The organism is Vibrio sp. 10N.286.51.B11, assembly GCF_041469245.1.
GTDB lineage: Bacteria > Pseudomonadota > Gammaproteobacteria > Enterobacterales > Vibrionaceae > Vibrio > Vibrio crassostreae_C.
Genome location: NZ_JBFRKI010000022.1, coordinates 1 through 90,553 on the forward strand (window position 1 = coordinate 1; position 90,553 = coordinate 90,553).

67 protein-coding genes and 8 pseudogenes are annotated in these 90,553 nt (G+C 43.3%); 36 read left to right on the forward strand and 39 right to left on the reverse strand.

The window, feature by feature from the left end:
• Positions 1 to 530 (reverse strand): annotated as a pseudogene (locus AB4154_RS11810) (transposase); the annotation flags it as partial.
• Positions 531 to 769: 239 nt separating this feature from the next.
• Here AB4154_RS11810 and AB4154_RS11815 point away from each other — a divergent pair.
• From AB4154_RS11815 to AB4154_RS11845, 7 genes are all read left to right on the forward strand, one after another.
• Positions 770 to 1,345 carry a hypothetical protein gene (locus AB4154_RS11815; RefSeq protein WP_136973897.1) on the forward strand — a complete coding sequence of 192 codons (576 nt, stop codon included), beginning with the start codon at positions 770 to 772 and terminating at the stop codon, positions 1,343 to 1,345.
• A gap of 67 nt (positions 1,346 to 1,412) precedes the next feature.
• Positions 1,413 to 2,048, forward strand: coding sequence for a hypothetical protein (locus AB4154_RS11820; protein WP_136973898.1), 636 nt, complete (start codon positions 1,413 to 1,415; stop codon positions 2,046 to 2,048).
• Positions 2,049 to 2,063: 15 nt separating this feature from the next.
• Positions 2,064 to 4,814 carry a TcfC E-set like domain-containing protein gene (locus AB4154_RS11825; RefSeq protein ID WP_136973899.1) on the forward strand — a complete coding sequence of 917 codons (2,751 nt, stop codon included), beginning with the start codon at positions 2,064 to 2,066 and terminating at the stop codon, positions 4,812 to 4,814.
• An 8-nt stretch (positions 4,815 to 4,822) separates the two neighbouring features.
• Positions 4,823 to 5,581, forward strand: coding sequence for a hypothetical protein (locus AB4154_RS11830; protein ID WP_136973900.1), 759 nt, complete (start codon positions 4,823 to 4,825; stop codon positions 5,579 to 5,581).
• Positions 5,578 to 6,672, forward strand: a complete 1,095-nt coding sequence (locus AB4154_RS11835; RefSeq protein ID WP_136973901.1) for a hypothetical protein — start codon at positions 5,578 to 5,580, stop codon at positions 6,670 to 6,672. The genes AB4154_RS11830 and AB4154_RS11835 overlap by 4 nt, the downstream gene beginning before the upstream one ends.
• A 1-nt stretch (position 6,673) precedes the next feature.
• The gene (locus AB4154_RS11840; protein ID WP_136973902.1) at positions 6,674 to 7,438 is read left to right on the forward strand and encodes an outer membrane beta-barrel protein; all 765 of its coding nucleotides are present in this window, start codon (positions 6,674 to 6,676) and stop codon (positions 7,436 to 7,438) included.
• An 18-nt stretch (positions 7,439 to 7,456) separates the two neighbouring features.
• Positions 7,457 to 10,732, forward strand: coding sequence for an Ig-like domain-containing protein (locus AB4154_RS11845; protein WP_372123118.1), 3,276 nt, complete (start codon positions 7,457 to 7,459; stop codon positions 10,730 to 10,732).
• 95 nt (positions 10,733 to 10,827) lie between these two features.
• Here the strand turns inward: AB4154_RS11845 and AB4154_RS11850 are convergent.
• Positions 10,828 to 10,990: pseudogene (locus AB4154_RS11850) on the reverse strand (IS5/IS1182 family transposase); the annotation flags it as partial.
• A gap of 284 nt (positions 10,991 to 11,274) precedes the next feature.
• Here AB4154_RS11850 and AB4154_RS11855 point away from each other — a divergent pair.
• From AB4154_RS11855 to tnpC, 4 genes and pseudogenes are all read left to right on the forward strand, one after another.
• The gene (locus AB4154_RS11855) at positions 11,275 to 11,541 is read left to right on the forward strand and encodes a hypothetical protein (RefSeq protein WP_136973904.1); all 267 of its coding nucleotides are present in this window, start codon (positions 11,275 to 11,277) and stop codon (positions 11,539 to 11,541) included.
• Between the two features lie 285 nt (positions 11,542 to 11,826).
• Positions 11,827 to 12,113: pseudogene (gene tnpA / locus AB4154_RS11860) on the forward strand (IS66 family insertion sequence element accessory protein TnpA); the annotation flags it as partial.
• Positions 12,114 to 12,202: 89 nt separating this feature from the next.
• Entirely contained in the window at positions 12,203 to 12,430 is a 228-nt protein-coding gene (tnpB, locus tag AB4154_RS11865; RefSeq protein ID WP_372123119.1) for an IS66 family insertion sequence element accessory protein TnpB, read from the forward strand.
• A gap of 321 nt (positions 12,431 to 12,751) precedes the next feature.
• Positions 12,752 to 13,412, forward strand: a pseudogene (gene tnpC / locus AB4154_RS11870) (IS66 family transposase); the annotation flags it as partial.
• 116 nt (positions 13,413 to 13,528) lie between these two features.
• Here the strand turns inward: tnpC and AB4154_RS11875 are convergent.
• The 5 genes from AB4154_RS11875 to istA form a co-directional block, all read right to left on the reverse strand.
• Positions 13,529 to 16,240, reverse strand: a complete 2,712-nt coding sequence (locus AB4154_RS11875) for a hypothetical protein (protein WP_372123121.1) — start codon at positions 16,238 to 16,240, stop codon at positions 13,529 to 13,531.
• A gap of 193 nt (positions 16,241 to 16,433) precedes the next feature.
• Positions 16,434 to 16,796 (reverse strand): hypothetical protein, encoded by a 363-nt coding sequence (locus AB4154_RS11880; protein ID WP_136975005.1) that lies wholly within the window; start codon positions 16,794 to 16,796, stop codon positions 16,434 to 16,436.
• A gap of 22 nt (positions 16,797 to 16,818) precedes the next feature.
• Positions 16,819 to 17,412, reverse strand: a complete 594-nt coding sequence (locus tag AB4154_RS11885; protein WP_372123123.1) for a response regulator — start codon at positions 17,410 to 17,412, stop codon at positions 16,819 to 16,821.
• 470 nt (positions 17,413 to 17,882) lie between these two features.
• Positions 17,883 to 18,623: an IS21-like element ISVch3 family helper ATPase IstB gene (gene istB / locus AB4154_RS11890; RefSeq protein WP_011988345.1), complete on the reverse strand. Its 741-nt coding sequence runs from the start codon at positions 18,621 to 18,623 to the stop codon at positions 17,883 to 17,885.
• Positions 18,624 to 18,634: 11 nt separating this feature from the next.
• Positions 18,635 to 20,167: an IS21 family transposase gene (gene istA / locus AB4154_RS11895; protein WP_372123125.1), complete on the reverse strand. Its 1,533-nt coding sequence runs from the start codon at positions 20,165 to 20,167 to the stop codon at positions 18,635 to 18,637.
• 231 nt (positions 20,168 to 20,398) lie between these two features.
• Here istA and AB4154_RS11900 point away from each other — a divergent pair.
• A pseudogene (locus tag AB4154_RS11900) lies at positions 20,399 to 20,689 on the forward strand (transposase); the annotation flags it as partial.
• A 393-nt stretch (positions 20,690 to 21,082) separates the two neighbouring features.
• On the opposite strand, the gene AB4154_RS11905 reads toward AB4154_RS11900, so the two are convergent.
• Positions 21,083 to 22,915 (reverse strand): hypothetical protein, encoded by a 1,833-nt coding sequence (locus AB4154_RS11905; RefSeq protein ID WP_136975007.1) that lies wholly within the window; start codon positions 22,913 to 22,915, stop codon positions 21,083 to 21,085.
• Between the two features lie 601 nt (positions 22,916 to 23,516).
• On the opposite strand from AB4154_RS11905, the pseudogene AB4154_RS11910 reads away from it, so the two are divergent.
• Positions 23,517 to 23,657 (forward strand): annotated as a pseudogene (locus AB4154_RS11910) (L-threonine 3-dehydrogenase); the annotation flags it as partial.
• 196 nt (positions 23,658 to 23,853) lie between these two features.
• The gene (locus tag AB4154_RS11915; protein ID WP_372123127.1) at positions 23,854 to 24,714 is read left to right on the forward strand and encodes a hypothetical protein; all 861 of its coding nucleotides are present in this window, start codon (positions 23,854 to 23,856) and stop codon (positions 24,712 to 24,714) included.
• A gap of 86 nt (positions 24,715 to 24,800) precedes the next feature.
• On the opposite strand, the gene AB4154_RS11920 is transcribed toward AB4154_RS11915, so the two are convergent.
• From AB4154_RS11920 to AB4154_RS11930, 3 genes are all read right to left on the reverse strand, one after another.
• Positions 24,801 to 26,024, reverse strand: coding sequence for a DUF819 domain-containing protein (locus AB4154_RS11920; RefSeq protein WP_017105084.1), 1,224 nt, complete (start codon positions 26,022 to 26,024; stop codon positions 24,801 to 24,803).
• 541 nt (positions 26,025 to 26,565) lie between these two features.
• Entirely contained in the window at positions 26,566 to 28,491 is a 1,926-nt protein-coding gene (locus AB4154_RS11925) for a monovalent cation:proton antiporter-2 (CPA2) family protein (protein WP_285954643.1), read from the reverse strand.
• Complete coding sequence (locus AB4154_RS11930) at positions 28,491 to 29,108, reverse strand: NAD(P)H-dependent oxidoreductase (RefSeq protein WP_046223961.1); 618 nt, start codon at positions 29,106 to 29,108, stop codon at positions 28,491 to 28,493. Before AB4154_RS11930 ends, AB4154_RS11925 begins: the two co-directional genes overlap by 1 nt.
• Positions 29,109 to 29,411: 303 nt before the next feature.
• On the opposite strand from AB4154_RS11930, the gene AB4154_RS11935 reads away from it, so the two are divergent.
• Positions 29,412 to 30,488, forward strand: a complete 1,077-nt coding sequence (locus AB4154_RS11935) for a low specificity L-threonine aldolase (RefSeq protein ID WP_372123129.1) — start codon at positions 29,412 to 29,414, stop codon at positions 30,486 to 30,488.
• Between the two features lie 176 nt (positions 30,489 to 30,664).
• Here AB4154_RS11935 and AB4154_RS11940 read toward each other — a convergent pair whose 3' ends face one another.
• A complete protein-coding gene (locus tag AB4154_RS11940; protein ID WP_017075772.1) occupies positions 30,665 to 30,790 on the reverse strand; it encodes a hypothetical protein in 126 nt (41 codons plus the stop codon).
• 247 nt (positions 30,791 to 31,037) lie between these two features.
• Between AB4154_RS11940 and AB4154_RS11945 the strand changes: the two genes are divergently transcribed.
• Positions 31,038 to 31,472, forward strand: coding sequence for a YccF domain-containing protein (locus AB4154_RS11945; protein WP_004730224.1), 435 nt, complete (start codon positions 31,038 to 31,040; stop codon positions 31,470 to 31,472).
• 115 nt (positions 31,473 to 31,587) lie between these two features.
• Here the strand turns inward: AB4154_RS11945 and AB4154_RS11950 are convergent.
• The 3 genes and pseudogenes from AB4154_RS11950 to AB4154_RS11960 all read right to left on the reverse strand — a co-directional run bounded on the left by AB4154_RS11950 (position 31,588) and on the right by AB4154_RS11960 (position 34,258).
• Positions 31,588 to 32,500: pseudogene (locus AB4154_RS11950) on the reverse strand (hypothetical protein).
• Positions 32,501 to 32,695: 195 nt separating this feature from the next.
• Entirely contained in the window at positions 32,696 to 33,844 is a 1,149-nt protein-coding gene (yiaY, locus tag AB4154_RS11955) for an L-threonine dehydrogenase (RefSeq protein ID WP_017069430.1), read from the reverse strand.
• A gap of 237 nt (positions 33,845 to 34,081) precedes the next feature.
• Complete coding sequence (locus AB4154_RS11960; protein WP_165905187.1) at positions 34,082 to 34,258, reverse strand: hypothetical protein; 177 nt, start codon at positions 34,256 to 34,258, stop codon at positions 34,082 to 34,084.
• Positions 34,259 to 34,493: 235 nt separating this feature from the next.
• Here AB4154_RS11960 and yjjG point away from each other — a divergent pair, with 235 nt between their 5' ends.
• Positions 34,494 to 35,168, forward strand: coding sequence for a pyrimidine 5'-nucleotidase (gene yjjG, locus AB4154_RS11965; RefSeq protein ID WP_372123131.1), 675 nt, complete (start codon positions 34,494 to 34,496; stop codon positions 35,166 to 35,168).
• Positions 35,169 to 35,355: 187 nt separating this feature from the next.
• On the forward strand, positions 35,356 to 36,288 hold the full coding sequence (gene yddG, locus AB4154_RS11970) for an aromatic amino acid DMT transporter YddG (protein WP_372123133.1): 933 nt from the start codon (positions 35,356 to 35,358) through the stop codon (positions 36,286 to 36,288).
• A gap of 47 nt (positions 36,289 to 36,335) precedes the next feature.
• On the opposite strand, the gene AB4154_RS11975 is transcribed toward yddG, so the two are convergent.
• Positions 36,336 to 37,232, reverse strand: a complete 897-nt coding sequence (locus AB4154_RS11975) for a cation diffusion facilitator family transporter (RefSeq protein WP_372123134.1) — start codon at positions 37,230 to 37,232, stop codon at positions 36,336 to 36,338.
• A 288-nt stretch (positions 37,233 to 37,520) separates the two neighbouring features.
• Here AB4154_RS11975 and AB4154_RS11980 point away from each other — a divergent pair, with 288 nt between their 5' ends.
• A complete protein-coding gene (locus AB4154_RS11980) occupies positions 37,521 to 37,871 on the forward strand; it encodes a hypothetical protein (protein ID WP_017060899.1) in 351 nt (116 codons plus the stop codon).
• Between the two features lie 57 nt (positions 37,872 to 37,928).
• On the opposite strand, the gene AB4154_RS11985 is transcribed toward AB4154_RS11980, so the two are convergent.
• The gene (locus AB4154_RS11985; protein WP_016797108.1) at positions 37,929 to 38,807 is read right to left on the reverse strand and encodes a LysR family transcriptional regulator; all 879 of its coding nucleotides are present in this window, start codon (positions 38,805 to 38,807) and stop codon (positions 37,929 to 37,931) included.
• Positions 38,808 to 38,968: 161 nt separating this feature from the next.
• Between AB4154_RS11985 and AB4154_RS11990 the strand changes: the two genes are divergently transcribed.
• The 3 genes from AB4154_RS11990 to AB4154_RS12000 all read left to right on the forward strand — a co-directional run bounded on the left by AB4154_RS11990 (position 38,969) and on the right by AB4154_RS12000 (position 42,414).
• Positions 38,969 to 39,568: a class I SAM-dependent methyltransferase gene (locus AB4154_RS11990; protein ID WP_372123155.1), complete on the forward strand. Its 600-nt coding sequence runs from the start codon at positions 38,969 to 38,971 to the stop codon at positions 39,566 to 39,568.
• A 322-nt stretch (positions 39,569 to 39,890) separates the two neighbouring features.
• Complete coding sequence (locus AB4154_RS11995) at positions 39,891 to 41,456, forward strand: YjjI family glycine radical enzyme (RefSeq protein WP_372123135.1); 1,566 nt, start codon at positions 39,891 to 39,893, stop codon at positions 41,454 to 41,456.
• A gap of 43 nt (positions 41,457 to 41,499) precedes the next feature.
• On the forward strand, positions 41,500 to 42,414 hold the full coding sequence (locus AB4154_RS12000) for a YjjW family glycine radical enzyme activase (RefSeq protein ID WP_372114235.1): 915 nt from the start codon (positions 41,500 to 41,502) through the stop codon (positions 42,412 to 42,414).
• A gap of 75 nt (positions 42,415 to 42,489) precedes the next feature.
• Here the strand turns inward: AB4154_RS12000 and AB4154_RS12005 are convergent, their stop codons facing one another.
• The 5 genes from AB4154_RS12005 to yccS form a co-directional block, all read right to left on the reverse strand.
• The gene (locus AB4154_RS12005; protein WP_017060895.1) at positions 42,490 to 43,401 is read right to left on the reverse strand and encodes a LysR family transcriptional regulator; all 912 of its coding nucleotides are present in this window, start codon (positions 43,399 to 43,401) and stop codon (positions 42,490 to 42,492) included.
• A gap of 75 nt (positions 43,402 to 43,476) precedes the next feature.
• A complete protein-coding gene (locus AB4154_RS12010) occupies positions 43,477 to 44,739 on the reverse strand; it encodes a hydroxymethylglutaryl-CoA reductase (RefSeq protein WP_029235254.1) in 1,263 nt (420 codons plus the stop codon).
• A gap of 161 nt (positions 44,740 to 44,900) precedes the next feature.
• A complete protein-coding gene (locus AB4154_RS12015; protein WP_017060893.1) occupies positions 44,901 to 45,221 on the reverse strand; it encodes a hypothetical protein in 321 nt (106 codons plus the stop codon).
• Positions 45,222 to 45,342: 121 nt separating this feature from the next.
• Positions 45,343 to 45,528, reverse strand: a complete 186-nt coding sequence (locus AB4154_RS12020; protein ID WP_065584591.1) for a hypothetical protein — start codon at positions 45,526 to 45,528, stop codon at positions 45,343 to 45,345.
• Positions 45,529 to 45,860: 332 nt separating this feature from the next.
• Complete coding sequence (gene yccS, locus AB4154_RS12025) at positions 45,861 to 48,044, reverse strand: YccS family putative transporter (protein ID WP_372123137.1); 2,184 nt, start codon at positions 48,042 to 48,044, stop codon at positions 45,861 to 45,863.
• Between the two features lie 177 nt (positions 48,045 to 48,221).
• On the opposite strand from yccS, the gene helD reads away from it, so the two are divergent.
• Together helD and AB4154_RS12035 are read left to right on the forward strand one after the other, a co-directional pair.
• Positions 48,222 to 50,297 (forward strand): DNA helicase IV, encoded by a 2,076-nt coding sequence (gene helD / locus AB4154_RS12030; RefSeq protein ID WP_372123138.1) that lies wholly within the window; start codon positions 48,222 to 48,224, stop codon positions 50,295 to 50,297.
• 87 nt (positions 50,298 to 50,384) lie between these two features.
• Positions 50,385 to 50,735: a VOC family protein gene (locus tag AB4154_RS12035; protein ID WP_372123139.1), complete on the forward strand. Its 351-nt coding sequence runs from the start codon at positions 50,385 to 50,387 to the stop codon at positions 50,733 to 50,735.
• 120 nt (positions 50,736 to 50,855) lie between these two features.
• On the opposite strand, the gene AB4154_RS12040 is transcribed toward AB4154_RS12035, so the two are convergent.
• Together AB4154_RS12040 and torT are read right to left on the reverse strand one after the other, a co-directional pair.
• A complete protein-coding gene (locus AB4154_RS12040) occupies positions 50,856 to 51,311 on the reverse strand; it encodes a methylglyoxal synthase (protein WP_017060888.1) in 456 nt (151 codons plus the stop codon).
• A 60-nt stretch (positions 51,312 to 51,371) separates the two neighbouring features.
• On the reverse strand, positions 51,372 to 52,400 hold the full coding sequence (torT, locus tag AB4154_RS12045) for a TMAO reductase system periplasmic protein TorT (RefSeq protein WP_029235253.1): 1,029 nt from the start codon (positions 52,398 to 52,400) through the stop codon (positions 51,372 to 51,374).
• Positions 52,401 to 52,492: 92 nt separating this feature from the next.
• Here torT and torS point away from each other — a divergent pair, with 92 nt between their 5' ends.
• On the forward strand, positions 52,493 to 55,498 hold the full coding sequence (gene torS, locus AB4154_RS12050; RefSeq protein WP_017060885.1) for a TMAO reductase system sensor histidine kinase/response regulator TorS: 3,006 nt from the start codon (positions 52,493 to 52,495) through the stop codon (positions 55,496 to 55,498).
• A 135-nt stretch (positions 55,499 to 55,633) separates the two neighbouring features.
• On the opposite strand, the gene AB4154_RS12055 is transcribed toward torS, so the two are convergent.
• The 3 genes from AB4154_RS12055 to AB4154_RS12065 are packed head-to-tail and all read right to left on the reverse strand — an operon-like array spanning position 55,634 to position 59,674.
• Complete coding sequence (locus AB4154_RS12055) at positions 55,634 to 57,214, reverse strand: hydantoinase/oxoprolinase N-terminal domain-containing protein (RefSeq protein WP_017064777.1); 1,581 nt, start codon at positions 57,212 to 57,214, stop codon at positions 55,634 to 55,636.
• 4 nt (positions 57,215 to 57,218) lie between these two features.
• Entirely contained in the window at positions 57,219 to 58,343 is a 1,125-nt protein-coding gene (locus AB4154_RS12060) for a DUF917 domain-containing protein (protein WP_372123141.1), read from the reverse strand.
• A 5-nt stretch (positions 58,344 to 58,348) separates the two neighbouring features.
• Complete coding sequence (locus AB4154_RS12065; protein WP_017064775.1) at positions 58,349 to 59,674, reverse strand: cytosine permease; 1,326 nt, start codon at positions 59,672 to 59,674, stop codon at positions 58,349 to 58,351.
• Between the two features lie 93 nt (positions 59,675 to 59,767).
• Between AB4154_RS12065 and AB4154_RS12070 the strand changes: the two genes are divergently transcribed.
• Complete coding sequence (locus AB4154_RS12070; RefSeq protein ID WP_372123142.1) at positions 59,768 to 60,706, forward strand: LysR family transcriptional regulator; 939 nt, start codon at positions 59,768 to 59,770, stop codon at positions 60,704 to 60,706.
• Positions 60,707 to 60,807: 101 nt separating this feature from the next.
• Here the strand turns inward: AB4154_RS12070 and AB4154_RS12075 are convergent, their stop codons facing one another.
• From AB4154_RS12075 to AB4154_RS12085, 3 genes are all read right to left on the reverse strand, one after another.
• Positions 60,808 to 63,162, reverse strand: a complete 2,355-nt coding sequence (locus AB4154_RS12075) for a fatty acid cis/trans isomerase (RefSeq protein ID WP_372123144.1) — start codon at positions 63,160 to 63,162, stop codon at positions 60,808 to 60,810.
• A 222-nt stretch (positions 63,163 to 63,384) separates the two neighbouring features.
• Positions 63,385 to 65,049, reverse strand: a complete 1,665-nt coding sequence (locus AB4154_RS12080; RefSeq protein ID WP_372123145.1) for a VRR-NUC domain-containing protein — start codon at positions 65,047 to 65,049, stop codon at positions 63,385 to 63,387.
• Positions 65,050 to 65,106: 57 nt separating this feature from the next.
• Complete coding sequence (locus AB4154_RS12085; protein WP_017067032.1) at positions 65,107 to 66,345, reverse strand: OFA family MFS transporter; 1,239 nt, start codon at positions 66,343 to 66,345, stop codon at positions 65,107 to 65,109.
• 594 nt (positions 66,346 to 66,939) lie between these two features.
• Between AB4154_RS12085 and AB4154_RS12090 the strand changes: the two genes are divergently transcribed.
• Positions 66,940 to 67,320 (forward strand): hypothetical protein, encoded by a 381-nt coding sequence (locus tag AB4154_RS12090; RefSeq protein ID WP_017064770.1) that lies wholly within the window; start codon positions 66,940 to 66,942, stop codon positions 67,318 to 67,320.
• A 180-nt stretch (positions 67,321 to 67,500) separates the two neighbouring features.
• Here AB4154_RS12090 and AB4154_RS12095 read toward each other — a convergent pair whose 3' ends face one another.
• Positions 67,501 to 67,845, reverse strand: a complete 345-nt coding sequence (locus tag AB4154_RS12095; protein WP_017060876.1) for a YajD family HNH nuclease — start codon at positions 67,843 to 67,845, stop codon at positions 67,501 to 67,503.
• Positions 67,846 to 68,129: 284 nt separating this feature from the next.
• Between AB4154_RS12095 and yghU the strand changes: the two genes are divergently transcribed.
• The 5 genes from yghU (at position 68,130) to AB4154_RS12120 (ending at position 72,666) form a co-directional block, all read left to right on the forward strand.
• Positions 68,130 to 68,987, forward strand: coding sequence for a glutathione-dependent disulfide-bond oxidoreductase (gene yghU, locus AB4154_RS12100; RefSeq protein ID WP_017067033.1), 858 nt, complete (start codon positions 68,130 to 68,132; stop codon positions 68,985 to 68,987).
• 330 nt (positions 68,988 to 69,317) lie between these two features.
• Positions 69,318 to 70,454, forward strand: coding sequence for a hypothetical protein (locus AB4154_RS12105; RefSeq protein ID WP_102479061.1), 1,137 nt, complete (start codon positions 69,318 to 69,320; stop codon positions 70,452 to 70,454).
• A 16-nt stretch (positions 70,455 to 70,470) separates the two neighbouring features.
• The gene (locus tag AB4154_RS12110) at positions 70,471 to 71,376 is read left to right on the forward strand and encodes a metal ABC transporter solute-binding protein, Zn/Mn family (RefSeq protein WP_372123147.1); all 906 of its coding nucleotides are present in this window, start codon (positions 70,471 to 70,473) and stop codon (positions 71,374 to 71,376) included.
• 2 nt (positions 71,377 to 71,378) lie between these two features.
• The gene (locus AB4154_RS12115) at positions 71,379 to 72,176 is read left to right on the forward strand and encodes a metal ABC transporter permease (protein WP_372123157.1); all 798 of its coding nucleotides are present in this window, start codon (positions 71,379 to 71,381) and stop codon (positions 72,174 to 72,176) included.
• Positions 72,177 to 72,342: 166 nt separating this feature from the next.
• Positions 72,343 to 72,666: a DOPA 4,5-dioxygenase family protein gene (locus AB4154_RS12120; RefSeq protein ID WP_017060873.1), complete on the forward strand. Its 324-nt coding sequence runs from the start codon at positions 72,343 to 72,345 to the stop codon at positions 72,664 to 72,666.
• Positions 72,667 to 72,831: 165 nt separating this feature from the next.
• Here the strand turns inward: AB4154_RS12120 and fruA are convergent, their stop codons facing one another.
• Genes fruA through fruB form a run of 3 tightly spaced genes read right to left on the reverse strand, consistent with a single transcriptional unit; the run spans position 72,832 to position 76,710 of the window.
• A complete protein-coding gene (gene fruA, locus AB4154_RS12125; RefSeq protein WP_371724824.1) occupies positions 72,832 to 74,574 on the reverse strand; it encodes a PTS fructose transporter subunit IIBC in 1,743 nt (580 codons plus the stop codon).
• A gap of 15 nt (positions 74,575 to 74,589) precedes the next feature.
• Positions 74,590 to 75,567, reverse strand: a complete 978-nt coding sequence (pfkB, locus tag AB4154_RS12130) for a 1-phosphofructokinase (RefSeq protein ID WP_065584602.1) — start codon at positions 75,565 to 75,567, stop codon at positions 74,590 to 74,592.
• Positions 75,568 to 75,576: 9 nt separating this feature from the next.
• Positions 75,577 to 76,710 carry a fused PTS fructose transporter subunit IIA/HPr protein gene (gene fruB, locus AB4154_RS12135; RefSeq protein ID WP_048608700.1) on the reverse strand — a complete coding sequence of 378 codons (1,134 nt, stop codon included), beginning with the start codon at positions 76,708 to 76,710 and terminating at the stop codon, positions 75,577 to 75,579.
• 363 nt (positions 76,711 to 77,073) lie between these two features.
• On the opposite strand from fruB, the gene cra reads away from it, so the two are divergent.
• Positions 77,074 to 78,078, forward strand: coding sequence for a catabolite repressor/activator (gene cra / locus AB4154_RS12140; protein WP_372103216.1), 1,005 nt, complete (start codon positions 77,074 to 77,076; stop codon positions 78,076 to 78,078).
• A 33-nt stretch (positions 78,079 to 78,111) separates the two neighbouring features.
• On the opposite strand, the gene AB4154_RS12145 is transcribed toward cra, so the two are convergent.
• From AB4154_RS12145 to nirB, 4 genes are all read right to left on the reverse strand, one after another.
• Entirely contained in the window at positions 78,112 to 79,902 is a 1,791-nt protein-coding gene (locus AB4154_RS12145) for a bifunctional protein-serine/threonine kinase/phosphatase (protein ID WP_017067038.1), read from the reverse strand.
• Positions 79,903 to 80,069: 167 nt separating this feature from the next.
• The gene (locus AB4154_RS12150; protein WP_017060867.1) at positions 80,070 to 81,539 is read right to left on the reverse strand and encodes a NarK family nitrate/nitrite MFS transporter; all 1,470 of its coding nucleotides are present in this window, start codon (positions 81,537 to 81,539) and stop codon (positions 80,070 to 80,072) included.
• A 143-nt stretch (positions 81,540 to 81,682) separates the two neighbouring features.
• On the reverse strand, positions 81,683 to 82,027 hold the full coding sequence (gene nirD, locus AB4154_RS12155) for a nitrite reductase small subunit NirD (RefSeq protein WP_012600889.1): 345 nt from the start codon (positions 82,025 to 82,027) through the stop codon (positions 81,683 to 81,685).
• A gap of 85 nt (positions 82,028 to 82,112) precedes the next feature.
• Positions 82,113 to 84,695 (reverse strand): nitrite reductase large subunit NirB, encoded by a 2,583-nt coding sequence (gene nirB, locus AB4154_RS12160; protein ID WP_372123149.1) that lies wholly within the window; start codon positions 84,693 to 84,695, stop codon positions 82,113 to 82,115.
• A gap of 484 nt (positions 84,696 to 85,179) precedes the next feature.
• Here nirB and AB4154_RS12165 point away from each other — a divergent pair, with 484 nt between their 5' ends.
• From AB4154_RS12165 to AB4154_RS12175, 3 genes are all read left to right on the forward strand, one after another.
• Positions 85,180 to 87,777 (forward strand): molybdopterin oxidoreductase family protein, encoded by a 2,598-nt coding sequence (locus AB4154_RS12165; protein WP_372123151.1) that lies wholly within the window; start codon positions 85,180 to 85,182, stop codon positions 87,775 to 87,777.
• Between the two features lie 340 nt (positions 87,778 to 88,117).
• Positions 88,118 to 88,717 (forward strand): hypothetical protein, encoded by a 600-nt coding sequence (locus AB4154_RS12170; protein WP_139151624.1) that lies wholly within the window; start codon positions 88,118 to 88,120, stop codon positions 88,715 to 88,717.
• A gap of 149 nt (positions 88,718 to 88,866) precedes the next feature.
• Positions 88,867 to 89,598: a hypothetical protein gene (locus AB4154_RS12175; protein ID WP_372123153.1), complete on the forward strand. Its 732-nt coding sequence runs from the start codon at positions 88,867 to 88,869 to the stop codon at positions 89,596 to 89,598.
• Positions 89,599 to 89,979: 381 nt separating this feature from the next.
• Here AB4154_RS12175 and AB4154_RS12180 read toward each other — a convergent pair.
• Positions 89,980 to 90,553: pseudogene (locus tag AB4154_RS12180) on the reverse strand (IS110 family transposase); the annotation flags it as partial.

Consider the following 90,553-nt stretch of genomic DNA (forward strand, 5'->3'; position numbering starts at 1 on the left):
CGTAGCACGCTCTCGTTTCATAAATACCATCACCAGACACCTCTAGGATGCTTCGCCGTGTTTGGTTCAGTCAATTCGGGAGCACTTCTCCATCGCTAACCGTCAATAAACTTAGCTCAACTGCAATGATTTCATGAGTGCTTGTATCAACTTCAATATGAAGCTTTCTCGAGACACTACTCCTACTATCTGTCCCGTGTTTTTTACTTTCCATTCACCTTCGCCATAAACCTTAAGACCAGTCGCATCAATGGCTAAGTGTCGTATCGCCCTTGTCTTAAATGAAATCTCTACTTGCTTGGTTCTTCGGCTACTACAAGTGTCCTACGGACAACTTAACGATCATAGGCTAATCCAAATATCGAATAGATGAATCCTTGGAATGCCCTCTGGGGTATTGGTAATACTCGCTTTAATGATAGCCAAATCATTGAACTGATTTGAGCTACCGAGCTTACCCTGTTTGCTTTGTGGTCATTGACTAATCGTTTCGTCATCAATTAATAAGTCAGAGAGCAACGGTTAATAATCGTTTGGTTGCATTACTTCCAATTGATTGTTTTGTAACTAGGTTTCGACATGAGGCTATAACGTGTGGTGAATGTAGTTGATCAGATCGTAGGTTGAAGATTTAGTACCTTGATTTAGGAAATAAAGCTCATCATGAGAGGATGACTACGTAAGCCTCAGAGTATTCCTATCTCATTTTTATCTCCTAGTTCTTATAATCATGTTTCAAATTTGTGCTTATAAAAACTAGGAGAGAAAAATGAAAAAACACGCATTAATTTTGGGTATTGCTTTTGGTGCGGTGAGCTTAAATGCTCTTGCAAGTAGTACGGCTACCCTTTCATGGACCGGACAAGTAGGTAGCGGCATCGCACATGGTGATTACATGATTACTGGTCATAATGGTTCCACTACAGCTGATGCATTTAGAGGGGATTTAATCAGCGTCGAATCGAATGCAAAATTCGCATCTAATCATATTGTGCTTGAGTTGCGTGAGAATACTGGTTCAGCTTCAGCTCCTGTTCCCGGTGATAAGTGGGGTATAGGTTCAGAGCTCAATGGTACTGCTGTTACTGCCATTAATATCACTTGGAGCGTTGAACATGTGGCTGGAACTATTGGCTCTGGTGTAGATATTGCTTCTCTAAATGGTGGTAACAATCCTATCATCGTGACGATCAATGGTACTCCTGTCGATGAAAAGGCCAGTTGGACAACGACAAGTCAAAATGAAGTAGGTATTCGCGTGAAAAATGATACACCACTAAATCCAAGCGAAGTTGCTGGTAAAGATATTTCGATCGAAGTTGGTATTTCAGCGACTGCGGCATAATTATTAATAATAGGTGGCATGTTATTAATAATTATCACTGCCACCATTTTAAGTTGTTTTAAAATCGATGAAAAAATATCTCGGTCTACTTATTCTGGTTTTCACATCAAATGTTAACTCTGCTGTGAAGAGATACGAAGAAAAAATTCGAATTCAAAGTGAAGTTGATGTTTCAAAATTGTACACTCAATCTATAACTGATATTAAAATGATACCAGATAATATTAATTTGAAGGTAATGTCAGACGGCAGTCGTTTTGAGAGTGAAACTGTGAGTCTAGTTATAGAAACAGATATTCCTAATCAGGTTTCGGGTGTGACTTTAAATGTCCCATACAGAGTTGAGCTTACAGAGAATAAAGCAGAATGTGCTAATAGGATATATCCATCAAATAAGGTCGACTTTTCTGCAAGTCAAAAAATGAATCCTACATTTGTTGCTGTAAAGATTAGTAAGGTTGGGTCTGGCAGTAACGATTACACCTATACGGGTATAGGTAGTCATGATGGCGTAACTTCTGTCAATGATTTTTCCGAAGTGTATGTTCCTTCGGGTGGGATAATTGAGATGAAAAAGAACACTCATCAATTGAATCTTGACTTTTTGGCTTTCAATAGTATTGCTTCAATAATGCCTACAGGAAGCGCGTTGAATACAGAGTGCAGTGGTTCATTGTTGTTTACTGTTACTGTTGGCATATGAATTTGGTGAAAAATTTTGAGAAAATCGTACTATTATACTTTATTTTCTATCTTGATAGGTTCCTTATTTTTTGGTGAAGTTAAAGCAAAGAATGGAACCGTACCTCAAGGGTTCGATGATTTTTTTACTTTTAAAGATACTTTAATCCGATTAAAAAATCTTGATGGTAGTTTTAGCGAGCCAATGTTATTTAATGCGAATTATGACACGGCTAAGTTTGAGAATCGAGATTTGATTGTTCAATACTTAAATGTTAACGATGTGAAAGCTGAATATCATGAAGAAATAATTAAAAATTTTGAGAATGGTTGGTCTAACAAATCTTTTTGCCAAGGTTATGTTCGAGATTGTTTGATAACCCCTGATTTGTATGAGTTTTTATATAATTTTAATGATAAAGAAATTTATTTTTTTGTTGATGAAAAGATATTGAACTTAAATGCTAGAAATGTATATTCTGATTATCATTCAAATTTTAACGATTCACCAGGGTTTGTTAACAATGTTGATGCTTACTTTTCAGCTTATTCTAGCCAGAATTCAATTTTAACTATTAATGATAAAGCAACGTTTGGGCTACCATACGGTTATGTGAGGTCTGACCTAAGTGTGGCGGTATCTTCAGAAAAGCACAACGAGCTAACTGCTTACGAGTTGTCGTACAATCTTGATGTGCTCGACAAAGTGATTAGAGCTGGTTACTTCAAATATTCGCCAGAGGTAAATAGTACTGATTTCTTGTTAGGATTTAACTCGCAAGCTCCACAAACGGCTGTCGTTTTTGGCTCGTCATCCAACATGCTTGTTAGCGAAGCATCATCGAAGAAGCATCTCGCATTCTTTTCACCTCGGTCCGGTGATGTTGAAGTCCAAAGAGACGGGAAAATTATTTACCAAAGTCGCATTAGTGAAGGGAAAAATACCGTAAATTATAGTGAGCTTCCAAGAGGACGTTATCAAGTTGAAATCATTTTAAGACTTGGTGGAGAGACTATAAACCGTGGTAGTTATTCTGTTTATAACAACGATACGGATACACTGAGTCAAGGCGGCATAGACTATATGTTGGCTTTTGGACAACTCTCCCCTGATAATGCCATTAATGATGATGTGATTGATAGCGATTTATTTGTTCAAGGGAGAATAAGTTATCAACTTTTGCCATCGCTGATGATTGGATCAGGGTTGATGAAGTCTTCGCAAGATACAGCACTAGAAAGTGGGATTCGTTATTCTTTATTAAGTGTTGATTCTGATATCTCATTGAGTGTTAAATTATTTGAAAATGCAAACTATATCAATGGTGGTTTGTCGTCAAACTACGGAAATATAAATTATGAAAGACTGGATAACCAAGGTAGTTATCTAGCTAATACTCTTCATGGTGACGAAAGTTATGAACGAATCTACTTGTCGACTAATTACCGATTTGGACTAAGTTCTTCTTTTTATGCAACGTATTCTTATAATAGAAAACTAGATGAAATCTATATTTATGGCGAGCGCACATACGAAGAAGAGAACTATAACTACGATGACCTAACAATTGGATATAGATTCAACTCCATAAATAAGTCCACTGTCGATATCAGTTTTAATACAGACTTTGATACAAATGCTGTGTTTTTTAATTGGACGTTACCATTATCTGATTCGATGGATTTTTCTTCGAGTATTTACGGAGGCGGAGATGACGCTTCAATTAGTCAAATGACCAACTCTATAAGTAAGAGACAGGTCTTTGATTCAAAATTGATTTCTAATTCTTTACAGGTTTCTAGTACCTACGATAGAAATCGCGATTCATTTTGGCAGAGTGGTACGTTTTCTGCCGATTTAAATAATCCTTTTGGAAGAGCGAGTACATCTGCTTATTTTTCTAGTGATGGAAGTGTTGGTATAAGTGGGAGTCTATCATCATCTCAAATTTTATTTGAAGACGGATATGTATCATCAAGCCCATCTAATTCTTATTTGGTTTTAGATATTGATAATAAAGAAAAATGGGACGATGATAATCAAATTGACCGTGGATATTTGATGGTTAAGCGGGATGGAAAAATAATGACCAAGAAAATGATCGAAGAAGATCAAGAGGTTATTCCATTGGGAGATTATGAAAAGTATGAAGTGTTTTTCGATACAGAAAGTGTCGACTTGTATAACACTGGTGATGCGAGCGTTAAATTATTCACAACACCAGGATCTATTGCAACAATAAAGCCAAATGTTCATAGAAAAGTGTCGTTTATAAGTGGATTTAATGATTTGAACGAAGATTTAGTTCAAGGTGTGACTTGTAAAGGTGAAGGTTGTATTAGCATCAATGAAATTACAGATGGTGTTTACCGTGTGACCGTCTTAGAAGGGTTGGATTTTCACTTGGCTTCTGAAGGAGGCGAGTGCTTTATTCCCAATAGAAACAAAATTGTACGCCTTAATCTCGGGCTTAACTATTGTCTGCCAACTGACTATGCGAATATGCACGAAATTGAGTTGGAAGGTAAGGGGTATCGAGCTAGCTATATAGGTGTTTTTCGACAGGAAAATATTGATAATAATGAGTTCCTTAATCAATTAAAAGACTACGGTTACAAAATTATTAAAAAAAATGTTGGTCAAACAATGACGGTTGTTTATGTTGCTCAAAACACGACCATGATGAATGCACTATTTGCTAATTACTCTGACCAGTTAGAGCAACTTAAAAAGATAGTTATAAAAAATAGTGCGAGCAACATTAAATATCCAATTGTAAATAACTAGGTTTGAATATGAAATTATTGAATACTATTAATCTAATCGGCATTGTTGGCCTTCAGTTTTTATCAACAGTAAATGCGTCTGGCTTGACGATTGATAAAATGTTTGTGATTGCAGATAAGAATAAGAATGGAATCGTTACAGTCGCTAATACTAATGATAAACCATTGTTTGTAAATGCGAACATTGATGAATTTCATGTGAATGATAAGGGTAGTGATTTTATAAAAACGCCCTATAATTCAGGTAACTTTGAACATTGGAAAATTAGTACAACATTAAATAAGCTTGTTCTCCAACCTGGTGAGTCTCGTAATGTAGGTATTCGAAGTCTTTGTTACAACACAACTTGTGATGACTCAAAAGATTTGATGTTTTTTGTTACTTTTATGCCTGCTCCATATACAGGTCCTAACGAAAGTGTTGAAAACTCATCTTCAATGCAACTAAATTACGGTTTCGCTCCCGTTTTTATTATACCAACGGATAAACCTAAAATAGATTATACGATTCGTTCAAATTCAGAAAATATTACTGTTGAGAACAAAAGCAATACAATGATTTATGTTTCTATCGATGATTGTGAAAGCAAGACGAATACAAAGCAATGTTACAGTCGATTCGTTGTAGTTGCTGGTAGAACTAAAACTTTTTCTCTTAATGAGCGTGTAAAAGATAAGTCTCTTAATATAAATGTATCCTCTTATAATGGTAGTTATAAAACTGAAAAAGTATTACATCCACTGGGGTTTATTAAGGACAAAACATGAAACGTATATTAATGATTGTGTTTTTTTTAAATACAGTATTATTTTTAACATTGCTTAATATTTTATTTGGCTCTCGGGCATTTGCAGCGGTAGAATACCGAGCAAATATTGATATTACTGGCACAGTATGGACTAACGCATTGAATGTAGATGTTTCAGCGAAAGTTCCTGCGGAATGGTCGCAAGCAAGTAGACTCGGATTACCAACTGTTAATCATTGGGTGCCTGGTACATTTGTTGCTGCACCGCCAACCAATGTTAGATTTTCTGGTACTGTCACCGGTCGCTACTGGGAGTCGGCTAATGTTCCAATTGGTGTTGTAGGCGTACAATATAATACGACTGGTATATCAAATAGTATTTCTAACTCTGGTTTAGGACACGCTTGCTTAAAGGATAGTATTTCCGGCTCAATGATTGATATGAGGGGGGCAAACTGCATGTCTGCTAGTAAAATATCAAATGCTGCTTCTACGATACCTTTTATTCTATATCGTCCAATTATTGATATTCAAGATGCTGATATACAAAAAGCATTAGATGGGCAACCTAAAGGTGTCTATACCGCATTTGTTCCTATTTCAATTAAGGTCAACTACTACGTTGGAAACGTACTAACTCATCGAATAATCAATGAAACAATATCTATAATTATTAACTATGACCCTGTTTGGATAACAAGTGTACATCTAAGTAATAAAAATGTCGATATTACAACAGTTTATGATTCCACCTCTCGTACTGTTGATGGTGTGCCTGAAGATGTCAGTGTAAGTGTTGCAGGGTATTTCGATAATGGGATTAGGCTATCAATTAGTAACAGAAAGTATTCTTTAAATCATGAATCCGTGTCAGGTCCAAATATCCCTTACTATATTCAATGTATAAGGTGCGGTTCTAAGCTTACTGAAACTATCGAAATGGTAGATAAAATCGGAGAAGTTAAAAATGATAATGTGCTGATTGGAAGTGATCCTGCGAAAAATATTACATTTGTTTTAAGGTTTGGTTACTCGAACGTAGATGGTACTACCCTCATTTCTGGTAAATATAACGATATTGTCGATGTTACTATCGAACCGGTGATTTAACATGTATAAAATGATTATTTTTCTATCAGTTTTATTATCTTTTGGGTTAAAAGCTAATGAAAGTTTAGATGTTAATTACAACAACATGAAGTTAGGTGTTGGTTATGTTAGCAGTTTGAAAGAAAACAAAGAAAAGTATTTAGAGTCACAAGGTTTCGAGTTTTCTATTGGTTATAAATTTGAAAGCAAATGGTTGTTGGAAACAGGATTTACAGACTTTACAAATAAAAATGAAATACAACCTAATGATATTTTCTTACGTTCTAAGAAAAATTGGCAAGTGAGCGACTACGCATCAATTTATGCAGGTTTTGGCTTGAGTTATTTGGAAGATAATTTCAATCCTACAATTAATATGGGTATCAATTACCATTTAAATAATGATTGGTATGTGGATGTAGGTTATCAAAGTTTGATATCAAATAGATATGATGACGTATACTCATTTCTTATTTCTTTAAATTATAATTTTTCCGTTCGATTCAAGGAAGAACAATCTAGCATTTATTATGAACCGATAAGTGTTATTGCCGATACTGATGAGGTGAATATCTCATCAAGTGAGATGAACTTACAAGAGAAAAAATCGAAGAAATATTATGACTATTATGTGGTAATAAAGTATGACAACCTTACAAAGATTGGTAAAAAACTAAATATACCACTTGGTGATGTTATTTTAGCAAACCCACAATTGTCATTGAGAAATAGATCAATCGATTTAATCTATCCGGGTGAGCGTATTTTTTACCCAATAAAACAATAGTAATATAGGCATATTGTAATGAGAATAAAAGAAAGTTTTTTTTCACATCGTTCGAAGCTTTTATTGTATAGTCTTGCTACTGCCACTTTGTACGGCTGTGGTGGTGAAAGTGAAAGTGGTAATTCGTCACTGAAGCCGGTAGACGTAGATGCTCCTGTTCAAGTTGTTGCTAAAGATGCATTGTTTAATACAGAGTTAGCCCAAGATGACTTCGTCGTTGATTTGTATGACGTTGTGTTGAAGGATAGCGATGATAATGCATTTAAGTTAACTAATGTTGTTAGTGTTAATAGTAATGACCCTACGTGTAATGTTTCGTCTATTGATGAATACTCTTTTACTGTTCCACGGAAACAGGCAAGAGTATGTGATTATAATTACCAGATTGCCACACTAACGAATAGTGCTTATAGTGTATCTTCTCAGTCAAGCACTGATACAAATACTGCTATGGTTAGGGTTGTTGTAAGCAATGCTAACAGTACAGAACTGCCGCCTCTTTCTCAAATTGCTTTAGTCAACGATTCGAGTAGTGTTTATCAACCAGTATCAATTAATCTACTCGATGAACTTCTAGAGCAGGGTATGGACGTTTCAAATATGGCGTTAGGGGGGAGTGTGTCTCAACCATTTGGTAATGCGTCAATTGTAAACGTTGATACTGGTAATGATAAAATTACGTATACGCCTGCCCTCGGATTTACGGGCCTGGATAGGCTAATGTACAGTTATACGGATAGTGCTAATGCGATAGCGTATAGTGGCACTATAGATATTGTGGTTTCAAATAGTGCAAACCAAGGCATCTTAGTTCTTAACCCTGATGTTACCTATGATACGGGCAAGGGCTATGTTTCTCTGAAGAATGCTCGTACAGGGTTTGATATTGATGTGAGCCCTTATGTCTCGTCAATCGATGGCGATGCTCTACAACTTATTTATGTCCATTCGATGAGCGCGCCACATACTAGAATTAAAGCTTCCAATGCTAATAACCCTGCTAATATGGAGTTTTTCTTCCAAACTTCCGTTCAGAAAGATCATAGTGTCACTTATGTGGTCAGTGATAAAAAAGGTGCTTATGCAATAGGTCACTTAACCATTGTTGTATTGGATGAAGACGCTCTTCCAACTTGGACGGATATCACTCATCCAGCATCTGGAACGTTGTTTTTTGCACCCAAAGGCATCAATGAATTGGTCGCTAACAGTTATTTGTTTACGGATTTGTTTAATGTGAGTCAGTCTGGGGCAAATTACTTAGTTGGACGATTGAACAGTAATGATCTGCTTCATTACTGCGATCTACTTGGAGCTGAAATAGCGACGGCCGCTGAACTAAAATCTTTGGTTGATCGAGGTTGGACGACTTCATCTAAATGGCCTAATGCAACGACTTATCTGGTTAAAGAAGACTTAAGCTCTAGTGTCTATAAGTTAATGGATATCTCACTTCCACCTTACACTATTGATAGAGCGAATTTGGATGATCCAACATCAGCATTAACGAGCTATTTTCCTGCTTGTGTACTGAGAGGGAAGCGAATGCTGACAAGTCTTGCTCTTTCGGCAGCTCCCCCAACAGGCACTACTTCACTTGTTGTTGCGCAAGGCTACCCTATAGCGGCAAACTTGTCGGGTTACTATAATGATGGCTCTCATGAAAGTGATATGATTGCCTACGATCAATCGCTTGCAAATTATGTGCAAAGTACCGAAATCTTTGAAGTTAAAGGTAATCAACTTACTGGTAAAACAGTGGGAACGACAGATGTACATGGAGAATACGATGCATCTAATGATCCGTTGCGTTCGAACAAATTGTCAATGGAGGTCACTAATGCGGTTGTAACCAGTGGTACTTTACATGTATCGAGCAACTCCGTTCCTTTGGGAGCAGAAATTACATTGACTGGTGAAATAAACTTCAGTGATGGAACGAAAAAGCAATTACATGAAGCGGGAACCTCAATCAAATGGATCAATAGTACGACAGGGAATGAGTTAACTGGCAGCTCCTTAGTCACTGTTAATTGTGATACTAGCTCTTGTAAAGCGAGAGCCAATAGCACAACTACTGGTTATATTGAGCTCACATGGCGTTCTGGTTCAGTATCAGCGACAGCTCAAACCATTAATGTAAATGGAGCTCAGCTTGTGAGTCTCGATAGTATTACCGCTTCCGATGTGAATACTAGTGTAGTTACGGACTCGTATCCGTTAGGGCGCAAATTCAAATTGACGATCTCAGCTACATACACTAATGGTACTAGGGATGTATCAACAGACCCAAGCGCTAATTGGAATTTTGATAATACACATTTTGATCGCGATGAAAATAGATTTTCAGGCCTAACGATTCAGAATTCATCACCGATTACTTTTCAACTAGGCTCTAAGACGTTAACGAAGAATATCAAATTGACTAGTGCATATATCACGGGTGTTGAGATTACCGAGACGAATGTTAGTCGTCCACAAGGGTTATCTCATCGCCTAACATCAAGAGTAATTTATAGTGATGGTTCAGCTTCTACTGGTAACGGTATACCGGGTTGTACATGGAGTAGTAGCAATCATAACGTAGCAACGGTTGATCAAAGCGGCCAAGTATTGGCTTCTTCAAATAACATCGGGAACGCAAACGTAAAATTATCATGCGTTAACTCGTATAACCAAACATATAGCGACTCGGCAGTCTTTAACGTGACTAACGCTATAGCAATGAGTATGACGGTAAGCGCTCCAAACGGCACGGAAACAGTGAGACATCATAGGCTAGCATTTAAAGCGGTAGCGGATATGAGTGATGGTACTAGTGTTGATGTTACAAATCGTGCGGCTTGGAGCCTTTCTCATGCTGCGAGTGGCGTTAGTGTGGATAAAGGGGTTGTATTCACCCCTATGAACCATGACTCCTCGTATGCTTGGGCAAACCCTCAAATAACGGCAAGCCTTGATGGATCGTCTGATAGCATAAGATATACCGTTGATAACGGTCTAATTTTTGGAAACGATTATTATTGGATTGTTCCTATAGCTGGTACGTGGAATCAAGCTGTTAATTTTTGTAATAATCGTAATGGTTTTGAACGACCAGGTCACAACGATATACAGCATCTTCGTGGGAATGGTATTGGCGGTTTATGGACAACAGCATTTCCCAGTCGAAGCAAGCTGATCTGGGAGGCTTGGCGCGACAATAAATCAGCATACTTCACTAATATTGAAACTGGTGCACGAAGTTACGACTGGCAGACCGAGACCTATTCTATGACTTGCATTAAAAAGTAAAAGTTATATTTAAAATGCCACCAACAAAGAATTTGTTGGTGGCATTTTTTGCGTAATTGAATTTTGAAATAGAGCGACCTCGTTTCGCATGCTTTTTAGTCAATACGACAAGTTTCAGGCATGCCTAATCCAGTAAGCTTGTTCAACGCTTTTATCATCGCGTAAGTTTCACCCTGACTGTGTGCTGTAATTTCTGAAATCTAATTGTACTCTGAGCAAATGTTTAACTCGATATATCGCTGTTTCTGAGAGTGAACGTCAGCGCTATCATCTGACACCTCAAGGATGGTTGTTTTGTGACGAGGTTTAGGCATAGGGCTACGAGAGGTAGTGGATGTGGCTGTTCAGATCGTAGGTTCTCAATTTAGTTCCATCGATTTAAGCAACAAAATCACGCATTGTAGGTTCTGTAAGTGATTGAAAAATTAAAATATTAATTAGATTTTTTGTGTGTAAAGTATAACGGATAAATTTAGTCGCTAGACTGTTGTTGTGCAATGTTCTACTGTTTAAGGGTTGAATTATAACTCAAGGAAGACGTTATGCAATTTGCAACATCAAAAGCGACCTATATCATCTTTTTAATATCATTTTCCCCAGTGTTGAATAGTGCTTCAATTTCGCTCAATTGGTTAGGTAAAATCCCAGAGTTCAATATGCCCGAAAATCTGACTATAGATAAGGATGATCTTAAATGGGAAATCGATGGCTTGAAGCTTATCTACCCCCTCAAGGAAAATTTGGAAAGCACTAGAGAACTAAAAATCAACCAAACGAATGATATAGTCACTATCTCCTATCATTTATAAAGAGAAAAAACTTACCAAGCTTAAGATAGATGAAAGATCATTACTTTCTTAGAATTTATTTATTAAAGCACGCCATGTGAGAGTGTGGTGCGCTTACATAACAAAGGGTCCATCTTCCGTAAATATATACTTAATAATGAGCAGTCAGAACAATGTTCTGGGAAGGGGAGTAATGCCTAATAATTTGATATTTAGTCATTAAAATATGAGCGCGACTTAACCTCCGAATTCTACTCATCCAGCACGAAGAATAGGAGCAATTCTTCACCCCAAAGGTGAGTTGAAATGACAAAACGACGTACCAACCTAGAATGGCAAGCATGGTTTGAACAATATGAAAGCAGCAGTATTACCCACGCACTTTTTGAGAACAACATGGACTGAGTTTATCTACGTTCTTCGCAAAGCGGCGTCAACTCCAAATAGCAAACCAGTCTGAGCCTATCGGATTTGTTAGAGACGAAATCGTCGAAAAGACAATTAAGTATCAGGTCCAGATAGCAACGGTTAACATGACACTTCTCATCAATGATGTGGAGCTGAGTATTCTTAAAGCACCAGAGATTTACCTTTATCGTGAAAGCGTCGATTTTAGAAAGTCCATCAACGGTCTTGCTACGATTTTCGAAAATGACACTGACTTGCTTCTTGGCAGCGGTGCTTGTTTACCAATAAACAGCACGATAAGATTAAAGTGTTGTACTGGGTGAAAACAGGCTTCTCCCTTTGGTATAAACGCCTTGAAAAAGCCAAGGATAAGTGGCCTTCAAATGAAAAAAGTCAGGTGTTTACCCTCACACAATTTGAGCTTGATAGACTGCTTTCAGACTTCACAATTATCGGGCATGAACCCGTGTGCGTCAAAATAAACGATTTTACAATGAGTTAATCGTGAACAAAGCCTTATCCACCAAGCGTTAACGGCACGATTTTAGTATAATAAATGCCATGAAAAGACGCCAAGTATCAACCCAGAAAATCAAAATGTTGCCGAGCTACGAGCAATGGTGAAAGCCCTGATGCTCTCGCAATAGTATCAGGAATCACAATGGTAACAAGAGCGTCAATTGCTGCTTGAACAGCTTAAGCTCGCATTTGCCCGCCAGTTTGCTAAATGCGCGGAGTCGAAAAAGCCTTACGATGAATCATAAGGTGACCTCTTCAACGAAGCGGAATGTGAAGCCATTAAGGAAGAAGAGGTTGAATTGACGACTATCAAAACAGTCGCGAGAGGGCGTGCCCTATTGACTTTTTAGTTGACTACAACGGTTATCTACAAACCGATGGTTACGCTGCTTATGATTGTGTTCATCAAGTCACCAGTATGAGGGGTTTGGTTCATGCTCGGGCAAGTTTATGGATGAGAAAAAGCTTCAAGGTAAAGGTAAGTCGGGCAAGGCCGATAAGGCGTTGGCTAAAATCCCAAAACTCTACGGGATAGAATTACGCAAAAAAGGTGCGCCTACTGAAGAATGAAAAGCAGAGCGTCAAGCGCTTGCCAAGCTGATACTGGATGACCTTTACCAATAGATGACGACCCAGAAAGTGATATGTTCTAGCCCACGAGGCAAAGCGATAAAATACACGCTCGGGCAATAACCTAAGCTCATTCGTTATATCGACGATGGTCACTTATCTATCGATAATAATCGCGCTGAACGCGCAATTAAACTGCTGGCTATTGGAAGAAAAATTGGTTATTCCTTAATGCACCAAACGGCGCTGATGCGAGCGAAATATTTTACAGCATCATCGAGACCGTGAAAGCCAACGGTCTTATCTTCTACGACTACATAGTCAAGTGCATGAAAGAGTTGGCGAAAACAGAGCCTGATATCGACGCACTCCTACCTTGGAACTTCAAACACTAGTTATATCGCCCCATGGGCTCATGGGGCGTTTACATTAAAATGAGAGTAAGGCGTTGATTGAGTACCTCCACCTCCATACTCTAAAATTTAAGAAGTTAAGAAAGCTCGACAATTAACTATAACTTATTAATCCGAATCGGGAGCTTAAATAATGCGACATGAGTATTGTTGGATTGCGTTAAGCTAACGTAAATATCACCACTTTGCTCACCTATAGCTAAAGTGTCAAACTTATCTTTAGGTATGCTCAATCGAAATTGAGGCAATTTTCTGGACTGACAACCTACCGAAGCATTCATTACTTGTGTGCCACAATCGTTCTTGCGATTAGCAATAAAATTAATGGGATAACCGTTAGTTAATTCAAAAACCAAATCTGTCGAGCCCCAACCGTTGTGAATAACAGTTTCTGGGTTTCCGCTAACGGGGATGGTTTGCAATGTTGCTTGCATTGTAAACCCATAATTTGCCAAGTAATTAAAGTAGTCACTGGCTTCGAAATTGTGACTAAGTGAGTCCGAAGTGAATACCATTTCATCAAGTTCAATCATATCGACAACCTTGACAGGTTGCTTTAAATGAATAGCTTCCCCTTCTGTGTAGTCAAGTGAAAACTCATAGGTATAGTAACCCAATATGCGAGGTGTATACGCCACCTCAATGTGACATTCTGTATCGCTATTGCCGGCTAATATCGAGCCACATGTATTAGTATGGACGACGAGGTCTTCTGAATGGGTAATTTTAATACCTGTAGCTGGCGCGATTGACTCATTTTTAAAATAGTATTTAATCAAGTATGTACTATTTAAACCGACTAAAGATGACCCACCCTCTACTCGAGAAGATACTACAACATCGCTCACTACCGCCGAACTTTGAATTTTTACCTCATTTCCTTCCATATAATACAAGGAAGAGGTGAATTGATGCTGACCTTTTTCACTCGCTGTAAACGTACCTGAAATTTCACATTCTTTTCCTGCGGCCAAGGTACTGATGGAACCGCATGTGTTCTTGGTAACATTCACTGGAGCAGTACTAGATAACGTTGTATGAATCATACTTGCGTCATGGAAGTCACTCAAGTTTCGATAGATATAACGAATTGGATATGTACTATTTAGTCCTACATTTTGTGGCAATCCAACCTCTATTGAGCCAACAATAGGAACGGTAACCACTTCACCAGAGAGAACAAATGTTTCTTTTAAATTAGCACCGTAGTTTAAATTACCTACTAACTCTACGGGACCAAGAGTTTCGGAAAAATACTCCCCACTCAGTATACAAGACTCCCCAGCTGGAAGAATGTTGCCATCACAACTGTTAGAAACAATCGTTACACCTTTCGTATGCTCAGATGTAATCGTCAAGGTTTCAGTGTCTACATTACTTGTATTTGTGAAAGTGACATGAAAGGGGTAGCTATGATTTAGAACCATGTTATCTGGAAATCCTTTGTCAACTTGACTGTTTAACGAATGAGCAGAAGCCATAGATAAAGTTGAGTTTGCAATTACTACCGTTCCTTGATCGAACATTAAATAATTCGCATAGAGTTGTATGCCGGGTTTAATTGCAGAAGTGCTTATTGAAAGATGGCAGCTTTCTTCAGACCTAATCGTTGAATCAGTACATGTATTACTTAGAACTTCATAATGTTCTGGATATAAGTGGGCAAAACGTATTCCTGTCGCATCATGGTTTTTATTTGTATTGGTAAAAGTAACAAGGTAGTTATATGGTTCGTTCAATACCATTTGTTGAGGTATATCCTGGTCGACGCTGGCTACAATTGGAGCTTCAACTACATTACTTGTTGTGGTTGCATATGCGGTAACACCATCATCACTATACACAAGAGCGGCTGCTGTTAACGTGCCAATTTGGTCTGCCAAGACAGACGCAATCATTGAACATGACTCGCCAGGGTTTAGCGATACACTATTACAGCTATTAAACCGAATGTGACTGATGCCTGGGGCCAACAACGATGTCTTTAAGTTAACCACAGGTTCAGAGTTCATATTTTTAAACTGGAACTCTACATTATAATTGTTTTCTATTGCTATGTTTAGAGGTAAGCTAAGTACGGTATTTCCAATTAGAGTATCCTTTTTCGGGACGTTTTCTGTACCCACAACAACAGGTTCCCCTTCGTCATATGTGAGTTCGTACTGAATGCCGTAAGAGTCTGCCCTTGATGGAATATAGTCACCATGTAAATAACACGCTTCTCCACCTTTCAATGTTGAACTACATGTGGTTTTCACATTCGTTAGTGTTTCGGAGTTCGTTGACTTAATTTTAATGTTATTCGCTTGAGCTTGCCCAGTATTAATAAATACGAAACTAATAGGGGACGCTTTGTCTATATCAAATTTTTGAGATAGATTTGTGTGGACATACCCTACGATTGCACTATCGGTAGCATTGGTTTGATTGGTATAGGTTTGATCACCTATTCGTAATGACAATTCACTAAAGCCACTTTTTTCTGGTGTGACTCTAAATGTCACTGTACACAAATGAGTGTCGTCCAAATCTGTGGATAAACAATCAATACTTGAATATTCTACCAACATGTTTTGAGTTTCAAACAGGGTTGTAGTATCTTCAGTAAGCTTTTGTTTCAATAATACAGTAAATGCAACGGGATAAATATCACCTATTACTGTATTTGAAGGTAATTTCGTAACGAAAGCACCATCATTAAAATTACTAATAGGTTGGAAGGCATTATGATTATCACAACCTGTAAGCGTAATTAAAGATAGAGCTCCACAAAAAATCAGTTCAGATTTATACTTTTTAAACATCGACATTTTAATCTTATCAACCTTTTTCTAAAATTAGGAGTGTTGTTATATTTTCGAGAATCCTGAAATGTAATATATCTATTCCAGAGAAGCATTATCAGCCACCTTAATTGGGAGCTTTCTTACGATAGATTAGGAGTAATCCCCTCCGTTTCTTGAGAGTTTGTTAAAATTACACTAAGGACAAAATTTGGATTTTCTATCTTAGTTTCTTCTGAATTTCAATTAAATTAGGTAAATCAAATAGTGCACTTTTATAACGTTCCAAAAATTTCTCATAATAGTCTTCTGCTAAGCTAGAATAGTGGGCCTTCTGTTTGTTTCTTATTACATGTTCTTTTGCTTTTTGCACGCTAATGCCATCTTGATAAATTATTTTTTGGATCTTTTTCTTATCTTGATCCCTCAGTTTATAGACTTCAAAATAAATGATTTTCTTTGCTTGATTATTGGTAAAACCGCTTTCAATAAGCAATTTCTTGCTCATGTGGTAAAGGGCATTTTGGAGCTCTTTCATAGTGTTTATCTTCGCTATTAAAATTGGCAAAATCTGAATTTTCACTTAATCACTTTTATAAGTTTGATTAGTGTTTTTTTTGCAACTCGATAATCTCAATGATCGAAGATGAATTGTACTTATCTAAAATTCTAGTTTTGTAAGTACTGATGGTTTTATTGCTTAAAGAGAGTAGTTCAGATATTTTCTTGTTAGAATAACCTTTTGATAGATAGTTAAATACAATAGACTCTCGTTCAGATAGAACTGGAGAACTATTTTTTACATTTAGATTTTGTTTGAAAACAGAGTAACCTCGACTGGTAGTTATGATTGCATCTTTGATTAAAGATAGCTCTTCTTTTTGGGATATATAACCATTAGCTCCAATGTCTTTTGCCATTTGATTAAGGGTAGGGTGCTCATCGGATGATATAAATAGTACTTTCCCTTGAAAGCCTCCTTTTATTAGACGGCGGATGAAGTCTAAGCCACTACCGTCCTTTAGGTTTACATCCAATAAAATTAGCTCTATCGAATCTTTACGGACATATTTAGCTGCATCTTTAATTGAGTCAGTTTGAAGTATAATCGACGCAATTTTGGTATTTTCAAGTATTGTAACTAACGCATTACGTATAATAGGGTGGGTATCTACGATTAGTGTATTCATTGAGTTCATTGTCATCTCTCTTTCATTAATTAAATTGAGAAGTCCGTGCTCATTGATTCCTTACATATAATGTAGGATGATTCTGAATGAATGTGTGGAAATCATACATTCCATTTTGGAAAGGCTTTGATGTGATGGACGCATCTCCCTTCTAGCATTGTTGTACCACACTAAAGGTCCAGCCATTAAAGGTAGGAGTAACAACCATGTCCATTAAAGTTGCGGGTATCGATTTAACCAAGAATTTCTATTGAATATTGACGGAACTATCTCGTCAAACCTTATACAGTGCCTTTATCAATATTAGCGGCAAGATTGATGGTGTAACTCAGGATATAATTACACAGAGTCAACGTTACAAGGCGATTAAGAATATCCCTAGCTTTGGCCTGGTCTTAACTGCGTATTTCGGTGATTGCGATCGCTCGTTTCGGTTTATTCCGATCACTTGATCCTGCCGTTTTTCTCTCTTCCTATTTTTACTCTAAGTGATCGGATTGCGCCAGTTTTCTCATCGACTCACCTCCTAGTTCTATTCGATGACTATTGTGTACCAGCCGATCCATTAGAGCGTCTGCGACAGTGGCGTTACCGATCATGTTGTACCACTCCTTTACAGGTAACTGACTGATGACGATCGTGCTGCTGTTTTGGTAACGATCTTCAAGCACTTCTAATAAGTGACCTGCATGCTCTTGGGTTAGCTTTTCCATCCCCCAGTCGTCGAGGATTAGTAGAGCTTTCTTAGCCAACGATTGAAGTTGCTTTTGATAGCTACCGTCCAGACGACCTGCGGTCAGGTCATCAAGCAGGCGAGTTAATCGGTAGTATCTGACCGTGTGTTGTTGGTCGCAGGCACTGGTTGCCAGTGCGCAGCCAAGATACGTTTTGCCAGCACCTGTTGGGCCTGTGATCAAGATATTCTGGTGCTTATGTAGATAACTGCCCGTTAGAAGTTCGCTCATCTGTTTACGATTGAGATTTCGTCCCTCCTTGTAGATGAGTTGGCTCGGCTGAGCATCCACTCTCAGTTTGGCTTGCCGTTTTAAGCGTTGGATTTTTGTCTGATTGCGATTCAATATTTCACTTTCCAGAAGTAGGCTTAGCCTTTCCTCGAAGTCCAGCTCTGCGTAGGTGCTCAGTTGTTCTTGTTGCTGCTCTAACGCTTTCACTGCATGGCTCAAGCGGAGGGTTTTGAGTTGGTCGTTCAGTGCGTTCATTTGTATTTCTCCTAGTGATAACAGTTCGGGCCACGAACATTGCTGTGAACAAGGTTCGGCGTATTCGCTTTATCTTTACTCAGTTGCCCCTCACGATTGTTCTTGAGTAGATTGTTGACGAAGGTGTAATTGGGTTTTGTTAGCATCAGTGCATCTTTACAGGCTTGCTCGAGGCGCGATTCGCCATGGGCTTTGCTCAGGTTGAGCAGCCCAAGGCAAGAACGATACGACTGCTCGGGATGAGGCTTAGAGTTCAGCATTTTATTGACGACTTCCCGTGTGGCGGGGCCGATATTGGCCCCCCAGTTGAGTAAACGTCCAGGCGACCACTTTTGATGTTGATGATTACTCGGCATGTGCTCAGGTTGAGTGCTGTTTCCGCGCTCCCTTTGGCTACGCGGGTGCTGGGCGACCAAGTTACCTTGATGGTAGATTTGCACCAGACGGTTGGAGGCTTCCAGTTCGACATGGTGGCCAACAAGCTGATGGGGAACCGAGTAGTAGTGACGGCGATATTCGATGTGATAATCAGGCCCAACCTTGGCTCGCTTGGTTTCAGTATATAGATATCGCTGCTTAGGAAGAGGCTTTAACGCGGGTTTATCGAGTTTGTCGAACAGCGCTTTGCGGCTCGCACCATAATGCTTCATCTCACGTTCGTTTAAGTCATTCATCAGCTCACGGATGGCAAGGTTCAGCTCTTTGAAGGTATAGAAGGTTTGATGGCGAAGTCGCATCATGATCCAGCGTTCCACTAGGAGCACGGCATTCTCTGCCTTGGCTTTGTCTTTCGGTTTGTAAGGGCGAGCTGGCATCACTGCGGTTTGATAGTGATTCGCCAGTTTTTGATAACTGTCGTTAAGTCTCGGCTCATAACGATTGGCTTTGGTGACCGCGCTACGTAGATTATCGGGAACCAAGAGCTGTGGTACACCACCGAAGTGCTCGAACGCATTGGCATGCGCCTCTAACCAGTAAGACTTACCTTGACTCGGGAAGGCTTCAACATAGGTGTAATTGGACGCACCTAAGGTCGCCACGAACACCTCTGCTTCGCGCACTTCACCTGTATCAGGGTTGACCACTTGAAGCCGAGGCCCACAGTAATCGATAAACAGCTTGTCACCTGCCACATGGAGCTGGCGCATGCTGCGCTTTTGAGTTTTGAACCAACGAGTGAAGTGCTCGCAGAACTGAGTGTAAGCGTAAGCTTGTTCTTGATATTGCTCATGGTATTCCTGCCACAACAACATCTTTGTCATGCCTTTACGTCTGAGTTCGACTGCGTATTGAGTGAAGTCTGGCATGACTTTATCGCGACTGGCTTTCTTGCCGTGATACAGCGCTTGCGTGAGATCAGCATCGCTGCAACTTTCGGGTAGAGGCCAGCCAAGTTGGCTTTGTTTAAAGCGAGTAAGGAGTTCCGATATGGTGGACGGGCCGAGTTTCAGGCAAGAAGCGATACCACGATTGGAGAGACCGCAGTCGTACTTAAGGCGTAATACCTCTTTGATTTTGTTCATTGGAGTTCTCTTTTTGGCCATTGTCGCTTCCTTACGTTCTTGTTTAAGAAGTAAAGAATAGCGAGCTATTGATTTAAAAGAGAAAAAGGAAGGATTTCGGGCATTCCGATCGCGGTTTTCGCTATTCCGATCACCGATTTCGGAGTTAGGCTAAAAGTGATCGGATAATCGCGGAATCAGTGATCGGTTTAAACCGAAATGGGTGATCGGATAATCCCGAAATGACTGATCGGAATGCTCCGAAATATGCACTTAACTGCTGCAATTGTTAGTGAAGTTGGCTCTGGTCAACAATTTCAGAATGGTAGACAGTTTTCTGCATGGTGTGGACTAGTTCCTAAGCAGAATAGTACAGGTGGAAAGAATAGCCTTGGATCCTTATCAAAGAGTGGGAATCGAGATCTAAGGACATTACTCATTCATGGTGCCAGGGCTGTACTACGTTGTAAAACTTCAAGCATGGACCCTATGGGAGTTTGGTTACGAGGTCTAATTGAACGACGTGGAAAGGCTAAAGCAATCGTGGCTTTAGTAAATAAGCTTGAGATGTTACAACGCTCAAGTGGGCGAATGTCAAAGCTATAAACAAAGTCATAAGACTAGGTATGCCTGTCAGAAGCTAACGGCTAGTTATATATGGCGTCGTTTGTTTTTAAGATGATTTGATCAACAACGTCTATCTTGATTAAAAGGGGCGTGAAATGGGGCGACTCTGCCCAAGCTGGTTAAATTTCAACCGTGGCAATTACCCTGCAAGATAGGGTCAGTTTGAATCTAGATCTAAGTGGATTGATCACATGTAACCCCGATAGTTGCACAGAAGTATTTTCAATAGTTTTTGATGTGATAGGAGCATCATTATGTTCAGTTTTGTGGTCATTTTAATAAAATTTAATTCATAAGATAAAGGTGTCGAGTTGACACCTTTTATTTTACTTACTGGCAAACTATAAGCTTACCTACGTCAGCATATTCTACAAGGTTTGGTCGATAGCTGGTCGGAATGGATACAGCTACTGGTTGAAGTGTATCAGGATCGATTCCTACCTGACTTTCGTATTCAAGGTACTCGTACTGGAAATCCATTTGATCAGTTGATTTGTATTTCTTCAATACACCTAATCCTGAAAAGCCTTTATCGATACATAATTGTTCCGCTTGAGCTGGTGTATACTCTACAATGATTTCTTCATACTTTCCTAAATCATTAGCAATCTTCTCTGTATTATAAAAAACGAACTGACCTTTTCCCGTAATTAGTCCTTGATTTTTAGCCGATATTTCAACTTTTGCGTTGGCTTGAACACTCCAACTATCAGGGTCATTTGAACCCATGAAAACAAATGAGCTGTTGTTAGCTTCTGACATAGGGAGGCGTATTGATATGTAGTTTTCATGATTATTAGTTTGTTGAGATAAATGAGTAATAGGAACCTCAAAGTTGTCCTGAAAGATTAGAATACGTCCACTAGCATAACTTACGTCAGGGGTGAGTTTATGTTCCTGTCCCCTAACTATAACACTTGTCGAAATATTCTCCATTTCCACCTTATCAGGCCAAACCAGCATAAATCGATTGATGATACTTCGTAAATCCATTGTGTTTGTATTGTTTGAATAAAAACTCAACTTTACATTCAAATAATCACCATCTATGACTGCTTCTGTCTGTACAGTTGCCCTAGGGATTATGTGTGCAACCTTTTTGTGTTCAAAATAATGGGGGAATTTGTCACCATCACTCATATAGCTAACGAGAACATCTGGTAGGCCATAAGTCATACCGCCATCATGCCCAAATGAGTGGTTATGGAGCTTTTCATGAAGATATGTGGTTTTGGGTATTGTCTGACCTTCTTGATACAATCTGTAATCACGGACAGATAGGAAACCACCACTCGCCATTGTTGCGTAACCGTAGTAACTGTGCATCAATAAACGATGCTCAGAACTAGGTTCAAAAGTAAGCATCGATATAATTTTTCGGTTTGGGTTACTGGTGTCATAACCTGTTTTAAAGTGCGTATGATCGTGTGGGCAATCCATTCTTTCAATGAAAACAGGTTCAGCTCTTTTTGTTCTATAGTTACTTATGTAATCAGCAAAATGTAAATTGAAGCTCAAATCGTTCAATGCGTTTTTATATGCGCGCATTTCTTGTTCGTATTGAAACGCATTGTACTCTGAAGGTATCCCATATAGGTCGTCACTAGGTTTGTCTTTGTATTCGTTCATATGCATTCGAAAGAATGGTTGCTCTTCCACGAATTCAACAAAACGCACTTTATCAACGTGCGTGTCAAAATTAAAGTTGAAAGTTTGCTTCTGAAACGGCTCAAGAATAGTATCAAGCTTGAACAATAAGTCGTTTATTTTTAGCGTAGGCTGGCTAAGGTAACGAGGTGTGGCATTAATCACTTCGTAATTATTAAGACCTTCAGTGTGTCGTACTGTAATTTCATCGAGACTAAACGCTTCCGTATATTCTCGTTCAATGCTTACAACTGAAGAAATATTACTGTTAGGGATCAAATAATTTATGTCTGCTGATGGAGTAATCGTATCTGGCATTGGTCGAACCGTTGGCGTTAATGGCTCAGATGGTGGATTTTGACCGTCTAGTTCTGGCGGTACTATAAGGGGCACGGTCTCCACTTCACCTTTATCTATGTTGTCTTTATCTTTGCTAGGGTTATTTGTAGTTTCTTCTGAACAAGCCATTAGAAATATAGAACATGACATAACGAAAAGCACTTTATTAATTTTCATAGTTACCCTGAAAAAATGTAGAGTTTTTTATTTAGTTCTTAAAGCTTATCATTGCATGATCGACTTTTACTCGTTACCAAGCATTTCAACTCGTTTAGTAAAACTATAAGTTTTATGATTGTAAGTGTCCGTTATAAATAGCTAGGATATTAACTTTTCTTCCTAGATAAGGTGGCATACTAGCTAATTAAAGGAAATTATTTATGACTGTAAAAAATAATAGTATACCTATGGAATATATTATACGCAATTAACTCAAAGCAATCTCAGAATATTCTTACATGAAGGGGGCGAATCGTGATTTAATCATTTCTATCATACTGTTTATAAAACGAATTTTTTCGATTCCGCTACCTTGGAGTGACATTAGAAGATCATTGTTGCTTTCCGAAGGTACTGACTGCTAATGGCTTTGATGTGATAACCGTTTATCACGCGATGAACCCAATTAAAAGGCTGAATGATTGAGTAAAACGCCCGAGAAGAGACTTATTTCTGGCCTGATTTTTATTCAAGAGTAAATATATGCCGCCATTCTATCGCCACTGTTAATTCCAGTTTTTTGTAAGTTTATGTTTTAAGATAACTTAATATATCAATGTATATAATGGCTTCACTGATTCAATCTGGCCTAGATCTGACACCAATCATTACTCACCACTACAAAGTGGACGACTTCCAGAAAGGCTTCGACATGATGCGCTCTGGTATGTCTGGTAAAGTAATCCTTGATTGGGAATAAGCAAAAGGAGTAAACACTCCCGAGCTTCCTGATTAATTGAAAATGCCTCAAAGCGATTTGGGGCATTTTTGTATCTAAATTCTAACTAGGGTTAACTTATCTCTCTGTCACTTAATGGCCATTTTACTGCCCAGTAATCTCTAAAATACTCAATAAGCAGTTACATCTTATTGTTTTACTATTGAAGAGAGGGCTCATGGCTTGTAAACCACTTGCACTAATAATAACTGGACTATTATTAACGCCGAATTTTGCTAGCGCTAGGGACGATATTTCGAAATCTGAAAGCGATCAGGCAGCAGAACAGGCAGCAAAGGAACTTGCAAACCCAAACACAGCTTACGCTAGCCTTAATTTAAAGCTCCAGTATTCAGGTGGTTACGATGGTGGAGGGGACAGTTTCGCTACAGTATTACAGCCGACACTGCCGTTTCCCATGGATAACGGCGACAAAGTGATCTTCCGCCCGGCCATCTCTTATGTACAGAACGATTTCCATGTGGACGCACCAGCAAGCTCGCAACACACGGAGCAGTCAGGCTTTACAGACATCTCATTTGATTTAGCTTATGCGCCTAAAATGGAGGGCGGTACTATTGTCGCGTTCGGTATCTTTGCTTCGTTGCCAACGGGCAGCAGTGACTTAACAGCGGATCAATTTGCTGTCGGACCAGAGTTTATGGTCGGGAAAGCGAGTAGCGAGCGAGTTGTCGGTATGTTCCCAAATCACTTGTATGGTGTTTCTGGAGACGGAGCCGACCATTCTGATACTCGAATCAACAAGACATCGACACAAGTGTTTTGGGTGGAGATATTAGGCGGAGGGTGGACGGTAGGTTCTGCGCCGACATTCTCGTATGACTGGAATAAGGATCTGGCGGAAATTCCGTTAAACATCAGTGTTAGTAAAACAACGGTTCTGAATGGACGCCCTTGGAAGTTTGGCATTGAAGCGAACTATTACCTTGAGAAAGACGAAAAAACGCGTCCAGATTTTATGTTGAGCTTTAATATCAGCCCTGTGGTGGAAAATAAACTGACATCTTTGTTCGATTAAGCCGTTATTTGAAATACAGTTTTAGAAACGAAAAAGGCTGAACGATCATCGTTCAGCCTTTGGTGTTATTGGATTAAGCGATTCTATTAACCAGCAGCAACTTGCATGATGAGACCACAGATGTAAGCGCCGTATGTACCGAGAGCATAACCCAATACCGCCATTAGGATACCTACTGGTGCCAATGCTGGGTGGAATGCAGCCGCGACGATAGGTGCCGATGCAGCGCCGCCTACGTTAGCTTGGCTACCTACAGCCATGAAGAACAATGGTGCACGAATTAGCTTCGCCATCACAATCATTAGAAGGGCATGGATAGTTAACCATGTAATACCAATGAAGAAGTAACCTGGGTTGTCTAATATAGCTGTCACATCCATTTGCATACCGATAGTTGCAACTAGGATGTAGATGAACGCTGAACCTACTTTAGACGCGCCGCTGTGCTCAAGGCTACGTGTAGATTTGAAGCATGAAGCGATCAGCGCGAACGTTGTCACCATTACGATCAGCCAGAAGAAGCCAGATGTTAGGCTATATTTCGCAAGCTCCGGCGCGTTGGTTGAGATCCATGGTGCAATCATGTCACTGAATAAGTGAGCTAAACCCGTCAAACCGAAAGCAATTGCCGTGATCTTCATAAGATCGGTTGTTGTTGTTGGGCGAGCGTTCTCTTCTTGGTATTTAGATACCGTCTCTTTTAGCTCTTCGATAGATGATGTGTCTGCTTTTAACCATGCATCAATTTTCTTCTGGCGACCTGCCATGATAAGTAACACGGCCATCCAAATGTTCGCACAGATAACATCAACCGTAATCATTGCAGAGAATAGTTGATCATCAACCTCGAACACTTCTTTCATTGCTGCTTGGTTCGCACCGCCGCCGATCCAAGAACCAGCGACAGTTGTAAGGCCACGCCATACATCGCCAGATACGAGGTCAGGGTTAACTTGGTCGATAATTAAAATCGCCAAAGGGCCACCAATGATGATGCCGACAGTACCCGTTAGGAACATGATGACGGCTTTTGAGCCAAGGCCGAAGATTTTGCGTAGGTCAGCTGAGATGATCAGTAGAACGAGTGCGCTTGGTAATAGGTAACGACTTGCAACAAAGTACAGCTTTGAGTTTGATGCGTCGATGATGCCGAAACTGTTCAATAAAGAAGGAACAAAGTAACAGAGCAATAGACCCGGAACGAACGAGTAGAATTTTTTCAGTGCGCTATTTTGGCTACTTTCCGTGATAAAAACACCGCCAAGAATAACAGCTAACATGCCCATTATTACAGCATCATTAGTAATCATTATTATATCTCCTTTAAGGTGAGCGCAAAGGTCTCACTTTTTGAATTGCAGGACTATACCGACAACCGCCATTCGTTACAAATTGTAACGATAGACATACTTTGAAATGTTTATGTTAATTTTGATGGTTTGAATTTGTGAATGTCGTGCGTTATTTATTTGATTGATGAATGGGTTTGTTGAGGCTTTTGCGGCGGATTTAGATATATGCAATGTAATTCAAGCCTTAGAGAGTGGTCGCTATGATTTAGGTGGATGTTTGAATGGCAGGAATGAGTGCATATATAGCCATGTTTATGGTGTGGTTTATGCAGGGTTGGAATGTTTCAATAATGTAAAAATTGAATCCACTTTTGCTATGTGGTCAGAAATTAAAAATTTTAGCTAGATCACACAAATATCTCGGATTATGAGTTTCAGAACCTGATACTTATGTTCATTTGACGTTTTGTAGGGGTTAAATGAAAGAAAAAGCGGCTTAAATAGCCGCTTTTGATGGTTGCATTGCATGGTCATCTAGAGCTGTAGCTTAGACTTCTGCTTAAGACTCTTCTTCCTCAAAGCCATCTGCATAACCTTTTGGTGGTGGTGTCCAACCACGTTCAGATCGAGAGTGTTTGTCTGAACGGTCTTTCTTCATGTCTTCTTTCATTGCTTCTTCAAGATGAATGAAGATTTGTCGGTAGTTGTTGTCGTAGCGTGGGTTCTCTTCCGCTTCAGACCAAGCTTGGTAAAGCTTTTCAGACTTACGGCTCTCAACACGTTGATACGTCGATTTTTGCTGCTCGACGAAGAATGGGTGGTGCCCTAAAGAGCGCAAGGCTTCTGCTCCCATTTCAAGTGCAGAGTGGTAAGTTTCGGACACTACAGAATCTGCACCTGCTTCTCGTAAGCGATAACTATGACCACGGTCGAATGCGCGGGCTAAGATTTTCACTTTAGGGTAGGTGTGTTTAACGTACTTCACTAATTCAACGCTTGAGTCTTGGTTATCGATCGCTACTACTAGCATTGCGGCTTCTTCGATTCCGGCGGTATGCAATAAATCGTGACGAGTCGCATCACCAAAGTAAGATTTGATATTGATGGAGCGTAATAAATCTACTTGGTTCGCTTGGTGATCCAGAACCACAGTATTGACATCATTCGACACCAACAAGCGGTTAACGATTTGACCGAATCGACCAATGCCCGCAATGATAACGGTACCTTTCTCTTCGATGGTATCTTCTTCGCGGTCGTTAGATTTTTGTTCGTAACGAGGAAGAATCACTTTATCAAATAGAATGAACAGCCCTGGTGTTAGGAACATTGAAAGTGCCACAACCAGCGACAATGTTTGAACGATGTCAGCAGGTAATACGTGGTTTTGAGCTGAGAAGCTTAGTAGTACAAAACCAAACTCACCGGCTTGCGCCAAGCTCAGTGTAAACAGCCAACGGTCACTGTTTTTGATTTTGAAGATCAATGCCAACGTAAATAGCACCAAGGCTTTAAGAAGCATAACGCCAAGAGTGAGGCCAATGATCAAACCAAAGTCGTTGAATAGAACATCAAAGTTGATGCCAGCACCAACGGTAATGAAGAACAAGCCAAGTAGCAGCCCTTTAAACGGGTCAATATTAGACTCAAGCTCGTGGCGGAATTCACTGTTCGCTAAAACCACACCCGCAAGGAAGGTACCCAAAGCCGGTGATAGGCCGACTAGGCTCATCAGTGCAGCAATACCAATCACCAACATCAGTGCGGTTGCAGTAAAGATTTCACGCAGGCCTGAGCTTGCCACGAAGCGGAACAGTGGACGACTCAAGAAGTGTCCGCCGACCACAACAATCGCAATAGATGCTGTGATCACAAGGCCATAAGCCCAACCGGGTAGGCCAGCAACAAGACTTAACTCTTCATGATGATCAGAGGCCGAAGCGACCGCGCTTTGTGCAGCTTCAATTAATTCTGGCAACGCTAATAGAGGAATGAACGCCAACATAGGGATGACGGCAATATCTTGGAACAGTAGGACTGAAAAAGCGTTCTTGCCGCCTTCTGTTTTGGATAGCCCTTTTTCGTTAAAGGTTTGGAGTACAATCGCGGTAGATGACAGTGCGAAGATCAAACCGATAGTCAGCGCAATGGTCCAAGGTTGTCCGAAGAAAAGGGCGATACCCATTACAATCGCGGTAGTGCCACCAACTTGCAGGCCACCCAGCCCCATCAGTCGGTTTCTCATTGCCCAAAGCATCTTAGGCTCAAGTTCAAGGCCGACCAAGAACAGCATCATAACCACGCCGAACTCGGCAAAGTGTTGGATGGTTGTGGTCTCTTCACCCACTAAGCCGATGATTGGGCCAATCACAACACCAGCAATGAGGTAACCTAATACAGAACCAAGACCAAGTCTTTTGGCAATAGGCACGGCAATAACTGCTGCGACTAAGTAGATAAACGCTTGTAGAAAATATCCCGTCATTATTTAACCTCTGCCATTAGTTCTTCTACGTAGTGGTTGAGTTTTTCTGCTTTGCTGGCTTTCTTAATATTGATCTTGCCGGCAACCAACGCCTCTAACAGCACTTTATAGCTATCGACATGCTCTTGAATGCGGTTTTCTTCCAACGCGGTACGCGAGCCAAATAACGCAAAGGGCGCGAGATAGTTCATCCCACACAGAGAAGCAGTTTGTTCGATTGGGTGAAGCAGCTCTCGAATAGTGAAATGGTTGTAACCATCACTTTGGTAGGCATCTTTTTTACCACCTGCAGTAATGCTACATAATAAGTTCTTACCCTGTAGTTCATTGCCATCGGCGCCGTAGGCGAAGCCGTATTCAAGAACAAGGTCTTGCCACTCTTTAAGAATTGCCGGTGTTGAGTACCAATACAAAGGAAACTGAAAAATGATGATGTCATGGTCTAACAGGCGTTTCTGTTCACGGTCGATGTTGATTTTAAATGTCGGATACTCGGCATAGAGATCGACACAGGTAACACCGTCAACGCGTTTGGCTTGTTCAAATAAGGGTTTGTTTGCTTCAGAACGATGTTGAGAAGGGTGGGCGAATAGCACCAAGACTCGATTTTTCGACATATAGCCCTCTTTGTCCATTAACGAATAATATTTATTGGAATTATAGTTATACAATAATAGAAGAATGGTTGAACAACAACGAATTAGCCCATACTTCTTTGTTTAGATACGTGTGCTTTCTGCGTTTAATTATATAAGACACCAGTCATTTTGTGTCTTTCAGGCACAAGTAGCCGATGACTGAGTAAAACTAATTATTCACGAATAGTAAAAGCGAATGTGGGCATTTTATGTCACCGTTGGTGGGTAACGTAAATAATCCAATAACCCTACATAGAACGATAATGAATAAAGGAAAAAACTATGAGCATGGACTTGCGTCAACAATGTGATTTGTTGCTTTCTGGTCATCTAGAACCGACACCAGCACAAACATTCGCTCAGATGGCTGAATGGTGTGAAACACACAATGTGAGCCATGATAGCTACGGTGATGGCGAGTTTATCGAGAGCTTTGAAAACAAGGTCGCAGAGCTGCTTGGTTATGAAGCCGCCGTATTTGTTATTACCGGCACCATGAATCAACCCACAGCATTAGAAATTGCGTGCCAAGAGAAAAGAAACCCGGTAGTAGCGATGCATGAGTCGAGTCATATCATTCGCCATGAACGCCAAGGGTATCAGCTCCAAAATCGTTTCAACGTGCTTCCGGTCGGCAATGTATTTCGCACTTGGAATGTTGATGACTTAAAGGCATGGCCTGATGAGATTGCAGCCGCTCTGTATGAATTACCGATGCGTGAAATTGGCGGCCAATTGCCAGAATGGGATGAGCTTGAAGCGATCAAGCAATACTGCAAAGAACAATCGATTCACCTTCATATGGACGGTGCACGTTTGTGGGAATGTGGCGCGTATTATAAAAAGCCATACAGCGAGATTGCTCAGGGCTTCGATAGTGCTTATGTTTCGCTGTACAAAGGTCTCAATGGGCTGGGTGGTTCGTTATTACTGGGTGATAAAGCCTTTGTCGCGAAAGCATCGGCGTGGATGAAGCGCCAAGGTGGTAATGTTTATCACCGAACGCCTTATGTGGTTTCAGCAGCAATGCAGTTTGATGAGCGATTAGAACTGATGCCTGCTTTATACGAACGCACCAAACAGGTTTATCAAATCCTACAAGATTACCCTCAGTTTACGGTTAACCCGCAGCAACCGCAGGTCAACATGCTTCACCTCTATTTACCTGTGAGCTACGAAGACGGCATTATTGTGAGGGATAACATAGCGAAGAAACACAAGGTTTGGATAGGAAACCCAGCGATCAGCGAACTGCCAAACCAATGTAAGATTGAATGGTATGTAGGGGATAACTTACTGAATCTGCCTGATCATGAGCTGATCGACATTCTTGATTTTATTAACGAAGAGCTGATTTGATTAACTAAGGGTTAATTTGATTGCGGAAGAGTTGAGTTGATTAACTAAGGGTTAATTTGATTGCGGAAGAGTTGAGTTGATTACAGAAGAACGGACTGCAGAAGAGCGGAGCTAATGGAAATGGATACAAGAAATCGGTCCGGTATCCATTTATGCAGCTAGGATGACAGGCTCTGTTACATATACTGGTTGATGTACACATCAACTAAGAACATGAACACTGGAACCGTGCTGAGAAGTCCGAAGAAGACGATTGGCACCCAGTTTTTGATTTTCTTTTTAGGTTGCTCAGTGTTATTCATAAATTCGGCCTTAAATTCGTTGTTGAGTCTGTTTAGCTTTTTGGTACTAAAAATCTAAGTGCATGGTATCAAATAAATGGGTTTAGCCCTAAGTGGATTTAGAGAATCGTGGCGTGAATCAATCACATAAAATGTAAGTGATTCATAAACGGTTCATAAAGGTTCAACAATAATGAACCTATTAGAACAAGCATTGCCTTACTCGGCATATCAAATAAACAGCATTTAAAGATTTGGAGAATACAGAATGAAAACAATAGGAAACATCATTTGGTTTCTGTTCGGTGGCGTATTTATGGGACTAGCTTGGTGGTTCTTCGGACTGCTCGCATTCCTAACCATCGTTGGTATTCCATGGGGTAGAGCGTGTTTCGTTATGGGTAACTTCTCATTCTTCCCATTTGGTCAGGAAGCGATTTCGCGTGACGAGCTAACCAATGAAATGGACATCGGCACGAGCCCGCTAGGTGTGATTGGTAACGTTATTTGGTTCTTATTTGCGGGGATCTGGCTTGCGATTGGTCACATCATGTCAGCTGTGGCGTGTTTCATTACCATCATTGGTATTCCGTTCGCGATTCAACACCTTAAATTAGCGGTTATCTCACTGGCGCCTATCGGTAAGACGGTTGTCGATAAACGTGAAGCAGAAGCGGCGCGAGTAAGAAATTACAAGGGTTAAGATTACACTTTTAGCCTGATTGAACTGAAAAGCACATCGTATGATGTGCTTTTTTTGTGCCTCTGTTCTTATCTCTTGACGCTCATATCCCAAACACTAACTAGGCGTTGTTGAGCTAGACATTATTGAACAGGACTTCAAGCCGCAGGGTGATGTTGGCTTCTTCGGTATGTTTCTCATGGGGTTCTCGTTCCCATTGATAACGAGGGATGAGTTCGTAGAACAGCCACTCTTTCCATACGTTTTGTCGGTAGGTAACCGAAACCTGAGCGTATTCGTAATGATTATGAGGCTCATCCGTTGCATTAATCGTGGCACTGTATTGAAGAGCTTGGTCTTGAGCAAGGTAGTGATACAAGGTTAATCCCGTACCATAATTCCAACCTTTAAGGTCGTCGTTATACCCCGCAAAGCTTGACCATCGAGCCAAGAAGTCATCACTCAAAGAAAGATCAAAGTCGATGTCAGTGATCTCACCAGTCTCCTGTTTTTCCTGATATACCCGCTGGGTAAGCCTGAATACCACATCGGTGGTCAGAGGGTAGGTAAAACGGTAGCGAGCTTCGATACGCGGTCGCAATGTTGCCTTAATATTGAAGCTACTGTAACCCTTGGCATAAGCGTCATAACGCAGGCCTAATGCACTTTCCAATTCATCGGAATCATTCGGAAAAAAATCCAAGAATTCTTCATCGCTGACAGACTCGTAGATCAATTTTAGGCGTTTACTGACAAAAGGAAGATGCAGACGCGCATTGAGCTTGGTTGAGTAGTCGAGCTCCCCACCTTCTGAATAAATAAAATCGTTATACCAACGTACAGATGTGCCAGCTCTGGCATCTTCAGTTATTCGGTCATCTACAAAGAAGCTATCGAACCAGAGTGCAGGTTGGCAAAACTTGCTGTTTAGGTAGTGGTAAGCTTTTTCGACGCGCGTGTCTTCTGTGACACTCATCCTGTTCCTCCGCGAAGGCAGAGTGGGAAACGAGCGATGCTAATAATGAGGAGTTAACTATCCAACGACTCAATGGAACCTGTTTGTCATTCTATGTATCAATAGTTTGACTATAACTAAGCAGTTATGACAATGCGACTTTTAAAGAGATTTATCTTAATCAGTGGCTATTCAAAACAGAGACTTGAATAACATATGGCAGGTAAAGAAAACGGGCTCAGTAGGTGAGCCCGTTTGTCGATAAGTTTATAAGTGACTTAATGGCAGATTACATTGCCGCTTCGAAAATCGCAGAGATTTCTTCGTGGGTCGCTTGTTTAGGATTAGTAAAACCACATGCGTCTTTCAGTGCGTTGTCAGACAGAGTAGGGATATCTTCTAGCTTCGCACCAAGTTGCGCGATACCTGTTGGGATGTTCACGTCATTTGCTAGTTGAACAATTGCTTCGATCGCAGCTTCTGCACCTTGCTCTGGTGACATACCTTCAACGTTAACGCCCATTGCTTTTGCAACATCACGTAGACGCTCAGGACAAACTTGCGCGTTGTAGCGTTGAACGTGTGGTAGCAAGATAGCATTACACACACCGTGTGGAAGATCGTAGAAGCCGCCTAGCTGATGCGCCATCGCATGAACATAACCTAGTGACGCGTTGTTGAACGCCATACCCGCCATGAACTGTGCGTAAGCCATTTGCTCACGCGCTTCAATGTCTTCGCCGTGTGCTACTGCTGTTCTTAGGTGTGCTTGAACAAGCTCGATTGCTTTAATTGCTACCGCGTCTGTAATTGGCGTTGCGGCGATAGAAACGTAAGCTTCGATTGCGTGTGTTAGCGCGTCCATACCCGTAGCTGCAGTCAGTGATGCAGGTTTAGCGAGCATCAACTCGGGGTCGTTTACTGAGATAAGCGGTGTTGTGTGCTTATCAACGATCGCCATCTTAATGTGACGCTCTTCATCGGTGATGATGCAGAAACGTGTCATTTCAGATGCTGTACCTGCTGTTGTGTTGATAGCAATAAGAGGCATCATAGGTTTTTCAGACTGGTCTACGCCTTCGTAATCAGCAATCTTGCCGCCGTTAGAAGCAACTAATGCGATACCTTTTGCGCAGTCGTGTGGAGAACCACCACCTAGAGAAACAACAAAATCACAATCGTTGTCAGTCAGCAATTCTAGACCATCGTTCACGTTAGTGATGGTTGGGTTTGGTTGAGTGCCATCGAATACAACTGCGTCTACGCCGCGCTGGCTAAGAAGGTCTTGTACCTGCTTAACTACACCAATTTGATTCAGGATCTTATCTGTAACGATCAGACCTTTTTTAAAGCCTTGAGACTGGATGCTATCAGCAGCATCTTTCAAACAGCCAGTGCCCATGAAGTTGATTGTAGGGATGTAAAATGCAGTAGACATTGGAAAACTCCGTTAATTATGATTTTTAATTTCCTACATGTTGTCGGCATTCAAGTGGTCGACCATTGATCTGGAACAACTTTGATTTCGAACTAACACTTTCTGGTTAGTCGTTGTGATAGGGCTCATATAGCAATCGTTTTTATGGTTTTCTGGTGTGTTCTTTGTCAGTAGTGGATAGTGATAAATTGACTCGATCAGAAACAGAATTGCGCTCTATAACAATGAAAAATAAGCTTATTCACTGAAAGTCGGTTCAATTTCAGCCAGGATTGAGCTTTTCTCTGAGTTATCACTGCATTCAATTTGAGGAGCTTGTGACTCTTCAGTGTTAGGGGTGTCTTCTGGTTCCTCATCATAGTATTTGACAAGAAAAGGGGTGAGCATGACAGATGACGGTAAAAAGTGCTTCATAATAGCTCCCGGTACCTAATGTGTATTTCTTGTATGGTATGGGTTTAATATGTGGCAAAATTTGCGATACATCATGACTTGTGGCTTGTTTTATATAAATTATTAGATTTATATACAGGCTCACAGATTTACGAGTAAAGCGATTGCCAGCCTACAAGGCGAAAAGAAAAATTAAGCAAAACTACGATAAAAACAGACACAGCATTGCTCAACAGCGCGAATAACAGGACAGAAAATGAAGTACGATTGGATATTCTTTGATGCGGATGAAACCTTGTTCCACTTTGATGCTTTTCAAGGAATGAAGCTGATGTTCTCCCGTTTTGGTGTGGACTTTAGTGAACAGGATTATTCGGTTTACCAAGAGGTGAATTTACCACTTTGGGTAGATTACCAAGATGGGCGCATTACGGCAGCTCAACTGAAGCACGCGCGTTTTGAAAGCTGGGCAACAAAGCTAGAGACAACAACAGCAGAACTAAACAGTGCATTTTTGACCGCAATGGCAGACATCTGTTCGCTGCTTCCTGGTGCAAAAGAGTTGATGGAGTCTTTAAAAGGCAAAGTGAACATGGGCATCATTACCAATGGTTTCACCGAGCTGCAATCTATCCGTTTAGAACGCACTGGAATGACAGACTATTTTGACCACGTGATCATCTCTGAAGAAGTGGGTGTTGCTAAACCAGATGCTGAAATCTTTGAACATGCACACAAGCTTGTTGGCTTACCAGCAAAACGACGCGTATTGATGGTCGGAGATAACCCACATTCAGATATTCTAGGCGGACTAGATTTTGGCATTGAAACTTGTTGGTTAAACAGTCAAGAAAAGGCAACGCCAGCGGGTATTAACCCTCATTATCAAGTTAAGTCTTTAGCTGACCTGCAAGCACTTCTATTGGCATAATTGCTAATTGCTAATTGCTAATTGCTAATTGCTTTTAGATTTTTGAGTGAATGATTGATAGCCGAGTGCAGTTATGTGCTTGGCTACTTATTTTTACCTACTGCAAGTTATCGATAGTGGTGCTTAAGCCTATCTTTGCTTTAAGCTCGCTTTAATTAGACCATTACAATAAAGAAAAGGAAGAGGCGTGCTGAAATCTCATCGCCATAGCTGCTACGGCATTGCTGCCATTTTACTTTGGAGCTGCTTAATTGCGCTTTCTCGTAGCGTATCAGAACAACTAGGCCCAATCGGTGGCGCTGCCAGTCTTTATACGGTGAGCTCAATTTTGTTGGTCTGTGTTATGGGTTTACCAAAGCTGTCACGCTTTTCTAAGTCTTATTTGCTGATTGGCGGCACCTTGTTCGTTTGTTATGAGATCTTCTTGGCTCTGGCTTTAGGAATGGCAAACAATAGACATCAAGCCTTGGAAATGGCTGTCATCAACTACTTATGGCCAGCACTGACGGTGTTATTTGCGGTGCTGCTGAGCGACAAGAAAATTAACTGGTTGGTTTACCCAAGTATCTTCTTGGCCTTCTTTGGCGTCGCTTGGAGCATCAGCGGCGATCAGGGGCTTTCTGTTGAACAAATCGCTGCCAATGTTGCTACTAACCCAAAAACTTATTCAATGGCGTTTTTCGGCGCGATTATTTGGGCGGTTTACTGTAATTACACTCAGAAAGTGGCGAAAGGGCAGAATGCGATTGTGTTGTTCTTTATCGCAACGGCAATCACCTTGTGGATCAAATACGCATTGAGTAACGAAACCGGCATGGTGATGACAACCAGTGCTGCGATTGACTTAGTGTTGGCAGGCGTGTGTATGGGCGCAGGTTACGCGCTTTGGAATACAGCGATACTTGGCGGCAATATGGTCTTCTTGGCGACCATGTCGTATTTCACGCCTATTTTTGCGACCTTACTGTCTTCTATTATTTTGGGTTTGTCATTGAGCATGACGTTTTGGCAGGGCGTTTGTATGGTAACGATTGGCTCTTTAGCTTGCTGGTGGGTAACCAGAGACAAAAAGCCGACGGTTACGGCGTCGGCTTCTAAAAAGGTTCAATCAGAGTCTTAGTCAGCGAGAGGTTGATTGGTTAGCTCTTGGTTCTTAACTCTCGACTCTTAACTCGCGATATTGAGATTCAATTGAAGCTCATAAGGCATCTTCGATAAGCGTCGCTTAAGTTGGCGGCGCGTACGTTCAATATCATCGACCGCAATCACTTGTTGGTCGTTGGTATGAATATCAACATTGATTCGTAATTCTGGACCAACCTTAGTCACGCCCATTAGCTCTAAATCTTGATCCGCTTCTTTGTCTACCGCGACAACGTTCTTATCTACCGCATCACAAATATCTTTGTTTGCCGACATCATAAGCAGTTCGCGCATCGCCTCACGTAACATGTCGAAAGGCACTTTGATGAAGTAGAAAGACATTAGCAACATCATCATTGGGTCGGCATACACTGCGTATTCTGCAAGCGGAGAAAAAGTAATTAACCAAGCCGCTACGAAACCCGCGGTTACCGCTACACTCAGTAGCGTATCCATTTGCCACTGTTTAGACTCAGCCTGAATCAGACCTGAAGAAATACGTTTACTCTTATTCGCGATGTACCACCAAGCGTAACCACAACCCAGTACGTTGAAAATACCAAACAGAGTTGCGATAGAAGCATCAACTTCACGGCCACCCGTCATTAGGGCACCAATCGCAGAGTAAAGTGAATAACCAACCACAAGAAGAATCACAACGGCTTTAATCGCAATCACAATCGGCTCGATGATAGCTCGACCAAACGGGAACTCAGTGTCCGAAGGGCGATTGATGTATTTCGAGGCAGCTAGTGACAATAAAGTTAACAGTAAGCTGATAAGAGAATAGACACCGTCAAATACTATGACCAGAGAGCCAACGAGAAGACCCAACACCAATCCGCCAATTGCGAAGCCTGATGCTAAAAGGGCTGAGAACAATAGTACTCGATTTTCGTTTTGGCTTTTCCTGTCACACATAATATTTTCCAGATGTTTTTGATAACTTCATTGTTCTAATAATGAGCTAACTTTACAAACTTTATCTGATGATGTTTATATGTCTTATTTAATTCGAACATATAAATCAATAAAATTCAGTGACTTAAGATCAGGGTGTGGTGTCAATAAAGTTGACGTTGAGTGTTTTTTGGTGATGGTGTGCAACTGAAATAGGATCGTTTATGATTAATACAACACATTAGTCGCTAAGGTCTTATTGGTCTTCTAGATTTGACTGCGACTGCGATGGACAAGGAGTGAATCAATATGAAGTTTGACGATATCAGTGATAATGAGTTGTGGGCGATTGCTAACCCGATCATGGATAATCTGATGGATGGTTCAACTAAGGTTGATCATGAACAGCACTGTCGAGATTTTACTCAAAGGATGAAAGACATTGTTACGCCAGAATATTTAGAAAAGGTGTGTCACCATTATCAGCACAGTAATGGCTTTTTTGCTGAGCGTGAGCAAGTTGCTTTATTTAGACGTTCAGACTCCATCGCCTTTGTGTGGAAACAAGCTTACACCATCGCCAAAGGTGAGTTTGTCGCTGAAATGGTATTGGTTGAAGAAGACGGACGCTATTTAGTGGATCACGTGATGGTCTTTTAGGAGTAGTGCTGTTTGTGGTTTTTCCCTTTGTTATCGACGATAAGCAATAAGCGCGAGCTAGAAATCAAACAAATAATCACTAAGCTGGTCGGCCAACCAATTCATTCCTGGGTGCTCTGCCATGCCAGCCGCGGTAAACATACAGTAGTCTTCTTGTGTTAAACCGTAGGTGTGTTTGATCACGGCAAGCTCTTGTTCACGCAGTAAATGGCGAATCAATGGCTCAGGCATTACGCCCCATGCTTCTTCACGTAGAATCGTATCCAACATAAAGTCGAAGCTAGAGAAGCCAATGTAACGACGCGAGAAGGGCTCAAGCTCAGGATTATCCTTTTCATTAAGATAAACCATGGTTGCTTGCATCGAATTTCTCAGTACTTCATCAGACACTCGTCGCATCGCACTCAAATCATGTCCTTTCTTACATACAGACATCATTCGAATCTTACCAAGCGGGTTGTAGATAATTCTTGGGTCATCGACGCGTTCGTAATCGACACCAAATGCGAAGTCGACTTGCTGAGTTTCAACTAGGTTAGCTAAGTCACCGCTCGATGCGAGAACGAAGTTGAATGAGGTAGAAGGGTACTTGTTATTTAAGGCGTGAGATAAGTCCTGCCACATTTCATCGGGTAGGGAGTCATCTCGTGCTATCCAAATTTCTGCGTTGAATTCGCCCGAAACATGCAAGCAGGTTTGTTTAATACGCGCGGCTGTCACCAACATGCCTTCGCAATCTTTGTAAATCGCTTTACCCGCTTCTGAAAGCTCAACGTGGTTTCCGCTGCGGACGAACAGCTCGACATCTAACTCTTTTTCCAAGGCTTTAATCGACATGCTGAGTTTGGTTCGGTTGCATTCTAACTGGCGTGCAGCTTCAGAAACTGATCCTAAATCAGCAACGGAACAAAAGGCTTGGACTTGAGAAAGGTTCATTTCATTTCCATATTGAGCGGGGGTCGGTGCATATTATCTGAATATTGTGCTGACTATCTTAGAAATAGTCCATCTTTGCATGATAACTCTATGACGAATTGACTAATTTGGTTTACTCTGGGGAAGTTCCGAACCTACAAGAAGTAAAGATGGAGGCCATGATGGCGAAACAATGGGACGAATACGCCGTTGATTGGGATAAAGATCCCGCAACCGCAGTATTCGCACAATCCGTATTTGACCAGTTAACACAGCTCGTTGATTTAAACGGAACCCGTGTCCTTGATTTTGGTTGTGGTACAGGACTACTCAGCCAGAAAATATCTCCTTTAGCAAAAGAGATCATCGCACTTGATATCTCTGAAGGGATGATTGAAGAGTTAGATAAGAAAGAGTTACCTAACGTTGAACCGGTAGTTGATATTTTATCGCGCGGACTTGCAGCGCAGCATCCAGCATTCAGAAACCAGTTTGACCTAGTGGTAGCCTCTTCGGTGTGTGGTTTTATCCCGAACCTACAAGACACAGTCAGTCTGATTTACACGCTGCTTGAAAACGACGGTACGTTTGTACACTGGGATTGGTACTTGGAAAGCGACAGTGAAGACTACGGTGTAAGCCAACAGCGCTCAGAAAATGTATTGAGTGCAGCGGGCTTTGCAGTAGTTGAAGTCTCTACACCGTTCTCGATTGACACTCCACAAGGAGAGTTAAGGGTATTAATGGGTGTTGGACGTAAACAAGCGCTTCCAGATCTGTAATCGTGTGTATGCCTTGAGCTAGCATTCAGAATGCTCATTTAAACTACTAAACCCACATTAACGACTCTAACGTCAGTTATGTGGGTTTTCTCTTTTTGGCGCTATCGTTTTAAACAGAACGAATTAGCGCTTTCTCATTTCTTCACTACTAACTCTGGTTTCTCTATTTCTCTATTTCTCATCTCGCTCATAGAAAACTCAACACCGCTAATTTACAAATTATTTATTTCCATTTTGGAAATGTAGTCTTGCATACATTTCATTAGTGGAAATATAACGGTGAGATATAAAATAAGCCCATAACAACACTAAGGGTTTAATCATGAGCCACCAATCTGCGTCATCTACTTCTTCACCACTTTCAGAGCAACAACAACGCTTTAGCAATATCATTTCAGATGCCAATCTGTCTCCAAAACAGAAATCGAGTTATCTTGCCTTAGAAGCTGAAGCTAGCCTACCGTACATGCCGGTAAGCAATGAAGTAGAGCAAGCCTTACAACAAGGTGTGCTATGTGACATGTTTGAAGGTCACGCCCCATTTAAGCCGCGCTATGTGCTTCCCGATTATTCTAAATACTTACATCAAGGCTCAAAGTATTTAGAGCTTAGCGCGGCAACTAATTTCGACGAAGCATTGAACATGCTAACCATCCTTTATCATCACGTTCCGTCAGTGACTTCCATTCCGGTTTACTTAGGTCAACTGGACGATGTGTTGATGCCTTTCGTGGGCGACTTAACGGAAGAGCAGGTTTATCAAAAGCTTAAGCTGTTCTGGATTATGTTGGATCGCACACTACCAGATGCCTTCATGCATGTGAATATCGGACCGACAGACAACATTATCTGCCGTACGATTTTACGTGTCGATGCTGAGCTCAAGCAGATCGCACCTAACTTAACCTTTATGTACGACCCTGCAGTGACGCCTGATGATCTGTTGCGTCATGCAGCAAGCAACATTTGTGAATGCAGCAAGCCACATATCGCCAACTATCCAGCACATGCCGCAGCGTATGGTGATAAGCGTTTTGGAATCGTGAGTTGCTACAACTCTCTACCTTTGGCGGGTGGTTCAAATACGCTAGTACGTATGAACCTGAAACAAGTGGCGTTAAAGTCTGAGGACAGCGCCGATTTCTTACAACAAGTATTGCCGAACTACAGTAGCATCATGGTTGAGTTGATGAACGCTCGTAGCCGCTTCTTACATGAAGAGTCTAACTTCTTCGAAGGCTTCTTAACTCAAGAAGGTTTGATTGAAGAAGATCGCTTTGCGCCAATGTTTGGTATTTACGGCATGGCTGAAGCCGTCAACATCTTGATGGAAAAAGAGGGTAAAGCAGGGCGCTATGGTCACGATGAACTGGCGAATCAGCTTGGTCATCGTATCTCTGAAAAGCTGGCTGAGATCGTTGAACGCTCTGAAGTGAAATATGGATTAGAAGGTAAAGCTCTGCTGCATGCTCAAGGCGGTATTAGCTTAGATGAAGATGTGACGCCGGGTGTCCGTATTCCTTATGGTACCGAACCGGATCCTGTCTCTTACGTTCGTGCAACCGCGGGTCACCATAAGTTCTACACCTCGGGCATCAGTGACATTCTGACCATCGACGAAACAGTGAAATCTAACCCTGAAGCGATGTTTAACCTGTGTAAAGGCGCGATTCAAGCGGGTTACCGAGAGTTCACGGCTAACGTTGCATCAAATGATTTGGTTCGTGTCACGGGTTACATGATTAAGCTATCTGACATTGCCAAATATGACGAGCAAGGCTCACGCACCAATACCACCTTTTTAGGTGCCGAAGCTGCGAAGAACACGGGCATATTAGAGCGTAAACCACGCGTGGCGAGTTTAGAGATGTCGCCGACATACGAATAGCTTTAACGTGTGTTATGCGTTTCGAATACGAACAATGTGAATTATGAAAATTTCTGATCTAACAACTCAAATGGCTAGGGTTAAAAATAATAAGACAGAAAAACAAGCGAAGGTCAGCCGTGTGCTGACCTTTTCTTGTGTTGATGGACCGGGAAATCGCCTAGTGCTGTTTCTACAAGGGTGCAATTTCGATTGTATAACCTGCCATAACCCACACACTATTAATCACTGTAACCATTGCGGAGACTGCATAAGTGGGTGTCCAAGCGGCGCATTAAGCTCTGTAGATGGTAAGGTGAAGTGGGATCCGGTCGCGTGTACCAACTGCGATCAGTGCGTCGATATTTGTGATCATAAGTCGAGCCCCAAAATTACCACGATGACGGTATCCGAGGTACTTGAACTGGTTAGGCATAATCAGTTCTTCCTGAGTGGTATCACCGTTTCAGGTGGTGAGGCGACCATGCAATTGCCGTTTATCATCGAGCTATTTCAAGCGATTAAAAGCGATCCGCAATTGGCACACTTAACGTGTTTTATTGACAGTAACGGCTCGTTGCCTCAACAAGGGTGGGAGCGAGTATTACCTTACCTTGATGGCGCGATGATTGACCTAAAATCATGGCAATCTGAAACACACCAATGGCTAGTAGGTAGAGGAAACCATCGAGTATTTGAAACCATTAACTACTTAGCAGATAAAGGAAAACTGCACGAAGTTAGGTTGCTACATATCCCAAATAAAAGCGATCTTGAGGACGAAATTGAACAAGTGGGGCGTTACTTGAAGACTCTACCAAGTGATATTCGAATTCGGCTGAATGCGTTTCAGCATCATGGTGTCATTGGCGACGCGTTAGATTGGCCGAAATGCACCGAAAAACAGATGCAGAGCTTTCACGATAAGCTCTACACCATAGTTCAAAGACCGATGCAAACTCCTGAGGTTTATACCTAGTCTTTAGATTTCTTAGGCGGTCAATCAGGCTTCTAAGAACGTTAACTTTCTAAAGATATTAAGTCTCTAAAAATATTAAGCTTCTAAAAACAGGTCACACAACCATTTGATCGCTTGATCATTCATGTTGGGTTTATTCCACACCAAGCTGTAAGCCACCTTACCGTAATCAAAAGGCAAGGGCTTGCTCACTAAGCCCTGAGCTTGTTTAGCATGCTCAGCCCACTGTTTAGAGCAAGTGAACAGGAAAGGTGTGTGGTGACACAACACAGCCGCAGCGCCGAAGTCCGCGACCGATATTGCCATCTCTCTTGGTTGGTGGCATTGAACCAAGTTTTGTTCAAAGTAAGGCTGAGACAGTTCGTTATCTAAAATCCCAATGTGCTTGTAATCTAAGTAGCCTTCTACCGTCAGTTCTTGCTGAGCGAGAGGGTGGTGTGCGCCCATCAAACAAACCATTTCATCTGGAAGAATTGTTTCCCAAACCAGCTCTTTGTTATCGGTCGGCGGCTGAGATATATCATGAGGCAACAAGATCAAATTGACCTTGCCACTGAGTAAAGCATCGAAGCCGAGCTGTTGTTTCGAATAGATGTTGAGCTTCGCGTTTGGCGCCAGTTCAGTAGTGATTTTACTTATCTTAGAGGCAAATACTTCGAAGGTACTTTCACGCATCGAAAGTGAAAAACTGCCTTGGTACTCTTGAGGGGTAAAACTCTTTTGATGAAGCAGTCCATTCATGCTTGAAAGAATTGCGTGAACAGTGGGCGCTATCTTCAGAGCAAAGGGAGTCGGGATAAGCTTGGTACCATCTCGATAGAAAAGCTCATCATTCAGGATGTCACGCAACTGAGACAGGGTTTTGCTTACACTCGAAGGGCTGACACAGAGTTGCTCTGAGGTCTGAGTGACGCTGTGGGTGTTCAGCATAATATGAAGCGCAGTGAGGTGCTTAAGGCTCACCCTAGATAAGTGTAAGTAATCCATTTATGACTCACGCATTCAGATTGGCTTGTGATTTTGCATGAACGACAAAATCGAACAAGCCAAATTGGATAAAGGTTATTTACGAGCTAGCTTATGGTGCGCTCGTGAAAAGTGGCCTGCGCAAAATGCGCCCACAATCGATAGTTCACCCGCTAAACACAGTGCAGCACAAACTTCAGCTAGGGCTTGTGATTTACCGTTACCATGCAGCCCAAGTAAATCTAAACAGGCTTTTTGACTTGGCAAGCCAGTACCACCGCCGACAGTCCCCACCATTAGGTTAGGCAGTGTCACGCTAGCGTATAAACCGCCTTCTTTGTTGAGTTCCATACGCGTCATACCAATCGCTGACTCGGCGACACAGGCCGCGTCTTGGCCACAAGCGATGTAAAGTGCCGCCAGTGCATTCGCATAATGGGCGTTGATACCGATAGTGCCGCTCAAAGCGCCACCGACTGTGGTCATTTGGCCAAACTGGACCATCTTCTCTGGTGTCGTGTGTAGGTACTTCGCGACAAGCTCTGCAGGGATATTAACCTCAGCAGTTACCTTTTTGCCACGAACGCTGCGCAAGGTTTGGGTATTGGCTTTCTTATCGCCTGACAAGTTGCCATCAAGGAAAGCGTGGTCAGGCTTAACTGGCGTATTTTCGATGATGTACTCAAACACGGCATTGGTTGCGATGGTCACCATATTCTGACCAGAAGCGTCTCCGGTTAGAAATTCGAACACCAAGTAAACATGGTTACCTTCGATGTTGATATTAATGTCGGTCAGCTTGCCGTGTGATGTTGTTGATTCTGCCAAGATCTTGAACTGGTCATACTGTGTCACAGCCCAAGCCACAAACTGTCCGGCTTCAACTAATCCTTGAAATGCAAAGCCAGGAGTACGTGTTACGCCTTCATTGAGCAACATAGCACTTGCGCCACCACAAGCCGTAATCAGCTTAGAACCACGGTTATAAGACGCGACAAGCGCAGCTTCTGTGGTCGCGAGTGGTACGAGGTAATCGCCCGTAGCAAATAGGCCATTGACTCTTAAAGGGCCAGATATTCCCACAGGGACTTTAACGGTGCCAATAAAGTGCTCAATGTTTTTCTCATAAGCTTGGAACTGACTTTGTGTATGAGGGTCGAGCAGTTCTTGCTGTGAATCTGCATTATCGAGCGCTGTCCAGCGACGTGTGAGATTCTTTTCTGTCAGGTAGGGGCTAGGTGTCAGCTTATTTACTGGCTTTTCAAAATGAGGCTGAAGCTTTTTTTCTAATTCGTCTGCGGAGATGTCGCCTCCTAAAATAGAAACATAGTCACGGCGATGCAGATTTAGTTTTGGCATAAATAGTATGAAGTAAAGTTTGTGCAGCAAATTGGTTTGCGCTGATTCTACCGAGTAATAAACCAGAAACAAGCGCCTGATATAATGAGTTACAGTTTGTGTGGTTGTTGAAGCAAAAAGCAGCGAAGTTTCGCGAAATATAGGCTGTATTTGAGCGAAATTTAGATATGAATGTCGAGAAGGCTACCGATGGCTTCGTTTTGACGATCAACCACACTTGCACCAACGCGGTTATAACTTGCGCTTTGTGTCAGTTTAATCAGGGAATCGGTTGAAGATGAAGCAGGTTCAGGTTCTTTGTCTTTAAAGGAAATGGCTTGTTCAGGCTCTATTTGATTAAAGCTGAGATCGCTAGCTTCGAAAGTGTCGTCGGATTCTAGAGCGTGTTTGGAGGCTTGGTTGAGCTCGATTGCGGCTTCTTCAGCCATGTTGGTGGATTGCTGAATAATGGCGTAACCAGATTGAATACCAGATATCGACATATCAGAACCTTTTATTGACGTATGGAATGAGTCTAGGCGGACGATATTTTGAGCGCAATGGTGAACAGATGAAATTTACGGTGAAAATGTGAACTTAAGCTAAAATAGTGATGTCTGTCTATTAACTGAACAGGTCATTTAGCGCGTTTAATTCTTCATCAGTAAGCAAAGAAGGCTTCTCTGTTTCGAGGTTGCCGTCGATCTCACTCTGAAGTGCTTTTAATTGTTGTGGGCTAAGAAGCTGTATTTGCTGCTTAAATGCTTCAAATTGCTGTGTATTCATAGTGTGACCTTTGTTCAAATCCATATGCTCTTTAGAGCATAGCCTACTGATTCAGGAAATCAAACAAGATTAAGTGAATTTTAAATGATGTTTGAAGTTTCTTGAAACTAAGACAATTATAAATTCCTGTGGTCGTTTTTTGTCCGAGAAATGTTAGGCAAAGTTAAGGCTTGGTCAATCAAAGTCAGAAAATTCCTATAATGTAAAAACGCCTTCAACCCTTGTGGCACAAGGGTAGGTAAGTAATTTCTCTACCCAATTAGGGGTATGGGTAAAGCAATGTATAAATATTTGCGATGATCAAAATATAAGCAATTGGCGTTATCTTTTTGTTTTTACGGTATTTTGTTTGTTGCTCAAGAAGCTTCTGTTTCAAACGACTTGTCGATCTTAACCTTAACTGCAAACTTGGTCGCTAAGGTATGCAGTTCTGGAAGCATGCGATAGATCAAATGGAGCTGTTGTAGAACCATTTTGACAGAATTCTCATCTTCTTCTCGCCATTCACTCAAACGTTTATCCAGCTCCGGGTCATAAGCGTTTTTCACTTCACAATGCTCTTTATGAGAATAGAGCTGATCATTTAGAGCGTCGAGATGCTGGTGGATTACTCTGTGCGCATCTAGCACCAGTTTGTGTGTCGCTTCATCATCAATACGAGTTCTGTGAGCACCCAGAGCCGAGATATAGCTAAGCAGAGCATGATTGAGTGTTAAGAATCGGAAGCTCTCATCTTCAGAGGTACGGTACTTACCCGGTTCAACCAACATGCTACTGATGGCGGCAGTCAGGTTTGCGTCATTATTATGAGCGCTACGACGAGCGATACGATAGTTTAGGCTATCTTTCTTACCGACACGGTATTGGCCGATGATCTGAGCGAGATAGTTCTTGTTGGAATCGAGCGCATCCGCCATCACTTTGTGCAGTCGCTTCGATTGCCAATCAGGCAACACATAAATGACAGCAAGCACGGCGAGAGCACAACCAATAAAGGTATCCGCTAACCTTGGCAATACTACAGCGTAGCCTTCACCTAATTGGTTAAAGCAGAAGAGCACAAGCAGTGTGATAAAGCCGGTCGCAAACCCGTAATTATTGATTCGAAACGCAAAGAACATCACGCCACTGATCACAATGAACACCAATTGGCTCTCTTGCGACGGGAAGAAGGTCAGTAAAGGTACTCCGATCAACAAGCCTGCGACCGTGCCAATGACACGTGCCGTCAGTTTTTGACGGGTTGCACTGTAGTTTGGCTGACACACAAACAGCGTTGTCAGTAGAATCCAGTAACCTCTTTCAATATCAAACCCTTGGATAATCCCATAGCCCAGCGTCAGAGTGATCGCCATACGAATCGCGTGGCGGAATAGCATAGAATCGGTGTGCAAGTTAGCTTTGATCTTGTGCCACATTGCCGTCAAAGTATGAGGGTTGGTATCGTCCAATACACCTTCTTCAATCTTCTCTGCATCTGGGTTGCTGATATTCGAGAGCTGTTTTTCAACGGTTGCTAGGTTATTGAATAAGTAATCCAACTGATTCAGCAGTGATTTCCATTCAGGGTTGTTCTGTTGGTGCAGGTGATTGAGCGATGACATCAGCTCATCAAGTGCCAATACAGACTTGTCACCATGCTGGTATTCAGCGCCAACTTTCAATGAGCTCGCCACTTCTTTACAAGCTGTTGCCTGCGCTTCCAGTAGATACTTAAATCGAAACAACACGTCAGAGCGTTCAAAGTGTTTTGCTAGCTCTTGATAACGATAGTGGCTAGAGCTTACGCGTTCATGAATATCTTGTGCGATGAAGTAGGTGTTAAGAAATCGGTCACTAGGGCCGTCAATGTGTCCGCGCTTAGAGCGGTTGAGTAGCGTCGCCTTACACATGTTGAGTGCGTTAACGGTACTCGCGTTGAGTTTGGCTTCAATGATTCGGTGTGGCTGGGGAATCAAGTCTGAAACGGGGTAGAAGAGTTCCGCTTTTGAATCGATGTAATTACCGATTTGATCGAATACCGTGGCTAGGTTTTGCTGCACAGGTTGCATTGGCCACACTATCTGCCAAATCATCGACATGAAGTAGTACCAAGCGGCGCCAGTTAATAGTAGAAGCGGTTGAAACCAAAGGTTGGTGCTCTCGTGTGCACCAAGCATGGTATAGATGGCAACCAAGAGAGAACCAAACGCGATACTCGCGTATTTAGGGCCAATTGCCCCGAGAATGATAAAAGAGAAGGTTGAAACAAAAAGCCCTATCGCGAACAGCCAAGGCGTATCGAAGAGAAGCTCAATAGAGAAAGCCGCAACGGTGAAACAGATAAAGGTCAGCGTGAGTGCTTTCAAGCGCCCGGTAAAGCTGTCATCACTTTCCGCAAGAGCCGCAGCAATAACGCCTAAGATCAAAGGCGTGATCAGTGTGTTTTGTCCATAATACCAAGCAGGCACCACCACGCCGAGTAGAGTGATGAGAATTAATACGCTGTAATTTATGGTTTTATTCGCCCAATAGAGGCGTAATTTGGCTGAAAAGTCCACAGTCGCTCACTTGACACACTAAAAACCATAATCCTAACAGAAATCAAGCACAAGAATTTGATACTTATCCATAATTGCCCGTAGGTGGTCATGAAAGCGTCGATAAGATATGAGATATTATTAATTCTCATTGCATCATGATATAAATTCAATATTCCCAATTAAGAGCACACTCCAATGCAGCTAAGCGCTAACAAGACTGCACAGTTTTTTATTCAAAATGAATATCATCAGGTTGAACTTGATGGTCCACGCTTGCTGTTATCTTCAGTAGGCAGTGAAGAGCGTATCCCATTTACTATTTGGAGTGGCAAGATCGCGATAAAGCGCGGATTGTTCTGGGGATCGCTACAATTTTTTGCTAATCAACAAGATGGAACACAGCGCAGTTGGTTAGTACAAGGCTTACCTTGGGATCAATGCCGTCAATTTGCACGCGCGTCAGTTAGTGCTTATCAGAAGTGGCACGACACTCAATGTGAACAATTGGCTGAACACGTACCTCAGTGGGAAGCTGAATTAACACGTCTTGAGCAATTACCAGCCTTTCTAGCGCATTCTAAGGTCAACACTTGGGTTGATATGGTCAACTCAGGCTTAGAGAGTATGACAATGACGCTAGAAGAGGCCGCACAACGCATGCCAAACCGCATCGCAAGAATGCAGCCATGGTTATCTGAAACGGAAATCAAGCAAGCTGAAAGAAACCAGCAATGGCTAGAGACCGAGCGAAAAAACTGGGAAGTGTTGTTTGCGCAATGTGAGTCGTCACCACTGAACTTATCGCAGCAATATGCGGTGTTGATGAATGATGATCACAACCTTATTTTAGCGGGTGCAGGCTCGGGTAAAACCAGTGTTCTAACGGCTCGCGTCGCGTATTTACTGCAAAGCCATCAAGCTCAAGCTGAAGAGTTGCTATTGCTCGCTTTTGGTCGTGAAGCGGCAGAAGAGATGAAGCAACGTCTCGACAGCAAAATTGGTTTATCAGCAGAGAAGGTGCAAGTCAGCACTTTCCACCAGTTGGGTTTAAAGATACTGAATCAAGTTGAACCCGAACGTGTGGTTATTTCTCCTTTAGCGCTCGATGACAACCAACGCCAAGCATGGTGCATTGATTGGTTGAAGAAGCACTGGATGACACCGACCAACTTTAAACGTTGGCAAAAGCATTTGTCTAAATGGCCAATCGCTTATTTAACCGGTGACGATGAGCTTGGTAGCCACGTTTCAAACCTCAAATTGATCGGTTGGCTTGAAAAGCAGCTAGAACAGTTGAATGCGTCGGGTTTAACCAAAAAAGAAGTACAGCAACAGCTGATTGATCACCGAGACTATGCGCGCCTCAACAGCGAGCTTTCACTGTGTTGGCCATGTGTAACCGCGTGGCAAAAGGAGCTGAAAGAACAGAATCATATCGACTTCTCAATCATGATCAGCCGAGCGACTCAGTATGTCGAGAAGGGCAAGTTTATCTCACCTTGGAAGTTCATCATGATCGATGAATACCAAGATATCTCACCTGATCGTCTTGCCTTGGTTGAAGCACTGTGTAATCAGTCTAAAGCCGAGCATCAAGCCTCTATTTTTGCAGTAGGCGATGACTGGCAGTCGATTTACCAGTTTGCAGGTGCGGATGTGGATTTGACCACGGGCTTTAAGGATCGTTTTGAAAGTTCGACCATTCATCACCTAGATACGACTTACCGCTTTAACAATCAGTTAGGTGCGGTGGCTAATCGCTTTGTACAAGAAAACCCAATTCAGATTCCGAAAGAACTGAACAGCTTCAAGCAACAGAAGCAGAAGGCGGTGTACAGTGCGCCAAGTAAAGAAGTTGAGAAGATTCTTGATCAACTGAACCGTCAATCCAAAGGCAAAACCAATAAATCGGTGTTGCTACTTGGACGTAATCATTACCACAAGCCAGAGTTGTTGGAAGATTGGAAGAAGATCTTCACCTCCATTGATATCAAGTTCATGACTTGCCACGGCAGTAAAGGTAAAGAGGCGGACTTTGTCATTATTCTTTGTGTTGATGAAGGACAGTTCCCGACCAAGAAAAAACAGCTGCATATTGATGGCGCATTGACTGAATCATCAGACGCGTTCCCTTATGCTGAAGAGCGTCGTTTATTCTATGTAGCAATGACGCGGGCAAAAGAGAAAGTATGGATCACGCACAGTGGCGACGGCTCTGGCTTTGTGCAGGAGCTGCATGGTTCTGATTACCCAGTTGTTCGTAAAAAGTGATGTTACTTGACTTGATTGTCTAAGATTAGATCTTCAATCCCTGCCCTAATATCACAAGGCAGACGCATAAAGCATAAGGAATTTGCTATGGAACACGGCTCTATTAACTACATTGAATTTGCTGCGAAAGACATCGCCGCAACTAAGGCGTTTTTCAGCCAAGTGTTTGGTTGGAGCTTTGAAGACTATGGCCCTGAGTATTCTGCGTTTGAAGGCAAAGGCTTAATGGGCGGCTTCTATTTGGCGGATCTGGAGTCGAATACGGATAATGGCGCGGCGCTGATGGTTTTTTATAGCCAAGATCTTGAGCAAACCGAGCGCGATGTAATTGATGCTGGTGGTCAGATAAACCGTGAGATCTTTAGCTTTCCCGGCGGCAGACGTTTCCATTTCAGAGAGCCAAGTGGCAACGAGATGGCAGTGTGGAGCGATAAATAGAGAGACTCTCGCACTGTTTTATGATTGAACTGTTTAATGTCTGAAAACGAGACATAAAAAAGCCTGCGATAAAATGCAGGCTTTTTAGTCTGTTCAGTAGAGAGCACATTTAACGTGCGATTACGTGCGTTCAGCTAGGTACGCTTCGTAGTCTGGGATCTCGATGATTACTTCTTCTTCAAGCAGTGAAGAGTTAAACAAGAAATTAGCGGTAGCGCGGTTAGTGGCCACAGGAATGTTCCAAACACTTGCGATACGAAGCAGTGCTTTTACGTCTGGGTCATGTGGTACAGCATTAAGTGGATCCCAGAAGAAAATCAGCATATCGATCTTGCCTTCAGAGATAAGCGCGCCAAGTTGTTGGTCACCGCCCATAGGGCCGCTGATCATGCTCTTGATTGCTAAGTCTGTCTCTTTACTTAGTAAAGAACCAGTCGTGCCCGTTGCGTAAAGGAAGTGCTTTTGTAGTTTTTCTTTGTTCTCTTTGACCCATCTTAGTAGCTCAGGTTTGAAGTGGTCATGAGCGACCAAAGCGATATGCTTGTGTGTTGGCATAGTGCGCGTTGTTTTTTGCATGAATGTTCCCTAAATTGTTGTTTCGTTTTTATTGTTTTGAGTTCTTCAGCCAATATAGCACTATGGATTCACACTGAATACCGGACGAAACTCAGAAGGTGACAATGAGTCGGCGATAATTTGATCTTTGAGAGTTGCAGGTGTCAGCGCTTCGATAATCGGTGCGCTGTGTTGCTCGTAAGGTTGACCGCGTAAGTAACTCGTGGCTTGTTTTACCGACAAGCGACCTTGCTCAACCATTTTATCGGTTGGCGCAAAAAGTACCTTGTTACGAAGTAAACCACGGTAGGTTCCGTGACTTAAGTAACTCGAAATTAACCCAATCTCTTCGGTTTTATCGGCCGCTCGTAGCTCACTGATCGCTGCTTCAATCGCGACGGCACTTCCGACTATATATTGGATATCCGGCTCCTCGATCACCTGTTGTACTAGGTTTCTTTGCAGTTCTTTATCGTTATCTGCCCAATAGCTGATCGCGATTTTGATATCACTCGACTTGATCGCATCATAAAACCCCAGTGCCACAGGCTTAGTGCCGCCACTTGCTTGTGGACCAAGTAACAGGGCGATAGGTGTTTCGCCTGATCCTTTCGGGTGTCGTTTCGACAAAAAATCTCCGACTTGGTATCCCATTTGGTACCAATCGACACCGACCGTACCTTTTAATACCTTCTGTTGTTCTTCATTGACGGTTAACTCATTTACCGTAGCAAACACAGGCGTCGAGCCAACCCAATCGCTGAGATTGTCATGATACGCATCGGGTGAAACCGTACCTAAAATAATGGCATCGGCTCCCCATTGCGTGCAAAGCACCAGTTGCGAGGCTTGTTTGGCCACGTTGGGGTAACCGCCAGCTTCCAATACTCTTAGCTCAACTTGCTGCTTTTCTGCTTCAGAGATCATTCCATAGTTTACCGACAACCAATAAGAGTCTTTGAGGTGCGGATAAATGGCACAGATTTTCTCTTTTTGTGATGTGGCATTGGCGGGTTTTATTGGGCTCAAAGGCTCACTAGCACCTGCGACAGTAGTCACTGAGGCCAGTAGTGAGAGAAGAATTATTGAAGCGAAAGGTCTAGATAGCATGAATTGCCGTTTTGTTGGTTTTAGATAAGAAACACTGCAAAATATAGCGTATTCTGCATGGGTAAAGAAGAACGTTTTAAGGTTTAGAGTTTATGTTGTTAGCTTCAGCGAGTATTGGACGCAAGCTGCTGGCCTCATTCTTAGTGATGGCACTGTTGGTTCTATTGTCTGCATTGATCGGTGTTTCTGGTTTTAGCTTTGTAGCCAAAACGGAAAGAAACGTCGTTGATTCGGCGCTTCCTGCCATGATCGAAGCTCGTCAGGTTTCTGAGTTGAGTAACCGTATTATTTCGTCAGTACAAACACTTTCTAATGCGAGAAACGAAGCTGAAAGAAAAGAGGCTGGCACCGTACTGTTTGACCAACTTGAGTCGCTTCTTCAACATATCAAAGAGCTTGGTGTCGACAGTTTCGATTCTCAGCTCCTCAATAAACTCGAAAACAATGTTCAAAGCGTTATTAACACACTGGCTGAGTTGGGTGTGTCGGTTGAGCGTAAGCTTTGGTTAAGCAAAGAGTTGTCGTCTCGTGTCGAAGAGATGCGCCTATTGGCCGAAGAGCTAGAGCAGTTGACGCGAACCCAAGTTTTGAACACGGCTACCATTGCGGTTGCTAACGTCACGCATATCTATGACCTGCTAGAAACCAAAGAAACGGATAAAGCCTACCAAGCCTTAGATGCGCTTGTAGAGGTTGACCTTGATTTGTCTGAGCGCCTACACGAATTGCATTTGCTGGCGTTCAAAATGCTTAACCAAATTGAAGAAACGCAAACCGTTACCAACGTAGAGCGTATTCATCAAATCCAATCAGAATTTGAATCCAACCTAAGAATCATGGCGCGCCGCGTTAAAGCGGTCGAAGATCCTACTCGTTCAGCGCAGATGTCTCAGCTTCTAGAAGAGCTCAGAAAACGCCAAGTCGTGTTCGATATTTCATTAGAACAATATGAGAACACCAAAAAGTCAGAGTTTCTGATGCAAAATACGTTGGAGCTGTTCTCTCAGCTGAATACAACGGTTAACCAACTGGTTGATGATTCAAACCGCAGTACCAAAAAAGCGGTTGATGAGCTGACCAGCACGTTGAATTTGGCTCAATGGTCACTGTCTGTGATTTCGGTTATTGGTTTGGTTATCGTTGCATTTATCGTGTGGCGAGTGGTGTATATCTCGGTTGTTAAACGTCTTACTGAATACTCATCGGCCTTGATGTCTATCGCACAAGGTCGCCTGAATATTGATATCTCGGTAAAGGGTAATGATGAGCTGGCTCATATGGGCGAGGCGATCATCACTGCCAGAAACACCGCGCAGGCGCTACAAGTGGTTGCGGTGGGTGAAGCAAAGGCGAAACGCGAACTTGAAGAGCACAAAGAACACTTAGAAGAGTTGGTCACAGACCGAACCTACCAGCTGCAAAAGACCAATGAGAAGCTGAACATCGAGGTAGGGAACCACGCTAAGGCTCGTAACGCCGCAGAACAAGCAAGCCGCGCAAAATCCGCTTTCCTTGCGACGATGAGTCATGAAATACGAACGCCGATGAACGGTGTATTAGGTACTGCAAGATTGCTCAAAGATACCGGGTTAGACCCGCTGCAATCCGGCTATGCAGACATCATTAACCGCAGCGGTAAGAACCTACTCGCGATTTTGAATGACGTGTTGGATTACTCAAAGATTGAAGCAGGGCATTTAGAAATCCGCACTGCTTCGTTTGATCTTCATCAGATGGTTCAAGATACCTACCAATTGATGGAAGGGCGTGCCGCTGAGAAGAAGCTGAACTTTGATTTCCATATTGAAAGTGATGTGCAACGCTATTGGCGTGGTGACGTAACGCGAATCAGCCAAATCTTGAATAATTTGGTCGGTAACGCGATTAAGTTTACGGAAAGTGGCTCGGTCGATATCTTTATCAGCTTAGATATCGAAGATGAAAATCGAGTGATGTTTGAAGTGTCAGATACAGGTGTCGGTATTGATGCTAGCGAACAAGCTTGTCTGTTTGATGCCTTTACCCAAACCGATAGCGGTCGCAACAAAACCGGCGGCACAGGGCTTGGATTAGCGATCAGTAAAAGCATCATGTTGGCAATGAACGGGGATATTGGCGTTCATTCTGAAGAAGGCGAGGGTAGCCAGTTTTGGTTCTCACTGCCACTTGAAGCCGGTGAGAAGATAGAAACGAAAGTACCGGTCATTGAAGCGTGTATTCGAGCTAAAGTACTTCTGATTGAAGATAACCCCGTAAACTGCATCGTTGCTGAAGGCTTCTTGCATAACTTGGGGCACGAGGTTGTGATTGCGACAACCGGACAAGAAGCGAGAGCCATATTCAGTGAGCAAGAGTTCGATATTGCGCTGGTGGACATTAACTTACCCGACTGCGATGGCGTCGAGTTAATTCAACAACTCAAAGACGATGCGCTTCAGCATAAAAGTGAAGAAGACGTAATTCGAAAAGTACCCCCAATGATCGCAGTATCGGCTCATGTGTTTAACGAAGAAGTGGAAAGCTATTTGTCGTCTGGCTTTGATGGATTCTTACCTAAGCCGTTAGAGAAGGAAGCATTATCGGAATTGATTGTTGAGCAGTTGGACGGTCACACGCTGTTGCTGCCTCAGCCGGATCCGTCAGATGCTGTTTGCTGTCAGCTAAACTCTAAACCTCAGGAAACCGAGCTAGACTTATCAGCATTGGCATTTGCAAGCTCGACACAACGAGCAAACCAAGACGCGGAACATAATCAAGGAGAACCGATTGTGCAGATGATTAACCCTAAGATTATCAAAGACGACTTGGCCATTCTCGGTCGAGAAAAAATAGTGCAGATTGTTGGGTTGTTTGACCAAAGCAGCCAAGTCACTCTCGATGAACTGATTGTGGCAAGTGCCGCTGACAACGCTCGTGAAATTAAGTCTTTAGCTCATAAACTGAAAGGGTCTGCCGGCAGCCTAGGATTATCTGCACTGTTTGCTTTATGCCAGAGCATTGAAGCGAGCGAGGATCCATTACTTCAATATCGCGATAATGCAGACTCATTACCTGAATTGGTGAAAGACTCGTTAGCAGCGCTCCGAGAGCAACTATAGAGTGGCTATTGGGCGGAAAGCCCCAAAATAAGAACAGAAAACAAAAAGCAGGCTATTTCTCCGTTTTAATATGAAGAAGTGACCTGCTTTTTTATTGTTGAATAAGAATCTAAGTAAGGCTTTCAAGGAACGGCTCTAAGCCATCTTGATATGTCCAGCAGCTTTGATCTTAACGTGAACCATATTGCCTTGTAGGTAGCTTAATGGAATCTCGCTGCGTTCAATGATCGCGACATTATCGCTGCATGCGCCAGCTTCAATCGCCAGTTGCTTTGATTGCGCTTCCAAGCCCTTTAAGGTCTCTTCACGTGATGCTGGGTCAATCGGTACGATCTTATCGAATTGACCTGATATTTCACCCAACGCAACACCAATCGCATTAGCCACTTCAAAGTGCTCAGGACGAACCACTTGGCTCACACCTTCAAAATGATCTGGGAATAGGGCACTACCACCACCAACCATGATTACGGGTACACTCGCCGCAGAGGTCTTCATCTTATCGATGCCTTCTTCAACATCCGTGACCATTTGTTGATAAATCTTGCTTGCTTGTTCGGCTGAAACACCAATCTCATCACTCAGTTGATGTTCTGCCTGCCACTGCATTTGTCCTGTTTTGAGTGCAATATCGGTGAGCGTAAGTTCATCACCACCAAAGCTACGCGCCGTTTGCGTCAAGGTATGGCCAACACTTTCTGGGCCTAGCTCTATACGCTGCTGTTCAAAGCGAACCTTGGTACCACCACCAATGGCTAACGCCAAAATATCAGGCATACGGAAGTTGGTTCTCACTTCACCGATTTCTACTGCTAAGCTCGATTCTCTTGGGTAGCCGTGAGTCAGTACGCCGATATCAGACGTAGTGCCGCCCACATCGACCACAATCGCGTCTTTTAACTTAGTTAAGTGACTCGCTCCACGAATCGAGTTTGTTGGCCCACAAGCCACGGTAAGAATCGGGTACATCAATGCGAACTGCTGTGACATCAGTGTTCCGTCGTTCTGACCGAAATAAGGCGTGGTGTGGATTTCATGATTGATGAGTGCACTGCAAAAGCCGTCAACGAATCGTTTTGCTGTCCCTTGCAGAGCCGCATTGAGGATAGTGGCGTTCTCACGCTCTAAAAGCCCTAAACTGCCCACTTTATGGGATAACGATAGGTTCACGCCCGGAAGTTCTTGTTGAATCCACTCTGCTGCTTGAAGCTCCTGGTCGCCGTTGACGGGAGAGAACACTCCGCAGATAGCAATGGAATCCACTTGGCCTTTCATTTTCTGGCAAAGCTCGCGGATCTCAGACTCTTGAATGTCGGCAATCAACTGGCCGTCATATTCATAGCCGCCGTGTGCTTGGTAGAAGTGCTGACCAAGCAGGTTTTGCCACGCTTCACTCCAACCACAAAGGGGCGGGACGCTATCACCACTGGGAAGCGCTAAGCGAATCATGCCGACTCTGTCTAAGCCTTTTCGTTCAACGATTGCGTTGGTGCATTGAGTCGTGCCAAGCATCGCGTGTTTCACTTGCTGACCATCAATGTTTGCTTGGTTTAATAGCGCAGAAATCGCGTTGTCGATCCCTGTTGAAACATCATGTGTGGTTGCGGTTTTTACTTTGGCAATCACATTTAAGTCTGCGTCGAGCAGCACACCGTCGGTATTGGTGCCACCTACGTCAATGCCCAAACGGCAGTAATCAAGCGTAATGTTTGTCATGCGACTACCTCTTCAATGCAGACTTTAGTTGTTCAATGGTTTGATACTCGACGGTGTAGCCAAAGTAACCCGGGCCCGCGACTTCAATACCTTTGTCAGTGCGCCATTTGGGGTCGCAAGGGTAAGCGATAAGGTCGATGCGCTGCCCGTAACGAAGTTGTTCGGTTGTGATTGGCTTACCCGTTTCATGATCCAAGATCGAAATAAGATCCGGTGTTGATGCCAGCAGGTTATCTTGGCTCATGTCTGCGCGGCTTGTACCTTTGTGCGCGAGAAGTAATTCGTTTTGGAACTGCACAAACACGTTATCGACGCCGGTATCTTCAAACTGAGCCAGCTTTTCAATCACGACACCACCTGTTGCAAAACCACCATCGGTTTCACGTTGAATATCAACAATCTTGCCACTGATGATGGTATGGCCGCCGACAATGTCTAATACGGCCTGTGTGCTACTCTGATTGTTGTCGTTCGCCATTCTAATCGCTTCACCAATTTTCATCGCTTGGGTCAGTGTTGCGGGCAGTGCGCTGCGTTTTAGGTTCTTACCGTTCATTGGGTAATCGCACATTGCTGCAGAGCCACCCATCTGTTCGGTAATTGGTCTCGCAAACTTTTCAGACCAAATACCGTCAATTGGGTAAAGTGTGACGACATTGCCACGCTCATCGGCCAATGTGTTTGGTGCAGAAGGGAGACCATCAAGAAAGAAGGTCACCATCTGAGCTTCTGGGAACGCACGTCCCATCGCATCACAATCGATCACAGGAATGCTCTTTTGTGCTGCAACGAGAATTGGAATCAATGAATTGAAGCCGCCTACTTCGATAGGAAACGTTGCCGCCACTTCAGTGCCGAGCGCTTTTTCCATCGCTTCGAAAGCAATCAACATTTGATCTTTCGAATTGAGTTTCTCTACTGCGACGGTTGGTGCGCCAATCATTGAAGAGGGCACTGTCATCCAATCGTCTTGCACGTCTTCTAAAGGAATCATGCGTACAGGGTGCTTTGCCGTTGCAATGGCTACTTTCGCCATCAAGGCACCGCTGTATGGGTCACCGCCGCCGCCAGTACCTAATACCGTCGCACCCAGCGCGATATCATCAATCATTTGTTCAGTAATAATCACAACTACTATTCCTTATCACTTGAAGGAGAAAGCTTCATTAGGGCGAGGTAAATCACACCAGCGGCAAGAATTCCGTCTAACGCCGAGATGCTGGTGAACGAAAACAGGTTGAAAAACTCTGGTGCAGTACAAGCGCTGAATGCAGTACCAAATGCCCAAGAAGCCAAGCCTTTAAACATCCAAGCTGGAACTTGTTGGATGTTCTCAAAGCTCATTTTTGTCGAATCTAAAACATAATATTGAACGATGTAGACACCCGCAGCAGGCGCAATGGTTACGCTGAGTAGCATTAAGAAGTCGGTAAACTTGTTCACCATGCCGAGTTGAGCAATGCCAATGCCGACGATGGTCATGATCACAACCAGAACAGGGCGCGGAATCTTAGGTAGAACCATCGACATGCATAAGCCGCCAGAGGTCAGGTTGCTACTGTTGGTCGTCCATTGTGCGAACACCAGCACGATGATAGCTGCCATGCCTAAACCTAAGGTGAAGAAGACCTCAACTAGGTCGTCGGTGCCGGTCATTTTGGTCAAGATCAATGCGATAAGAATGATGGCACTGTTGCCGACGAGGAAACCGATACCCGCTCCTAAAATCGCATCACGGCGTGTTTTGGCGTAGCGAGCAATATCAGGTGCAGCAACCGCAGCTAGAATCCAGATAGACATAACAAAAGAGATGGCTTGGCCAAGCGTCAAAGGATCTTCAATCGATGGCGCTGCGCCACCTTGATAATCAGCAGCCATAAACAAACCGATGGTAATCAACGTCACCATCAATGGAACAGAATAGGTACTGAGTTTGCCTAAAGCACGAACGCCATAGATAGCCGTCATCATCATTAACACACTGCCGCCAATAAGAGCGGTGAGGTGTGAAATTATGATGTCGTATTTCGCCAGTGCATCGACCATGATGAAAGCGAAGAAATCAGCCTGGAATGCGAACCAGCCGACTAATGAGATGCCGTTGATGAAGCCAAGAATTTTACCGCCGTTACGGCCAAATACCGCGCTGCTCACCAGCGGGGTAGACACGCCAGCTTGAAAGCCAATGTTGGCACACAGCATCGCGATGATCGCCAATAAGCCTGAACCAATAAACGTGGCAAGCAGTGCGTCTTCAAAACCAATACCGCTGCTTAGAATCGAGCCGAGAAACAGTCCCGAAATGTCGATGCCGATTGCCAACCAAATAAGGCTGATGACCCACCAAGATCGTTTGGCCTTCTCGGGAACGGGTTCCAACTCGAAGTCATCTATCTTTTTGTGGCTGTGTGTTGCTTCGGGTTTATTCACGTAAGCTTCTGCCGCCATAGTGCCATCCATGCATTGTTATTCCATAAGTGTGAATAAAGCATACTGATGTATTTATTGTTAATAAATGAATATAATTAGATGTAAACATAACAAAAAACAAATGTGAGTGGCAAAGTGAATCCAAACAATAAGTTAGATAAAAGAGACCTACGTAGATTAGAGCTTTTTTGTGAAATTGTTGAACAAGGAGGCATCAATCAGGCGGTCGCAAGCACTGGGATTAGTCAACCAGTGCTGAGTAATCAGCTTATTGCCTTGGAAAAAAGCTTAGAATTAACATTATGCCAACGTGGTCGACGTGGTTTTAAGCTGACTCATGAAGGTGAGAAAGTGTATAAATATGCGAACCAACTAAAATCGACCTTAACCGACTTCGCTTATAAGTTACGAGGTGTACAGACGGAACTCTCTGGGCATGTGCGAATTGGATGTTTGGATAACACCGTCACTTTGCCTTATAACCCACTTCCCAAAGCGATCGAGACGTTTTACCAACGCAGTAACAGTGTTGAGGTGAGTGTTGATGTCGGGGATTTCACCCAGTTGAATGAGAAGTTAGCAAAGAACCAGATTGATATGATGATAGTGGTTCTAGGGTCACATCAAAAATCAGCGTTTCAACATAAATACCCACTGTTTGAAGAGCACAGTTATCTGTATGCGCGTAAGGATCTGGCTGAGAAGATCATGGACAAGGATTTCTCATTGGATGGCTGTCGTATCAACATGGGCGGCTATGCCAAAGATGAGATGTTCCGATTACTGAATATTGAGCAGTACGATTCCGTAAAGCCTTTTGATGGCTGGCATGTCGAGTCGGGTGTAATTTTAACCTTGGCGGGCACACACCTGAGTTTTTTACCGTCTCATTTAATCGACCGTGGCCATTATGACCAAGCCTTGATTCCGCTTCAGCCCGAGAAGTGGAGCCTTAAGAGTCAGTTTTATGTGGTGTTGAAGCAACCTGTAGATTCCCTTTCCCCCGCCGCGCGTGCGTTTTTTGATGAGCTACACCAACCGGAAGCATCGGATTCAATATAGAGAACTCGTCGCTTCTCAATAGCACTTAAGATACTTTCTCATATACAAAAAATCCTCTGCCAAGACAGAGGATTTTTGCTTTTATGCTTTATGAGTGAAAACTAACGGTTCTCGAAGCGGTTGTAATCCAACAATCCGAACTCGATCGGTTGGTCTTGTTGATACCAACGATGCACGCGATCACTGAATGGCCAGAACTCGCTAGAACTGCGTCGTACCGCAAACTTATCTAGCAGCGCCACGTAGTCTTCTTCTGTGCTTAAGTTTTGCAGCGTTTTAACCAGAGTAGGAATCTCGCTCTCGGTTAATGATAGGTAAGCCGCAGGGTAGCTACCGACAACGCCTCGTACGAGGGTAAGGTCATCATTGGCGTAATCACGGTTACCTTCTTCATTAAACAAGCTAGAAATGTTGCTGTGCGCGTTATTGTGAATCATGGTGAACAGTTGCTCTTCGCCGTTTTCGCCTTCAATCATGATCATCACTAATTGAGGCACATGACGCAGGCCTTCGCCCTTTATCAAATTCACTTGGTTAAGCAGTGCTTCATTCTTCCTACCAAAACCTGTTTCAACAATCTCAAAGCGATTATCGAGAACAGGTGCGAGCTTATCTTTGATCATATCAAGCAGTTCGTGTTTCGGATCCGCCGTTTTGTAAACCACGCTGGTCGGCTGATCAAAAGGTGCAATGTTTCGCTGCAAATAGTCACTCAGTTGTGCGCTTTGGTTCTGGTACCAACTAGAGTGTTCAATGTGACGAACGTCTTTAGGAAGAAGGCTTAAGAAGTTACTCTCACCTTCAAGACGCAAGAAGTCCATGAACATGCGTGTAATCAGCTGGTGGCCAAAGTTGCCGTAAACATCGAAGCCTGCAACGAGAAGATAATGAATACGCTCTAGAAGAGCATAATCAAGAATCCACGCAGTCTTAGGTTGCGTGCCAACTAACCCTTGTACAACAGAGGCGCTATCGAAGTGCCTAAAGACGGTGAGAGCAGCATTCGGGTTGATGCCATCGCCATCCCAAATGATGCCAGTGTCTAGGTGGACGCCACTCTCGAACCATTGGTTAGTGAAGTCTGATTTCGCGTTTAGGTATTGCGCTTGTTGCTTTGCGTATCTTACCCAGTTGGTCACAGGTACGGTGTTACTTTTTAGTTCGCTAGGTAGCTTTAAATTTTTCTTTTGACTTGCGTAGAAGGCGTTGATTTCCGGAACATCGGCTTTCTCTGGGTCGATGAAGAAAACCCAAAAACGGTCGTTAATTACGTTCAAGGCAAGTTGACCACGACACACAGGTCCTTTGATATAGGCCATGATGGTGTTTTGCGCGTTATCTAACATGAAGTTGAAGCGCGAGTTTACTGGCAGTGCTTCAAACGAAGTCATTGGGTTAGCTGAAACATCGATGTCGTAACTAGGTAGTTGTTTTACTTCGTAATTTACGTCGACAAACCAGGTATTCCACTTTTGTAGACGCTCTTTATTAAGTGCGAAAGGCATGTGCGTTTTGTCGACGATAGTGCCTTGTTCTGGAATCAGACGGTAGTAAACACGGTCTACTTTTGGATCGTCATAAGGGCGACGAGTCGTGATGCGCTGTACCGCTTCACCTGGTGGTGTTGCAGAGCGAACAACAGTAAAGAAACGCGTTGGTTGAGCTAAATCAGAAAAATAGACATGAGATAAAAACAGGTGCTCGTAGATATAACGTGCTGAAAGTTGACTCTTATTGTCGCTCTTGTTTAAAAAGCTTTCGTAGACATTAACGAGCTCTTGTTCTGCATCAGTCAATGGAATGTGGTCGTTCATTAACGCGCCATTTTCCAACCAACTCATTAAAGTCGCGTATTCGGTTTTGTCTAAGTTTGGCATCCCATAAGGCATTCCCCAAGTTGGGTAATCTCTCTCGTATTGAGCGTATTCTTCAATGGTTGGGCACTGTTGGTCGCGATCGATTGAAAAGTCGAAACCTTCAAGCTGGGTTTGATCGGGCAGAGGGTGATTCTCTTTCTGGATCAACATACGAGAAACAAGACCAGCATCGAGGTTAGCCGTTGAGTTCTGCATACGCTCATTGAGGACTGGATGAAAATCCGCATCGCGCCACTCTTGCGTGGTTAACGCATCTTCAAACAAGCGAGTAGGGGCTGATGCCGTTAAGCGGGTGCCTTGATAAACGAGTGCCTTGCTCGCACCTCGGTCTATACCTTCCACTGAAGACATTTTGAGTTGGCAAGGGGCGTCATAACAAGCGTGGCAAACCACGCATCGGTTATCAATGATGGGCTTTATTTCGTCAATGAAGTGCTGTGCTTGAGCCGAAAGAATAGGTGCTTGGCGATCGCGTACTTGTTGTTCACCAAACAGTTCGTCGAAGTTTAAACCCGCGTAGACGGCACAACCTGAGAAGACGCTAACAAAAGCTAAAATGAAGAGTTTTTTTAAATTCATACGTATTTAAATATTAGGCATTTTCTATAATTATATCGAAAATGATTGAAAATGCTCATGTTCTAACAATTTTGTAGACAAGATCTTGATGGGGCGAGTGACTTGTCGATGCGCGTTACTCGCTTGTGATCAGAAATTGGAGTTTAGACTTAGCTAGATTTAAGTCCCAAGAGCTAAAAGCTAGCAGTTAAGAGTTAAGAGTTAAGAGTTAAGAGCTAAGACTCATTGATTGACGTAACAAACAGAGAAGGGGGCAGACAATCGCTCAAACTCTTTGATCCAGCGCCACTGGTTGTCTTGCAGTTTATCGCCAGGGCCTTTGACTTCAATCCAATGAAACTCATCGCCCTTGAACGCAATCAAATCCGGCATCCCAGTTCTAAATAGCTTTAAGTCACTCAATATCACTTTGAAGAGGTCTACAACCAAGGCATTTGGAATTGAAGCCATGCCGTGTTCGATGAGTGCCTTAGGAAAATAATTCCAATGAACAAAGGGGTTCGCGATACCTTGCTTTTCATCGTAAGTATCAAGAAAATGGTTCAGCCCATGTTTGGATATCGTCTGAAACACGGCTTCAATCTGTTCGGCTCGCTTGTCTACGAAATCTGAATGGTACAGATCCAATGGTCGATGTTGGTAACGATTGATAAAGGCGCCTTCAACGTCTGCGAAAATGACATCCCAGAAAGCCAAACCAAACAAGCCACACAGAAAACTGTTTTCTGAAAAGTAGACGTCCCAACCTTGGTTCTCAAAATGCTGCTTTACCGCAAGCTCGACTCGAGTTTGGCTGAGGTCTAATTCCAGTTTTAACTCTTTGCAGCTCGGCTTTATGGTTCGTGAAACTTTGTGCCCCTGTTTCCGTAGCAGCCGGTCTTCAAGCTTAATAGCGATTTCCAACTCTGACACATCCGATGGAGTAGCTTTCATTTGCGTGACAATGTCACACATTAAGTCTAGCGTACCTTGCTTATCATAGATGCGTGCAAGTCGTTCTCTGCTCGGAGGAAGTGTAGATTGTCTGAACCAAAAGATAGCTTGGTCGTTTAGATTAAGCCTTTCAAGATCGCGAGCAATATCATTGATCAAACGCGATCGTTTTCTGGCAATACTTCTGTGTTCTGATTCTTCAGGAATCGCATTTAAAAGCAGTTCCAGAAACTCGCCATCTTTGCGGTCACCTTCTGAATACAAGCGTTGAATATCGCGCATCTGGATTAATTGATTGAGCTGATCCCTAGAGGTGAAGAAGCGGTGTTGCTTGCTTAATGGGTAGTTCTCAAAGGTGTTTAGCCCAAGGTCGCTTAACACGAACTGACTTAAGTCTTGATAGGTGTTGGCAAAGAACAGCAACAGTAATACATCAATCACTTGAGATTCGATGACGTAAATACAGTCGAAAGAGAGGTTTTGAAATTGATCAAAAGGTTGCTGATCAAGCCGTAACAACAGCTCGTCTTTCTTGGCATTTCTATGGCTCTTAAGGGCGGGGAATACACTCAACAGCTCTGGTTTGGTGAGCAAGTGAAACCCGAGCTCGACCTCACTAATGGCGAGGTCATGCTGTTCTTCGGGATGACTCAACCCAATGAAGCCTGAGCTGTTTAGCTCTTGCAGTACGGTCTTTAGATCTGGGATCTCAACATAGTTGAGTTTATCGCTGCGAAACCAACGGCCTTTACGAGAAAGCAAACGAACCATTAGGCATTGGCTTGAAACAGAAAGACGTTTGTATGCGGACAACCAACGACATTCATCATCACTCAGAAGATCGGGGTAGAGCGTTTGAGCGTGTTCAACCAGTCGATTGAAGTTGTCGAGATAATAAGTGGGGGAGAGCTGAAGAGTGGTTTCGGTCGTCAATGGAGAAGTCGCTTGATACAAAAAGAGCCTAACCCTAAGGTTAAGCTCTTCAGTAACAAATTCAATCTTTTCTGTTGATTAAGCTTGTGATGCTTTTAGTTCAGCAACTTTAGCTTCAGAGATTGGTTTAGTGATGATTGCTAGAACAATACACACTGCCATCATAACTGCAGAGATTGTGTAAGCTAGGCCGTAACCTTCGCCGTTTGACATTGAGAAGCCAACAACTGCTGCACCGATAGCGCCGCCGATACCCCATGCCGTGTAAAGCACGCCGTAGTTAGTACCGTAGTTTTTCAGGCCGTAGAACTCAGCAGTTAGTGTTGGGAATACTGCTAGAAGCGTACCGTAACCAACCGCTGCGATAGCCGTACCAATGATTAGCGTGAATTCAGAGTTGAACGTAGCGAATAGAGCCATGTTCGCGCCTTGAAGGATGAACGCTAGAAGTAGAGTACGTACGCCACCGATTTTATCTGCAAGCATACCCGCAGCAACACGGCCGCCTGAGTTGAATACTGCAAGGATAGACGCTAGGTAAACTGCGTTTGGCAGGTTAGCTTGAACGCTAGCAATTGTAGTGATGTTACCGATGATCATTAGACCAACAGATGCAGCGAATGCGTACATGATCCATAGAGAGTAGAACTGAGGAGTCTTCAGCATTACTTTCCAAGTTAGGTCTTCAGTCTTCTTAACCGCTTTAGGAGCTTGGCCTGCTTTTACTTTAGGCTCAGCTGGCGTGTAATCCGCTGGTGGGTTGTTGATTGTTGCTGCTAGAGGTACTGCGATTGCAAGTACACCAACACCAAGAATCATAAAGCTAGTTTGGATACCCATGCTGTCGATTAGCGCAGAAGTTACTGGTGCTAGGTAAATAGCCGCAAGACCGAAGCCTGCTGCGATAAGACCGTTAACCATACCTTTCTTAGAAGAGTGGAACCACTTCATTGCTGATGGAGACAGACATGCGTAACCGAAGCCGATACCTGCACCTGTTATAATACCGAACGTGATGTTCAGCATCATAGGCGTTGTAGCGAAACCAGAAGCAATCATACCTAGGCCTGTAAGCGCTGTACCTAGGATAAGGATCTTACGTGGACCCATACGGTCTTGTAGGATGCCCGCAACAAGAAGACAAACAGAGAATGTGATAGTTGCAATAGCGTAAGGTGAAGATGCTTCAGCAGCACTCCAACCAGCTTCAGTTACTAGCGCTTTGTTAAATACACTCCAAGCATACAGGATGCCAAGACAAAGGTTGATACAGAAGCCTGCTAGCAGGATACGTGTTGCTTTATCAATCTTGCTCATTTTTATTCTCAGTTTTGTCATCGGTTAGTGGAGAGCCACTTAACTAAAGACGGGTTATTGTGATTGTTTCTTCAAAATTAGTTTGCGTTTATCAACAGATAGCGCAAAAGAGCGCGGATTATAACCAATTAAAATGTGATTGGAATCTCTTTTTCCATTTTTGGTAAATTAAATTCAATTTGTTAATAGGTTGTTTTTCATTGGTTTTTGAAATGTTTTTAACACCTCTCTATTTTGTTCTTTTTCGCTCTGTCTTCTTATTATTTCAGGGATTTTGAGGTGATGGTTTTTGAATAGACGCGTATTGCGTGCGGATATCACAGAGTTACAAATAATTTTAATTAATTTCCAAGGTTAAATTTGTGTAACAAAATAAATCGTAACAGCGCTTTGTTCATATGAGACAAGGAGTAACGGAGTTTTATTAAAAACAGAATGTTAAGCAATTGTTAAGGGTGATTTTTGTTAGTACTTTTGCTTACATTTTGTTCGATTGGAGGGGTTGTGTTGTCCGTAAAAAGTGGGAAAATAGTATGCAAACTGAGATTCCAAATTTGAAAGGATGCGTTTCCAACTTATGGTGAGGCGAGTATTATGAAACTGTTTTTAATTTTATTGATGTCAATTTCTGGTGGTGTAGCGGCAGCTGACCATATTCACTCTTTCCTATTCGGCTTCTATGTTGCGGCTCTAGCAGTTGGTAGTTGCTACTGGCTTGCATTCCGCAGTACGCGTTTCCCACAGTTGGCATTAGTGCTATTGATGTGTGGCTTTTTTGCGAAAATTGCAGTGACTGTTATCGGTGTTTCTTGGGGTATCTCGAACGATATCATTCAATCGCCGTTCATTTTCTCATTGTCATACCTGTTCTTCTTAGTGGTTGTGTCTTACGTTTGGTTTGCATACCGCGATAAATTGACGCTAAAACAACGCGCTAAGAAGGTAGAAGAGTCTCGCAAGCAAGCGGCAGCATAATTCGATTTGATTCTTAAAAAGCCTTCTTCGGAAGGCTTTTTTGATCCTGCCTATCTGAACTCTATTATTTGGTTATGACGGCAGATAAAAGAAACCCCAGTATGGTGACATACTGGGGTTACTTGTTATGTATCTATTATCTAGCAGTTACCATCTACCAAAGACTACTCTGAAGGTGTGTTATTTCTTCATCATCTTAGCGAGATCGGCGAACGGGTTGTGTGTCGCTGACTGATGATCATCTAAACTCGCTTTTGCATCCACACCATAACGCTCATGGTCAGTGTATTTTGAATGCTCATGATCGTGACAGTACAGGCACAGTAGCTCCCAGTTGCTGCCATCTTCAGGGTTGTTTGTATGGTCGTGATCCACGTGGTGAACGGTAAGCTCTCGGAGGTTTGAGTAAACAAATTCGCGCGCACATTTACCACAAACCCAAGGGTACAGTTTTAGTGCTTTTTCGCGGTAGCCTTTCTCTTGGCGAGCATACGCTGCACTCGAACCTGTGAAATCAGAAGACATTGCCAAATCCTTATCAATTGTAATATCCCGATTTTATCACAGCTTTCTTGAAGCTGTCGGTATGTCGTTCGTAAAATCATTGCTAAATGATGCAGTGGACTTATCGATATTAGATTGAAGTTTGAATACAGACTTACCTTCTACACACTAACGCTTAAGCGGGTTATGTCTTTCTGGAATAAGCCATGCTTAACAGTTTGAAAATAAATCATATTCAGGGGTTTTAACCGCAGGCATGTGACCTAATATCAGTTTGTGAGACCCTATATTAATAAGGAAATATCATGTCAGAACAATACACTCCGCCAAAAGTTTGGGTTAACGATACTGCTGGTGGTAACAAGTGGGCAAACATCAATAGTCCTGAATCTGGAGCTCGCTTTGATAAAGAGCTTCCTGTTGGTGACCATGCTTTTCAATTGTATTCTCTTGGCACACCTAACGGTCAAAAAGTCACTATCTTGCTGGAAGAGTTGTTAGCGGCGGGTGTTAAAGAAGCTGAATATGATGCGTACTTGATCAACATTGGTGAGGCTGATCAGTTCTCTTCTGGCTTTGTTGGCGTGAATCCAAACTCCAAAATACCAGCACTTGTCGACAAGTCTGGTGACGAAGACGTGAATGTATTCGAATCGGCATCTATCTTGATGCATCTAGCAGAAAAATTTGGTCACTTCTTACCAAAAAAAGGGGCAGCAAGAACACAAACCATTAACTGGTTGTTCTGGGCACAAGGTTCTGCCCCATTCCTAGGCGGAGGCTTTGGCCATTTCTATGCTTACGCTGATGAAAAGCAAGAGTACCCAATTAACCGCTTTGCGATGGAAGCTAAGCGTCAACTAGACGTGTTAGACAAACAACTCGCAAATAGCACATTTGTGGCAGGTGAAGAGCTAAGCATCGCTGATATCGCGATCTGGCCATGGTATGGCAACCTTGTGCTGGGCAAAATATACGATGCTGCTGAGTTCCTACAGGTTGAGTCTTACACCAACGTTGTGCGCTGGGCGAAGCAACTAGAAGCGCGCGAAGGTTTCCAACGAGGCCGAGTGGTTAACCGTTCATTTGGCGAAGAGTGGGAGCAAGTACCAGAGCGCCATTCTGCGGAAGACATTGACCGAGTTTTGAAGCTACGCCCGTAGTACTTTAAAGCGATAGTCGACACCACATTCATAGAGTTTGTTTTAGCGGTCAACGTTAAATCAAACTCTATTTTTTGTTTCATCTAATCAACCTTTTCTTTCCTTTCTATATCAGCCTTTCGATAAATACCGTTACGACTCTCCTTCACACTATCATTCGCACTGCTAATTGTTTTTTATACCTTTGATTACTAGAGGTTTTTATTCATCTTTATGCCTTGTTACTATAGTGATTTCATATTTTGTTACATCTCAACGATTAATTATTTATTGAAATGTTATAACATAACAATAAGTTGATTGGTGATGTATTTTAAAAAGGAAAAAGTTGTGAATAAAAAATTGGTTTCTCTAGCGGTTGGTAGCATTCTCGTTTCCCCTGTTTTTGCCGACACGTTGTCAAACCCTCAAATTGGCGTTGTTCTTGATGGTTATTATCAAGACGGTCAACGTAATAACTCGGAGCGTGATGAAGGCTTTGGTCTTGGCCATACCGAACTCAACATGTCTGCGAATATCGATGACAAGTTTTATGGCTCTTTGACTACGGTTATTGAAACTCACGATGATGAGACTGAATTACTGCTCGAAGAAGCTTTCATTGAAACACTGACGATGCCTTACGGTTTAAGTATTCGAGGTGGTCGTTTCCTATCAGACTTTGGTTACCTGAATAACCAACATATGCATACTGATAGTTTTGTTGAGCGTCCTGCTGCTTACCGCACATTCTTAGGCTCTCATTATTACGATGATGGTGTTCGTGCGAACATCGTTCTACCTACAGACCTATATGTGAAGTTCGGTATTGAAGCGCTAAGTGGTAGCAAGATGTCGTCTGTTGATGATGGCTCTGATGTTGGTGTTTACACTACAACTCTTAAGCTGGGTGACGACTTTTCAGAGTCATCAAGCTGGCAGTTTGGTTTGAGCTACTTACGAAATGAAAACGGTAAAGTACGTGAGTTTGGAGACCATGATCACGGGCACGACCATGACCACGATCATAGCCACGGCGCGGCGGTAACGGGCTCAAACTTATACGGTGCTGATTTTGTATGGAAGTGGGCTCCGAACGGTAACTACAAATACCAAAACTTCACGCTTGCAGCTGAGTACATGCTGTTAGACGGCATCGTTGATGATAAGTACAAAAATGACGCGGAATCACCAGATACTCTAGCAGGCTATTATGTATCGGGAGTTTACCGATTTAGCCCTAGCTGGTCTGCGGGCCTGCGTTACGGTGAAGCAGAAAGCTACGATGGACACGCACATGGTGACCACATGCACTTTACTGCAATGAACGACAAAGAAGCAGATGCAATGATCGCTTGGGATTCATCTCATTTTGGTACAGTTAGAGCGCAATACTCTCGCGTTGAAAACCAAAGTAAAGAGACAGACAACGTATTTACCCTTCAGTATGTGATGACCTTTGGGGCGCACGGTGCTCATGCATTCTAGGAAACTCCGACTTACAATGGCAACGGGTGTTGCCATTGTATCCTCATCGATAATTGTATCTTCGCCTGCGATGGCGTTGAACATCTTCGTGTGTGAGCCTGAATGGCAAGCACTTGTCCACAGTCACGCTCCTGATGCCAATATCTACTCGGCGACTACGGCTAAGCAAGACCCGCACTATGTTCAAGCAAGACCATCACTTATTGCCAAAATGCGTCAAGCCGATATGGCGATGTGTTCAGGGTCTGAATTAGAAGTAGGCTGGCTGCCAATGTTGCAAGTACGTAGCGGTAACCCTGCAGTGCAAGATAGTGCGTCAACCATGTTATACGCGAGCGATATGGTAGGTATGCTTGATACCCATGACCATGTCGATCGAAGCATGGGAGATATCCACGCTCACGGAAACCCACATGTTCAGTTTGCTGCTGAGTATATGATTCCTATCTCGAGAGAAGTCACCAAGCGTTTACAACTGGTTGATCCTGACAATGCACATATCTACATGCGGAATGGTATGAAGTTTCGTGCCAACTGGCGTAATAAATTGGCAGAGTGGGAAACGAAAGCAGAGCCGTTACAAGGTAAAAAAGTGGTCGGGTATCATGCTACATATCGTTACCTCTTTGACTGGTTAGATATGGCGCAAATTGCTGATTTAGAACCTAAGCCTGGGATATCACCGACTACCTCACATTTACAGTCATTGACCAAATTGGATCCAGCTTCGTTTGATGCGATTGTGTATTCATCACACCAAGACCAGCGGCCTGCTAATTGGCTTAACCAGCAAATCAACAAACCTACTATACAGCTACCATTGACGGTTGCAGAAGGTCAGAGCCTTGATCAAATGTACGATCAAGTCATTGATGAGTTGCTGAGAACGCTCGTTAACCCAGACACATCAACGAGATCGTAATGTTGATTGAATATGGCTGGCTGGTACCTGCGGTATTGTGTGGATTAATTGCATTAGTCGGGAACATCGTGCTTGGGGAGCAAGTCCTCAAGCGCCAGATCATCTTTATTGATCTAGCTGTCGCGCAAGTGGCTGCCCTTGGCGCTGCCTTGAGTCAGTATTGGTTGAGCCGATATGCACTGTTTAGCGGCTCTTGGATTGCAGAGATGATTGGCCCGTGGGTTATGTCATTACTGCTTTGTGGATTAATTGCACTCATGGAAAAGCGTTACAAACAACACTTAGAACCAATGATAGGAAGTTTGTTTGTGGTATCGGCTTCATTAGCGATTCTATTGGTCAGCAAAGATCCTCATGGCGCCGATTTTATTCAAGGCATTCTCAACGGGCAGCTATTGTGGTCTACCTGGGATGATGTCTGGCCATTGGCAATAATCACGACCGCGATGTTGGTGTTGATTAGCGTAAAGCCTGAATTTATGCAGGGAAGTGGCTTTTATCTTATCTTCGCTATTTTGATGCCGATCACCGTAAAGCTGACTGGGATATATTTGGAGTTTGCGTTACTGGTGATACCTGCGTTATGTGCAGCTGCGTATAAAGGCGTTCGCTTCTTTATCGCGAGTATTGGGATTGGCACTGTCGGTATTTTATCGGGCTTAGCGGTGTCGGCTTATTACGATTTGCCAAGTGGCGCCAGCATTGTCATCACGCTGTTTTTGGTGGGGGTGATGTTTAATATTGTGATGAAGTTGATTAGAAGCACTTGTACCGATAGTTCGACACGAGCTTGTGGTTAGGAAAAGGCCTCTAAGGTTTAACTTGGAGGCAACGAACCTGACGTTAACAAGACCATGGCGCTTTCTCTGTTTAGAACCGATAGCGCTGGCATATTATATTTAGATTTAGCTATTAAAGGCGGTTTAGGTATAAAATCGAGACATCATAATTCTAAAGGATGGTGCCATGTACCACGGTCATATCTATTTCCCTCTGCGATTTGCAGAGCAAGCAGAAACACTGCGTCAGAAAATTTTAGCGGAACGTAAAGATGTATTAGAGGTTTTCCCATTAATACAGCGTTTGGTTGGTCCACATAAGATGCCAATGTTTGAGATTCACTTTGCGAACAAAGAGTCGGGCATTGTTGAATGGCTTGAGCAAGAACGCGGTGATATGTCGGTGCTTATTCACCCTGTAACTGGCGGTGAAGAAACTTTGGATCACACAGTACGAGCGATCTGGCTTGGTCGTGAATTGGGTGTCTTTGAAGAAACGCTTACTAGCTAATCAAATATACCAATATTGCACTTAACTCATTCCGACCGGAAAATACATGAACAATAAAAAGGCTCCTCAAATGAGGAGCCTTTGTTTTAAGGAGCCGTTTTACCAAGAAACCGGTTATCAAGAGCCTCTGGTTATCGGGCTGAACCGTTAACCAGAGTAGGGGGATTAAGCCTCTGCCGTTACTTTAGAGCCGCTCATCTTTTTAAGTGCTGCGTAGCCAAAGCCTGTTACTAGCGTACCTGCTGCAATCGCTACTAGGTACATAAGTACTGGAGAGATAGCGCCAGGAATCAGTAGTACGAATAGACCGCCGTGTGGAGCCATTAGCTGTGCACCAAACATCATTGATAGAGCACCTGTTAGTGCACCACCTGCCATACAAGCTGGGATAACACGCATTGGATCTTTCGCTGCGAATGGGATTGCACCTTCAGAGATGAAACATAGGCCAAGAACGAATGATGCTTTACCTGCTTCACGCTCGCCTGCTTCAAACTTGTCTTTCACTAGGAAAGTCGCAAGGCCCATACCTAGAGCTGGAACCATACCTGCTGCCATGATTGCTGCCATTGGTGCGTAAGTTTGCGAAGCCAATAGACCAACACCGAATGTGTAAGCTGCTTTGTTTACTGGACCACCAAGGTCGAAACACATCATTGCGCCTAGAATCACACCCAGAAGAATCGCATTAGACGTTCCCATGTTGTTTAGGAAAGTTGTCATTGCGCTCATCACGCCAGAAACAGGGCCACCCACGATGTAAACCATCACAAGACCAGTGAACAAACTCGCGATAAACGGAATGATCAGGATTGGCTTGAGGGCTTCCATGGATTGTGGAAGTTGAACCTTGTCGGCAATGAATTTCGCTGCGTAACCTGCAATGAAACCTGCTGCGATACCACCTAGGAAACCTGCGCCCGTTGAGCTAGCCAGCATACCGCCGATTAGACCTGGAGCCAGACCCGGACGGTCAGCAATTGAGAATGCAATGAAACCAGCAAGAACAGGAATCATCAGAGCGAATGCAGAGCCACCACCGATAGTCATCAGTGCAGCGGCCAGCGTGCCTTCTTCTTTAAACGCTTCGATACCGAATACGAAAGAAAGAGCAATGATCAAACCACCTGCAACTACCACTGGAAGCATGTGAGAAACACCCGTCATTAGGTGCTTGTACACGCCTTTCTTCTCGTCAGCAGGTGCTGAATTTGAAGAAGCAGTGTGTTGGTATGGTTTAGCTTCTGCGAATGCTTTTTCCATCTCTTGCTTTGTTTTCTTCAAAGCAGGGCTTGTTGTGGTTTTGTATAGCGCTTTGCCGTTAAAACGATCCAGAGGAACATCGATATCTGCTGCGATGATAACTAGATCAGCGTCTGCGATTTCTTGGTCTGTCAGTTGGTTTTTTGCACCTACAGAGCCGCGAGTTTCTACTTTGATTTGGTGACCTAGGCGTTTGCCTTCAGCTTCAAGCGCTTCAGCGGCCATAAAGGTATGTGCAACACCCGTTGGGCAAGCCGTAATCGCTACGATCTTTTTGCTACCTGTAGCAGGTGACGTACCAGTCACTTCAACAGCGCTTTCAACTTGTGAAGCGTCTAATACTGTTGCTTCTGCTACCGCTTTCTCTAGGAATGCTTTTGCATCAGCAGTGCATTCAGAGATAGCCGCTTGGTATACTTTCTTGTCGACAAAGCGCGCTTTATCAACGTTGGTGTTGGCTGCGATAACCACAACGTCGCTGCTGTCGATAGCGTCTTGCGATACGGTTGAATCAGGTAACACGCTTGATTGACATTCAATAGCGGCGTTCCAACCCAGTGCTTTTGTCGCTTGCTCTAACAAGCCTGCTGCGATGATGCTGTTTGCTACGCCACTAGGGCAAGCTGTGATAATGGTAATATTCATAATAAACCTTTTGTCCTATTTGCTTGTGTCTAACTGGCTAGTTGGAGCACTAAGCGACTGTAATTGGATATTTTGTAGTACTGAATCCAGCTCTTGTTGGCTGGTGATGCCCACGCCTACCTGTGAAACTGCTAGAGCAGATAGGGCGGTTGCGAATTTAATAAGTTCTGGTTTCGGCATCTGTTGCATGTGACCCCAACATAGGCCAGCAACTAAGGTGTCGCCTGCGCCTACTGTGCTCACTACTTGCATACGCGGCGGTTGAGCATGTAACCATTCACCTTGGTTAAGCCACATCACGCCTTCTGCGCCAAGTGACACCACGATGTTCTCAATACCTTTTTCATTTAGGGCTTGGCCCGCGTGTTGGCATTGGTCACGAGTTGTCAGCTCTGCATTGAACAGCTGAGACAGCTCTTCATCGTTTGGTTTGATTAACCATGGTTGTGCATTGATACCGGCTTTAAGTGCGTCACGGCTGCTATCAAATAGAACCTTCTTACCTAAATCGTGTAAGCGTTGAACCCAAGAAGCGCAAAGCTCAGGAGAGATGCCTTGTGGCAAGCTGCCAGCAATGACGAAGTAATCGTGCGTTTCAGCAAGTTCTAATAGGGTTTCTTCGAACGCTTTAATCGCGTCAGCGTCAACAGGAACACCTGGGAAGTTGATGTCGCTTACTTGGCCTGAATTCTCTACCAATTTCACGTTAATGCGAGTTGCGCCATCAACACGGATGAAGCGGTCAGCTGCGCCCATCTGTTCAAACAGTTGGCAGAACGCTTCTTCGTTATTGCGACCAAGGAAACCTGTTACGGTCACTTTCGCGCCAAGCTCTGAAAGAACTTTTGCGACGTTTACGCCTTTGCCCGCTGCGTGCAAAGAGCCTTTGTTTACTAGGCTCACTGAACCCACGTTAAGTGCGTCGATAGCACCTGTCAGGTCTAGAGCAGGGTTAAGCGTTACAGTAACGGCTTTGATTTGTTTATCAGACATATCGACTCCTTAACCTTCGCCAAGGCCTGAAGCGATAGCTTTGCCAATCGATTCAAGTGCTTGTGCTGCGTCTTCACCTTCAGCAACAAACTGAAGCTGGTGGCCGTGTTTAACGCCAAGAGCGATCACTTTCATCAAGCTCTTCGCGTTCACTTCTTTTCCGTCGCCATCTAGGTTTGACACGCGGATTGTTGATTCAAACTTCTTCGCTTCAGCGACTAGCATTGCGCCCGGACGAGCGTGCAGGCCGTGTGCGTTTTTGATTTTGAATACTGCGCAGTTGTCATCGTCTTGAGACGCTGTAGAAACCGCTTCACCTTTCAGAAGGCCAATCACTTGCGCTGCGTCAGCTGTTAACAGTTGTTGCTGTTTACCTTCGAAAACCATCTTGCTTAGGTTTGCCAGAATAGATTGGTGCGCGCTGTTACAAGCTGCGAATGCGACTAATGCTTTCACTGGTGTGCCTTCGTATTCACAATGGTTCGCTGTTGAAACGAAAGATACGCCAGTGCGTGTTACGCCTTTGTCGCTGCCCAACAACCACAGGCCTTGGCCTAGGTGAGTTGGTGTTTTTGTTACTAGGTCAGCAACGAATGCGTTGTCTGTGCAACCTGTGTTCTTAAGTAGGCCACCCGCAACGGCAGACATTTGAATCATGTCGCTCGCAGGGAACAGTAGCTGAACTAAAGAAGCGTCTAGGTCGGCTTCTAGCTGAACTTCGCCGTTAAGTAGGGCGATGATTTCGTCTTCTGATTTAGCTTGCTTTAATTTCTCTTCAACACCGTCTGCCGCTAGAACCTTTGTTAGTTGCTTAAGAATGCCTAAGTGCTCGTCAGATTTCGCTGCAATACCAATTGCTACGTAAACACGGTTGCCGTCTGCCCAATCAATACCTTCAGGGAAGTGATGTACCGCAACGCCTGTCTCTTTTACTAGGCCACGAGTATCCGTCGTTCCGTGAGGAATCGCGATGCCGTTACCTAGGAACGTAGAGTTCTGGTTTTCACGGTTCAGCATTCCTTCAACGTAACCAGAGTCAACTAAACCTTTAGCTGTCAGGTCGCCAGCAATGTTTTGGATTGCTTTGAATTTGTCTTCGGCAGTTTGGCCTAGAGTGATGTCAGATTTTGATAATTTAAGCATGGTGCCTCTTTAGCGTATCGCTTGAGAATTTGTGTATCGCTACGATTCAGTCTAGAGCAATATTTGCCCGCTGCTTTATGCTTGCTGAATCGGTTCAGCATTCAGTGTAAAAAAATTCAGCAAAGCCGATTTTGGTTTTCAAAATAGTTTTGCTGCGTGTCGTAATTCCAGTTTCGTTAACAACAAGAAGCTGAATCACGACAAATGACGCTCAATCCATTCAAAAGGATGATTGAAGTCACTTTTCAGATTTTGCTGAATCCTTTCAGCTTTTATACTGAATCGATTCAGCATATAATTCAACTAATCCAAGGATCAGAAGATTGGTTATATGATCCTACGCACAAAATACAGGTCACCCATATGACACTAGATGAGATTGCCAAACTAGCCGGTGTATCGAAAACGACAGCCAGTTATGTGATCAATGGCAAGGCGCAGAAATACAGAATCAGTGAAAAGACACAGCAGAAAGTGATGGCAGTGGTGGAAGAGTATAACTACCGACCAGACCATGCTGCTTCCTCGCTGCGCGCTGGTAATAGCCGTTCATTTGGTTTGATTATTCCTGATCTGGAAAACAGCAGTTACGCGCGTTTAGCAAAATTGATAGAGCAGAACTCACGTAAAGTGGGCTATCAGATTTTGATTGGTTGCTCAGATGATGACGCTGAAACCGAGCGAAAGGTCGCTGAAGCCTTGGTAAGCCGTCGTATTGATGCCTTGCTGGTGGCGAGCTCAATGGCAGACGCTAATGAGTTTTACTTGAAGCTACAAAACTCAGGTACGCCAGTCATCGCGATAGACCGTCCTTTAGATGATGAGCACTTTGCCTGCGTGATCAGTGAAGATTTTGAGGCTGCATTTGAACTGACGCATTCAATCCTTGATGACAGTATTCACAGTGTTGGTTTGATTGGTGCACTGCCTGATCTGAACATTTCACGTGAACGTCAGTTGGGTTTTGAAGCGGCGAATAAAGCACATACTCAACAAACAAGGCTAGCAGAAAACAAGCCGATGGTAGTGGGTTATGGAGAACACTTTGATAGAGAATCAGGGCGCGAGGTTTTTGAAGACTGGATAGCTAAAGGCACGGTGCCTGATGCGATTGTGACTATGTCTTACACTTTGTTAGAGGGTGTGTTGGATGTGATGGTTGAAAAGCCAGAGCTGATTAATCAAGTAAAACTGGCAACCTTTGGTGATAACCGACTGCTCGACTTCTTGCCTTTTAAAGTCCATTCACTGCCTCAGCAGTTTGAAGTAATTGCCGACAGCGCTTTTGCTTTGGCGCTGAATGCATCGGCTAAGCGTTACCAAGCTGGCATTGAACTTGTGCCAAGAAGCTTAGTGAAACGAGGCTAAACGCGGTTATATTAGGCTAATTCGTAAACGTATCTAGCTTGGGTTTAACAATAACCCCAGTTCTACGACCGCAACAATGCCGAGCAACAAAGCCAACACTTTCCAAAACTGGATCGGGTTTCGGTTTATCAAAGGTTGCTTGGCTTTGCTTTTCACCAAGCTTTGGTTTGGTGTGTAAAGGTCTGCCACAAAATCCCCCAACACTTGATGACGTTCGCTTGGTGATTCCGCGCAGGCTTTTTGTAATACCAAATCCACCCAGCTTGGTAAGTCAGCTCGTTTCTGTGTGATGGGTTGGTATTCCCATTGATGGTGACGAGATTGCTTAAGCGATTGTGCGGTCATTTCAGAGTAGGGTAATTCACCGGTTAGCATCTCATAGCCGATTACAGCGATAGAGAACAGATCAGAGCTGGTGGTCGCGCTGTTGTGCTTGATGGTCTCGGGTGCAATGTAATTGACCGCGCCTAATGGTGTGTCGTCCTTGTCAGTGAGCTCTCCCTCTTCAAGGCCTCTCACTAATACCGCACCAAGGTCGATGATTTTTACCTCACCATCACGTTGAATCATGATGTTCTCGGGCTTTAAGTCTCGGTGCACCATGTCTGCACGTTGTAATACTCGAATGCCTTGAGTGATCTTTTCTAATATGTCGCGCACTTCATTGAGTGACGGTTTTGGGTTGTCGTACATCCATTGTCTTAAGGTGATACCTTCTACCCATTCGCAGATTTGGTATAAGAATTGCGAGTTCTCTGGCGTCGGGTAAACCTTCATTACTCTCTTGTTTTTTAACAAGATCCCCGCCCATTGTTCATTAAAGAAAGCTCTGAGTTGCGAAGGGCTATCGTGATATTGAACGGAAGGGACTTTCAGCACGAACTCGGTTTGTGTCTCTTTCTGCATCACACGATACACATGGCTTCTTGAACCTGCATACAACACCTCAAGTACCATGAAGTTGTCGATACTTTGCCCGAGCTTTAAAGCGGGTGGGATTGCCCGTTTAGCCAGCTTCTCATGGAATTCAATCAGCGAAGGTTTAGGCAGATGGCTGACTTGCACAATCAAGCAGCTCACGTTGTCTGAGCTATTGTGGCTTAAAGCGGTGTTACAGATGGTTTGCGCTGCGTATTCGAAATCCGCTCCGGGTTTATCGATGTGTTCTTTGAAGGTGTTGGGAGATACAAACTCGTGCACGCCATCAGATGTCAGGATAAAGCAGTCGTTTTTCTTGATAGGCAGGGTTTGATAGTCAACGTTGAGTTGGTTGTCCATGCCTAAGGCGCGTGTTAGATAATGCTTCTGTCCCATATTTTTACGCGTGTGGTCGCGGGTCAGTTGGCGTAATTCTCCATCTCTTAGTAAGTAGATACGGCTGTCGCCCACGTGGAAGATATGCGCGGTGTTTGATTTGAGTATCACGCTGCTGAACGTCGAAACGAGGGCATTGTGGTTCACTTGTTGTGCGGGATGAATATTAGAAACAGACGTGTTGAAGAGCCAAGAATTGAGGGACGTTAAGACCTTTTGCGCCGAACGTTGGATGCTCCAGCTTTGGGGAGTTGCGTAATAGTCGTCGATAAACTGCATCACGCTGGTGTGACTGGCTTTCTGGCCGTGTTCACTGCAACTTGCGCCGTCTGCTATGCAGGCAACACTGCCTTTCAACTCTTGCTCTGCGCGAGTTTTTGGGTGTTTTACAATGATGGCATCTTGGTTTTCATCTCGTACGCCTTGATTCGAATAACCACCAAACTTAAGCGTTAACTGGTTGTTGGATTCTGGCGTGATGACTTGCCCTTGGCTGAATGAAATTGTCATAACTGGTCTTCTTCTTAACTGCTCTTCTTCCCGCTTCCTTGACAGAACATCCTAGGAAGAACAAAAGCCCTAGTGAACTTAGAGCCTTTGAACGAAGCACCTAGCATTGATGTATCCGCTAAGGTGCTTCTCCCGATTCAATAATATCAATGCTTCATAGTACAGACCTAGCTTGAAACATTAATCAGCGTGACACTGCCATCGTCGTTTACTTCGGCGATTTGACCGTTAGGCTCTTCCATGAACAGTAGAGTCACAAAGCCAAGTACCGCTGTTGCAGCAATCACTAAGAAGAAGGTTTGGTAGCTCACGAATGACAACACAGTTAGGTAAACTACTGCACCCACGTTACCGTAAGCGCCCGTCATACCTGCAATTTGACCTGTCATACGACGCTTGATTAGAGGAACCGTTGCGAATACCGCACCTTCACCCGCTTGCACGAAGAAAGAACACGCCATCGCCGCAACAACCGCTAGCCATACAGGCCATGTGCTGTCGACTTGACCCATTGCGAAGTAACCCACAGCAAGACCAATCGTTAGAATAAGCAGTGTTGGTTTACGACCGAATTTATCTGAAATCCAACCACCACCTGGGCGAGACATTAGGTTCATAAAGGCATAAGCCGATGCAACCATACCTGCAAGAACCGGTGTTAATTCAAAGGTTTCAGAGAAGAACAGTGGCAGCATAGAAACCACAGCCAGTTCAGAACCAAATGTTGCGAAGTACAATACGTTAAGTACCGCTACTTGCTTGAACTTGTACTGGTGAATCTCAGGCACTTCTTCTTTAAATACGTTCTTGTTTACTTTCCAAACTTGCGACACTTCGTACACGTAAAGTGCTGCTAAACCTGCATACACAGAGTAAACCGCCATGTCAGACAACATGTTGATGTTGCTTGGTGATAGCTTCCAAGTCAGTAGCGCTAAAGCGGCATACATAGGGATCTTCATAATAAGTAGGAAGAAAAAGTCACCCTTTGATGTCACTTCCATTGCTGTTACTTGAGCAGGCTTGAAGTAAGTCGAACCTTTTGGTGTATCTGACACGTTTTTGTAGAAGATAAACGAGAACGCTAAGCTCATTACGCCGGTAATACCGACCGCATAACGCCAGCCGTCTTCACCACCAAACGCTAGAGCGAGAGTTGGAAGTGTGAACGCCGCTGCTGCTGAACCGAAGTTACCCCAGCCGCCGTAAATACCTTCTGCAGTACCCAGTTCGTTGTGTGGGAACCATTCAGACACAAGACGAATACCGACAACGAAACCTGCACCAATGAAGCCCAGTAGGAAACGAGCGATTGCTGCTTGAATGAAAGAGTCTGCCAGAGCAAACATGAAACAAGGGATAGAACAGACCGCGAGTAGCGAAGAGTAAACCAACCTTGGGCCGTATCTATCGGTTAGCATGCCTATTGCGACACGTGCCGGAATGGTCAATGCAACGTTGAGGATCAGGAGGGTTTTGATCTCTTCAGTAGAAAGACCAAGCGTAGTTTTTACCATTTGCAGTAGTGGGGCAAAGTTGAACCACACAACAAAGGTAATGAAAAAGGCCATCCAGCTTAGGTGTAAGACCTTCATCTTACCCGTAAATGAAAGCAGCGAAAATTTAGTGTTATCCATGGTTTAAATCCTTTAAATCTGGAAAATTACCCGGTTTGTGCACCTGCGTTACTTCCGAACTTAGAACGCTTTTAATGTGCATAAACCCTGTGCCGAAATTGCGCACGCCAATAAGCGTTTGCATGATGGTGTCGGCGGTTTAGTTAACTGGCGATAGCAAGTGGTGCGAGAACTTGAACTTGTTCTCCTTGCTTGCGAACTTCAAATTTCACGAGCTTGAGCTCAGGCTGTTCAAGACATTCGCCAGTTTCTAAGTGGTAATGCTGCTTGTATAAGGGTGAGGCCACGTAAGGTTCTCCGCTTAATGAACCAATTATACCACGTGACATCACATTCGCCTTGCCGATAGGGTCGTAATTAGAGAGCCCATAAAGCGTGTCGCTGCGCTTGCAGTAAAAAATAGCCACTTGGTTATCGTCTACTTTGGCGCAAATTCCCCCGTTTGGGGTTAGATCGCTGGTGCTGCATACGGTTGTCCAATTTTCCATGACTTTCTCCTAGTCTAAAATTGAGTTTTTATTTTTTTATTGATGAACCTGATGAACCTGATGAACCTGATGAACCTGATGAAATTTATGAAACCTCAGTCACTTCGATTTGGTCTGCTTTAGCGAGCTTTTCATCGCGTTTTGAATCGGAAGAAGAGCTCAAGCTCGGCTTAGGAAAACGCTGCTCTCGTTCTTTGATGAATGACAGGCTAGTGTCCATTTCTTCGCTGTTGATGTAGTGCTGGAAGCGTTTCATCTTTTCAGGGTTTTCGATGGTGGTTTTCCACTCACACTGGTATTTTTCGATGTTGAGGGCGATATCGGCCTCAAGTTCTTCAGCAACGTTGAGCTTGTCTTCAATCACGACTTGCTTGAGGTATTCGATGCCGCCTTCAAGGTTCTCCATCCATACCGATGTACGCTGTAAGCGGTCTGCGGTACGTGTGTAGAACATCAAAACGCGGTCGATGTATTTAAGGAGTGTGGTTTCATCAAGGTCGGTAGCGAAAAGGTCACCATGGCGAGGGCGCATACCGCCGTTACCACAGATGTAGAGGTTCCAACCTTTGTCGGTGGCGATAATGCCAAAATCTTTTGATTGGGCTTCTGCACATTCACGAGTACAGCCAGAAACCGCAAACTTGATCTTGTGTGGTGAACGCAGGCCTTTGTAGCGGTTCTCAAGTCGAATCGCTAAGCCAACACTGTCGTCGACACCGTATCGACACCAAGTGCTACCGACACAAGATTTCACGGTACGAACCGATTTACCGTAGGCGTGGCCCGTTTCAAAACCTGCATCAATCAGCTTTTTCCAGATGATAGGCAGTTCGTTAAGCTGTGCGCCAAACAAGTCGACACGCTGACCGCCCGTGATTTTGGTGTACAGGTCGAACTCTTTAGCGACTTCGCCTAAAACAATCAATTTATCGGGAGTGATTTCACCGCCAGCAATACGCGGAACTACCGAGTAAGTGCCGTCTTTTTGCATGTTGCCAAGGTAGATGTCATTGGTGTCTTGCAGCTCGATATGTTGATCTTCAAGGATGTAATCGTTCCAGTAGGAAGCCAGAATCGAACCGACAGCCGGTTTACACACAGTACAGCCCAATCCGTTGCCGTGAGAATCTAACAGCTCGTCGAAGGTCTTGATTTTGTTGACGCGAATGATGTCGGTAAGCTCTTGGCGAGAATAAGCAAAGTGCTCACAGATATCGTTAGAGACTTCCACACCTAGGTTACTTAGCTCGCTATCGAGAACCTGTTTCGCAAGGGCAGAACAACCGCCACAACCTGTTGAAGCATTCGTGGTTTCTTTCAATGCAGCCATCGTGGTGCAGCCAGCTGAAACGGCCTCTTTAATATCGCCTTTGGTCACATCAAAACATGAACAGATCACAGCGCTATCAGGCAGAGCTTCAACACCCATTGCAGAGCCAGAATCATCGGCCACGTTAGGTAAAATTAGCACTGATGGGTTTTCAGGAAGGGGCATATCATTTTGCTTGATTTGCAGTAGCGAACCGTAGGCTTCTGCATCACCGACCAATACGGCACCGACAATTTTCGTGCCGTCAGCCGAGATGATCAAGCGTTTATAAACTTGTTCAATTTCATCGTTATAAGTATACGATTGAGCGCCTTCCGTCTTGCCGTGTACTTCACCAATACTGGCCACATCAACACCCAGTAATTTGAGTTTGGTGCTCATGTCTGCACCAGTAAATGAAGCGTCGCTCGTTCCGTCCGATAAGATATGCGCAGCCGCGATTTTCGCCATTGAATAGCCAGGGGCGACTAAGCCGAAGATCTTGTTGTCCCAAAGGGCACATTCACCAATCGCATACACGTTGTCGATGTTGGTTTGGCAGTGATCGTTAATCACAATGCCGCCACGTTCACCAATGGCGATATCAGAGCTGCGAGCTAAGGCATCTTGAGGGCGAATACCCGCAGAGAACACGATCATATCGGTTTCAAGGTGGGTGCCGTCTGCAAAGTTCATACGGTAGCGAGCGTTTTCTCCGTCGACTATTTCAGAGGTCGCTTTCTCGGTGTGAACCTGCACCCCAAGGTCTTCAATCTTTCTGCGCAGTAGCGCACCGCCACCGTCATCTAATTGTACGGCCATTAGGCGAGGCGCGAATTCAACCACATGAGTTTCCAAACCAAGGTTTTTGACGGCGTTTGCGGCTTCTAAACCCAGCAGTCCACCACCAATCACCACGCCCGATTTGCTGCCTTTACTTGAGAGCTCAATAGCGTCTAAATCTTCGATGGTGCGATAAACGTGGCAGTGTTCTTGGTCGTTACCGGGAATAGGGGGAACAAAAGGGAATGAGCCGGTCGCCAAGATTAGCTTGTCGTAACTTTCAACGTGACCACTTTCAGTGATGACTTGTTGATTGGCGGTGTCTAGCTTGGCAACCTTCTGATTCAACAAGTAGTTCACGCCGTTGCTTTGGTAATATTCTTCACTGGTCAATGACAGGTCATCAGCGCTTTTACCATTAAAGTAAGCCGTCAGCTGAACACGGTCGTAGGCCAGCCTTGGTTCTTCACTAAAAGTAATCACATCAAACTCATCACTGTCTGATTGCAGGATGTTGTCGATAAATTTGTGTCCAACCATGCCGTTACCAACAACGACGATTTTCTTCTTGCTCATAATCCATTCCTTATTCTCGGCATCACCATCACCATCACCATCACTAGCATCTAATTTCTAGTCGTTAGCAGATGAATACCGGGTTGAGATTCCACTCAATTCATAATCATCAAGAAAAACAAAAATGTTTTTTCTAAGTCTTGGTTTCTAGTGGAGCAAGGAGGGTGCCAGATTACGAGTTGTTCATTTAAATAAAATTTAACTTATATATTTCAATGCTTTAAAAATTTAGGGTGGCACGCAATTACCCCTAAAGTGGTATGTAAAATTTTTGTTAGATTTATATAAATGAGCGTTTGTGGTGCAACTTTCTGCAAGATGGTGCAAAAATTAAGTTTCTATCTTGGTTAAGTTCAATTTTGTTCAGCTTTGATATTTTACATTTAATTAAGTTGTTGTTTTTAAATGACAATATTTCAATTTGGTCGGGTGGTGTTAAGTGGCGTGCTATTTGCTTGGTTTCAGTTATTACAATTATGGATAATTGAGCGAGAAGCGGATGACCGATTCAAACAGCGGCTGGATAAAATCGACCTGTGCTTATTGTGGTGTAGGGTGTGGAATAGAAGCGAGACCGACATCGCTAGGGAAACTAGAAGTACGTGGTGATAAAGATCATCCATCAAACTATGGAAAGCTATGTACTAAAGGGATTGCGCTCGGCGACACCGTCACGCCTTTAGGTCGTCTTACACAGCCTGCTCATATTCAGAATGAGCAAAAACAACAGCTGGATTGGAACAGTGCCACTCAGTTGGTCGCAGACAAATTCAATCAAACCATCGAAGAATATGGGGCCGATTCGGTTGCGTTCTATGTATCTGGTCAGCTGCTTACCGAAGACTATTATGTTGCCAATAAACTGATGAAAGGCTTCATTGGTAGTGGCAACATCGACAGTAACTCTAGGTTGTGTATGGCTTCAACCGTGGTCGGGCATAAGCGAGCATTTGGCGCAGACACAGTACCGGTTTGCTACGAAGATCTCGAGCAAGCCGAACTCGTCGTGATTACAGGTTCCAACTTAGCATGGTGTCACCCGGTACTTTTCCAAAGATTAAGAGCCGCGAAACAAGCCAACCCTGCATTGAAAGTCATCGTCATAGACCCGCGTTATACCGACACTTGTGAAATCGCAGACATTCACTTGGCATTGGAATCAGGATCAGACGTCGCATTGTTCAATGGTTTATTGGGTTACCTCGATGATAACGACAAGCTAGATGCAGACTACATAGAAAACCACACCCAAGGCTTTACTGAATCGATTCGATCTGCGACTCACTACCGTTATACAGAGTCAGGTTATACCGAATCAGGCTGGGGCGACAAAAGTGTTCCTGAGCTTACAGGGTTAACAGAGCAGCAGCTAAAACAGTTCTACAGCTTGTTTGCATCGAACGAGAAGGTGCTGACCATTTACTCTCAAGGCGTGAACCAATCGACACAAGGGTGCGACAAGGTAAACGCCATTATTAACTGCCATTTAGCCACCGGAAAAATCGGTAAGCCGGGTATGGGGCCATTCTCTGTAACGGGCCAGCCGAACGCAATGGGTGGCCGAGAAGTGGGCGGTTTAGCCAATACCTTAGCGGCGCACTTTGAATTTGGTGACCCGCAATCACACCAAACCGTCAGTGAGTTCTGGCAAACCGACAGCTTAGCCACACATGCGGGTTTAAAAGCGATTGACCTGTTTGATGCCATGAATGAAGGCAAAATCAAAGCCGTGTGGATCATGGCAACCAACCCAGTCGTAAGCCTGCCTGATAGCGAAAAGATCAAAGCGGCATTAGAGAAGTGCCCATTTGTGGTGGTGTCGGACTGTATTGCCGATACTGAAACCACTCGCTTGGCCGATGTGGTGCTGCCCGCACAAGGGTGGAGTGAGAAATCGGGTACCGTAACCAACTCTGAGCGTCGAATCTCACGCCAACGCCGTATATTACCAAGCCCAGGGGAAGCCAAACCTGATTGGTGGATATTAAAAGAAGTCGCACAAAAAATGGGATTCAAAGAGCAATTCGAGTTCCGCCACGAAGGTGAGATCTTCAAAGAATATTGCGAGATGACAGCGCTCGGCAATGAAACAGGCAAAGCCCGTGACTTATGCTTAATTGGACTCACGCAACTGGATGAGAAGGGCTATGGCGAACTCACTCCACAGCAATGGCCAGTATTAGAGTATCAACCAGAGATCATTGAGCAGCGCATGTTCACCAATGGCGTGTTCTTTACTGAATCAGGCAAAGCACAGTTTATTGCAGTTGAGCACGATAAACCGATTGCCGATACCAGCCTTGAATTCCCGCTTATCATGAACACAGGCCGAATCCGAGACCAATGGCACACCATGAGCCGAACGGGCTTGGCTGCAGGTTTAGGTGAACACACACCAGAACCCTTTGTCGCCATGCATCCAGATACGGTTGCAGAGCTTGGCTTAGATGAATTTGGGCTAGATGCCTTCAACCACTCCACTATTAATCCAGTGGTGAAAGTGCGCAGCGCACAAGGCAAATGCCAAGCCCGCTTAGTAGTAACCAAAGAAATGCGCCGTGAACAAGTTTTCATGCCTATCCATTGGAATGCACCGACTGCCAAAGACAGCAAACCGTGTGACTTGATCTTGCCTCATACCGATGCTGCATCAGGCCAACCAGAGTTCAAACATACACCTGTAGTAGTTGAGCCGTGTGGTTATCGCAGTGAAGCGGCACTGGTCAGTGACAAGGTGATGGATTGCAGCGGCTTTGATTACTGGGTACGCCAAAGAGTGGAGGGCGGTTTTCTGTATCGCATCTCATCATCTAAGAACCCAATGGAGCTGGTGATTCAACTGGCCAACACACTCGATGCCTTACCAGAACCCAACGCGGAGGCGATCAAATCACTCCATTACCACGGCAACAAATCATTCAAGAACTACGGCTCCGCCAAGCTGGGTCAGTCTGGTGTAAAGCAAGCCTTCGTGGTGAACAGTAAGCTTGACCATCAAAGCATCGAATGGTTGGTGGAGTGCCTAACCCGAGAAGCCGATGAAGAGTTCGAAGCCGAGTTTTTGAGTACCATGGCGAAGTAGTTACTACCTCTCATTCTTCCATATCTATAGCGTAAACGCCGACTATCATGTCGGCGTTTTTGTTTGAGAACACGACTCTTAAGTTATGACAACTCATAGTCTGAATTGCGGTTCACTCACATATTGGGGAGTTTTCTGCATTTTGCCGAAACTATATGGAAAATTTCTGCTTTTCGTCATGTTTGATACAAAGATAAGTAGGTAAGATGATGTTATTAAATGGGTTATTAGACAGAGCCTGAACTGTTTAGATTACTAGACAGAATTGTTTCAGGGACAAAATGAAGAATTATTCTGTCTAATATAGCTGTTAACTGTATTAATTGAATTTGAGGTGACAGTGAAGAAAAATAGAAACTTGGTTGAAGTGATGCTGGAAAACTCAGAATCCATAGCTGATCAATTTGTTGAAAGTGAATGGGTCAAAGATATACCCGTGGTAGGGACAGCTTTTAAACTTATGGCAGCAAAAGAAGAGCTTAAGAACTCCATGTTTAACGCAAAAGTTACTAAGTTTCTAGATTCTCTCAATCAAACCGGTATTACAGAGCGTGCTGAGTTCACTAACTTTTTTCTGGATAACTCCAGAGAAAAGGAGCGTGTTGGACAAGCGGTAATGTTAGCTGTTGATAATATGAACGACCTAGAAAAATGTCACCTGCTTGCAAATTGGTTTGCTGCATACATCGGTGAACATATTTCTCAGTCTGAGTTTCGCAGAGGCTGCGATGTCATCTCTAAACAGTTCATCGACGACCTCTTAGATTTTGTTAGTGGAGACCATGAGTACCTTCTTTTAGAGTCCCTAATTGGTACCGATTTAGTCCGTGTTGAGGGTGGTTTGATGCTTGATGACGACATGTCTACTGTGGAAGCTGTTGTTTCTTCATTTGGCCATAAGTTTCGAGAGACCTTGTCAAAAATACAGGGCATCACGTAGCAACAATACAGTTAACAAACAATTTAAGAGGGATTCCCAACGCTTGGCATTTTTGCTTCTACTTCAATTTTAGTGTTTATGGCACAATGCTTTAGGTTGGGTGGTAGCGTTGCTCACCCCTTAATTGGGCTACAGTTTTAAGAGGCAATATGGAACAAGATAAAGATTTATTAGGTATAAAACCAGTAGCTAGAGCGGCAGAAAAAAGCGTGGATGGCGTTGGTGCATTTTTAGGCAAAATTTGCATGCCCGTTGCAGAGGAGCTAGGACTATATTTTCAAGATAAAGTGAAAGTTTGGAGAGCTAATAATGCCGCTAAAATTGAGTCTAAGGCAGAGGAGTTAGCTCTTAAGAATGGTGGCTTCGACGGTAAGGCAGTCCATCCACTTCTTGCTTGGAAAATTATGGAGAATGGCTCTTTTGCTGACACACCGGAGCTTCAGGCTGTTTGGGCTGGTTTGCTTTCGTCGTCATTGGGTAAAGAACCAGATGATAGTAACCACATTTTTATTAATCTAGTTAGTCAACTAACTGCTATACAAGTAAAAATAATTGAATATTCGTGTTTAACTGCGAGTAAGTACGTATCTTCACAAGGCTACATTCAAGCTGATGATCTAATACTAGAAAAAGATGTTATTTTTGAAATTTCTGGTTGTAAAGATATTCACCGACTAGATCGAGAATTAGACCATTTAACAAATTTGGGTCTTTTTGGTGATTTAGGCGGAGGTGGTTTCCATCCTGAGAATGGAACCGTAATTCTTACTCCTTCTCCTTTATCTTTACATTTGTTCGTTCGTTGTTGTGGTTCTAGTGAAGATCCTATTGCGTTCTATCAAGCAAAGCCTAAAACAAAGCCTGACCAACAAAAAAACTAACAAAGCGTTTAAGACAGATTCCCAACGCATGGCATTTTTTATTCCATCGTTGGGTTTTGTGTTTATGGTGGTATGGTTAGGTTTCGTGGGGGCGTTGCTCACTACTTAACGCGGCTACATGGATTCCCCCGGTTGTCAAAAATCCGCTAAACTTATGTTGATGGGTTTTGGACTGCCGCTCTACATTCGGCCTACTTATCGACGATTCGCATACGTCGTGGCCCTGATGACTTTGCGCGACTGCGGTGCCTTATTCGTTAGATGACATCTAGTGTGTCCGCCGCATTAACAGGCTCTCCGCAAGTGGTCTTAACCTATCTCCATCATTAGCGTCTGCAATGACCCGGTGGGTTTAACTCTCTATGCTGCTTAGGTTTCTACTTAAGCAGCATAGTTTTCATATTCTGTTTGATTGTGTAAAAGCGACCATATAATTCGTGCGTTCTTCGCGGCCAGTGCCACTATTGCTCGGTTCATTCCTCTTCGTTCTAGAACGCCGCGACACCACTGACTTAACTTATCTTGCTTGTCGCCAAGGTTGGCAATCACGGTCCTTGCGCCATGAACTAATAGTGTTCGTAAGTATTTATCATTCGGCCTAAGCGAGGTTTTCCTCCTGTGGAATATTGCTTTGGTACGAGTCCTAGCCAAGCAGAGAAATTACGGCTTTTATCAAATTGAGAACCATTGCCTATCGAAGCAAGTATCGCAGTAGCGGTTTGCGGCCCAATACCTCGAACTTTCATCACTCGTTGAACATTAGCGCTGACCTTAGCAAAAGAGTCGAAGACTTGTTCAGTATCGGCGATACGTTGATTCAACTCTCCAAGGTGGTGATAAGCATCGGCAATCACCGTTCTTGCGAGATGTGGTAGTTCATTTTCTGCATCTTCGAGCATTAAGGGAATCTGTTTCATCAATGAAGAGCGACCAACGGGAATGATCAACCCGAACT

What these genes read in the sequence shown, in the direction of transcription:
- AB4154_RS11815 (WP_136973897.1), top strand. Translation starts at nt 770, where the DNA reads ATGAAAAAACACGCATTAATTTTGGGTATTGCTTTTGGTGCGGTGAGC.
- AB4154_RS11820 (WP_136973898.1), top strand. Translation starts at nt 1,413, where the DNA reads ATGAAAAAATATCTCGGTCTACTTATTCTGGTTTTCACATCAAATGTT.
- AB4154_RS11830 (WP_136973900.1), top strand. Translation starts at nt 4,823, where the DNA reads ATGAAATTATTGAATACTATTAATCTAATCGGCATTGTTGGCCTTCAG.
- AB4154_RS11835 (WP_136973901.1), top strand. Translation starts at nt 5,578, where the DNA reads ATGAAACGTATATTAATGATTGTGTTTTTTTTAAATACAGTATTATTT.
- AB4154_RS11840 (WP_136973902.1), top strand. Translation starts at nt 6,674, where the DNA reads ATGTATAAAATGATTATTTTTCTATCAGTTTTATTATCTTTTGGGTTA.
- AB4154_RS11845 (WP_372123118.1), top strand. Translation starts at nt 7,457, where the DNA reads ATGAGAATAAAAGAAAGTTTTTTTTCACATCGTTCGAAGCTTTTATTG.
- AB4154_RS11855 (WP_136973904.1), top strand. Translation starts at nt 11,275, where the DNA reads ATGCAATTTGCAACATCAAAAGCGACCTATATCATCTTTTTAATATCA.
- AB4154_RS11875 (WP_372123121.1), bottom strand. Translation starts at nt 16,240, where the DNA reads ATGTCGATGTTTAAAAAGTATAAATCTGAACTGATTTTTTGTGGAGCT.
- AB4154_RS11885 (WP_372123123.1), bottom strand. Translation starts at nt 17,412, where the DNA reads ATGAACTCAATGAATACACTAATCGTAGATACCCACCCTATTATACGT.
- istB (WP_011988345.1), bottom strand. Translation starts at nt 18,623, where the DNA reads ATGAACGCACTGAACGACCAACTCAAAACCCTCCGCTTGAGCCATGCA.
- istA (WP_372123125.1), bottom strand. Translation starts at nt 20,167, where the DNA reads ATGGCCAAAAAGAGAACTCCAATGAACAAAATCAAAGAGGTATTACGC.
- AB4154_RS11905 (WP_136975007.1), bottom strand. Translation starts at nt 22,915, where the DNA reads ATGAAAATTAATAAAGTGCTTTTCGTTATGTCATGTTCTATATTTCTA.
- AB4154_RS11915 (WP_372123127.1), top strand. Translation starts at nt 23,854, where the DNA reads ATGGCTTGTAAACCACTTGCACTAATAATAACTGGACTATTATTAACG.
- AB4154_RS11920 (WP_017105084.1), bottom strand. Translation starts at nt 26,024, where the DNA reads ATGATTACTAATGATGCTGTAATAATGGGCATGTTAGCTGTTATTCTT.
- AB4154_RS11925 (WP_285954643.1), bottom strand. Translation starts at nt 28,491, where the DNA reads ATGACGGGATATTTTCTACAAGCGTTTATCTACTTAGTCGCAGCAGTT.
- AB4154_RS11930 (WP_046223961.1), bottom strand. Translation starts at nt 29,108, where the DNA reads ATGTCGAAAAATCGAGTCTTGGTGCTATTCGCCCACCCTTCTCAACAT.
- AB4154_RS11935 (WP_372123129.1), top strand. Translation starts at nt 29,412, where the DNA reads ATGAGCATGGACTTGCGTCAACAATGTGATTTGTTGCTTTCTGGTCAT.
- AB4154_RS11940 (WP_017075772.1), bottom strand. Translation starts at nt 30,790, where the DNA reads ATGAATAACACTGAGCAACCTAAAAAGAAAATCAAAAACTGGGTGCCA.
- AB4154_RS11945 (WP_004730224.1), top strand. Translation starts at nt 31,038, where the DNA reads ATGAAAACAATAGGAAACATCATTTGGTTTCTGTTCGGTGGCGTATTT.
- yiaY (WP_017069430.1), bottom strand. Translation starts at nt 33,844, where the DNA reads ATGTCTACTGCATTTTACATCCCTACAATCAACTTCATGGGCACTGGC.
- AB4154_RS11960 (WP_165905187.1), bottom strand. Translation starts at nt 34,258, where the DNA reads ATGAAGCACTTTTTACCGTCATCTGTCATGCTCACCCCTTTTCTTGTC.
- yjjG (WP_372123131.1), top strand. Translation starts at nt 34,494, where the DNA reads ATGAAGTACGATTGGATATTCTTTGATGCGGATGAAACCTTGTTCCAC.
- AB4154_RS11975 (WP_372123134.1), bottom strand. Translation starts at nt 37,232, where the DNA reads ATGTGTGACAGGAAAAGCCAAAACGAAAATCGAGTACTATTGTTCTCA.
- AB4154_RS11980 (WP_017060899.1), top strand. Translation starts at nt 37,521, where the DNA reads ATGAAGTTTGACGATATCAGTGATAATGAGTTGTGGGCGATTGCTAAC.
- AB4154_RS11985 (WP_016797108.1), bottom strand. Translation starts at nt 38,807, where the DNA reads ATGAACCTTTCTCAAGTCCAAGCCTTTTGTTCCGTTGCTGATTTAGGA.
- AB4154_RS11990 (WP_372123155.1), top strand. Translation starts at nt 38,969, where the DNA reads ATGGCGAAACAATGGGACGAATACGCCGTTGATTGGGATAAAGATCCC.
- AB4154_RS11995 (WP_372123135.1), top strand. Translation starts at nt 39,891, where the DNA reads ATGAGCCACCAATCTGCGTCATCTACTTCTTCACCACTTTCAGAGCAA.
- AB4154_RS12000 (WP_372114235.1), top strand. Translation starts at nt 41,500, where the DNA reads ATGAAAATTTCTGATCTAACAACTCAAATGGCTAGGGTTAAAAATAAT.
- AB4154_RS12005 (WP_017060895.1), bottom strand. Translation starts at nt 43,401, where the DNA reads ATGGATTACTTACACTTATCTAGGGTGAGCCTTAAGCACCTCACTGCG.
- AB4154_RS12010 (WP_029235254.1), bottom strand. Translation starts at nt 44,739, where the DNA reads ATGCCAAAACTAAATCTGCATCGCCGTGACTATGTTTCTATTTTAGGA.
- AB4154_RS12015 (WP_017060893.1), bottom strand. Translation starts at nt 45,221, where the DNA reads ATGTCGATATCTGGTATTCAATCTGGTTACGCCATTATTCAGCAATCC.
- AB4154_RS12020 (WP_065584591.1), bottom strand. Translation starts at nt 45,528, where the DNA reads ATGGATTTGAACAAAGGTCACACTATGAATACACAGCAATTTGAAGCA.
- helD (WP_372123138.1), top strand. Translation starts at nt 48,222, where the DNA reads ATGCAGCTAAGCGCTAACAAGACTGCACAGTTTTTTATTCAAAATGAA.
- AB4154_RS12035 (WP_372123139.1), top strand. Translation starts at nt 50,385, where the DNA reads ATGGAACACGGCTCTATTAACTACATTGAATTTGCTGCGAAAGACATC.
- AB4154_RS12040 (WP_017060888.1), bottom strand. Translation starts at nt 51,311, where the DNA reads ATGCAAAAAACAACGCGCACTATGCCAACACACAAGCATATCGCTTTG.
- torT (WP_029235253.1), bottom strand. Translation starts at nt 52,400, where the DNA reads ATGCTATCTAGACCTTTCGCTTCAATAATTCTTCTCTCACTACTGGCC.
- torS (WP_017060885.1), top strand. Translation starts at nt 52,493, where the DNA reads ATGTTGTTAGCTTCAGCGAGTATTGGACGCAAGCTGCTGGCCTCATTC.
- AB4154_RS12055 (WP_017064777.1), bottom strand. Translation starts at nt 57,214, where the DNA reads ATGACAAACATTACGCTTGATTACTGCCGTTTGGGCATTGACGTAGGT.
- AB4154_RS12065 (WP_017064775.1), bottom strand. Translation starts at nt 59,674, where the DNA reads ATGGATGGCACTATGGCGGCAGAAGCTTACGTGAATAAACCCGAAGCA.
- AB4154_RS12075 (WP_372123144.1), bottom strand. Translation starts at nt 63,162, where the DNA reads ATGAATTTAAAAAAACTCTTCATTTTAGCTTTTGTTAGCGTCTTCTCA.
- AB4154_RS12085 (WP_017067032.1), bottom strand. Translation starts at nt 66,345, where the DNA reads ATGAGCAAGATTGATAAAGCAACACGTATCCTGCTAGCAGGCTTCTGT.
- AB4154_RS12090 (WP_017064770.1), top strand. Translation starts at nt 66,940, where the DNA reads ATGAAACTGTTTTTAATTTTATTGATGTCAATTTCTGGTGGTGTAGCG.
- AB4154_RS12095 (WP_017060876.1), bottom strand. Translation starts at nt 67,845, where the DNA reads ATGTCTTCTGATTTCACAGGTTCGAGTGCAGCGTATGCTCGCCAAGAG.
- yghU (WP_017067033.1), top strand. Translation starts at nt 68,130, where the DNA reads ATGTCAGAACAATACACTCCGCCAAAAGTTTGGGTTAACGATACTGCT.
- AB4154_RS12110 (WP_372123147.1), top strand. Translation starts at nt 70,471, where the DNA reads ATGGCAACGGGTGTTGCCATTGTATCCTCATCGATAATTGTATCTTCG.
- AB4154_RS12120 (WP_017060873.1), top strand. Translation starts at nt 72,343, where the DNA reads ATGTACCACGGTCATATCTATTTCCCTCTGCGATTTGCAGAGCAAGCA.
- fruA (WP_371724824.1), bottom strand. Translation starts at nt 74,574, where the DNA reads ATGAATATTACCATTATCACAGCTTGCCCTAGTGGCGTAGCAAACAGC.
- pfkB (WP_065584602.1), bottom strand. Translation starts at nt 75,567, where the DNA reads ATGTCTGATAAACAAATCAAAGCCGTTACTGTAACGCTTAACCCTGCT.
- fruB (WP_048608700.1), bottom strand. Translation starts at nt 76,710, where the DNA reads ATGCTTAAATTATCAAAATCTGACATCACTCTAGGCCAAACTGCCGAA.
- cra (WP_372103216.1), top strand. Translation starts at nt 77,074, where the DNA reads ATGACACTAGATGAGATTGCCAAACTAGCCGGTGTATCGAAAACGACA.
- AB4154_RS12145 (WP_017067038.1), bottom strand. Translation starts at nt 79,902, where the DNA reads ATGACAATTTCATTCAGCCAAGGGCAAGTCATCACGCCAGAATCCAAC.
- AB4154_RS12150 (WP_017060867.1), bottom strand. Translation starts at nt 81,539, where the DNA reads ATGGATAACACTAAATTTTCGCTGCTTTCATTTACGGGTAAGATGAAG.
- nirD (WP_012600889.1), bottom strand. Translation starts at nt 82,027, where the DNA reads ATGGAAAATTGGACAACCGTATGCAGCACCAGCGATCTAACCCCAAAC.
- nirB (WP_372123149.1), bottom strand. Translation starts at nt 84,695, where the DNA reads ATGAGCAAGAAGAAAATCGTCGTTGTTGGTAACGGCATGGTTGGACAC.
- AB4154_RS12175 (WP_372123153.1), top strand. Translation starts at nt 88,867, where the DNA reads ATGGAACAAGATAAAGATTTATTAGGTATAAAACCAGTAGCTAGAGCG.